The sequence below is a fragment of the Marivivens sp. JLT3646 genome, from assembly GCF_001908835.1.
GTDB classification, from domain to species: Bacteria; Pseudomonadota; Alphaproteobacteria; order Rhodobacterales; family Rhodobacteraceae; genus Marivivens; species Marivivens geojensis.
The window spans coordinates 790,999-905,046 of record NZ_CP018572.1; the positions used below are offsets into that span (position 1 = coordinate 790,999).

The 114,048-nt window shown below is 57.5% G+C and carries 102 protein-coding genes and 3 tRNA genes (2 of these 105 cut by a window edge); 59 read left to right on the forward strand and 46 right to left on the reverse strand.

Going from position 1 to position 114,048, the window contains the following annotated elements; all coding sequences use genetic code 11:
• A protein-coding gene (locus BSK21_RS03990) for an NAD kinase (protein WP_067549568.1) crosses the window boundary here: on the forward strand, positions 1-60 show its end. 699 nt of this gene lie to the left of the window's left edge; the window shows 60 of its 759 coding nt (coding positions 700-759); the start codon falls outside the window, past its left edge; its stop codon occupies positions 58-60.
• A gap of 57 nt (positions 61-117) precedes the next feature.
• Here the strand turns inward: BSK21_RS03990 and prpE are convergent, their stop codons facing one another.
• Positions 118-2,010 carry a propionate-CoA ligase PrpE gene (gene prpE / locus BSK21_RS03995; protein ID WP_067549566.1) on the reverse strand — a complete coding sequence of 631 codons (1,893 nt, stop codon included), beginning with the start codon at positions 2,008-2,010 and terminating at the stop codon, positions 118-120.
• A 267-nt stretch (positions 2,011-2,277) separates the two neighbouring features.
• Entirely contained in the window at positions 2,278-4,557 is a 2,280-nt protein-coding gene (locus BSK21_RS04000) for an NADP-dependent malic enzyme (protein WP_067549564.1), read from the reverse strand.
• Between the two features lie 179 nt (positions 4,558-4,736).
• On the opposite strand from BSK21_RS04000, the gene BSK21_RS04005 reads away from it, so the two are divergent.
• The 6 genes from BSK21_RS04005 to BSK21_RS04030 all read left to right on the forward strand — a co-directional run bounded on the left by BSK21_RS04005 (position 4,737) and on the right by BSK21_RS04030 (position 10,461).
• Complete coding sequence (locus BSK21_RS04005) at positions 4,737-5,129, forward strand: cytidine deaminase (RefSeq protein WP_067549562.1); 393 nt, start codon at positions 4,737-4,739, stop codon at positions 5,127-5,129.
• A gap of 1 nt (position 5,130) precedes the next feature.
• A complete protein-coding gene (locus BSK21_RS04010; RefSeq protein WP_067549560.1) occupies positions 5,131-6,435 on the forward strand; it encodes a thymidine phosphorylase in 1,305 nt (434 codons plus the stop codon).
• Entirely contained in the window at positions 6,432-7,622 is a 1,191-nt protein-coding gene (locus BSK21_RS04015; RefSeq protein ID WP_067549558.1) for a phosphopentomutase, read from the forward strand. Before BSK21_RS04010 ends, BSK21_RS04015 begins: the two co-directional genes overlap by 4 nt.
• The gene (locus tag BSK21_RS04020) at positions 7,619-8,608 is read left to right on the forward strand and encodes an adenosine deaminase (RefSeq protein WP_067549555.1); all 990 of its coding nucleotides are present in this window, start codon (positions 7,619-7,621) and stop codon (positions 8,606-8,608) included. The genes BSK21_RS04015 and BSK21_RS04020 overlap by 4 nt, the downstream gene beginning before the upstream one ends.
• Positions 8,605-9,237: a uracil phosphoribosyltransferase gene (upp, locus tag BSK21_RS04025; protein ID WP_067549546.1), complete on the forward strand. Its 633-nt coding sequence runs from the start codon at positions 8,605-8,607 to the stop codon at positions 9,235-9,237. The genes BSK21_RS04020 and upp overlap by 4 nt, the downstream gene beginning before the upstream one ends.
• 87 nt (positions 9,238-9,324) lie before the next feature.
• The gene (locus tag BSK21_RS04030; RefSeq protein WP_067549543.1) at positions 9,325-10,461 is read left to right on the forward strand and encodes a hypothetical protein; all 1,137 of its coding nucleotides are present in this window, start codon (positions 9,325-9,327) and stop codon (positions 10,459-10,461) included.
• A 10-nt stretch (positions 10,462-10,471) separates the two neighbouring features.
• On the opposite strand, the gene BSK21_RS04035 is transcribed toward BSK21_RS04030, so the two are convergent.
• Entirely contained in the window at positions 10,472-11,491 is a 1,020-nt protein-coding gene (locus BSK21_RS04035; protein WP_067549540.1) for a hypothetical protein, read from the reverse strand.
• 152 nt (positions 11,492-11,643) lie between these two features.
• On the opposite strand from BSK21_RS04035, the gene BSK21_RS04040 reads away from it, so the two are divergent.
• The 4 genes from BSK21_RS04040 (at position 11,644) to BSK21_RS04055 (ending at position 15,031) form a co-directional block, all read left to right on the forward strand.
• Positions 11,644-12,597 carry a DMT family transporter gene (locus BSK21_RS04040; RefSeq protein ID WP_067549537.1) on the forward strand — a complete coding sequence of 318 codons (954 nt, stop codon included), beginning with the start codon at positions 11,644-11,646 and terminating at the stop codon, positions 12,595-12,597.
• The gene (locus BSK21_RS04045) at positions 12,594-13,244 is read left to right on the forward strand and encodes a sulfotransferase family 2 domain-containing protein (RefSeq protein WP_067549534.1); all 651 of its coding nucleotides are present in this window, start codon (positions 12,594-12,596) and stop codon (positions 13,242-13,244) included. The genes BSK21_RS04040 and BSK21_RS04045 overlap by 4 nt, the downstream gene beginning before the upstream one ends.
• 161 nt (positions 13,245-13,405) lie before the next feature.
• Positions 13,406-14,065 (forward strand): Hint domain-containing protein, encoded by a 660-nt coding sequence (locus BSK21_RS04050; protein WP_067549530.1) that lies wholly within the window; start codon positions 13,406-13,408, stop codon positions 14,063-14,065.
• Between the two features lie 210 nt (positions 14,066-14,275).
• Positions 14,276-15,031, forward strand: a complete 756-nt coding sequence (locus tag BSK21_RS04055; RefSeq protein ID WP_067549527.1) for a hypothetical protein — start codon at positions 14,276-14,278, stop codon at positions 15,029-15,031.
• Between the two features lie 54 nt (positions 15,032-15,085).
• Here the strand turns inward: BSK21_RS04055 and BSK21_RS04060 are convergent, their stop codons facing one another.
• From BSK21_RS04060 to BSK21_RS04085, 6 genes are all read right to left on the reverse strand, one after another.
• The gene (locus BSK21_RS04060; protein WP_067549524.1) at positions 15,086-17,284 is read right to left on the reverse strand and encodes a 3-hydroxyacyl-CoA dehydrogenase NAD-binding domain-containing protein; all 2,199 of its coding nucleotides are present in this window, start codon (positions 17,282-17,284) and stop codon (positions 15,086-15,088) included.
• A 13-nt stretch (positions 17,285-17,297) separates the two neighbouring features.
• Complete coding sequence (locus BSK21_RS04065; RefSeq protein ID WP_067549522.1) at positions 17,298-18,509, reverse strand: acetyl-CoA C-acetyltransferase; 1,212 nt, start codon at positions 18,507-18,509, stop codon at positions 17,298-17,300.
• A 10-nt stretch (positions 18,510-18,519) separates the two neighbouring features.
• Positions 18,520-19,152: a glutathione S-transferase family protein gene (locus BSK21_RS04070; protein WP_067549519.1), complete on the reverse strand. Its 633-nt coding sequence runs from the start codon at positions 19,150-19,152 to the stop codon at positions 18,520-18,522.
• 286 nt (positions 19,153-19,438) lie between these two features.
• Entirely contained in the window at positions 19,439-21,211 is a 1,773-nt protein-coding gene (locus tag BSK21_RS04075; RefSeq protein ID WP_067549515.1) for an acyl-CoA dehydrogenase C-terminal domain-containing protein, read from the reverse strand.
• Between the two features lie 38 nt (positions 21,212-21,249).
• Entirely contained in the window at positions 21,250-21,669 is a 420-nt protein-coding gene (locus BSK21_RS04080; protein WP_301547025.1) for a MerR family DNA-binding transcriptional regulator, read from the reverse strand.
• Between the two features lie 199 nt (positions 21,670-21,868).
• On the reverse strand, positions 21,869-22,237 hold the full coding sequence (locus BSK21_RS04085) for a MerR family DNA-binding transcriptional regulator (protein WP_067549512.1): 369 nt from the start codon (positions 22,235-22,237) through the stop codon (positions 21,869-21,871).
• Positions 22,238-22,373: 136 nt separating this feature from the next.
• Between BSK21_RS04085 and BSK21_RS04090 the strand changes: the two genes are divergently transcribed.
• Genes BSK21_RS04090 through BSK21_RS04100 form a run of 3 tightly spaced genes read left to right on the forward strand, consistent with a single transcriptional unit; the run spans position 22,374 to position 24,620 of the window.
• Positions 22,374-22,829: a PaaI family thioesterase gene (locus tag BSK21_RS04090; RefSeq protein WP_067549510.1), complete on the forward strand. Its 456-nt coding sequence runs from the start codon at positions 22,374-22,376 to the stop codon at positions 22,827-22,829.
• Positions 22,829-23,329 carry a PaaI family thioesterase gene (locus tag BSK21_RS04095; protein ID WP_067549508.1) on the forward strand — a complete coding sequence of 167 codons (501 nt, stop codon included), beginning with the start codon at positions 22,829-22,831 and terminating at the stop codon, positions 23,327-23,329. Before BSK21_RS04090 ends, BSK21_RS04095 begins: the two co-directional genes overlap by 1 nt.
• A complete protein-coding gene (locus BSK21_RS04100; protein ID WP_067549505.1) occupies positions 23,322-24,620 on the forward strand; it encodes an MATE family efflux transporter in 1,299 nt (432 codons plus the stop codon). Before BSK21_RS04095 ends, BSK21_RS04100 begins: the two co-directional genes overlap by 8 nt.
• Here the strand turns inward: BSK21_RS04100 and arsC are convergent.
• The 3 genes from arsC to BSK21_RS04115 are packed head-to-tail and all read right to left on the reverse strand — an operon-like array spanning position 24,617 to position 26,333.
• Positions 24,617-24,955: an arsenate reductase (glutaredoxin) gene (arsC, locus tag BSK21_RS04105; protein WP_318254754.1), complete on the reverse strand. Its 339-nt coding sequence runs from the start codon at positions 24,953-24,955 to the stop codon at positions 24,617-24,619. The genes BSK21_RS04100 and arsC overlap by 4 nt on opposite strands.
• Entirely contained in the window at positions 24,952-26,004 is a 1,053-nt protein-coding gene (locus tag BSK21_RS04110; RefSeq protein ID WP_067549500.1) for a quinone-dependent dihydroorotate dehydrogenase, read from the reverse strand. Before BSK21_RS04110 ends, arsC begins: the two co-directional genes overlap by 4 nt.
• Positions 26,001-26,333 carry a DUF952 domain-containing protein gene (locus tag BSK21_RS04115; RefSeq protein ID WP_067549498.1) on the reverse strand — a complete coding sequence of 111 codons (333 nt, stop codon included), beginning with the start codon at positions 26,331-26,333 and terminating at the stop codon, positions 26,001-26,003. The genes BSK21_RS04110 and BSK21_RS04115 overlap by 4 nt, the downstream gene beginning before the upstream one ends.
• Positions 26,334-26,502: 169 nt before the next feature.
• On the opposite strand from BSK21_RS04115, the gene BSK21_RS04120 reads away from it, so the two are divergent.
• From BSK21_RS04120 to BSK21_RS04130, 3 genes are all read left to right on the forward strand, one after another.
• Positions 26,503-28,065 (forward strand): bifunctional UDP-sugar hydrolase/5'-nucleotidase, encoded by a 1,563-nt coding sequence (locus BSK21_RS04120; protein WP_067549496.1) that lies wholly within the window; start codon positions 26,503-26,505, stop codon positions 28,063-28,065.
• Positions 28,066-28,150: 85 nt separating this feature from the next.
• Entirely contained in the window at positions 28,151-28,459 is a 309-nt protein-coding gene (locus BSK21_RS04125) for a DUF1992 domain-containing protein (protein ID WP_067549494.1), read from the forward strand.
• A gap of 11 nt (positions 28,460-28,470) precedes the next feature.
• The gene (locus BSK21_RS04130) at positions 28,471-29,118 is read left to right on the forward strand and encodes an SOS response-associated peptidase (protein ID WP_231924768.1); all 648 of its coding nucleotides are present in this window, start codon (positions 28,471-28,473) and stop codon (positions 29,116-29,118) included.
• On the opposite strand, the gene BSK21_RS15840 is transcribed toward BSK21_RS04130, so the two are convergent.
• The gene (locus BSK21_RS15840; RefSeq protein WP_156529566.1) at positions 29,119-29,334 is read right to left on the reverse strand and encodes a hypothetical protein; all 216 of its coding nucleotides are present in this window, start codon (positions 29,332-29,334) and stop codon (positions 29,119-29,121) included.
• Between the two features lie 325 nt (positions 29,335-29,659).
• Here BSK21_RS15840 and BSK21_RS04135 point away from each other — a divergent pair.
• The 4 genes from BSK21_RS04135 to BSK21_RS04150 all read left to right on the forward strand — a co-directional run bounded on the left by BSK21_RS04135 (position 29,660) and on the right by BSK21_RS04150 (position 34,274).
• Positions 29,660-29,733, forward strand: a tRNA-Gly gene (locus tag BSK21_RS04135).
• 106 nt (positions 29,734-29,839) lie between these two features.
• Positions 29,840-31,636 carry an ABC transporter transmembrane domain-containing protein gene (locus BSK21_RS04140; protein WP_074038961.1) on the forward strand — a complete coding sequence of 599 codons (1,797 nt, stop codon included), beginning with the start codon at positions 29,840-29,842 and terminating at the stop codon, positions 31,634-31,636.
• 96 nt (positions 31,637-31,732) lie between these two features.
• A complete protein-coding gene (locus tag BSK21_RS04145; protein WP_067549489.1) occupies positions 31,733-33,625 on the forward strand; it encodes an acyl-CoA synthetase in 1,893 nt (630 codons plus the stop codon).
• Positions 33,626-33,764: 139 nt separating this feature from the next.
• On the forward strand, positions 33,765-34,274 hold the full coding sequence (locus BSK21_RS04150; RefSeq protein ID WP_067549486.1) for an alkylphosphonate utilization protein: 510 nt from the start codon (positions 33,765-33,767) through the stop codon (positions 34,272-34,274).
• A 51-nt stretch (positions 34,275-34,325) separates the two neighbouring features.
• On the opposite strand, the gene BSK21_RS04155 is transcribed toward BSK21_RS04150, so the two are convergent.
• Positions 34,326-34,619 (reverse strand): hypothetical protein, encoded by a 294-nt coding sequence (locus tag BSK21_RS04155; RefSeq protein WP_067549483.1) that lies wholly within the window; start codon positions 34,617-34,619, stop codon positions 34,326-34,328.
• Positions 34,620-34,648: 29 nt separating this feature from the next.
• Complete coding sequence (gene hisA / locus BSK21_RS04160) at positions 34,649-35,371, reverse strand: 1-(5-phosphoribosyl)-5-[(5-phosphoribosylamino)methylideneamino]imidazole-4-carboxamide isomerase (protein WP_067549480.1); 723 nt, start codon at positions 35,369-35,371, stop codon at positions 34,649-34,651.
• Between the two features lie 133 nt (positions 35,372-35,504).
• On the opposite strand from hisA, the gene BSK21_RS04165 reads away from it, so the two are divergent.
• Positions 35,505-35,891, forward strand: coding sequence for a DUF2147 domain-containing protein (locus tag BSK21_RS04165; protein ID WP_067549477.1), 387 nt, complete (start codon positions 35,505-35,507; stop codon positions 35,889-35,891).
• 30 nt (positions 35,892-35,921) lie between these two features.
• On the opposite strand, the gene hisH is transcribed toward BSK21_RS04165, so the two are convergent.
• The 6 genes from hisH to BSK21_RS04195 form a co-directional block, all read right to left on the reverse strand.
• Positions 35,922-36,563 (reverse strand): imidazole glycerol phosphate synthase subunit HisH, encoded by a 642-nt coding sequence (gene hisH / locus BSK21_RS04170; protein WP_067549474.1) that lies wholly within the window; start codon positions 36,561-36,563, stop codon positions 35,922-35,924.
• A complete protein-coding gene (hisB, locus tag BSK21_RS04175) occupies positions 36,560-37,147 on the reverse strand; it encodes an imidazoleglycerol-phosphate dehydratase HisB (RefSeq protein WP_067549471.1) in 588 nt (195 codons plus the stop codon). Before hisB ends, hisH begins: the two co-directional genes overlap by 4 nt.
• 104 nt (positions 37,148-37,251) lie before the next feature.
• Positions 37,252-37,326: transfer RNA gene (locus BSK21_RS04180), tRNA-Gly, on the reverse strand.
• 18 nt (positions 37,327-37,344) lie between these two features.
• Positions 37,345-37,419, reverse strand: a tRNA-Gly gene (locus tag BSK21_RS04185).
• 127 nt (positions 37,420-37,546) lie between these two features.
• A complete protein-coding gene (locus tag BSK21_RS04190) occupies positions 37,547-40,993 on the reverse strand; it encodes a pyruvate carboxylase (RefSeq protein ID WP_067549468.1) in 3,447 nt (1,148 codons plus the stop codon).
• Positions 40,994-41,106: 113 nt separating this feature from the next.
• On the reverse strand, positions 41,107-42,600 hold the full coding sequence (locus BSK21_RS04195) for an MDR family MFS transporter (protein WP_067549465.1): 1,494 nt from the start codon (positions 42,598-42,600) through the stop codon (positions 41,107-41,109).
• Positions 42,601-42,738: 138 nt separating this feature from the next.
• Here BSK21_RS04195 and BSK21_RS04200 point away from each other — a divergent pair, with 138 nt between their 5' ends.
• The 3 genes from BSK21_RS04200 (at position 42,739) to BSK21_RS04210 (ending at position 46,406) form a co-directional block, all read left to right on the forward strand.
• The gene (locus tag BSK21_RS04200; RefSeq protein ID WP_067549462.1) at positions 42,739-43,293 is read left to right on the forward strand and encodes a MarR family winged helix-turn-helix transcriptional regulator; all 555 of its coding nucleotides are present in this window, start codon (positions 42,739-42,741) and stop codon (positions 43,291-43,293) included.
• A gap of 60 nt (positions 43,294-43,353) precedes the next feature.
• Positions 43,354-45,795, forward strand: coding sequence for an ATP-dependent helicase (locus BSK21_RS04205; RefSeq protein WP_067549459.1), 2,442 nt, complete (start codon positions 43,354-43,356; stop codon positions 45,793-45,795).
• Between the two features lie 65 nt (positions 45,796-45,860).
• Positions 45,861-46,406, forward strand: coding sequence for a TetR/AcrR family transcriptional regulator (locus BSK21_RS04210; RefSeq protein WP_067549456.1), 546 nt, complete (start codon positions 45,861-45,863; stop codon positions 46,404-46,406).
• Here the strand turns inward: BSK21_RS04210 and BSK21_RS04215 are convergent.
• Positions 46,403-47,005, reverse strand: a complete 603-nt coding sequence (locus tag BSK21_RS04215) for a LysE family translocator (protein ID WP_067549453.1) — start codon at positions 47,003-47,005, stop codon at positions 46,403-46,405. The two genes, BSK21_RS04210 and BSK21_RS04215, sit on opposite strands and share 4 nt — an antisense overlap.
• A gap of 450 nt (positions 47,006-47,455) precedes the next feature.
• On the reverse strand, positions 47,456-47,662 hold the full coding sequence (locus BSK21_RS04220) for a DUF1127 domain-containing protein (RefSeq protein ID WP_067549451.1): 207 nt from the start codon (positions 47,660-47,662) through the stop codon (positions 47,456-47,458).
• A gap of 278 nt (positions 47,663-47,940) precedes the next feature.
• Between BSK21_RS04220 and BSK21_RS04225 the strand changes: the two genes are divergently transcribed.
• From BSK21_RS04225 to murD, 9 genes are all read left to right on the forward strand, one after another.
• Positions 47,941-49,014, forward strand: coding sequence for an Mrp/NBP35 family ATP-binding protein (locus BSK21_RS04225; RefSeq protein ID WP_067549735.1), 1,074 nt, complete (start codon positions 47,941-47,943; stop codon positions 49,012-49,014).
• A gap of 690 nt (positions 49,015-49,704) precedes the next feature.
• Positions 49,705-50,205 carry a division/cell wall cluster transcriptional repressor MraZ gene (locus tag BSK21_RS04230; RefSeq protein ID WP_074038962.1) on the forward strand — a complete coding sequence of 167 codons (501 nt, stop codon included), beginning with the start codon at positions 49,705-49,707 and terminating at the stop codon, positions 50,203-50,205.
• On the forward strand, positions 50,205-51,173 hold the full coding sequence (gene rsmH, locus BSK21_RS04235) for a 16S rRNA (cytosine(1402)-N(4))-methyltransferase RsmH (protein ID WP_067549448.1): 969 nt from the start codon (positions 50,205-50,207) through the stop codon (positions 51,171-51,173). The genes BSK21_RS04230 and rsmH overlap by 1 nt, the downstream gene beginning before the upstream one ends.
• Complete coding sequence (locus BSK21_RS04240) at positions 51,173-51,529, forward strand: cell division protein FtsL (protein WP_067549445.1); 357 nt, start codon at positions 51,173-51,175, stop codon at positions 51,527-51,529. The genes rsmH and BSK21_RS04240 overlap by 1 nt, the downstream gene beginning before the upstream one ends.
• Positions 51,526-53,307 carry a penicillin-binding protein 2 gene (locus BSK21_RS04245; protein ID WP_067549442.1) on the forward strand — a complete coding sequence of 594 codons (1,782 nt, stop codon included), beginning with the start codon at positions 51,526-51,528 and terminating at the stop codon, positions 53,305-53,307. Before BSK21_RS04240 ends, BSK21_RS04245 begins: the two co-directional genes overlap by 4 nt.
• Positions 53,308-53,321: 14 nt before the next feature.
• Entirely contained in the window at positions 53,322-54,827 is a 1,506-nt protein-coding gene (locus BSK21_RS04250) for a UDP-N-acetylmuramoyl-L-alanyl-D-glutamate--2,6-diaminopimelate ligase (protein WP_067549440.1), read from the forward strand.
• Entirely contained in the window at positions 54,827-56,275 is a 1,449-nt protein-coding gene (murF, locus tag BSK21_RS04255) for a UDP-N-acetylmuramoyl-tripeptide--D-alanyl-D-alanine ligase (protein ID WP_067549437.1), read from the forward strand. Before BSK21_RS04250 ends, murF begins: the two co-directional genes overlap by 1 nt.
• Positions 56,276-56,280: 5 nt before the next feature.
• A complete protein-coding gene (gene mraY, locus BSK21_RS04260) occupies positions 56,281-57,363 on the forward strand; it encodes a phospho-N-acetylmuramoyl-pentapeptide-transferase (RefSeq protein ID WP_067549435.1) in 1,083 nt (360 codons plus the stop codon).
• Positions 57,364-57,387: 24 nt separating this feature from the next.
• Positions 57,388-58,788, forward strand: a complete 1,401-nt coding sequence (gene murD, locus BSK21_RS04265) for a UDP-N-acetylmuramoyl-L-alanine--D-glutamate ligase (RefSeq protein WP_067549432.1) — start codon at positions 57,388-57,390, stop codon at positions 58,786-58,788.
• A 7-nt stretch (positions 58,789-58,795) separates the two neighbouring features.
• On the opposite strand, the gene BSK21_RS04270 is transcribed toward murD, so the two are convergent.
• On the reverse strand, positions 58,796-59,977 hold the full coding sequence (locus tag BSK21_RS04270; protein ID WP_067549429.1) for an NAD(P)/FAD-dependent oxidoreductase: 1,182 nt from the start codon (positions 59,975-59,977) through the stop codon (positions 58,796-58,798).
• Between the two features lie 155 nt (positions 59,978-60,132).
• Between BSK21_RS04270 and ftsW the strand changes: the two genes are divergently transcribed.
• The 13 genes from ftsW to BSK21_RS04335 all read left to right on the forward strand — a co-directional run bounded on the left by ftsW (position 60,133) and on the right by BSK21_RS04335 (position 75,713).
• Positions 60,133-61,299: a putative lipid II flippase FtsW gene (gene ftsW / locus BSK21_RS04275; protein WP_067549731.1), complete on the forward strand. Its 1,167-nt coding sequence runs from the start codon at positions 60,133-60,135 to the stop codon at positions 61,297-61,299.
• On the forward strand, positions 61,299-62,387 hold the full coding sequence (locus BSK21_RS04280) for a glycosyltransferase (RefSeq protein WP_067549426.1): 1,089 nt from the start codon (positions 61,299-61,301) through the stop codon (positions 62,385-62,387). The genes ftsW and BSK21_RS04280 overlap by 1 nt, the downstream gene beginning before the upstream one ends.
• Positions 62,388-62,404: 17 nt before the next feature.
• Positions 62,405-63,805, forward strand: coding sequence for a UDP-N-acetylmuramate--L-alanine ligase (murC, locus tag BSK21_RS04285; protein WP_074038963.1), 1,401 nt, complete (start codon positions 62,405-62,407; stop codon positions 63,803-63,805).
• The gene (locus tag BSK21_RS04290; RefSeq protein ID WP_067549423.1) at positions 63,802-64,068 is read left to right on the forward strand and encodes a DUF2484 family protein; all 267 of its coding nucleotides are present in this window, start codon (positions 63,802-63,804) and stop codon (positions 64,066-64,068) included. The genes murC and BSK21_RS04290 overlap by 4 nt, the downstream gene beginning before the upstream one ends.
• 9 nt (positions 64,069-64,077) lie before the next feature.
• Positions 64,078-65,022 carry a UDP-N-acetylmuramate dehydrogenase gene (gene murB, locus BSK21_RS04295; RefSeq protein WP_067549420.1) on the forward strand — a complete coding sequence of 315 codons (945 nt, stop codon included), beginning with the start codon at positions 64,078-64,080 and terminating at the stop codon, positions 65,020-65,022.
• Positions 65,023-65,106: 84 nt separating this feature from the next.
• On the forward strand, positions 65,107-66,021 hold the full coding sequence (locus tag BSK21_RS04300; protein WP_197498151.1) for a D-alanine--D-alanine ligase: 915 nt from the start codon (positions 65,107-65,109) through the stop codon (positions 66,019-66,021).
• The gene (locus tag BSK21_RS04305; RefSeq protein ID WP_067549417.1) at positions 66,009-66,902 is read left to right on the forward strand and encodes a cell division protein FtsQ/DivIB; all 894 of its coding nucleotides are present in this window, start codon (positions 66,009-66,011) and stop codon (positions 66,900-66,902) included. Before BSK21_RS04300 ends, BSK21_RS04305 begins: the two co-directional genes overlap by 13 nt.
• Complete coding sequence (gene ftsA, locus BSK21_RS04310; RefSeq protein WP_067549414.1) at positions 66,902-68,236, forward strand: cell division protein FtsA; 1,335 nt, start codon at positions 66,902-66,904, stop codon at positions 68,234-68,236. Before BSK21_RS04305 ends, ftsA begins: the two co-directional genes overlap by 1 nt.
• Before the next feature lie 179 nt (positions 68,237-68,415).
• The gene (gene ftsZ / locus BSK21_RS04315; RefSeq protein WP_067549411.1) at positions 68,416-69,975 is read left to right on the forward strand and encodes a cell division protein FtsZ; all 1,560 of its coding nucleotides are present in this window, start codon (positions 68,416-68,418) and stop codon (positions 69,973-69,975) included.
• Between the two features lie 167 nt (positions 69,976-70,142).
• Positions 70,143-71,060, forward strand: coding sequence for a UDP-3-O-acyl-N-acetylglucosamine deacetylase (gene lpxC, locus BSK21_RS04320; RefSeq protein ID WP_067549408.1), 918 nt, complete (start codon positions 70,143-70,145; stop codon positions 71,058-71,060).
• A 122-nt stretch (positions 71,061-71,182) separates the two neighbouring features.
• Entirely contained in the window at positions 71,183-72,037 is an 855-nt protein-coding gene (locus BSK21_RS04325) for an outer membrane protein assembly factor BamD (protein WP_067549405.1), read from the forward strand.
• 36 nt (positions 72,038-72,073) lie between these two features.
• On the forward strand, positions 72,074-73,723 hold the full coding sequence (recN, locus tag BSK21_RS04330) for a DNA repair protein RecN (protein ID WP_067549400.1): 1,650 nt from the start codon (positions 72,074-72,076) through the stop codon (positions 73,721-73,723).
• Between the two features lie 361 nt (positions 73,724-74,084).
• Positions 74,085-75,713: a chloride channel protein gene (locus tag BSK21_RS04335; protein WP_067549727.1), complete on the forward strand. Its 1,629-nt coding sequence runs from the start codon at positions 74,085-74,087 to the stop codon at positions 75,711-75,713.
• A gap of 1 nt (position 75,714) precedes the next feature.
• Here the strand turns inward: BSK21_RS04335 and BSK21_RS04340 are convergent, their stop codons facing one another.
• From BSK21_RS04340 to cobS, 5 genes are all read right to left on the reverse strand, one after another.
• Positions 75,715-76,056: a DUF427 domain-containing protein gene (locus BSK21_RS04340; protein ID WP_067549397.1), complete on the reverse strand. Its 342-nt coding sequence runs from the start codon at positions 76,054-76,056 to the stop codon at positions 75,715-75,717.
• Between the two features lie 65 nt (positions 76,057-76,121).
• On the reverse strand, positions 76,122-77,885 hold the full coding sequence (locus tag BSK21_RS04345) for an aminopeptidase P family protein (protein ID WP_067549394.1): 1,764 nt from the start codon (positions 77,883-77,885) through the stop codon (positions 76,122-76,124).
• Positions 77,886-77,915: 30 nt separating this feature from the next.
• A complete protein-coding gene (gene cobT, locus BSK21_RS04350) occupies positions 77,916-79,787 on the reverse strand; it encodes a cobaltochelatase subunit CobT (RefSeq protein WP_067549391.1) in 1,872 nt (623 codons plus the stop codon).
• A gap of 69 nt (positions 79,788-79,856) precedes the next feature.
• On the reverse strand, positions 79,857-80,249 hold the full coding sequence (locus BSK21_RS04355) for a hypothetical protein (RefSeq protein WP_067549388.1): 393 nt from the start codon (positions 80,247-80,249) through the stop codon (positions 79,857-79,859).
• A 140-nt stretch (positions 80,250-80,389) separates the two neighbouring features.
• The gene (gene cobS / locus BSK21_RS04360; RefSeq protein WP_067549385.1) at positions 80,390-81,361 is read right to left on the reverse strand and encodes a cobaltochelatase subunit CobS; all 972 of its coding nucleotides are present in this window, start codon (positions 81,359-81,361) and stop codon (positions 80,390-80,392) included.
• 172 nt (positions 81,362-81,533) lie between these two features.
• On the opposite strand from cobS, the gene BSK21_RS04365 reads away from it, so the two are divergent.
• A complete protein-coding gene (locus tag BSK21_RS04365) occupies positions 81,534-82,046 on the forward strand; it encodes a hypothetical protein (protein WP_156529565.1) in 513 nt (170 codons plus the stop codon).
• On the opposite strand, the gene BSK21_RS04370 is transcribed toward BSK21_RS04365, so the two are convergent.
• A complete protein-coding gene (locus BSK21_RS04370; RefSeq protein ID WP_067549379.1) occupies positions 82,047-82,679 on the reverse strand; it encodes a J domain-containing protein in 633 nt (210 codons plus the stop codon).
• A gap of 77 nt (positions 82,680-82,756) precedes the next feature.
• On the opposite strand from BSK21_RS04370, the gene BSK21_RS04375 reads away from it, so the two are divergent.
• Positions 82,757-83,011 (forward strand): BolA family transcriptional regulator, encoded by a 255-nt coding sequence (locus BSK21_RS04375; RefSeq protein WP_067549376.1) that lies wholly within the window; start codon positions 82,757-82,759, stop codon positions 83,009-83,011.
• Here the strand turns inward: BSK21_RS04375 and BSK21_RS04380 are convergent, their stop codons facing one another.
• Positions 83,012-83,353 (reverse strand): DUF4177 domain-containing protein, encoded by a 342-nt coding sequence (locus BSK21_RS04380; protein WP_067549372.1) that lies wholly within the window; start codon positions 83,351-83,353, stop codon positions 83,012-83,014.
• Between the two features lie 131 nt (positions 83,354-83,484).
• The gene (locus BSK21_RS04385) at positions 83,485-83,907 is read right to left on the reverse strand and encodes a cytochrome c family protein (RefSeq protein ID WP_067549369.1); all 423 of its coding nucleotides are present in this window, start codon (positions 83,905-83,907) and stop codon (positions 83,485-83,487) included.
• 167 nt (positions 83,908-84,074) lie between these two features.
• Between BSK21_RS04385 and idi the strand changes: the two genes are divergently transcribed.
• On the forward strand, positions 84,075-84,584 hold the full coding sequence (gene idi / locus BSK21_RS04390; RefSeq protein WP_067549366.1) for an isopentenyl-diphosphate Delta-isomerase: 510 nt from the start codon (positions 84,075-84,077) through the stop codon (positions 84,582-84,584).
• On the opposite strand, the gene BSK21_RS04395 is transcribed toward idi, so the two are convergent.
• Together BSK21_RS04395 and gatB are read right to left on the reverse strand one after the other, a co-directional pair.
• The gene (locus tag BSK21_RS04395) at positions 84,585-85,004 is read right to left on the reverse strand and encodes a PACE efflux transporter (protein WP_067549363.1); all 420 of its coding nucleotides are present in this window, start codon (positions 85,002-85,004) and stop codon (positions 84,585-84,587) included.
• Positions 85,005-85,064: 60 nt separating this feature from the next.
• Positions 85,065-86,576, reverse strand: a complete 1,512-nt coding sequence (gene gatB, locus BSK21_RS04400) for an Asp-tRNA(Asn)/Glu-tRNA(Gln) amidotransferase subunit GatB (protein ID WP_067549361.1) — start codon at positions 86,574-86,576, stop codon at positions 85,065-85,067.
• Positions 86,577-86,745: 169 nt separating this feature from the next.
• Between gatB and BSK21_RS04405 the strand changes: the two genes are divergently transcribed.
• Positions 86,746-87,336 carry a transglycosylase SLT domain-containing protein gene (locus tag BSK21_RS04405; RefSeq protein WP_067549359.1) on the forward strand — a complete coding sequence of 197 codons (591 nt, stop codon included), beginning with the start codon at positions 86,746-86,748 and terminating at the stop codon, positions 87,334-87,336.
• Positions 87,333-88,088, forward strand: coding sequence for a lytic transglycosylase domain-containing protein (locus BSK21_RS04410; protein ID WP_082959409.1), 756 nt, complete (start codon positions 87,333-87,335; stop codon positions 88,086-88,088). The genes BSK21_RS04405 and BSK21_RS04410 overlap by 4 nt, the downstream gene beginning before the upstream one ends.
• Here the strand turns inward: BSK21_RS04410 and pepN are convergent.
• A complete protein-coding gene (gene pepN / locus BSK21_RS04415) occupies positions 88,085-90,637 on the reverse strand; it encodes an aminopeptidase N (protein ID WP_067549358.1) in 2,553 nt (850 codons plus the stop codon). The genes BSK21_RS04410 and pepN overlap by 4 nt on opposite strands.
• A gap of 132 nt (positions 90,638-90,769) precedes the next feature.
• Here pepN and BSK21_RS04420 point away from each other — a divergent pair, with 132 nt between their 5' ends.
• Positions 90,770-90,928, forward strand: a complete 159-nt coding sequence (locus BSK21_RS04420; RefSeq protein ID WP_074038964.1) for a DUF2256 domain-containing protein — start codon at positions 90,770-90,772, stop codon at positions 90,926-90,928.
• Here BSK21_RS04420 and BSK21_RS04425 read toward each other — a convergent pair.
• Positions 90,925-91,395: an SRPBCC family protein gene (locus tag BSK21_RS04425; protein ID WP_067549356.1), complete on the reverse strand. Its 471-nt coding sequence runs from the start codon at positions 91,393-91,395 to the stop codon at positions 90,925-90,927. The genes BSK21_RS04420 and BSK21_RS04425 overlap by 4 nt on opposite strands.
• 190 nt (positions 91,396-91,585) lie before the next feature.
• On the opposite strand from BSK21_RS04425, the gene BSK21_RS04430 reads away from it, so the two are divergent.
• Positions 91,586-92,362 carry a gamma-glutamyl-gamma-aminobutyrate hydrolase family protein gene (locus BSK21_RS04430; RefSeq protein ID WP_067549353.1) on the forward strand — a complete coding sequence of 259 codons (777 nt, stop codon included), beginning with the start codon at positions 91,586-91,588 and terminating at the stop codon, positions 92,360-92,362.
• Here the strand turns inward: BSK21_RS04430 and BSK21_RS04435 are convergent, their stop codons facing one another.
• The 4 genes from BSK21_RS04435 to kynU form a co-directional block, all read right to left on the reverse strand.
• Positions 92,363-97,147, reverse strand: coding sequence for a Hint domain-containing protein (locus BSK21_RS04435; protein WP_074038965.1), 4,785 nt, complete (start codon positions 97,145-97,147; stop codon positions 92,363-92,365). It lies immediately after the preceding gene.
• A 175-nt stretch (positions 97,148-97,322) separates the two neighbouring features.
• Entirely contained in the window at positions 97,323-99,545 is a 2,223-nt protein-coding gene (locus tag BSK21_RS04440) for a molybdopterin cofactor-binding domain-containing protein (RefSeq protein WP_067549344.1), read from the reverse strand.
• 2 nt (positions 99,546-99,547) lie between these two features.
• The gene (locus BSK21_RS04445) at positions 99,548-100,012 is read right to left on the reverse strand and encodes a (2Fe-2S)-binding protein (RefSeq protein WP_067549341.1); all 465 of its coding nucleotides are present in this window, start codon (positions 100,010-100,012) and stop codon (positions 99,548-99,550) included.
• Between the two features lie 59 nt (positions 100,013-100,071).
• Complete coding sequence (gene kynU / locus BSK21_RS04450; protein ID WP_067549338.1) at positions 100,072-101,265, reverse strand: kynureninase; 1,194 nt, start codon at positions 101,263-101,265, stop codon at positions 100,072-100,074.
• 116 nt (positions 101,266-101,381) lie between these two features.
• On the opposite strand from kynU, the gene BSK21_RS04455 reads away from it, so the two are divergent.
• From BSK21_RS04455 to BSK21_RS04465, 3 genes are all read left to right on the forward strand, one after another.
• The gene (locus BSK21_RS04455; protein WP_067549335.1) at positions 101,382-101,831 is read left to right on the forward strand and encodes an isoprenylcysteine carboxylmethyltransferase family protein; all 450 of its coding nucleotides are present in this window, start codon (positions 101,382-101,384) and stop codon (positions 101,829-101,831) included.
• 119 nt (positions 101,832-101,950) lie between these two features.
• The gene (locus BSK21_RS04460) at positions 101,951-103,522 is read left to right on the forward strand and encodes a Re/Si-specific NAD(P)(+) transhydrogenase subunit alpha (protein ID WP_067549332.1); all 1,572 of its coding nucleotides are present in this window, start codon (positions 101,951-101,953) and stop codon (positions 103,520-103,522) included.
• Between the two features lie 13 nt (positions 103,523-103,535).
• Positions 103,536-105,011, forward strand: a complete 1,476-nt coding sequence (locus BSK21_RS04465; protein WP_067549330.1) for an NAD(P)(+) transhydrogenase (Re/Si-specific) subunit beta — start codon at positions 103,536-103,538, stop codon at positions 105,009-105,011.
• Positions 105,012-105,068: 57 nt separating this feature from the next.
• On the opposite strand, the gene BSK21_RS04470 is transcribed toward BSK21_RS04465, so the two are convergent.
• Positions 105,069-105,665: a pseudouridine synthase gene (locus BSK21_RS04470; protein ID WP_067549327.1), complete on the reverse strand. Its 597-nt coding sequence runs from the start codon at positions 105,663-105,665 to the stop codon at positions 105,069-105,071.
• A 302-nt stretch (positions 105,666-105,967) separates the two neighbouring features.
• Between BSK21_RS04470 and BSK21_RS04475 the strand changes: the two genes are divergently transcribed.
• Both BSK21_RS04475 and BSK21_RS04480 read left to right on the forward strand, forming a co-directional pair.
• Positions 105,968-107,140 carry a type III PLP-dependent enzyme gene (locus BSK21_RS04475; protein WP_067549324.1) on the forward strand — a complete coding sequence of 391 codons (1,173 nt, stop codon included), beginning with the start codon at positions 105,968-105,970 and terminating at the stop codon, positions 107,138-107,140.
• Positions 107,141-107,272: 132 nt separating this feature from the next.
• Complete coding sequence (locus tag BSK21_RS04480) at positions 107,273-108,559, forward strand: DUF3422 family protein (protein WP_067549321.1); 1,287 nt, start codon at positions 107,273-107,275, stop codon at positions 108,557-108,559.
• An 11-nt stretch (positions 108,560-108,570) separates the two neighbouring features.
• Here the strand turns inward: BSK21_RS04480 and BSK21_RS04485 are convergent, their stop codons facing one another.
• The 5 genes from BSK21_RS04485 to BSK21_RS04505 all read right to left on the reverse strand — a co-directional run.
• Positions 108,571-109,503: an ABC transporter permease gene (locus BSK21_RS04485; protein WP_067549318.1), complete on the reverse strand. Its 933-nt coding sequence runs from the start codon at positions 109,501-109,503 to the stop codon at positions 108,571-108,573.
• On the reverse strand, positions 109,496-110,503 hold the full coding sequence (locus tag BSK21_RS04490; protein WP_067549315.1) for an ABC transporter permease: 1,008 nt from the start codon (positions 110,501-110,503) through the stop codon (positions 109,496-109,498). The genes BSK21_RS04485 and BSK21_RS04490 overlap by 8 nt, the downstream gene beginning before the upstream one ends.
• Positions 110,504-110,570: 67 nt before the next feature.
• Complete coding sequence (locus BSK21_RS04495; protein ID WP_067549312.1) at positions 110,571-112,274, reverse strand: peptide ABC transporter substrate-binding protein; 1,704 nt, start codon at positions 112,272-112,274, stop codon at positions 110,571-110,573.
• A 57-nt stretch (positions 112,275-112,331) separates the two neighbouring features.
• Positions 112,332-113,318, reverse strand: coding sequence for an ABC transporter ATP-binding protein (locus tag BSK21_RS04500; protein ID WP_067549310.1), 987 nt, complete (start codon positions 113,316-113,318; stop codon positions 112,332-112,334).
• Positions 113,311-114,048 carry the 3' portion of an ABC transporter ATP-binding protein gene (locus BSK21_RS04505; RefSeq protein WP_067549307.1) on the reverse strand. It continues 261 nt past the right edge of the window, so only the last 738 of its 999 coding nucleotides appear in the window; its start codon lies beyond the right edge, outside the window — the gene reads right to left on this strand; it ends in the stop codon at positions 113,311-113,313. Before BSK21_RS04505 ends, BSK21_RS04500 begins: the two co-directional genes overlap by 8 nt.

Genomic DNA, 114,048 nt, shown 5'->3' on the forward strand with positions numbered 1-114,048 from the left:
ATCATGTTCGACCCAGGCCACGGGTTAGAAGAACGTCTGATCCAAGAGCAGTTCGTATAGAAAAAGAAAAGGCGGCAGGATGATCCTACCGCCTTTGTCTATTGGTGTTCCTGTCTGTTACGACTTCGCATAGCCCATCGGGATCAAAGCCGCGCGGATTTCGTCCAAGATCGCGGGATCGTCGATGGTCGCGGGCATCTTGAACTCTTCGCCGTCCGCGATTTTCACCATGGTTGCGCGCAGGATTTTGCCCGAACGGGTTTTCGGCAGGCGATCCACTACGGTTGCGAGTTTGAACGCAGCCACTGGGCCGATCTGATCGCGGACCAGTTTGACGACCTCTTTGATGATGTCCTCGTGCGGGCGGTCGCAGCCCGAGTTGAGGCAGAGGAAGCCCATTGGCAGCTGGCCTTTGAGATCGTCGCCAACACCGATCACAGCACATTCGGCTACGTCAGGGTGCGAAGCGAGCACTTCTTCCATCGCGCCAGTCGACAGGCGGTGGCCTGCCACGTTGATCACGTCATCGGTGCGGGCCATGATGTAGAGGTAACCATCCTCGTCCTTCATACCTGCGTCACCGGTTTCATAGTAACCGGGGAAGGTGTTCAGGTAGGACTTGCGGAAACGTTCTTCGGCGTTCCACAGGGTCGGCAGCGTGCCCGGAGGCAGCGGGAGTTTCACTGCAATCGCGCCCAGTTCCCCGTCTGGCACAGGGTGGCCAGCATCGTCGAGGATCTGCACATCGTAACCCGGCATTGGAACAGTCGGAGAGCCGATCTTAACAGGGAGCGCTTCGATCCCTGCAGGGTTGCCCGCAATGGTCCAGCCTGTCTCGGTCTGCCACCAGTGGTCATATACTGGCACGCCTAGAATGTTCTGCGCCCAAACGATGGTGTCAGGGTCAGCGCGTTCACCCGCGAGGTAGAGCGCACGCAGGCACGAGGTGTCGTATTTCTTAATGAACTCGCCCTTCGGGTCTTCGCGTTTGATCGCGCGGAAGGCGGTCGGAGCGGTAAAGAACGAACGGACGTTGTGTTCTTGGATCACGCGCCAGAAGGTGCCAGCGTCGGGGGTGCCAACAGGTTTGCCTTCGAAGACGATGGTAGTGTTGCCGTGCACCAGCGGACCGTAGGTGATGTAGGAGTGACCTACGACCCAGCCCACATCCGAGGCAGCCCAGAACACGTCACCGGGATCGACGTTATAGATGTTCTTCATCGTCCAGTTCAGCGCGACCAGATGGCCTGCAGTTGGGCGAACAACGCCTTTGGGCTGACCCGTGGTGCCCGAGGTGTAGAGGATATAGGCGGGGTGGTTGCCCTCAACTGGGACGCATTCCGCAGGCTCAACACCGAACTGGAAGCCGTGCCAGTTAAAGTCACGACCTGGGATCAGTTCTGCGACTTCTTGCTCGCGCTGGAAGATCACGCAGAAGTCGGGCTTGTGAGTGGCCTGTTCGATTGCACCGTCGAGGAGCGGTTTGTAGTGCACAACGCGGTTCGGTTCCAAACCGCAGGACGCCGCGATGATCGCTTTGGGTTTCGCGTCGTCGATCCGAACAGCCAGTTCGTGCGCCGCAAAGCCACCAAATACGACCGAGTGGATCGCGCCGATACGGGCACAGGCTAGCATCGCCTCAAGCGCTTCGGGGATCATCGGCATGTAGATGATGACGCGGTCACCTTTTTCGATGCCTTTGGCACGGAGCGCACCAGCGAGCGATGCAACACGGTTGCGCAGTTCGACGTAAGAGATCGAGCGTTTGGTGTGGGTGATCGGGCTATCGTAGATGATCGCCGCCTGTTCGCCGCGACCTGCCTCTACGTGGCGGTCAACGGCGTTGTAGCATGTGTTCACCTTTGCATCCGAAAACCATTCGTAAATCGGAGCATTGTCATCAAACAGCGCCTTGGTCGGAGCTTCGACCCAGTCGATTGCCTTGGCCTGTTCCATCCAGAACCCTTCGGGATCAGATTTCCAGCTGTCGTATACGTCTTTGTAGGTCATAAGAGCTCCTCCTCTTGCTTGGGTAATGGTCTAAGCGAGAGGGGATCAGGCAAGCAACAATGTTAGCGTCCAGAGCGACGCTTTGGCGCAAAAAATTTGCAGAAAAGGGGTGCTTGGGGTTGCAAACTTTTGCAAATTTTACAGAAATATACGGATTTCGGTAAAAATAGACGAAGTTTGCAAAGTTTGGTGTCGGATTTTGTAAATCTGTCTTGGTGGGGATTCTAGCTGTGGCGCTCCTGTTGCCAAGAGCGCCACAACCCGAATTTAGCCGTAGTGCGACACCGGCGTGCCCGCGATTGCCGACATGTTCAGCAGGCCGCGTGCAGTGATTGATGGGGTGACGATGTGGGCGCGGTTGCCCATGCCCATGAGGATCGGACCGACCTCAAGGCCGCCGCCTTTCATCTTGAGAATGTTGCGTACACCAGAGGCCGCATCAGAGTTTGCAAAGATCAGCACGTTGGCCGAGCCCTTCATGCGGCTTTGCGGGAAGATGCGTTCGCGCAGTTCGGGATCAAGCGCTGCGTCGATGTGCATTTCGCCTTCGTAGCAGAAATCACGTGTCTCTGCGTCCAAGAGCGCCATTGCGGCCCGCATCCGACGGCCCGAGTCAATATCGAGGCTACCGAACTGCGAATGTGAACACAGCGCGATATTCGGCGTGATGCCAAAGCGTTTCGCGTGGCGTGCGGCACCGATCACGGTTTTCGCAATTTGCGCAGGGGTGGGCTCGGGGTGGAGGTGGGTGTCTGCGATGAACAGGGGGCCATCCTCAAGGATCATCATCGACAGAGCGGCGGTCGGTTCATGCCCGTCGCGGCCCAGCACTTGGGTCACGTAGTTGAGGTGCCAGAGGTATTGGCCAAAGGTGCCGCAGATCATGCTGTCGGCCTCGACACGCTGCACCATGATTGCCGCAATCGCGGTGGTGTTGGTGCGCATGATGGCTTTTGCCAGATCGGGGGTCACGCCCTGACGTTCCATCAGGCTGTGATAGGTGGTCCAATAGTCATAATACCGCGGATCGTTTTCGGGGTTCACGATCTCAAAATCGACCTGCGGACGGATTTTCAGGCCAGCGCGTTCACAGCGGCGTTCGATGACTTCGGGACGACCGATGAGGATTGGGGTCTCTGTGGTTTCTTCGAGAACGGCCTGAGCGGCACGCAGTACGCGTTCGTCTTCGCCTTCAGAAAAGACGATGCGGCGCGACGCTGTGCGGGCAGCTTCGAATACGGGGCGCATGAGGAGCGCGGATTTAAAGACCGACCCGTCGAGGCGTTTTTTATACTCCGCCATATCGTCGAGCGGGGTTTTCGCGACGCCCGTTTCCATTGCGGCCTTTGCCACGGCAGAGGCCACAACGCCCATGAGGCGCGGGTCGAACGGTTTGGGGATCAGGTAATCCGCACCAAAGGTCAGCTTTTCACCTTGATAAGCAGCGGCAGCTTCGGCGCTGGTGGTTGCGCGGGCGAGAGCGGCGATACCTTCAACGCAGGCGATCTGCATTTCGTCGTTGATCTCTGTCGCGCCGACATCGAGGGCGCCGCGGAAGATGAACGGGAAGCAGAGTACGTTGTTCACTTGGTTGGGATAGTCCGAACGGCCTGTCGCGATGATCGCATCGGGCGAGGCTTCGCGGGCGAGGTCGGGCAGAATTTCGGGTGTTGGGTTCGCCAGTGCAAACACGATCGGGCGGGCCGACATTTTCTTGACCATCTCTGGTTTCAGAACACCCGGACCAGACAGGCCGAGGAAGAGGTCCGCGCCTTCGATCACTTCATCAAGAGTGCGCAGGTCAGACGCCTGAGCGTAGGCTTCTTTCTGCGGGGTCATTTCTTCGGTGCGGCCTTGATAGACCAGACCCGCGATGTCGCAGAGCCAAACGTTTTCACGCTTAACGCCGAGTTTCAGGAGCATGTTGAGGCAGGCGATACCCGCCGCACCGCCGCCTGTGGAGACGACCTTAATGTCTTCGAATTTCTTGCCTGCGACGTGCAGCGCGTTGGTGGCAGCAGCGCCCACAACAATTGCGGTGCCGTGCTGGTCGTCGTGGAACACAGGAATGTTCATGCGTTCGCGGCAGATTTTTTCAACGATAAAGCAATCGGGCGCTTTGATGTCTTCGAGGTTAATCGCACCAAAGGTCGGTTCGAGCGAACAAACGATCTCTGCCAGTTTGTAGGGGTCGGGTTCGTTGAGTTCGATGTCGAAACAGTCGATGTTCGCGAACTTCTTAAACAGAACCGCTTTGCCTTCCATAACGGGCTTGGATGCCAATGCACCGATATTGCCGAGGCCCAAAACCGCCGTGCCGTTTGTTACAACACCAACAAGGTTCCCGCGCGAGGTATACGCGCGTGCGGTGTCCGCGTCGGCTTTGATCTCGAGGCAGGCTTCGGCCACCCCGGGGCTATAAGCGCGGGCAAGGTCACGTCCGTTTGCCAGAGGTTTGGTTGCGCGGATTTCCAGTTTCCCCGGTTTCGGGAACTGGTGGTAGTCCAGCGCTGCCTGACGCAGGTTGTCCTTGCTCTTGTCGGTCATGTGGTCATTCCCTTTTAGTTTAGCGTTAAACTAAATTTTCTGTTGGTCCAAGGCCTCCATACAGGGGATTGACCTCTCGTTGCAAACCTTATCGGCTGATATAGTCCGTATTTAAGTCATAGCGCTTGCAACCGTTCGCTTCGCGCTGCACATTTTACCAAACGATCAAAGAGGGTCCTATGTCGTTGCTCGATCATGCCAAAGCCGTTCGCGAAAATGCCTATGCGCCCTATTCAAATTTCAAGGTAGGCGCGGCGGTCCAGACCGCAAGCGGGACGATCTATACAGGCGTCAACGTTGAAAACGTCGCCTATCCCGAAGGCACCTGTGCCGAAGCGGGCGCGATTGCGGCTATGTGTGCGGCAGGCGACCGCAAGATTGTTGAGGTTGCCGTGATTGCAGATAGCCCAACACCTGTGACGCCCTGCGGCGGGTGCCGTCAGAAAATCGCAGAATTTGCGCAGCCTGAAACGATTGTGCGGATGTATACGACGGGTGGGGCGCAATTAGAGATGACCGTGGCGCAATTGCTACCCGGTGTGTTCACCGCAGATCATATGGCCAATACCTAAAATGGACGCCCGCGCAATCATCGCCAAAGTCCGCGACCGCCAGTCGCCCACGACCGAAGAGCTTCGGTGGTTCGCCAATGGGCTTGCCTCTGGCGCGGTGTCGGACGCTCAGGCAGGGGCCTTTGCGATGGCGGCGCTGTTGAATGGGCTGGGCGAAGAGGGGCGGATTGCTCTGACGCTCGGTATGCGCGATTCTGGCGATGTGCTGAAATGGCGGATGGATGGTCCAGTGATGGACAAACATTCGACAGGTGGTGTGGGGGATTGCGTGTCGTTGATCCTTGCGCCCGCATTGGCGGCTTGTGGTGTGTTTGTTCCGATGATTTCCGGTCGGGGGCTGGGGCATACGGGCGGCACATTGGATAAAATGGAAGCCATCCCCGGTGTCACGGCTCAGATTTCTGAGGCAGAGTTGCGCCGTATCGTGGCTAAGGTCGGCTGTGCGGTCGTTGGCGCTACGGGGTCAATCGCGCCTGCGGACAAACGGCTTTATGCGGTGCGGGACGTGTGCGCGGCGGTGGAAAGCGTGGACCTGATCACGGCGTCGATCCTGTCCAAGAAATTGGCGGCGGGACTAGAGGGTCTGATCCTCGACGTGAAGGTCGGCACGGGCGCGTTCATGAAAACGCCCGATGAGGCGCGAGCCTTGGCGCGGTCGTTGGTGGATACGGCGAACGGGGCAGGGTGCCCGACGGCTGCGATGATCACCGATATGAACGAACCGCTCGCGCCAACATTGGGCAATGCGCTCGAGGTTGCGACGTGTTTGGAGGTAATGGGCGGGGATAGGCTTGCAGCGCCTCGGCTTTTTGACCTGACGGTTGCGCTGGGCGGGCGGCTTTTGGCGCTGGCTGGTGGGGCCGAAGGTGAGGGCGAAGAGAAAATCCGCGCCGCGATTGAAAGCGGTGCTGCGATGGATCGTTTTGCCCAGATGGTGTTCGAAATGGGTGGGCCGCCCGATATGGATAAGGACTGGCGCACCCATTTGCCTGATGCGCCGATTGTGGTGCCTGTTCCCGCGCCCGAGGCTGGGATGGTCTCTGGCTGGAACGGTCAAGCATTGGGCCTCACCGTTGTGGGATTGGGTGGTGGACGTCAGGTTGAGACGGACAAGGTCGATCCTGCGGTCGGTCTATCAGCTGCGATCCCGCTGGGTCGTGAGGTGCAAAAAGGTGATCCGATCGCCTTTGTTCACGCGCGGCGGGATGACGATGCAGCCCGCGCGGTGGCAGAGGTTCAAGCGGCGGTATCGATTGGCGGAGCAGACCCCGATCACCCCTTGGTGCATGAAAGGATCGACCCATGAGCCGTGCGTTTCTGGTCGTGATCGACTCTGTCGGGATTGGTGGCGCGCCTGACGCGGATAGCTATTTCAACGACGACCGCCCTGATACGGGCGCGAATACCGTGGGCCATATCGCGCAGGCGATGGCGGAGGCGGGGAAACCGTTGCAGGTCGGCACCTTGGATGCGCTGGGATTGGGCGCGGCAATGCGGCTTGCCTCTGGGCTAGAGGTAGAGGGCTTGGGCGCTGACCCCGTGGGCGCGTGGGCCGCGGCGACCGAAGGGTCAAAGGGCAAGGATACGCCGTCAGGTCACTGGGAATTGGCGGGCGTGCCAGTGCCGTGGGACTGGGGCTATTTCACAGATCACGAGAATTCGTTCCCTGAGGCCGTGATTGCCGAGGTCTGCAAGGTCGCGGGTGTCGATGGAATTTTGGGTAACTGCCACGCCTCTGGCACCGAGATCATCGCGCGCCTTGGTGCTGAACATCTGCGGACGGGCTATCCGATCTGCTACACTTCAGCCGATAGTGTGTTTCAGATCGCCGCGCATGAAGAGGCCTTTGGCCTTGATCGCCTGATGGACCTTTGCAAAGGCATCGCGCCGATGCTGCACGAGATGAAAATTGGGCGCGTGATTGCGCGGCCTTTTGTGGGAGAGGTCGGTGCCTTTACCCGGACTGCAAACCGCAAGGATTTCGCGATTGAACCGCCTGCGCCAACGCTCTGTGATTGGGTGCAGGGCGCTGGGCGGCATGTCTATGCCGTTGGTAAGATTGGTGATATTTTCTCTATGCGGGGCATTAACGAGGTTCGAAAGGGTCGCGATGATGTGCTGATGGGCCATCTGTCCGATCTCGTGGACGAGGCCGTAGATGGGTCGCTGACCTTTGCTAATTTCGTAGAGTTTGACAGCGAATACGGGCATCGTCGAGATGTTGCGGGGTACGCTAAGCATCTAGAGTGGTTTAGTGTTAAACTAAATGAAATTTTGCCGCGATTGCGAGAGGGCGACCTGCTGGTCGTTACTGCCGATCACGGCAATGATCCGACATGGACAGGCACGGATCACACCCGTGAACGTGTGCCTGTTTTGATCCACGGACTTGGGCCGCGTGCGCTGGGGCACATCGGGTTCTCCGATGTGGCCGCGACGATTGCCGCCCATCTGGGCGTTCCCGCCCAAGGCACAGGAAAATCAGTGATATGAGCTATCAATCTACCCCGAAGGTCGAGCTTCACCTCCATTTCGAGGGGGCTGCACCACCTGATTTCATTCGCCAATTGGCGTTTGAACAGAAGGTCGATTTGTCCAAGATTTTCAACGAGGACGGCAGCTATAAGTATCGCGACTTTGACCATTTTCTTGAGGTCTATGAGGCTGCGACTTCGGTCCTGAAAACGCCTGAGCATTTTGCGCGGCTTTGCACCGCCGTGTTGGAGCGCAGCGCGGAAAACGGCGTTGTCTACTGTGAAACCTTTTTGTCGCCTGATTTCTGCGGTGGTGCGGATGTCACTGCGTGGCGCGAATATCTGTGTGCGATCGAAGAGGCCGCGGCGAAGGCTGACAGCGATATGGGCATTACGCTGCGCGGGATCGTGACGCCGATCCGCCATTTCGGACCTGAACAGGCGAAAAAGGCGGCCTTGTGTGCGGCTGAGACGAAGGGTGACTTTATCGTTGGCCTCGGTATGGGTGGGGCAGAGATGATGCATCGCCCCGGTGATTTCGCCTATTCGTTCGACATGGGGCGTGAGGCTGGGCTGCGACTGACCTGTCATGCGGGCGAATGGGGTGGGCCAGATATGGTGGCCGACACCATCCGCGATCTAAAGGTCGAACGCATCGGTCACGGCATCAACGCGATCAAGGACCGCAAACTGGTCGACGATATCGCTGAAGCAGGGATCGTGCTGGAGGTTTGTCCGGGGTCGAATGTGTTTCTTGGCGCGTCGGGCGATTGGGCGGATCACCCGATCAAGCCGCTCCGTAATGCGGGCGTGAAGGTTACTGTGTCTACCGACGACCCGCCGTTTTTCCACACCACTATGACAAAAGAATACGACATGTTGGCCAAGACCTTTGGCTGGGGTGACGAAGACTTTGCCGAATTGAACAAGACCGCGATTGAGGCTGCATTCTGCGATGCGGCCACCCGCGACATCATCATCAAACGATTGGAGACTGCCCAATGACTGACCATCTGACCGTCGTGGATCACCCGCTGGTTCAACACAAACTGACCTTGATGCGCGAGTCTCGGACATCGACGGCGCAGTTTCGCCAGTTGCTGCGCGAGATTTCCTTGCTGCTGGCCTATGAGGTGACGCGTGGGTTGCCGATGACCACACGGACGATTGAAACCCCGATGTGTAGCATGGAGGCCCCACAGATCGAGGGTAAGAAGCTCGCGCTGGTGTCGATCCTGCGGGCGGGCAACGGGCTGCTGGACGGTATTCTTGAGCTGATCCCTGCCGCGCGAGTGGGTTTTGTTGGGCTCTATCGTGACGAAGAAACGCTGCAACCTGTGCAGTATTACTTCAAAGTGCCAACCCAGCTGGAGGATCGCACGGTGATTGTCGTTGATCCGATGTTGGCAACGGGGAACTCTTCGGCGGCGGCGATTGACCTGATCAAACAGGCTGGCGCCAAGGATATTCGGTTCCTCTGCCTGCTCGCGGCACCCGAAGGGGTTGAACGGATGAAAGAAGCGCATCCAGACGTTCCGATTGTGACAGCATCGGTAGACGAGCGCCTGAATGACCATGGATATATTGTTCCTGGTCTAGGGGATGCGGGTGACCGCATGTTTGGCACAAAATAATGGGCGCAAACTAGCGTTTAGCGGGTGCGGACTCTTTACAGATTCACCGATCTGCGGCATTGTCCCTCTTAATTAATGGGGACATTCATGTCGGATTTTCGTTTTATTGCAGCTGTCGTTGTTGGTCTTGCCGTTCAATCGCAAGGCGTACTGGCCGATACACTTCCTGCGGAAATCCCGCCCGCGTCTTTTACGGGTAACCAATACGTTGACAGCAAGGGCTGCGTGTTCATTCGTGCGGGCCTTGCGGGTTCGGTGAATTGGGTGCCGCGTGTAAACCGTGATCGCCAGCAATTGTGCGGGTTTGAACCGTCGATTGGCGGTCGCGTTGCGTCACCTCTGCCTGCGAATGTGCCGATCATTGGGGTGAGCGAACCAACGACGACTGTTGCGGCTGCGGCGCCTGCTGTTGCGGCGCCAGCTGCGACACGTGATCCGATCCAGACCGTTGCGTCGATTGGCGTGTCCCCACGTGTTGTCGCGCCTGCACCTGCGCCCGTTGTTGCAACGCCACAAGTGACACGGCCAGAGCCGCGTCGTGTGACCTTGGCTGAGATTTGTCAGGGGCAGAGCGGGATATTGGCGGGCTATGTGAACGCTGCAAATGGTCAGCCGATCAACTGCGGTCCTGCGCGTCCTGTGACGGTTGCCTCTGTTGCGCCGACTATGGTGCCTTCGGTAGGGGCTTCGGCGTGTCCGTCGATTGGTCAGGCGTATCTGACGGGTGGCGCAGGCATGACTGTCCGCTGTGGCCCGCAGGCCCAAACCATTTCGCGCTATAGCAACCGCGTTCCAGCAAGCAATCCTGTCGCCGTCAACACCACCGCTGCAAGTGGCGTATCGACGACGACCTATGTGCCGCGTCAGCCTGCGATGGCCGCGCCTGTTGTCTCGGTCCCGACCGTGGCCGTTCCAGCCCCCGCTGTGCGGTCGAGCGGCTGCAATTTTGATAGCGTAAGTGCGCAATATGCAGGGGGCGCTGGTGTCCGCTGCACCCCGCAACAACAATCGCCGTCTGCCAGCCGTTATGTGACGGGATCAGTTGGTGTCGACGCAACACGCGCTACCTCGATTGTGACGGGAAGTGGGTTGTTCGGGCCTGTTGTGCCCGCATCGAACCCAGTGGGCGTGAGCAGCGTCGGACCTTACTCGCCACCCGAAGGCTATATCGGTGCGTGGTCGGACGGCCGTTTGAACCCGCAGCGCGGTCTGACTGGCTACTAAGCCGCTGGGGTCAGTTTCCGCAGATCCCTTGCAACGCGACCCAATCGCCATCTGACAAAATGAGTGGTGCCTGTGCTGGGTCCACTGGATCTGCTTCGATCAGGTCGAGTGTTCGTTCCCCTGTGATGTCCAAGGCAAAGGCAAAGGGTTTCGTGGAAACCTCTGCTTCGCCGAAGGCTTTGATCAGGCTATCGGTCGAGATGGGTGGCGCTTTGTCTGTGACGGCGATTTCGGCGTAGTCGCGCAGGGTCGCGCTGCTCATGTCGCCTGTGGTCAGGAGTTGGAACGTGGCCTGAATGCCCGAGGTTTTCATCAGGTGGCCGAGTGGGTCGTCGGACTGACGGGCCAATTCGGCTGCAATTAGGAACCCTGTGGGGACGCCAGGGTCTTCGTAATCTTCGACGAGGGCGCGGTTCATCAGAATGATCCCGCCAGGCAGGGCGAGGGTGGTTGCTATGCCTTCGGGGACGATGAGCACACGGACATCACTGTCCGCGCCCAATGCGCGATCTTTGAGCCGTTCGAGGGCTTGGATGCCACGAGGACTGCGGCAGACGGACCCCGTCAGACGTTGGACATGACCCAAGAGCGTCGCGCCAATTGACGCACGGCTGGCTTGGGACACGGCAGAGAGCGTATGGGTGCGCAGCGCAGAGGGCAGCCAAAGAACGCCCAAGGCCAGCACGGCAGCGATAGAAAATGACAGCCCCGCACCCCTCAGACGCCCCGGTTTTGGACGGCGTTTGGAGAGCGCTTTGCGCACCTTTTCAATCGCTTCGATCATCAGTTCGTCATCGATTTCCAGCGTTTCATCACCGCTGTCGTCGGGCGCAAATAGGGCAGGCACTTCGTTGGGGTTCAGGCGTTCAATCGCGGGGAGGGACCAGTGGGTCAGAGGTCGATTGGCCGTGTCGCGGATGATCAATGTGGCATCGCCAAAGCACACAGCCACCTCGCGGCGCTGTGCCTGTCCGTCGGCCCGCCATAGGCCCAAACTTTCTAACCGAGTGTACTGTTTAAGTGCTGTCATCTGCTCTTATTCTATTTTGCGTCACTTTACCCTGTCCCAGCGATATTGGATAGGGCGGACAATCAGACAAAATTTGATCAAATATGTCGCTAAGGGACAAGTCAGGTCGTTTTAGGTTTTGCATAACCCTAGCAACTGTTTGAGGGAAATTTATGACTGCACTCTCCTCCTCGTCGCACAACCGCGCCGGATTGGCCGCGTTTCTGATTATGTCAGCTATGGCGTGGTTCGGTCTGATCGATAACTTCGTGCGCTTGGTCGCCGAAGAGGCAGGGCTGTGGCAGTTCCAATTGTTGCGTGGGGCTGTCGCTTTGGCGGGATTGGGTGCGATTTCGTTGGTGACGGGCTATAGCCTCAAACCCAAACGGCGCCGGAATGTCTATGCACGCTCTGTGGTATCATCGGGGGCGCTGGTTCTCTATTTCGCCTGCCTCGGCATCATGCCGATCGCCCAAGCGGTTGCGGGCCTCTTTACCTCTCCGATCTGGGTGATCCTGATTTCAGTGGTGTTCTTTGGTGAAAAGGTCGGGCCACGGCGTATTTTTGCAGTGGTGATCGGCTTTACGGGGGCCGTGTTGGCCTTGGGCGGCGGAGCAGGGGAGCTGTCCTTGGTCAGTTTGCTGCCGATCCTTGCGGGGGCGGCCTATGCCATGGGGAACATGGCGACACGCCGTTGGTGCGAGGGTGAAACCACACTGTCGCTTTTGACGGGCTATACGGTGATGATCACGATCTGGGGCGCGGTTGGGCTTGTCATTGTGACATGGATGGCGGTGCCTGATGTGGGTGGTTCTGCGGGTTATGTGACCCGTGGGTGGGTCGCGCCCGTTGGCGTTTTCCTTGGCTTGATCGTTTTGCACGGCTTTGGGTCGCTCTTGGGCGTGGGGCTGACCATTCGCGCGTATCAAGCCGCAGACGCTACATTCGTATCGGTGTTTGAAAACACGCTACTGGTGTTTGCGACGATTTGGGCATCGATCCTCTGGGGTGAGTTTCCGACACCGCTGATGATTGTAGGACTGATCATGATTGCGACTTCTGGGGTGATCATCGCGATCCGTACAGACTCGCCCCCGATGGCAAGAACCGATAATATCGTGGAATGATAATTTCCCACGGTCGTCGCTATATCTTTGTCCATATCCCGAAAACGGGGGGCACCTCGCTGGCGCTCGCGCTTGAGGCGCGGGCGATGGCAGACGACGTGTTGATTGGCGATACGCCCAAGGCGATCAAGCGGCGGCGTCGGCTGCGCGGGGTAGAGACGTCAGGGCGTCTGTGGAAGCACTCTCGCCTTGCCGATATCGAAGGCTTGGTCACGCGAGAGCAGATGGCGGAGTATTTCACTTTTACGCTGGTGCGGAACCCGTGGGATCGGATGGTGAGTTATTACCATTGGTTGCAGGATCAAATGTTCGACCATCCCGCCGTGACGCTGGCGAAGACCACGGATTTCACGGGTTTCATGGCCCATCCGCATACCCATGCAAGCCTCAAATCATCGCCCTATGATAGCTATATGAGGGATACCGCTCGGGTTGAGCATTGCAACGCCTACATCCGGATCGAACATTTGGTGGAGGATCTGGCGTTATTGTCAGAGCGCCTTGAATTTGTGCCAGAAATTCCTGTCGTGAACACGTCAAAGCGCGAAAAAGACTGGCGTGGCTATTATGACGAATCAACCAAAGCGGTCGTGGATTCGCTTTGCGCTGCGGACATCGAACGCTTTGGATATCGGTTCGATTGTTGAGGGATTGTGGTGAAATCTGGGGGCTTTGTCTGGGTTTTGCCGCATATCCTCGAACAATGCCCCAATTTAACCACGATCCGTCCCAAACTCTGACCCGGGAATAGATGAATTCTTCTTTAACGGGAGTTCAGAAGGTGCTCTGACCGCGAAGGAAGACGCAAATGTATGCTTGGAACGACAAAAGCTGGACAAACGCCCATGCCGCCCTCGGTCATGATGCGACCCTTTCCGATGTAGATCACGGGATGCTGGCTGGTAGCCGCGTTGCGACCGCAATGGGATGGCGTAAGGTCGAAGCGATCTGCGAAGGCGATCAAGTGCTGACTTTTGATGGTGGTTTGCAGACCGTTGTGGCTGTCCGCCGTCAGGTGATCTTTGCTGGTGAAACCGCAGCGGCGATTGAGGACTGGCCGATGTTGGTTCCCGCTGGCGCTCTCGGCAATCGCGAAGAGATGCGTATCCCCGCCCGTCAGGCCGTTCTGATCGAAAGCGATACCGCAGAGGACGTGTTTGGTGATCCCTTTGCGCTGATCCCTGTTGCATCTCTTGAAGGCTTCCGTGGCATCACACCGTCCCGCCCTGCGGACCGCATCGAAATCGTCACCCTGCACTTCGCGGGCGATGAGATCGTATTCGCGAACACTGGCGCATTGTTCTACTGCCCGAAAGCAACCGACATCCTGTCTGACATCTTTGACAAAGGTGAGCCGTCTTATTCGGTGCTATCGCAAGAGCAAGCGGATCTGTTGGTCAGTTTCCTCGAACTCGAGAGCGAAACCCATGGTTCGGTCGCTCCAACTTGTGCTCAACTGGCAGCCTGAGTCGAAATCGAGAGGCGGCGAAATAGGCAGCACTCACCTAAAACGTGCGTTAATACGAAAATTCGCGCACCCATAGAGTGTATTTCGTCAAAATATCGACAAATTTACTGATATTTGCTTTCAAAAGAATAGGGTGTATTAAACCTTCGAGATTTATGATGTATCCCCACGATCAGCAGATAGTGCTATGTTGTTTCGCTGGAGTTTCAAATGGGTTTCCTGTTTCTTCTGTTGGGTGCTGCGGCCGCAAGTGGTCTCGTCATACCTGAGCTAATGGGGCAGACAGACGGTGAAGATGTACCGGCTGACGAACAAACTGACGATTTCGCAGCGACGACCGATCTTTCCAGCTTTTTCGACGATGACATCACGCTCACTAACGAGGGCAGCGCTGATGGCGGCGAAGGTGACGATACCATCGTTGCTGAAACCAACGACGACGAAGATGATTACACCAACGAAGACGTGGTCTACAGCTTTGACATCAGTGGCGGTAACGGCAACGACGATATCACGCTGGACGGCGCTGCAGAACAAGACGGTCTGGACAGCACCAACACAGTTGATGCGGGTGCCGACGACGACACTGTAGAGCTGAAGGGTGATTTCGGGTCGCACGTGGACGAACTTGACCTCGGTGCGGGCGATGACAGCGTAACACTTGGCTACGGTTCGGTCGTTGAAAGCCTGACCTTGGGCGCGGGTGCGGACGAGGTGGTGATGGGCGACATCGCGACTGAGGCAACGATTGAGGACTTTGATCCCGAAGAAGACGTTCTGGTCTTTGATCTGGGTCTGACCCACATCACCGAAGACAACATCGACGACTTCCTTGGCTTCAAAGAAGATGACGACGGTCTGTTGGTCACTGTGACCGACGACTGGAGCGGCGAGATTTATTCGATGGTCTACCTCAAAGGTCTGACCATGGCGGACATTCCCGCGCTGACGTTCGCTTACGCGTAATCGATCAGTTTTCAGATAGAGAAAGGGCGGGGAATTTCCCCGCCCTTTGTTGTTTTAAGCTGCTTGCTCTGCGGCGAAGCGGTTGTAGAACTCTTGGCCCTTATCCGCCATTTCGCGCAGCAACGCGGGGCAGGCAAAGCGGTCGCCGTAGGCTTCGGTCAGTTGATCGCAGACCTCTGCCGCATAGGGCGTGCCGATGATGTCGAGCCAGCTGAACGGGCCGCCAGACCACGGAGCAAAGCCCCAGCCGAGGATCGCGCCCACGTCACCTTCGCGGATGTCTTCGAGAACGCCTTCTTCCAAAGCGCGGACCGCTTCGAGAACCTGAGCGAACAGCAGGCGGTGCTGAACGGTGTGCAGATCAGGCTGTTCGTCTGCCACTGGGTATTTCGCAGCGAGGCCATCCCAGAGACCCTGACGTTTGCCTTTTTCGTCGTAGGCATAGAAGCCAGCGGCAGATTTGCGACCCAGACGGCCTTCGTCGGCCATCCAGAACAGAACCTCGTCCACTGCGCCATCGGGGTAGGCATCGCCCATTGCCGCTTTGGTCGCTTTGGCGATTTTGACGCCGAGGTCGATAGAGGTTTCATCCACCAACTGAAGTGGGCCGAGCGGCATACCGACCAGTTTCGCGGCGTTTTCAATCAATGCAGGTTCAACCCCTTCGGCGACCATACGGATGCCTTCGTTGATGTATGGGATAATGCAGCGGTTCGCGTAGAAGAACCGCGCGTCATTGACCACGATCGGGGTTTTGCGGATCTGACGCACGTAATCGAGAGCCTTAGCTACGGCGCGTTCGCCTGTCGCTTTGCCCTTGATGATCTCAACGAGCATCATTTTCTCAACAGGCGAGAAGAAGTGGATACCTATGAACTGCTCAGGACGCGTGGACGCTTTTGCCAGCATCGAGATTGGCAGGGTCGAGGTGTTGGAGGCAAAGATGCAATCCTCGCCCACGGCAGCCTCAACCTTGGCCGTCACGTCAGCCTTAACGGTCGGGTCTTCGAACACGGCCTCAATAATCAGGTCACAGCCAGAAAGCGCGGCATAATCGGTGGTCGCGGTGATCAGCGACAGAACCTGTTCTTTTTTCTCTGGTGTCGCTTTGCGTTTGGCGATGCCCGCGTCCATGTATTTTTCGGTATAGGCCTTACCACGATCTGCGGCCTCTTGGGTCGCGTCGATGAGGACAACCTCCATGCCTGCCTGAGCCGAGACAAGCGTGATGCCCGCGCCCATCATGCCCGCGCCGATCACGCCGAGTTTTTTGACCTTCTGGTCCTCGACCTTCGGACGGTTCGCGCCCTTTTCCAGTGCTTCTTTATTGATAAAGAGGCTACGGATCATTGCGCCAGAGGAGGGGTTCATCAGAACGTTGGTGAACCAACGCGCCTCGATTTTCAGAGCCGTGTCGAACGGCACCATTGCGCCTTCATAGACGGCAGAGAGCATGGCTTTGGCGGCAGGGTAGACGCCTTGGGTCTTGCCATTCACCATCGCAGAGGCACCAACGTAGGTCATGAAACCAGCAGGGTGATAGGGCGTGCCGCCCGGAATTTTAAAGCCTTTCTGATCCCACGGTTTCACGAGATCAGCATCTTTGGCGTCTAGTACCCATGCCTTGGCTGCGGCCAAGAGGTCCTCGGCTGGCACCACTTCGTCGATGACACCAGCGGCCTTGGCTTTCTTGGGGTCGTTCAGTTTGCCCTCAAGCAACAAGGGCGATGCGGCCATCGCGCCAAGCTTGCGGGACAGACGTGTGGTGCCGCCAGCGCCCGGGAAAATACCAACGAGGATTTCGGGCAGGCCGATTTTGGCTTTTGGGTTATCTGCCGCGAAAATGCGGTGGGTGGACAGTGGCAATTCGAGACCGATGCCAAGAGCGGTGCCGGGGAGGGCAGCGGCCGTCGGTTTGCCACCCTTCTGGGTTTTCGGGTCCATCCCTGCGAGTTCGATTTTGCGCAGGATCGCGTGCATCTGCATGGTGCCTTCAAAGAGGCCCTTAGCGGGATCATCGCCTGCGCTCTCTTTCATCTTGGCGATGACGTTGAGGTCCATGCCGCCCGCAAAGGTATCTTTGCCAGAGGTGATCACGATGCCTTTGACGGCCTCGTCTGCATGGGCCTGATCGATAAGATCAGAGAGATGCGCCAATCCTTCGAGGCTCAGCACGTTCATGGATTTGTTGGGGACATCCCAAGTGATAACGGCGACGCCATCGGCGTCTGTGGTCATGGTGAAATCGGTCATTGTCTTACCTCCCTCAGACGCGTTCGATGATGGTTGCGGCACCCATGCCGGATGCGATGCACAGGGTGGCAAGGCCTGTGCCTTTGCCTGTGCGCTCTAGTTCGTCGAGCAGGGTGCCGATGATGATCGCGCCTGTCGCACCCAAGGGGTGGCCCATCGCAATCGAACCGCCGTTGACGTTGACGACGGACGGATCGACGTTGAACGCCTGCATGAAGCGAAGAACGACCGAAGCGAAGGCTTCGTTCACTTCAAACAGATCAATGTCAGAAATCGACATACCGCTGTCGGCGAGGATCTTTTCGGTTACTGGGACTGGACCTGTGAGCATGATCGTCGGATCGGTCCCGATTTTCGCGGTGGCGCGGATGCGAGCACGCGGTTTCAAGCCATATTTTTCGCCGAACTCTTTGTTGCCGATCAGAACGCCAGCAGAGCCGTCTACGATGCCCGAAGAGTTCCCTGCGTGGTGGATATGATTGATCCGTTCCAGATGCGGGTATTTCATCAGGGCGATTTTGTCGAAACCTGGCATCACTTCGCCCATGTCCTTGAATGACGCCTTGAGCCCGCCGAGCATCTCTGTGGTCGTGCCGGGGCGCATGTATTCGTCATGGTCAAGAATGGTGAGACCGTTTTGGTCGATCACAGGCACCACGGATTTTGCAAAGCGGTTATCGTCCCATGCGGCCTTGGCGCGCCGTTGAGATTCAACCGCGAGCGCGTCTGCGTCCTCACGGCTAAAGCCGTATTCGGTCGCAATGATGTCTGCCGAAATGCCTTGGGGGACAAAATAGGTGTCCATCGCAATCGACGGATCAACGGCAATCGCGGCACCATCACTGCCCATCGCAACGCGGCCCATCATTTCAACGCCGCCTGCGATGTAAGCCATGCCCGCGCCGCCCTTAATCTGGTTCGCGGCAATATTCACGGCTTCCATGCCTGAGGCGCAGAACCGGTTGATGGCAAGGCCCGGGATCGATTGGTCGAGGTCAGAGGCCAAAACCGCAGTCCGCGCCAAACAGCCGCCCTGTTCACCAACTTGGGTCACGTTGCCCCAGATCACATCTTCAACCGCGTGACCGTCTAGGCCATTGCGGGATTTTAGAGCGTTCAGAACATTTGCCGACAGGCGCACGGATGTCACTTCGTGCAGGCTACCGTCTTTGCGGCCTTTGCCCCGCGGCGTTCGGATCGCGTCGTAGATATAGGCTTCGGTCATTCAGTCCTCCTCAGGCCGCAGGAAATGCGCGGCGCATCAAATCGTATGGGTGTTTCCAACCGGGCAGAGCCGCGATGCGGTCGAGCCAACGGTCGATATTGGGATAATCCTTGCGGTCGAACCCAAAGGGTTCGGGGTAATAAAGGTAGGCACAGCAGGACAGATCAGCATTGGTGACAGAGTTGCCAACGATCCAGTCGCGCCCCTCGAGGTGCGTCTCCAGCGTTGCAAAAGCCGCCTTCAGTCGACCGCTGACAAAGCCGATGACCTCTTGCGGGCGTTTCTCCTCGGGTAGGAAATTCATCAGGAACCGCAACATCCCCGCTTGGGACGAGAATTTGTGGTTGTCCCAAAGGACCCAGCGCAGCACCTCAGAGGCCTCGCGGTCGTTTGCGCCGCCGAATTTGCCGGTCTCTTTTGAGAGGTGATCCAAGATCGCGCCCGATTGGGTCAGCACCAATTCGCCATCCACATAAACGGGGCATTCGCCCATCTCGTTCACGGCGCGAAACTCTGGGCTGCGCGATCCGCCTGCGAAGAAATCGACATAAATCGGGTCCCAATCGACCTTGGCCAAGGTCAGAGCGAGTGCCACTTTGTACGAATGGCCGCTCTCCCCAAAACAATAGAGTTGTTTGGTCACTGTCTCGTCCTCCTCAGTTAACCGTAAGCGCCGGGGGTTTTCCACCCCCGGACCCCCGGAGAGTTGTTGCAGCAAGGTGAACTGGCCACCTTTATCTTTTTTTAACGCCACCCTCTTATTCAGACCCCAAGGTACAGGTTGGAGAACCCAGGGCCCTGCAAGGTGAAGCCCTGTGCCGCGTCCTCCGAGAGAATGTCGCGGGCAGGGTGGAACTTTCGTTTCACCTTGCCGTAACAACTCCTGCCGGAGGCTCCGACCGCGGGGAAGGGCGGTGCCAGGTCAAAGTTTAGAACTGCTCTGCTGACAAATCCATGACAGTCTCTGCACCCGTTTCGATGCGGGCCAAATGCATCGCGCAGGCGGGCAGTTGGCGTGCCATGTAGTATTTGCCGGTTGCGATTTTGCTTTCGTAGAACGCGGTGTCGGAAGCGCCATTGTCGAGTGCGGCGTAGGAGGCTGCTGCCATCCGTGTCCACATCAGGCCGAGGCAAACATGACCCATGAGGTGCATGAAGTCGTAGGAGCCCGAGAGAGCGTTATTCGGGTTTTTCATGCCGTTCTGCATGAAATACATGCCCGCCGCTTGCATCTGTTTTGACGCGTTTTTCAGACCTTCGACAAAGGGTTGCATACGCTCATCGGTGTGGGCTTTGCACTCTGCCTTGACCATCTCAAAGAAGGCCATGACGTGTTTGCCACCGTCTTGGGCCAGTTTGCGGCCAACGAGGTCGAGCGCTTGGATGCCGTTTGCGCCTTCGTATATCATAGCAATCCGCGCATCGCGGGCGAATTGGGACATGCCCCATTCTTCGATGTAGCCGTGACCGCCGTAGACCTGCTGGGCTTGTACGGCCATTTCAAAACCTTTGTCGGTTTGGAAGCCCTTGATCACAGGGGTCAGCAGGGACACGAGGCCATCGGCCGCAGCATCGCCAGAACGGTGTGCGCGGTCGATCAGGTTTGCGCCCCAGTAGGTCAATGCCCGCGCGCCTTCGGTAAAGGACTTTTGGTCCATCAGATTGCGGCGGATATCGGGGTGCACGATCAGCGGGTCAGCGGGACCGTTGGGGTTTTCAGCGCCCGTTACAGCGCGCCCCTGCAGACGGTCTTTGGCATAGGCAACCGCATTTTGGTAGGCGGCTTCGGATTGGGCATAGCCCTGAAGGCCTACGCCCAAACGAGCCTCGTTCATCATGGTGAACATGGCGCGCATGCCTTTGTGCGCCTCGCCCACCAGATAGCCCGTTGCACCGTCGTAGTTCATCACGCAAGTCGCGTTGCCGTGGATGCCCATTTTCTCTTCGATCTTACCGACCGAAACCGCGTTGCGGTCGCCAAGCGAACCGTCATCATTCACCATGATTTTGGGCACGATGAAGAGCGAGACGCCTTTGATGCCTTCGGGGCCACCGACGATTTTCGCGAGAACAAGGTGGATGACGTTCTCGGACAGGTCATGGTCACCTGCCGAGATAAAAATCTTTTGGCCTGTGATTTTGTAGCTGCCGTCGTCCTGCGGCTCTGCCTTGGTCCGCATGAGGCCCAGATCGGTGCCGCAATGCGGTTCGGTCAGGTTCATCGTGCCGGTCCAGTCACAGGTAACCATCTTGGGTAGGAATTTCGCCTTTAGCTCGTCCGAGGCGTGGGCGTGGATCGCGGAGTATGCGCCGTGGGTCAGGCCCTGATACATGTTGAAGGCCATATTGGCCGACACGAAGGGTTCCATCACGGCGGTGTTGAACACGTAAGGCAGACCCTGACCGCCGTATTCGGGGTCACAGTCAAGCGCGGTCCAGCCGCCTTCTTTCATTTGGTCAAAGGCCGCCTTGAACCCTGTCGGTGTGCGGATCACACCGTTTTCATAGGTGCAGCCTTCGGTGTCGCCAACCGCGTTCAGCGGGGCCAAAACTTCCGACGCGATTTTGCCAGCTTCTTCGAGCACGGCAGAAGTGAAATCGCGGTCCAGCTCGTCGTATCCTGCGATATCTTGTTCCGAGACCTTCAACAGGTCGTGCAGGACGAATTGGATATCTTTGATGGGGGCGGTGTAGCTGGGCATTGTGCGGTCTTCTCCTCCGGTGGTGTGGGAAGGGCGCCTTAAGCCGCCCGTTCCGCGCGTAATTTCGCCAAATGTTGGCGACCCCATTCGATCTGCTGTCGGAGATCGTCGATGGCGGTTTCCAACTCGGCCTTTTGTTGCTCCATCTCGGCCAGATGTTGTTTGGCCACTTCGTAGGTCTTTACCAGCTGGGTTTCTTGCTGGTCGTCCAGTTCGTAGAGGTCGAGGAGCTGCCGGATTTCTTCCAGCGAGAAACCGAAGCGCTTACCGCGCAGGATCAGTTTCAAGCGGGCCCGATCACGTTTGGTAAACAGGCGTTTTTGCCCGTCACGGATCGGAAACAACAGCTCTTTGGCCTCGTAGAACCGCAAAGTGCGAGGTGTTACGTCGTAGGCGTCACACATCTCGCGGATGGTCATGGTCTGGTTAGTTGTTTCGTTCATGTTCGTCTCACGCATGCGTTGACGTTATGGTAGCGCAATCTGCAAAGACAGTTTCACCATACAAGCCAAGTTTACCAGAACGTAAACGAAACGCTGCGTCATTTTTCAGTATGACGAAAGGTCATTAAAGCTGTCGTCACGTAATGCGAAATAATGTGAGCGTGCGGAATAACAATTTCCACACGTAAGACGCGAATTTTCAATTTGGGGTGGCTTAGCCGAGCGAGGCCAGCGTGTCGTCGCGGAGTGATTCCAGCTCTGCGATGGTTTGTTCGAGCTGCACCTTTTGCTCTGCCAGTTCAGCGAGCTGACCATTTGCCATCTCGACCCAACGGCGCATCTGCGCGTCGGTGCCTTCTTTTTCGTAGATCAAGAGCCACTGACGGATGTCTTCGAGCGAAAAGCCAAAGCGGCGACCACGGAGGATCAGCGTCATTCGGGCGATTTCGCGGGCCCCGTAGAATCGTGACCGACCTTCGCGCAAAGGGGAGATGAGTTCGATATATTCGTAATACCGTAGGGTCCGCGGCGTCACATCGAACTTCGTGCACATTTCTTTGAATGTCAGACGTGTATCCGGCATTTATCTCTCCCTCTTGACTACACTAAGGCGAAAAAAAACGATGGGCAACCGCTCCTGACGCGACGGTAAATCTTCGACCAAGTCTTGCGTGTTTCCTCTGGATCGTGAACCAATGGAGCAACTAAAAGGATTGCCCATGACTGACGAACCTCAACACCATCAAAATCGCAAGGCTCTGCTTGCTGATCAGTTTATCGCGACCCTTCCACACGCCAAAGCCTTGGGGATGCGGATGGTCGCGATAGGCGATGGGATGGCAACGATTGAGATGGATTATGACGAACGGTTCATTGGTGATCCCGAGACGGGCGTGATCCATGGCGGCGCGGTGTCTGCGCTGATGGACACGTGTGGTGGGGCGGCTGTGATGAGCCATCCGTCTTGTGCAGGTGGAACCGCCACGTTGGATTTGCGGATTGATTACATGCGCCCAGCGACCCCAGGTCAAAAAATCACAGCGACGGCAGAATGCTATCACGTGACCCGCAGCGTGGCTTTTGTGCGGGCAACTGCCACGGACGAAGACACAGCGCGGCCTGTGGCGACGGCGACGGGGGCTTTCACGGTCGACGGCAGTAAGGGGGGCAAGTGATGCGCAAACCAGAACCCGTTCAAGTGATCAAACAACGCCGTGATGCGGCCTTGGAAAAGCTGATCAGTGGCGTGCCCTATATCCAGTTCCTCGGCATCCAGTTTGACCGCCGTGGCGACGAATTGACCGCCGTGCTGCCGTTTGACGACAAACTAATCGGAAACCCGATATTGCCAGCGATCCACGGCGGCGTGACGGCTGCGTTTCTTGAAACCACGGCGCTGATCGAATTGGCGTGGGGGATGATGTGGCAAGAGATCGAGAGCGGTTCGGCTCCTGATTTCCAAATGGGTGATGCGCCGATCCGTTTGCCAAAGACCATCGATTTCACAGTGGATTATCTGCGCTCTGGTCTGCCGCGCGATGCCTACGCACGGGCAACGATCAACAGGTCAGGCCGCCGCTACGCGAGCGTTCATGTGGAAGGCTGGCAGGACAATCGGTCGCGTCTCTTTGCGCAGGCCACAGGGCATTTCCTCATGCCGTCCAGCAATGGCTGACCTGAGCCATCGGCGCATCCTCAAGATCGCCGTTCCTATCGTCCTTGCCAATGTGACCGTCCCTTTGCTGGGGTTGGTGGATACGGGTGTAGTTGGTCAATTGGGCGCGGCAGAGCCTATCGGTGCTGTGGCCATAGGCGCGATGATCCTCACCTCTATCTACTGGGTGTTCGGGTTTCTGCGTATGGGCACTACGGGCCTCACGAGCCAAGCCATCGGGGCAGGGCACGCGGGCGAGGTTTCGGCGCTGCTTTTTCGCGGGCTGCTTTTGGGTGGTGGATTTGGGGCGGTCATCATCCTTTTGCAAATGCCCATCTTTGCGCTCTCGCTCTATTTCTCACCGGGGAGTGTAGGTGTAGAGGCGCTGGCCCATGATTATATGTCGGTGCGTGTGTGGTCCGCGCCTGCGGCGATCGCGCTCTATGCGGTGAACGGCTGGCTGATCGCGGCAGAGCGGACGCGGGCGGTGCTCCTCCTACAGATCGTGATGAACGGGACGAACATCCTGCTTGATGTTTTGTTCGTGTTGGGTCTCGGCTGGGGTGTCGCTGGCGTTGCGGGGGCGACCTTTATCGCGGAATGGCTAGGTTTGGCGCTGGGCCTATGGCTCTGCCGTGATGCACTGCGGACGAGGGTCGGTTGGCCTGCGATCCTCGACCCCGCGCGGCTAAAGAATATGGCGGCGGTCAACACCGATATTCTGATCCGCTCGTTGGGGCTGCTCGCGGTTTTTGTGCTGTTCATTTTTTGGGGCGCTGGGTTTGGCGACGTGCCGTTGGCCGCGAACCAAGTGCTGTTGCAGTTCACTTCTGTCACGGCGTTTGCCTTGGACGGGTTTGCTTTTGCTGCGGAAACGCTGGTGGGCAAGGCCTTTGGGCGGCGCAATCCGTCAGAGCTGCGTCAAGCTGCGTTGCGCAGTTCGGCGTGGGGGCTGGGGGCATCGGTCCTGATGGCGGTAGGGTTCTGGCTGGGCGGCGGCACGATCATCGACATTTTGACCACCGCACCTGATGTGCGCGAGGAAGCGCGGATTTACCTGCCGTACATGGCAGTTGCGCCGATCCTTGGCCTGCCTGCGTTCATGTTTGACGGCATTTTCATCGGGGCAACCCGCAGTCGCGATATGCGCAATATGAGTATCTTGTCGCTGGGTTTCTATCTGGTTGCTGCACTGACGCTGATGCCGGTCTTTGGTAACCACGGACTCTGGATGGCGATGATGGTCAGCTATTGCGCGCGGGGGCTAACGCTTGCGATCCGCTACCCCGCACTGGAACGTGCAGCTGTCTAAAGGATCGCGAGCACGTTTTCGGGCGGACGGCCAAGTGCCGCGCGGCCATTCGAAAATACGATGGGGCGTTCGATCAGTTTGGGATGGGCAGCCATCGCGTCAATCAGTTGATCGTCGTCGGCATTCGCAAGTTCAAGGTCCTTGAACAGCGCCTCTTTGTGCCGCACCAATTCGCCCGCCGTGAGGCCCAATGTGGCGAGGGCCGAGCGCAGTTCATCAGCCGTAGGCACATCGTCGAGATAGTGACGAACCTCTGGCGTGATCCCTTTGTCGGTCAAAAGAGCGAGCGTCTCGCGGCTCTTGCTGCAGCGGGGATTGTGCCAGATGGTGATCACGTCCAGTCGCCCCGTCCCGTGCCGACAGCATCCGCAACATTGGCAAAACCGTCGCGGACCAGAAGTGCGTCCAGGCCCCGTGCGATGTCATCCGCGAGGCTTATGCCGCCGTAGACCAGCGCGGTGTAGAGCTGCACGGCAGACGCGCCCGCGCGGATTTTTTGATAGGCTTGTTCAGCGCTACCAACACCGCCGACACCAATAATAGGAAGGGTGGTCAGGCCCGACAGACGCGCCAGCAGGCGGGTCGATTTTTCAAAGACGGGCTGCCCCGAAAGGCCGCCTTTTTCGTCTTTATGCGCGCTGCGCAGACCATCCCGCGACAGTGTTGTGTTCGTCGCGATGATCCCCGCGATGCCAGAGGCATTGGCGACCTCAGCTACGTCGTCGAGTTCTTCGTGGGTCAGATCAGGTGCGATCTTGAGGAAGATCGGCAGCGGTTTTGCCAAACCGGCGTTCGTCTCAATCACGCCAGCCAAGAGCGCGGCGAGCGCATCCTTGCCCTGCAGATCGCGCAGCTTTTCGGTGTTCGGACTCGACACGTTGACCGTTGCGAAATCGAGATGGGCACCGCAGCGGGCCAGAACGCGAGCGAAATCTGCTGCGCGGTCTTCGCTGTCTTTGTTGGCGCCTAGATTGAGGCCGATGATGCCACCACGCGGTCGATTGGCGAGGCGGGTCGCGGCGGCCTCCATGCCTTCGTTGTTAAAGCCAAAACGGTTGATCGCGGCTTGATCCTCGGTGAGGCGGAAGAGGCGGGGTTTTGGATTGCCCGGCTGCGGGCGCGGCGTGATCGCGCCGACCTCTACAAAGCCGAAGCCGCATTTCGCCAAAGCGTGCAGCGCGGTCGCGTTTTTATCAAACCCAGCGGCCAGACCGACAGGGTTCGGCAGCGACATGCCAGCCACCGTGGTCGAAAGGCGTGGCGTGCTGAACGGGCCAGCCTTGGGACCGAGGCCGAGGTTCAGTGATTTCAGAGCAAGGCCATGTGCCACTTCGGGGTCGGTGGAGCGCAGGACGCGCATCCCGATTTGTTCAAGTAGGGTCATGCGAGCTCCGGAAACTGATGAACGCCGTCAACGAGCGGTAGGGGTTTGTCCCATAAAATATCGGCCATCCGCAGCGGGCGGTAGAGATGCGGGAACAACTGACCACCGCGCGAGGGTTCCCAGACCAGCGGATCTAGGCTGTCAGCCTCAAGCGCGAGAAGGACCAGACCATCCTCGCCAGCGAAGTGTTTCGCGGCGGTTTCTTGGGCCTGTTCAGCGGTGGAAAAATGCACATAGCCGTCGATCACATCGATCGGCGCACCGAGGGTTTCGCCCTTGGCCTGCAGCTCTGCCCACTCTGGGGCGCGGAAGATTTTGTAGATCAGCATGGCGCGGTGATGCCTTTGTCCCCCGATTTGGTCAAGAGTGCATCAATTTCGGGCAGGCATCTGACACCAGCTTGTTACGTGGCGGTAATAGGTCGACAGGATGCAGGCAATATTTGACTCAATAGTCAGTTCTGCCCAAGCTGATCGAATATCAACCAGGGGGATCCCAATGATTACACGTATTCTAGCATCGTCTTGTGCTCTTGCGCTGTATGCCGGCGCTGCAATGGCGGATTATTCGCTGACCATTTTGCACACGAACGACTTCCACGCTCGCTTTGAACCGATCAGCAAATATGATTCGACCTGCTCTGCAGAGGACAACACCGCGGGTGATTGTTTCGGCGGCACCGCGCGTCTGGTGACGGCAGTGGCCGAGGCTCGTGCTCGGTCGAACAACTCGATCCTCGTTGATGGTGGCGACCAATTCCAAGGCACGCTGTTCTACACCTTCTATAAGGGCGCGATGGCGGCGGAGTTCATGAACCTCTTGGGCTACGACGGTATGACCGTTGGTAACCACGAATTCGACGATGGCCCCGAAGTTCTGCGCGGCTTTATGGACAGCGTTGAGTTCCCCGTGCTGATGTCGAACGCAGATTTCTCGGGCGAAGCACTGCTGTCGGACAAACTGTTGAAGTCCACAGTGATCGAGCGCGGTGGCGAAAAGATCGGCCTGATCGGTTTGACACCACATGACACCGATGAATTGGCCAGCCCCGGTCCGAACGTGATCTTCACCGATCCTGTGGATGCTGTTCAGGGCGAAGTGGATAAACTGACCGCTGAGGGTGTGAACAAGATTATCGTTCTGTCCCACTCCGGCTATTCGGTGGACCAACGCGTTGCGGCTGAAACCACGGGTGTAGACGTGATCGTAGGTGGTCACACGAATACCCTCTTGGGCGAGATGGACAACGCCGAAGGTCCGTATCCGACGATGGTGAACAATACCGCGATTGTGTCGGCCTATGCCTACGGCAAGTTCCTTGGCGAACTGAATGTCACCTTTGACGACGACGGCAACCTGACCGAGGCTTCGGGTCAACCGATCCTGATCAACGGCGAAGTTGCAGAAGATGCGGCGGTTGTCGCGCGTATCGGTGAACTGGCTCAGCCGCTCGAAGAAGTGCGTAATCGCGTTGTGGCCGAAACCGCGGCCGAAATCGTTGGTGTGCGTGAAGACTGCCGTGCGCGTGAATGTGCGATGGGGTCGTTGATCTCGGACGCGATGCTGGCACGTGTTGCGGATCAAGGCATCCAGATCGCAATCCAGAACGGTGGCGGTATTCGCGCGTCTATCGACGCTGGTCCTGTCACCATGGGGGAAGTGCTGACCGTTCTGCCGTTCCAGAACACTCTTTCGACATTCCAAGTGTCGGGTGAGACGATGGTTGCGGCGCTCGAAAACGGTGCGAGCCAGTGGGAAGAAGGCGCAGGCCGTTTCCCTCAGGTTGCAGGCATGAGCTTTACCGTTGATCCGTCGAAACCAGCGGGCGAACGTTTGTCGGACGTGATGGTTGCAGGTGCGCCGATTGATCCGGCTGCGACTTACGGTGTTGTGTCAAACAACTACGTGCGCAATGGCGGCGACGGCTATGGTATGTTTGTAGACGCGTCGAACGTCTATGACTTTGGCCCTGACCTCGCCGATGTTCTGGCTGAATACCTTGCCGCTCAATCGCCGTTCACACCATATACCGACGGTCGTATCACGGTTGTTGGCGAATAATTCCCGTCACATCGTGTAAATCATTGGCCCCTGCCGCATGCGGCGGGGGCTTTTCGTTTGCGGGGTAGGGTGGCACACTGCGGCTATGGACCACCCCTTGCTCGACCTTATCAACGCCCGCATTGCCGAAGCGGAAAAAGACGGTGCCTTTGACAACCTCGAAGGCGCGGGAAAGCCGTTGCCGCCCTGTGATGATCCCGAAAATGCGCTGATCAATCGGGTGATCCGCGAAAACGGCGCCGTGCCAGAGTTCGTCAGTTTGGGTCGTGAATTGCGTAAACTGCGCGAAGAATTGGCTGAAGAGACAGACCGCACGCGGCGGCATCAGTTGCTCAAGGATATGTCGATGCTCGAGGCGCGAATTGACCTGTCACGTAAGGCTTTCACCCGCTGATGTGTGGGCGCATGGCCATCACGCTGCCGCATGATGCGATGGCGCAGATGTTCTCTGCGGCAAAGTCCAACACATTGCCCTCGGATGAACCGAACTGGAACGTTTGTCCGACAACCACGATTGCGGCTGTGACCAGTCACGATAACGTGCGGCATTTGCGGCCGATGCGCTGGGGGTTCATTCCGACGTGGTATGACAAACCGAACGGCGGCCCACTGTTGATCAATGCCCGCGCCGAAACCATCGCGGAAAAACCCGCGTTTCATGAGGCGTGTCGGCATAGGCGATGCTTGATCGCTGCAGATGGATTTTATGAATGGCACCGCGATGGCGATACGCCGCTGCCCTATTGGGTGACGCGAACCGATGGTGCACCGATGGTGTTTGGGGGGATTTGGCAAAACTGGGGGGATCAGGCGACATGCGCGATTGTCACCACCGATGCCAATGCGGATATGGCGCCGATCCACCATCGTCTACCATTGATCCTGCCGCCCGATGACTGGGCGCTATGGCTGGGCGAAGCGGGGCACGGGGCGGCAAAATTGATGACACCCGCCAAAGAAGGGGTCCTTTCCCTTCGGCGGGTGTCCAAAGCCGTCAATTCGAATCGTGCGACAGGACCGGAACTGATCGAGCCACTGATCGAAGACGAATGATCAGTTGTTACCGCTGGTCGTCGTGGTGTCCGGTGCCTCTTCGATCGGGGGTTCATCAAAGCTGAACGCGCCATGCTGCTCTTCATCGGCCAGAGAAGACGTGAATTCTAGCACCGTGCCTTCATTCACTTGCATGAGAAAGGTCTCACCCTTTTCCAGCGAAGGGCTGGTCCATTGAACGATCTGGCTGTCCTCAAAGGGGATGGCGCTGATCACACGGGCGTTGTCGGCCTGATTGTTGAACTGTACGACCTCGCCCGGATCAACATAGGTGGTGAGGGGAAAAAAAAACCGAAATCGGTAATCACCACGGTTTGATACTGATGTTCAGTATCGGCGTTCAGCATAGTTGCAGTCGACAGAACCGCCACCGATGCGAGCATAGCAATGCGAAGCATCATCGCCTCCATAAATGAAATACGCTCCCATTCGGAGCATCACGTATACGATTAAGTAGGTAATTCGGCAGAAATAAGGCGCGAAAAAGGCTGAAAACTGCGTCTTGAACTTCCCCCAAAGGCTGGACTATATGGTTCTGCACGCGGGTGTTGTGTAATGGTAAGACCTCAGCCTTCCAAGCTGATGACACGGGTTCGATTCCCGTCACCCGCTCCAAAATCTCCTCAGTTTCGGTCCTTATAGTCTTTTGCGGCAACCCTGCGCTTGTGATTGCGCGTTGTGGTCAGTATCAACCCGACAACGACTTTGAAGGCGAGGATTCATGGCAAAGGCACCAATTGACGTGGCGGGACAAGACCGCGCCCGATCCAAACGTGTTTCAGCACTTGGTGGGTTGTGGCCCTTTATACGGCCGTACCGTCTGATGGTCCTTGCGGCCTTTGTGGCGCTGTCGGTGACGGCGATGATTTCGTTGATCCTGCCTTTGGCCGTGCGTCGTGTGGTTGACAACTTTGAAGGCGGCACATCGCCCCTGTTGAACCAATATTTCGGCGCCGCCTTGATCATCGTTGCGCTTTTGGCGATGGGCACAGCGGTGCGCTACTACCTTGTGACCCGTTTGGGCGAACGTGTGGTTGCCGACATCCGCGAAGCCGTGTTCGACCGCATGGTCGGCATGAGCCCATCGTTCTACGAAAATATCATGACGGGCGAAGTGCTGAGCCGCATTACAACGGACACCACATTGATCCTATCGGTGATCGGGTCGTCCGTGTCAGTCGCGCTGCGCAACGTGTTTGTGTTCGTTGGTGGTATGGTTCTGTTGATGATGACATCGGCGAAATTGACGGGGTTGGTTTTGCTGATCGTCCCTGCAGTCATCGTGCCGATCGTCGTTTTGGGCCGCCGTTTGCGCCAGTTGGGCCGCGAAAACCAAGACTGGATCGCTAATTCGTCGGGCTCTGCATCGGAGGCGCTATTGTCGGTGCAGACCGTTCAGGCCTTCACCCAAGAGGACCGCACTCGCGAGAAATTCCGCAAAGTGACAGAGCAGAGCTTTGCCAGCGCAAAGCGCCGCATCCTGACCCGCGCGATGATGACGATGATCGTTATTTTCCTGATCTTCTCGGGCGTTGTTGGTGTCTTGTGGATCGGTGCGCGTGACGTTGGCGCGGATCAGATGTCGGTCGGCGAACTGGTTCAGTTTGTCATCTACGCTGTAATGGTGGCTGGTGCCGTTGGAGCACTGACCGAGATTTGGGGCGAACTTCAGCGAGCCGCCGGAGCGACCGAGCGGTTGATCGAACTTCTGAATGCGAACGATAGCGTGACCGATCCGGCGCAGGCTGTGGCGACACCGAAGATGGAAAAGGGCCAGATCTCATTCGAGGATGTGACGTTCTTCTATCCGTCCCGTCCGAATGCACCTGCGCTCAATGCGATCAGCCTTGATGTGGCTCCGGGTGAAACCGTGGCATTGGTCGGCCCGTCTGGGGCGGGGAAATCGACGATTATTCAACTGCTCTTGCGGTTCTATGATCCGAACAGTGGCGCGATCAAGTTGGACGGCGTTGACCTTCGGAACATGACCCGTGCAGACTTCCGTCAGCAGATCGCTTTGGTGCCTCAAGACGCGGTCATCTTTGCCGATACGGCGCGTGAAAACATCCGTTTTGGCCGTCCGTCGGCAACAGATGCTGAGGTTGAGGCCGCTGCGAAGGCAGCCGCCGCACATGATTTCTTGACCGCATTGCCTGAAGGCTACGATACCTATGTCGGTGAACGTGGCGTGATGCTGTCGGGTGGTCAAAAGCAGCGCATCGCGATTGCACGCGCGATCCTTCGTGACGCGCCGATCCTCTTGTTGGACGAGGCGACATCGGCACTTGATGCTGAAAGCGAACGTCTGGTGCAGGCTGCCGTCGATGAATTGGCAAGCACTCGCACCACGCTGATTATCGCGCACCGTTTGGCGACTGTGAAAAAGGCCGACCGCATTGTGGTGTTCGAAGACGGTCAGATCGTCGCCATCGGCACGCATGACGCGCTGGTCGCCGAGGGCGGGCTCTACGCGCGTCTTGCACGACTTCAGTTTACCGACGGTATCGCTGCGGAATAATCGCATTTTCGCAGCGTCATACTTGCGTTCAGGGGGGGGCATACCCCATCTTTCCTGTTAATCGCGCTTCACATGCGCACAAGGGGAGGAGACGGCATGACCTATGCCACACTAGCGGACCGTGCCGCGATCATGGCTGAAAAGCCGTGGGAAGATCGTAATCAGCCAAAGACAATGTATGAATTGTTGCACCGGACCACCACTGCTCATGGTGGCCGTCCTGCTGTGACCTTCCAAATGTTCTCTGATCCCGATGCGCCAGCGGAAACGCTGTCGTGGTCGGAATTGCATGACCAAACCTGCCGCACGGCGAACCTGTTCCGTAGTCTAGGCGTCGGTGAAAATGATGTTGTGGCCTATCTCATGCCCAACAGCACAGAAACGGTACTAACCTATCTTGGCGGGCAGATTGCGGGCATCGTGAACCCGATCAATCCGCTTCTCGACGCTGAACACATCGGTGGTATCCTGCGCGAAACGGGCGCAAAGGTTCTCGTGACGCTTCGGGCCTTCCCAAAGACTGACATCGCGCAAAAAGCAGCCGAGGCGGTCAAGCTGGCGCCGAACGTAAAGACCGTCGTTGAAGTGGATTTGCTGCGCTATATGACCGGCCTGAAAAAGCTGATCATTCCGCTGATCCGCCCAAAGGTGCCTGTATCGCACAACGCGAAAGTCATCGATTTCAATAAGTCGATTGCCAAGCAACCGACCAAACTGACCTTTGCTGACAGCACAGGCGACCGCGTTGCAGCCTATTTCCATACGGGCGGTACGACGGGTCTGCCAAAGATCGTGCAGCACAAATATTCGGGCATCATCTACAACGCGTGGCTGGGTGACAGGTTGCTGTTCAAACCCGAAGACGTGCAAATCTGTCCGCTTCCACTGTTCCACGTGTTCGCGACGATTGTGTCGCTCGGTGCGTCACTTGGTTCTGGTGCTCATTACGTGCTGCCGACCCCTGCGGGCTATCGTGGCGACGGCGTGTTCGATAACTTCTGGAAGCTGATCGAACGGCATAAGGTGACGTTTATGATCACCGTGCCCACTGCGATTGCGGCCCTGATGCAGCGTCCTGTGAATGCGGATATTTCATCCCTGCAGCTCGCCTTCTGTGGCTCTGCACCACTGCCAGTGGAGCTGTATAAACGGTTCGAACAATCGGCCAAGGTCACCATCTGCGAAGGCTACGGCCTGACCGAGGCAACCTGCCTTGTGTCGATCAACCCACCTGATGGCGAAAAGAAAATCGGGTCTATCGGCTTCCCGTTCCCCTACACTGACGTGAAGATTTTCGACCACGTCACGCATGAGGAATGCGGCACCGATCAAATCGGCGAGATTTGCCTCTCCAGCCCAGGTGTGAACATGGGCGCGACCTATACCGAGGCAGCCAAGAACGCAGACCTTTATTATCCAGGTGATCTGGGGCCGACCCAATACCTACGGACGGGCGACTTGGGCCGCATTGATGCGGACGGCTATCTCTGGATCACGGGCCGCGCAAAAGACCTCATCATCCGTTCGGGCCACAACATCGATCCCGCCGAGATCGAAGAGGCGCTAGCAGGCCACCCGAAAATCGCCTTTGCGGGCGCGATTGGTCAGCCTGACAGCTACGCGGGCGAACTACCTTGCGCTTATGTCGAATTGATCGACGGGGCAGAGGCGACGGTCGAGGAACTCATGGCCTTTGCCAAAGAGAAAATCCACGAACGTGCAGCGCATCCGAAGCATCTAGAGATTTTGGATGAACTGCCGAAAACGGCGGTCGGTAAGATCTTTAAACCCGATCTGCGGAAACGTGCGATCACCCGCGTCTATAACGAGGCTTTGGCGGCTGCGGGTCTTGCCGCAGAAGTGGTCGAAGTGGTCGAGGACAAAAAGCTGGGCTTGGTCGCTAAACTGGCTCGCACGGGCGAGGTTGATGACGAGGCTGTCGCGACCTGCCTTGGTGCGCATACCCGTCCGTGGGCGTGGGCCGCGTAAATATCGATACGTGTTGATAGAACAGAATGGCAGCGTCGATCCGTCGACGCTGCCATTTTCGTTTTTACGGGCTGAAACGGTAGACTTGGGGCATGAAGGGGCAGATAAGCGGCGCAAGTTTTAGAAAAAGGATGTCATTATGACTTGCGAGTTTTGCGGTGCCGCTGACACCACCGAAGTCACCATTTCTCCCCGTGAGGATACCATTGCGCTCTGTGCGACCTGCGCTGAAGGTCTGTCGGGCGCCCCGACCGATGCCCCGCATTGGCAGTGTTTGAACGGTGCGATTTGGTCTGAAACCCCAGCGGTTCAGGTTGCAGCTTTCCGCGTGCTCAAAGCCCTGGATGCGGCTTGGGCGAATGACGTGCTCGATGGTGTTTACCTTGATCCAGAAGTTCAAGCATGGGCTGAGGCTGGCATTTCTGAGGTGAGCGACGTTGTCCACAAAGACAGCAACGGCACCGTTCTGGCGAACGGCGACACGGTGACCTTGATCAAGGATCTTCCAGTGAAGGGTGCGGGCTTTACCGCGAAACGTGGCACGGCTGTGCGGAACATTTCGCTGGTGCCTGATAACGCGGGCCATATCGAAGGCCGCGTTGAGGGTCAGCGGATCGTGATCCTGACCCAATTCGTCAAAAAGAACTAAGGGATCGTGGGGGCAGTGCCCCCACATCTAACCTTTGGGCAAGGGTCGCGCTCAGCGCTTTGCGGCGCGACGTCTGAGCATGATGAAATGGATGATCACCGTCAGGAGCAAGCCACCGGAGAGTAAGGCGGCCAGTGGAAGTGTCACGATCAGCATCCAACCCGAGAGGCTCCACCCCGCAAGTGTCGGTCCCCAATCGTAACCGCCGACAACACACGGGAATGTCGCGTTTTCAGTGACTGTGCAGCCGTGTTTGTCGGCAAACCATCCAACCCAAGTCAGCACTACGATAGGGCTTAGGCACAGGGCGATCAACGTGATCCATATGCCGTAGAGCCATCGCATTTAGGTGCGGCCTTTGTTGGCTGGGCCAATCACCCCTTCAACACTTTCAGCGCTTCGCCCAGATCAATTGCGCCGTCATAGAGCGCGCGGCCAGAGATCGCGCCGTTCAGTGCTGCGCCGCAGTTTTTCAGGTTCCGCAGATCGTCGAGCGAGGACACGCCGCCAGAGGCGATCACTGGGATCGACATGGCGTTGGCCAGTTCTGCTGTGGCTTCGACGTTCGGGCCTTGCATCGCGCCGTCACGGTTAATGTCGGTGTAGATGATGGCCGACACGCCTGCGTCCTCGAAGGAGCGGGCGAGATCGATGACGTTGACGTTGGTTTCTTCGGCCCAACCTTTGGTCGCGACCTTGCCGTTGCGGGCATCGATACCGACGGCGACGTGACCGGGGAAGGCCTTGCAGGCTTCGCGCACCAGATCAGGGTTTTCGACCGCGACGGTGCCGAGGATCACGCGGGTCAGGCCCTTATCGAGCCAGCGTTCGATTGTTGCCATGTCGCGGATACCACCACCGAGCTGGGCAGGGACCTTGCACTGTTTGAGGATTTCTTCGACGGGGGCCGCGTTCACGGGTTCACCCGCAAAGGCGCCGTTAAGGTCTACGAGGTGCAGCCATTCGCAGCCAGCGTTCACGAACTCCAGCGCTTGAGCCGCGGGGTTTTCGTTGAAAACCGTCGCTTGATCCATCTCGCCTTTGTAAAGGCGCACGGCATTGCCGTCTTTGAGGTCGATAGCAGGATAGAGGATCATAGCGGGCACCCGTTTGTCTGTTTGCCTGTCCTTAACCACGCAGAGGCCAGAATTGCAACGAACCCAACGTCAGACTTGATTGGAATCGGTCATGATGAGCAGGCTGATCGCAACGAGAACATGGGAGGAAGACATGAAGACACTCGCACTGGCAGCAATTGCTGCACTGGGATTTGCAGGCGCGGCGCTGGCCGATCCGCTTGAGGGAACGTGGCGCACGGTTGCAGATGATAACGGCAACTCTGGCCTGATTTCGGTTGCACCCTGTGGTGATCAACTCTGTGGAACGATGATCAAGTCGTTCGATAGCACGGGCGCAGAAATGGCATCCGAGAACATCGGCCGTCAGATCATCTATGAAACCGTTTCGAACGGCGATGGCAGTTATTCTGGCAAGATTTGGGCCCCAGACCGCGATAAGGTGTATAACTCTAAACTGGTGCTGAGCGGTGATACGCTTGAGGTGAACGGATGCGTTCTCATGATCTGTCGCAACGGCGGCACGTGGATGCGTCAGTAAAAACGAAAGGGCGCCGCGAGGCGCCCTTTTTTATGGCTTCCAGTTCAGGAAGTTCGCAATGAGCCGTAGCCCCGTTGCTTGCGACTTTTCTGGGTGGAACTGGGTTCCGACCACGTTGTCTCGGCCCACAATCGCGGTGATGTCTCCAGCGTAATCCACATGAGCGATCCTCTGGGCGGGGTCGCTGACTTTCATGTGGTAGGAGTGCACGAAATAAGCGTGGTCACCCGTTTTGATACCGTCCAGCACGGGGTGCGGGTTGTCGATCACCAGATCGTTCCAGCCCATATGTGGCACCTTTAGCGTCGCATCCGCTGGGGTGATCTTAACGATCTCGCCGCCGATCCAGTCGAACCCTGCGGTTTCTTCATATTCGTGACCGAGCGTGGCGAGCATTTGCATACCGACGCAGATGCCGAGGAACGGTTTGCCGTCCTTTTCCACCGCTTCGACGATGGCTTCAGCCAAACCGCCCATATCATTGAGCGCCTTGCGGCAGGCAGGGAACGCACCGTCACCCGGAAGGACGATACGATCCGCTTTGGCCACAACATCGGGTTCGGAGGTGACAACAACCGTGCCACGCCCCGCTTCATGCGCCATCCGCTCAAAGGCCTTGTGAGCCGAATGGAGGTTGCCGCTGTCGTAATCTACAAGCGCAATCAGGCTCATAGCGCGCCTTTGGTTGACGGGAGGCTGCCAGCCATGCGCGGATCGGCCTCAACAGCCATGCGCAGCGATTTTGCGACCGCCTTGAACGCGGATTCTGCGATGTGGTGACTGTTCACGCCGTGCACGAGGTCGATGTGCAAGGTGATGCCACCGTGCAACGCCAGCGCCTGAAAGAATTCGCGGACGAGTTCGGTGTCAAAGGCACCGATTTTCTGGGACGGGAAATCGCAGTTCCAGACCAGGAACGACCGACCCGACAGGTCGAGCGCGGCACGCACCTGAGTATCATCCATTGCCAGCGCAAAGTGGCCGTAGCGGTTGATGCCTTTTTTGTCGCCCAATGCCTGCACCAGTGCCTGACCGATGGCGATACCTGTGTCTTCGACGGTGTGGTGATCGTCGATGTGGTAGTCGCCTTTGGCGCGGATGGTCATGTCGATCAGAGAGTGACGCGACAACTGGTCGAGCATGTGGTCAAAGAACCCAACGCCAGTTTGGTTGTCATAGGTGCCTGTGCCGTCGAGGTTCAGTTCAACTTCGATCGACGTTTCGGCGGTTTTTCTCGAGATCTTTGCGGTGCGCATGGGGCCTCCGTTCGCTTACGAGGGCCTTATACGGCGGGGCAGGGGGTAGGCCAAGCACTGAAAAACAAAAGGACGCCCAAGGGCGTCCTGTTTGGTGGTCCATCTGGAGCGGGCGAGGCGATTCGAACGCCCGACCCTAACCTTGGCAAGGTTATGCTCTACCCCTGAGCTACGCCCGCTTCCGTTATGGACCGACTTGGAGCGGGCGAGGCGATTCGAACGCCCGACCCTAACCTTGGCAAGGTTATGCTCTACCCCTGAGCTACGCCCGCTTCCGTGTCAGTGGGCGTGAGATATGAAAAGGCGCGGGGGGCTGCAAGAGGAAAATGAAGGTCACCGCGAAATTTTTCCAACTTTTTCCGAAAACAGAACGGGCGCCCGAAGGCGCCCGTGGTTTTATTATTCGAACTCGATCAGAAGATCCTTGGCGTCGATCTGTCCGCCTGCGGTGACATGGACTGCTTTGACCACGGCATCGCGGTCGGCGTGAATCCCTGTCTCCATCTTCATCGCTTCGATTGTGAGCAGGAGGTCGCCCGCTTTGACCTCTTTGCCAGCTTGGGCCGCAATGGTCGCGACAACACCTGGCATAGGCGCACCGATGTGGTTCGGGTTGCCAGCCTCGGCTTTCGGGCGGCTTGCCTTCGTCGCTGTGACGGCACGGTTCGGAACACGGATGGTGCGTGGCTGACCGTTGATTTCAAAGAACACTTTCACTTCGGCGTTCTCATCCATGTCACCGACCGCCTGCAGACGGATTTCCAGCGTTTTGCCCGGATCGATTTCGGCGCTGATCTCTTCGCCTGCGTCCATGCCGTAGAAGAAGGTGCGTGTCGGCAGCGTGCGAACGGGGCCGTAGGTGCGGTGGCGACCCATGTAATCAAGGAAGACCTTGGGATACATCAGGTAGCCGTTGAGATCCTCATCATCGATCTTTTTGCCATCCAAGAGGGCCGTTAGCTCTGCCCGTTTTTCGTCGAGGTCAATCGGGGCTAGGTGTTTGCCCGGTCGATCTGTGATCGGTGTCTCGCCTTTGAGCACCTTGGTCTGGATCGCGGCAGGCCAGCCACCCGGAGGTTGGCCAAGGCTGCCTTTCATCATGTCAACGACCGAGTCGGGGAAGACAACATCGGTGGTCGGGTCCTGAACTTGATCTTTGGTCAGACCTTGGGACACCATCATGAGAGCCATATCGCCGACAACTTTGGACGATGGGGTCACTTTGACGATATCGCCGAACATCATGTTAACATCGGCATAGGCCTGTGCGACCTCGTGCCAACGGTCCTCTAGGCCGAGGCTGCGTGCCTGAGCTTTGAGGTTGGTGAACTGACCACCCGGCATTTCGTGCAGGTAGACTTCGGACGCTGGCGATTGGAGGCCAGATTCGAAGGCGGTGTACTGCGCGCGCACCTGTTCCCAGTAGTTGGACAGTTCACGGATCGACGCAATATCGAGGCCGGTGTCACGGTCAGAGCCTTTGAGCGCTTCAACGATGGAGCCCAAGGTCGGCTGCGATGTGCCGCCAGAGAAGGCGTCCATTGCCGCGTCCACAACGTCGACGCCCGCAGCCGACGCCGCCAGAACGGTCGCGATCGACGCGCCCGATGTGTCGTGGGTGTGGAAGTGGATCGGTAGACCGACCTCTTGTTTCAGGGCGGTGACGAGAGCGGTCGCGGCGGATGGTTTCAAGAGACCTGCCATGTCCTTGAGGCCAAGAACATGAGCGCCAGCGGCTTCGAGTTCTTTGGCCATACCGACGTAGTATTTCAGGTCATACTTCGAACGGTTCGGATCGAGGAGGTCGCCTGTGTAGCAAATCGTGCCTTCGCAGACCTTTTTCGCATCAATGACCGCGTCCATTGCAACGCGCATGTTTTCAACCCAGTTGAGGCTGTCAAACACACGGAACACGTCAACGCCTGAGGTCGCGGCCTGACGCACGAATTCTTGCACGACGTTGTCGGGGTAGTTCGTGTAGCCAACACCGTTCGATGCGCGCAGAAGCATCTGGGTCATGATGTTCGGCATTGCGGTGCGGATGTCGCGCAGGCGCTGCCATGGGCATTCCTGCAAGAAGCGGTAGGCCACGTCAAAGGTCGCACCACCCCAACATTCGACCGAGAAAAGACCGGACATGTTCTGTGCATAGGCAGGTGCGGCCTTGATCATGTCGATGGACCGCATACGAGTTGCCAGCAACGACTGGTGGCCGTCACGCATGGTCGTGTCGGTGATCAGAAGCTGCTTTTGCTGGTGCATCCAGTCCGCAATCGCCTCGGGGCCAAATTGGTCGAGGATTTGACGCGTGCCGCTCTGAACTTCGCCTTTGCCGGGTAGGACGGGGGGCTTGGGCGCTTTCAGTTCTGCATGGGGTTTCGGACGCCCTGCAGTTTCGGGGTGACCATTCACGGTGATGTCGGCGATATACGTCAAGATCTTGGTCGCACGGTCGCGGCGTTTATTGAACTGGAACAGCTCTGGCGTCGTGTCGATGAACTTTGTCGTGTATTCGTAGTTCAGGAACGTCGGGTGTTTCAGCAGGTTTATTACAAACTCGATGTTTGTGGACACACCGCGGATGCGGAATTCGCGGAGCGCACGGTCCATCCGCGCAATCGCCATCTCAGGGGTTGGTGCGCGTGCTGTAATTTTAGTTAAGAGCGAGTCGTAGTAACGGGTGATCACCGCACCTGAATAAGCAGTACCGCCGTCCAGACGGATACCCGGACCTGTTGCCGAACGGTAGGTTTGGATGCGGCCATAGTCGGGGATAAAGTTGTTCGACGGATCTTCGGTGGTGACGCGGCACTGGAGCGCGTGGCCGTCGAGTTGCACGTCATATTGCGAAGCGCAGCCCGTTGCATCGACGATGGATTTCCCTTCGGCGATCAGGATCTGCGCACGAACGATGTCGATGCCTGTAACCTCTTCGGTGACCGTGTGTTCCACCTGAACGCGGGGGTTTACTTCGATGAAATAAAACTCGCCCGAATCCATATCCATCAGGAATTCGACGGTGCCTGCGCATTCGTAATTCACGTGTTCGCAGATTTTCTTGCCCAAGTTACACAGGCGCTCGCGCTGCGTGGCGGACAGATATGGGGCAGGGGCGCGTTCAACGACTTTTTGGTTGCGGCGCTGAACCGAACAGTCACGTTCCCATAGGTGATAGATGTTGCCCTTTTTATCGCCAAGGATCTGCACCTCGACGTGGCGGGCCCGAAGAATCATCTTTTCCAGATAGCCTTCGCCGTTGCCGAACGCGGCCTCGGCTTCGCGACGACCTTCGCGGACTTTTTCCTCAAGCTCTGCTTCGTTCATGATCGGGCGCATGCCGCGACCGCCGCCGCCCCACGATGCCTTGAGCATCAGCGGGTAGCCAACTTCGGCGGCCTGAACACGGATGATATCCATGTTTTCGCCCAAAACTTCGGTTGCTGGAATGACGGGAACGCCAGCCTCCATCGCAACCTTACGGGCGCTGGCCTTATCGCCCAGCTCGCGCATGGTTTTCGCTTTGGGGCCGATAAAGGTGATGCCGTTGCGATCGCAGGCATCAACGAAATCGGGGTTTTCCGACAAAAGGCCGTAGCCGGGGTGGATGGCGTCCGCGCCGGACATTTTGGCGACGCGGATCATCTCATCGATAGACAGGTAGGCGGCAACAGGGCCTAGTCCCTCGCCAATGCGGTAGGCTTCGTCAGCCTTAAAACGGTGAAGGCCGAGTTTGTCTTCTTCGGCGTAGACCGCAACGGTCTTTTTCCCCATCTCGTTCGCGGCCCGCATAATGCGGATCGCGATTTCACCACGGTTGGCGATCAGAATCTTTTTGAACTCGGCCATAGTCGGGCACTCCTTTGCAGATGCAGCAAAGGTGTAGAAAGATTCTGCGGCTGCGTAAACAGCTTTTTTGACGATATGTTAGCGATAACATATCTCTTGCGTAAAATAATCGATTATTCTGACGCTGGGGCCTGTCGGTTGTGGAGAGGAATTTCCTTCATCAAGAGGGAGAGCGCGAAGGCGATCACACCCAATGAAGCCGCAATCCAAAAGATCGGATGGATGGCGTTCACAACGCTATCTGCGACCAAACCGCGTGCTTCCTCTGGCAAGCCGTGCAGCATTTGCGGGCCAATCTCGCCGTTGAATTCGACGGCAGTGCCAAGGCCGGCCGCCATACGTGGAGCAAAGAGGGCACCGAACGCAGCAACTGCGAGCGATCCGCCGACCTGACGGAACATTAGACCCGCCGCCGTTGCGGTGCCCAAGGTTTCACGCGGCACAGCGTTTTGCACGGCGGTGGTCAGAACGGGGAATGTTGTCCCCATGCCAAGGCCGAATGTGGCGAGCGACAGGCTGAAACGCAGAGTCGAGGTGTATTGATCGATGGTTGATAGGGCGATCATGCCGAGCACGATAAAGACCGCACCGATGATCGGCAGAATGCGGTATTTCCCTGTTTTGCCCATCCAGCGGCCCGATGTGGTCGAGCCGAGCAGGATACCAAAGGTCATTGGGATCAGCATGAGGCCCGATACGGTCGGGGAGACGCCCTTTGCGATTTGTAGGTAGATTGGCAGGAAGGTGACAGAGCCGAACATCGCTGCACCGATGATAAAGCTGATCGCCGAGGTCGTTGAAAACACGTTCAGTTTGAACAGTTTCAGCGGAAGGATCGGCTCTGCAGCGCGGGATTCAATGTAGACAAACGCGATGGTGCTGGTGAACGAGAGGGCGATCAGGCCGATAAAAGTCGGGCTGTTCCATGCGATTGTGTTGCCACCCAGCGATGTGGCCAGAGTCAGTGATGCCAGCGCAATCGAAAGGGTTGCAGCCCCCCACCAGTCGATAGAGTGCTTGACCCGACGACCTGTCGGTTTGAACGCCATCGCAAAGCCAGCGACCGCAGCGACGCCGAACGGGATGTTGATGTAGAAAATCCAGTGCCATGTGAAGGCTTCGACGAACCAACCACCAATGAGCGGCCCGATCACAGAGGACATAGAGAAGACGGCAGCGAAAATGCCTTGGACCTTTGCGCGGTCACGGGGCGGGATCACGTCACCGATAACAGAGAGGGCGAGTACGAAGAGACCGCCACCACCGAGTCCCTGAAGCGCACGGGCGAGGATCAGGAAGGTCATCGAATTGGCGAGGCCGCAGAGCGCGGAACCCAAGAGGAACAGGCCAACAGAGACAAATACCGTATTTCGACGTCCGTAGAGGTCACCGATCTTACCGTAGAGTGGCGCAACAACGGTCGAGGCCAGCATATAGGCCGTGACGACCCAGCTGAGGTGCTCCAACCCGCCAAGGTCGGCGACGATGGTCGGTAGGGCGGTCGACACGATGGTTTGGTCGAGTGCGGCCAGCAGCAAAAGCACCCCGATGGATGCAATAATTAGTCGTGTCGACCCCGTATGGGTCGGAGTGGGTGCAGCGGTCATTGGGGCTCCAGTTTTCTACGGGTGCGTTGCCCGTGATTTCCTCTTTATCTAGCGGAAATGAAATTTATGTGTCAATAGCACATAAATGTGCTTAGCATCTAATTGACTTGTGCGAATATGTGAGTAGACACGGACGCCATGACGAAGATGCCAAAGAAATTTCACGACAATGTGCCCGAACTTCTGGCTGACGCCGGTTTCGGGCCAGACATGATTGATGCCTTGTTGGAACTCGATGGAACGATGTTCCTTTGGCATCGGGCGTCGTCCAAAGGTGAAGTGCCTGCGAAAATTCTGGCGGAGTTGGGCTCAAGCGTCGAGGTTGGCCAGTTCTACGCCATGACAGCGATTTTCCGTATCCAAGAAGGCATCGGGCGCGATGGGGCAGAGCCTGCAACGATTGGTCTCCTCGCTGAGGAAATGAACATCGATCCCTCGCGTGCCAGCCGTGTGGCAAGCGACTTGATCGCCAAAGGTCTGGTGCGTCGTGAGGCGGCTCAAGATGATGGTCGAAAGTCGATCTTGGTCCTGACGGATGCGGCGGTTGCGCTGTTTCGGTCCTATAAGGAACTGAAATGGGCAAAGGTCATCGAGGTTTATCGGGACTGGAACGCAGATGATATCGCGACCTTTTCCCGACTCCTTGGGCGATATGTCGGCGATATGCGCCGTGTTTTGCATGGGCAAGACTAACTAGAACATAATGCGAACAGACGCTTTCCTCGCGTCCAGAGTTGCGCTATTTATCCTGCCATGAGCAGCTATTCCGATGATGACGCCTTTGAGGCGGCCGAAATGTCCTTGTCCCAGCGCGCTATGATGGCGTCGCGGCCCACGCCCTATCTGGATGATCTTAATCCAGCGCAGCGAGAGGCAGTCGAGGCATTAGATGGCCCCGTTTTGATGTTGGCTGGCGCCGGAACGGGCAAGACCAAGGCGCTGACCACGCGGATTGTTCACCTGCTCGCCACGGGCAAGGCGCGTCCCAATGAAATCCTTTCGGTGACGTTCACCAACAAAGCTGCGCGCGAGATGAAAGAGCGTGTTGGCCGTTTGTTGGGCGAAGCGGTCGAGGGCATGCCGTGGATGGGCACCTTCCACTCGGTCTGTGTCAAACTCTTGCGCCGTCACGCCGAACTGATCGGGATGGACGACCGCAACGCTCTGATCGAAGGGCGCCCTTCGCTGCACCTGAAATCGAATTTTACGATCCTCGATACTGACGATCAGATCCGCCTGCTCAAGCAGTTGATCGAGGCGAATAACATCGACGCCAAACGCTGGCCGCCACGGATGCTGGCGGGAATCATTGATAGCTGGAAAAACCGTGCATGGACGCCCGACAAGGTTCCGACCCGCGAGGCCGCTGCCTTTGATGGCAAGGCGATTGACCTCTACGATCAGTACCAGCGTCGTTTGCTAGAGCTGAACGCCGTCGATTTCGGTGACCTCCTGTTGCACATGGTCACGATTTTCCAGACCCATCAGGACGTGCTGGATCAATACCAACGCTGGTTCCGCTATGTGATGGTGGACGAATATCAGGACACCAACGTCGCCCAGTATCTTTGGTTGCGCCTCCTTGCCGGTGGTCACAAAAACATCTGCTGCGTGGGTGATGACGACCAGTCGATCTATGGCTGGCGCGGGGCCGAGGTTGGCAACATCCTCAAGTTCGAAAAGGATTTCCCCGGGGCCAAGGTCGTTCGGCTGGAGCAAAACTACCGCTCTACTCCGCATATCCTTGCCGCCGCATCTGGGGTGATTGCAGGCAACAAGGGGCGTTTGGGTAAAACGCTCTGGACCGACCGAGAAGAAGGCGAGCGTGTCCGTCTGATCGGACATTGGGATGGCGAAGAAGAGGCCCGTTGGATCGGCGAAGAGATTGAGGCGATGCAGCGCGGGACTCGCGGAATGGCCCCGCGTTCGCTCGACGATATGTCGATCCTCGTGCGGGCATCGCATCAGATGCGCGCGTTTGAGGACCGTTTCCTGACCATCGGCCTGCCGTATCGCGTCATCGGTGGCCCCCGTTTCTACGAGCGTTTGGAAATCCGCGATGCGATGGCCTATTTCCGTCTCGCCGTTTCGCAGGATGACGACCTCGCGTTCGAGCGGATTGTGAACACACCGAAACGTGGTCTGGGTGACAAGGCGATCCAAACAATTCAGCGCATGGCGCGGGATAACGGCGTGAACCTTGTTGAGGGCGCGCGGCTTTGTGTCGACACTGGCGCGATCAAAGGCAAGGGCGGCGCGGCGTTGGGCCAGTTGGTTCAGGGGCTCGATCGTTGGTATCAGCAGTTACGGGACGAGGCGGATACCCACATCGAAGTGGCTGAGATGATCCTCGACGAATCTGGCTACACCACAATGTGGATGAACGACAAAACGCCAGAGGCGCCGGGGCGGCTAGAGAACCTTAAGGAATTGGTCAAAGCGCTCGAGAATTTTGATAACCTTCAAGGGTTTCTCGAACATATCGCGCTGATCATGGACAACGATTCCGAGGATGCTGAGGAAAAGGTCAGCATCATGACGCTGCACGCAGCAAAAGGGTTGGAATTCCCTGCCGTGTTCCTTCCAGGGTGGGAGGATGGCCTGTTTCCGTCTCAGCGCAGCATGGATGAAAGCGGGCTGAAGGGGTTGGAAGAGGAGCGCCGTCTTGCTTATGTCGGCATCACCCGTGCCGAAGAGGTCTGCACGATTTCCTTTGCCGCGAACCGTCGGGTCTATGGTCAGTGGCAGAGCCAGCTTCCTAGCCGTTTCATCGACGAATTGCCTGTTGATCACGTGGAAATTCTGACGCCTCCGGGGCTTTATGGTGGGGGCTATGGCGCCGCTGGCATGTCGTCGAGCGCGTCGCCTGCCTATGCGATGAAAGCCGCATCAACCATAGAGGAACGCGTCGGTAAGGCCGACGTTTACAACTCTCCCGGTTGGAAGCGGATGCAATCCCGCAGTCAAAACCGTGGCATGGCTCAGCCGTCCGAGGTGCGTGGGTTGACCATCGATGCGACCGCTGTGTCGTCCTTCACCATTGGCGATCGCGTGTTCCATCAGAAATTCGGATATGGCGAAGTGATGGAGATTGAGGGCGATAAGCTGGATATCGAATTCGATAAGGCGGGTTCAAAGAAGGTCGTGGCGAAATTTATCGTCTCTGCGGCGCAGGCAAACGACGTTCCATTTTAGGGTTTCGCCTTTAACGTGCATCGCGTAGCTTGCTCGGAAACCCGAGTGAGTTAAGGGGTACGAGTATGGCTTTGGCAGCCGAACGGGCAGACTACGCATTACAAAAGGCGATGGAACAGTTTTGGGCCGTCGGTATTGAGGCGACCCCTTATCCAGAGTTGGTCAAGGTCACAGGGCTGAGCCGAAAGGCGCTCTATCAGCAGTGGCCCGACAAAACGCGGTTGGTGCATGACACCTTGGATCGCTACTGTAAATCCGTACTCATTGATCAATGTGAGATATTCAAAACACCTGGTCCAGCGGCAGTGACACGGTTTTGGGATGCTCTGGAGGATTCGGTTGTTCCTGATTGGCAGGGGTGTTTTCTGCTTCGCTCGGCAGCGGGCGAGTTGCGCCATGATGAAAAGGCGCGGCAGATGTATACGGAACACCTATCCACCATTCAGCGCGGGATCATGATGTCATTGAAGGGGCACCACAAGGACCCAGCGGGTGCTGCGTGGCAGGCGGTCGGGGTGATGACTTTGGTCACGGCGCTGGCGGGGCAGGGCATGCCTTTGGCCATGCTCAAGCCCGTTTTTGCGGCAGGTCGTGCGGCAACTGCGTTTTAGTGACCGCGAATAATCGGGATAAGGGTCAACACCAATAGAACGGCCATGGTGATGTTAAACGCCCGCAGTCGACCATGATTGTTCAGGAAACGCCGCGCCTGTTGGCCCAATGCGTTCCAGAAAAAGATCGAAGGCAGGTTGGTGCACATGAACGTGAGAGCCACCAGCAGAACTTGAGCGAACGAATGGTCTGAAGTGTAGGCGCTGATCGCGGTCAGGGCCATGAACCAGCCTTTGGGATTGACCCATTGAAACGCTGCGGCCTGTAGGAATGTCAGTGGTTTGCCTTCTGCCTCTGGTTCGTCTGGCGATTTGGGCGCAGCATTCGCGATCTTCCACGACAGATAGATCAGATAGGCGACCGAGCCCCATTTCATCATGACCAGCATGATCGGAAAGGTGTCAAACACCTGCACCAGCCCTGCGCCCAGTACAACGATCATAAAGGAATGGCCCAAGCCCACGCCCAGAATATGCGGGATCGAACGGCGAATGCCAAAGTTGGCCCCTGAGGCCATCAACATCATGTTGTTCGGCCCTGGCGTGATGGAGCTGACAAAGGCAAAGCCGATCAGGGCGAGGATCAATTCGTAAGTCATGTCTCGTGCTGTGACAAATGTCTCAGGGCGCTGCAATCGAAATCGTGAGGGCTAGAAAAGCGAACGGCGGCACCCGGGAGGAGGAGGGGTGCCGCCGTGCTATTCGGCGAACGCTCAGGGAGGAGGAGAGAGCATTCGCTTGGCGAAGCGTCCGGTCAGGGAGGAGGAGAGACCATCTGCTTCTATGCGAAACCTTCAGGGAGGAGGAGAGAAGGTCCCGTATCTGAATTTGGTGCGGCGGGATCAGGGAGGAGGAGAGATCCCGCCGCTATTTCACGGACCTTCAGGGAGGAGGAGGAGGGCCCGTAAACTCTATTCTTTTGCGGCAGCCCCCTAGGGAGGAGGAGAAGGGGGCCGCCGCTTTAGTCACGATCCGCTCAGGGAGGAGGAGAGAGCAGATCGTTGTCGATGGTCCCAGGGAGGAGGAGAGGGACCGTCGTATTCTATATCTTAGGCGCCGTAGGCAGCTTCGATTGCGATGCTTTTGATCATCGAGCGGGAGATGCCCAGATCAGCAAGTTCGCGGCCAGACAGCTGCGACAGTTCGTTGATTGTCGCGCGGTATACTTTGTATTTGGCGAAGCGGTCAGCGAGGGTTGCGAAGAAGCCGCCGAAAGCGGGAGTGAAACCAGTGCGGACGTCGTTTGCGTAAGCCATCTTATTCTCTTTTCATCGTGTCCCGCATCGGGCGGGGCTGTTTCATCTTTCGGCGTGTTGTAGTTCGCCGTGGCATCTTGCTGCCGTTGGACCTAATTTGGCGCTAATGCTGCGAATGCACAATTGGGACTTTCGTCAATGCCGCCATGCAGCAAATGCATATGAAGTGCTGACCTATTTCACATAGTCGTTACATTGCAGGGGAATTGGGTTGTGATTTGCCTATTCCGTGACATGTTTTGCCGCTGAATTGGGCAGAGTTTGAACAGGAGGGTCTGGTGACCTTAGGGAAAGATACGGTTCTTGAGATATTGAACGGCATTGCGCTGCCCGCAGGTGGGACGCTGGTGTCCAAAGACCTTGTTCGGGCCTTGACGGTCGAGGGTGGGCAGATTCGCTTTGTGCTTGAGGCGCCCACGCCAGACGAAGCACGTGCGTTGGAGCCCGTTCGTCTGGCGGCGGTCGAGGCCTTGCGCGCTGTCGAAGGTGTTACGGATGTGCAAGCGGTGATTACAGCGCATGGACCATCGAAACCCGCGCAGCCTGCGCCGAGCCTCAAGGTCGGTCGTCACCCGACGCCCCAAGCTGGCCCACAGGGTGTGCCTGGTGTTAAGCGGATCATCGCCATCGGATCGGGTAAGGGCGGCGTTGGGAAATCCACCGTGTCGAGCAACCTCGCCGTTGCTTTGGCGAAAGCTGGTAAAAAGGTCGGTCTACTAGATGCAGATATATATGGTCCCAGCCAGCCGCGGATGATGGGCATCACGGGGCGGCCATCGTCGCCTGATGGCGAACATATAGAGCCGCTTCACGCGCACGGCGTTACAGTCATGTCCATTGGCCTGCTCGTTGATCCGGACAAGGCGGTGATCTGGCGCGGCCCGATGCTGATGGGTGCGTTGCAGCAGATGCTCGGTCAGGTGAACTGGGGCGAGCTGGATGTGTTGCTGATCGACCTGCCACCGGGGACGGGCGATATTCAACTCTCGCTTTGCCAAAAGACCCACATGACAGGCGCTATTGTTGTGTCGACCCCGCAGGACGTGGCGCTGATTGATGCGCGTAAGGCGATTGATATGTTCAATACCCTCAAGACGCCGATCTTGGGTCTGATTGAAAACATGTCCACCTTTCATTGCCCGAATTGCGGACATGAAGCGCATATCTTTGGGCATGGTGGGGTGGCTGCTGCGTCCCTAGAGCTATCGGTTCCTTTCTTGGGATCGCTGCCGATCGACCTTGATACCCGACTGGCGGGTGATGCGGGGACACCTGTTGCCGCTGGTGGGGGCGCGATGGCCGATGCCTATGCAAGTCTCGCCTCGAAGTTGATCGAGGGCGGTCTGGTATAATTTCATTTTTCGAACCTTTTGGTTCTCAGGGCCGTTCGGTTGTTCACCGGACGGCCCTTTGTGTTGCAGATATGGAATCCTATGGAACTGATCTGGGACCCAATTTGAATCTGGCTTGCGGTTGCACTCAATCCGAATCACTGCGGCGTGATTTTCAGTGAATTTCAGGAACGTATGTGGAACATTTTCGCCCCAGATGATCATGAATGGGAGACGATGGAATTTTTTGTGAATCCCATGGAACTTGTGGAGCAAGGTTTTTGAAATCTATATGTTGTGCTTTTGTTTATCACTTGTGCCACAAACTGCGTCACCTCACGGTCGTGTGACTCCTTGGTTATCATTGGTATTGCCCAGCTATCCCCATTAAGTTCCATGAGGTTCCAGAAAGTTGTTGCCAGACTCCGTCCCAATCGGCATATTCAACTCATCGGAAGCAGAGTGATAACAAATACCAAGGGCCGAACTTAAAAAGAGCCCAGAGGCGAAAATAGCAGGTTTCATACAGGCACACGCTTCTTCCGAATAATAGATCCGGCGCGCGAGCGAGCAGACATCCCCCCAGGTGGCGCGCGTTGCTGGACTTCCCGAAAGGGACGGTGGCGGCGGATCGAACAGTGGCAGCAGTTCGATCCGCCGTTCCCTTTTCGGGGTTGGTGAAATCGGGGGCAGGTAAGAGGGACCGCACAAGTGGTTCAGGCGTTTGAAGGCGAATACACCCAGCGGGTGGATAAAAAGGGACGCATGTCGATCCCCGCCGATTTTCGTCGTGTCCTGCTCTCTGGTGACCCCGAAGCCGAAGCCCGCGGCAATCCCCGTTTGAAAATCGTCTACGGTCAGCACCTGAAGAACTGCGTGCAAGCCTATACGATCAATGAATATCAGCGCGTCATTGATGATATCTATGCAATGCCGCGCGAACGCTCTGCCGATCAAAAACGTCTGGCCCACCTCTATGTGACGCAGTCGATCACGCTCGATGTCGATAAAGATGGTCGCGTGATCCTGCCAAAGTCGATCCGCGATAAGCTGTCGATCGAAGAGGGTGATGTGTATTTCCGTGGTCTCGTTGGAACCTTCGAGATGTGGAACAACGATATCTTCCAGTCCACAGTCAACGCAGACATTGATGACTGGCTTGACGGCATGGATGATGACTTTGACCCGTTGTCATTGTTGGGGGGCAGCTGATGTCGTCCCCGACCGATCCTCATATTCCCGTTCTTATCAGGCCGCTCATTCGGGCGGTCTCGCCTGTTTCTGGCATCTGGCTTGATGGCACGTTTGGCGCGGGCGGCTATACCCGTGCGCTGTTGGAGGCGGGTGCCGATAAGGTTATCGGAGTGGACAGAGATCCGTTGGCGTTTGAGATGGCAAAGCCGTGGATTGGGGATTTCGGCGACCGGATTGAATTCGTGCAAGGCACCTTCTCGGACATGGATCAATATGCGCAGAACCTTGATGGGGTTGTGCTCGATCTAGGCGTGTCGTCGATGCAGTTGGACCTCGCGGAGCGCGGCTTTTCGTTCATGAAAGAAGGCCCTCTCGATATGCGGATGAGCCAGTCGGGCACCTCTGCAGCGGACTTTTGTAACGAACTGGACGAAGAAGAGCTTGCCGATATTATCTACCTTTACGGTGAAGAACGCGCGAGCCGCCGCATCGCAAAGGCTATCGTTAAGGCGCGCCCGCTGACGACCACGCTGCAACTCGCTAAAATCGTTGAAGGCTGCTTGCCGCGTCCAAAGCCCGGGCAGAGCCATCCCGCGACCCGCACGTTCCAGGCGCTGCGCATCGCCGTAAATGATGAATACGGTCAGTTGGCCGAGGGCCTTATGGCTGCTGAACGAGCATTGAAACCGGGTGGTCTATTGGCTGTTGTGACGTTCCATTCGGTCGAAGATCGGATGACGAAACGGTTCTTCCAGTCGCGGTCGGGCAGGACAGCAAATGCGAACCGTTACGCGCCTGAATTGGCGCAAGACAAACCTGCGTTCGAAATGGTCGAGAAAAAGGCCATTGGTCCGGATCAGCAAGAATTGACGGAAAACCCGAGGTCACGTTCCGCAAAGCTGCGCGTTGCGCGCCGAACTGATGCGCCATCGGGAGAAATGGATCGCAAGGCGCTTGGTATGCCTCTGCGTAAAGGGGAGCGGTAATGCGTAGCCTGTTGTATGTTTTGTCCGCGCTTGGGGTCATTGCATTGGCGTTTTGGGCCTATCAGGAAAACTACCGCACTCAAGATTCCATTAAACATGTCAGGCAGTTGAGCCGCGAAATTGCGGCGGCAAATTCCAGCCTGCGGATGTTGCGGGCAGAGTGGGCCTATCTGAACCGTCCTGACCGTCTGCGCGACCTCGTTGATCTGAACTTTGACCGTCTGGGGCTTTTGCCGCTGATGCCCGATGGCTTTGGCCGTGTGGATCAAGTGATCTATCCTTCGCTTCCGCTTTTGCCCGTGTCGGGCCGTATCGTAGAAGTGTCGAGCGATGGTGATGCGGAGGGCTCCCTATGATCCGAACCCCGCTGCGTCCGTTGGCCCGTATCCTGAACGCCCGTCAAGCAGGGGAAAACCCTGACGCGATTGAGGCCGAAAATAAGCGCATTCGTCACGAAGCCATGCGTGACACGGACCGCGTGCGGGCCGAAAGCCGTCTTTACATTTTGGGCGGTTGTTTCTTTTTCGCCTTCACGGCGATCATCCTGAAAATGGGTGTTATTGCAACGACCTTACCCGAAGAACCTCAAGTATCGCGGGGCGGTGATCCGATCCTGTCGATGCGCTCGGATATCGTCGACCGCGAAGGCCGCGTTCTGGCAACGAACTTTGACACCTACGCTGTTTACGCGCATCCGCGCGACATGATCGATCCAGAGGTGGCTGCCTCTGAACTCGCGCGGATCTTCCCAGAGCTGGACGAAGAGCGCCTACTCAAGGATTTCACGGGCAATCGTAGTTTTGTCTGGATCCGCCGTCAGATCAGCCCCGAGCAGATGCAAGAAGTCTTTGACATCGGTGAACCGGGGCTGCTGTTCGGGCCACGCGAAATGCGCCTTTATCCTAACGGTCCAGTTGCAAGCCACATCCTTGGTGGATCGAACTTTGGCCGTGAAGGCGTTGATTCTGCTGAAATCGTAGGTATTGCGGGGGTTGAGCGTCAGTTTGACGATTACCTTCGTGATCCCGCTAATGGTGGTGCGCCGCTTCAGTTATCGATCGACCTGACCATTCAGGCTGCAACCGAACGCGTTCTTGCGGGCGGTATGATGCTCATGAACGCCAAAGGTGCTGCTGCTGTTCTCATGGACGTGCACACGGGCGAAATTATCTCGATGGCGTCACTGCCCGACTTTGACCCGAACAATCGTCCGACCGTTTTGACCCAAGGCGATCAGTCCGATAGCCCGCTGTTCAACCGCGCGGTGCAGGGCGTTTACGAATTGGGCTCTACGTTCAAGATTTTGGCTGTGGCTCAGGCGCTTGAACTTGGCTTGGTTAATCCTGACACCATGATCCAAACCCAGCCTGCGATCCGCATCGGTGGCTTTGCGATCAACGACTTCCACAGCTATGGCCGCGAAAACAGCGTTACGGATGTGATCGCGAAATCGTCGAACATCGGCACTGCGCATATCGCGGAAATGATCGGTGGCGAACGCCAGCAAGAATTCCTGCGGACGTTGGGCATCCTCGATGTATCGCCCGTTGAGCTAAGCGAAGCCCGCGCTGGTCGTCCACAGTATCCCCGCGATTGGACGCCAATCAACACGATGACCATTTCCTATGGCCATGGCGTGGCAGCATCGCCGCTTCACCTTGCGTCGGCTTATGCGACGCTTGCGAACGGTGGTCGTTTGGTGACGCCGACGTTGATCCATGATGCGTCCAACACGGTCGGCGAACGGGTGATCAGCGAAACAACGGCACGTCAGTCGGTGGATATGTTGCGTCAGGTTGTAACCCGCGGCACCGCATCCTTTGGTGAGGTCGCAGGCTATGAGGTCGCTGGTAAAACAGGGACTGCCGACAAAGTGCGTCCGACAGGTGGCTACTACGACGACAAGGTTATCGCGACCTTCGCGTCAGTCTTCCCTGCGTCCGACCCGAAATACGTCCTCGTTGTCACCTTGGATGAACCAAATGACACCACAGGATCAGAGCCGCGCCGCACCGCAGGTTGGACGGCTGTGCCTGTCGCCGCAGAGATGATCCGCCGCGTAGCACCCTTGCTCGGATTACGACCGAATATTGAAACTCCCCTTATGACGGGTGTATCGCTCGCTACAGAATAAAAGGGGCATTTCATATGGCAGGCGCTGCGCAAAAGACGGTCACATTGTCAGACCTAGGACTGACGGCACAGGGGGCCTGCGATGCGCGGGTCAACGCGATCACCATTGATAGTCGCGACGTCATGCCAGGTGCCCTCTTTGGTGCAATGCCAGGAAGCAACGTGCACGGCGCTGCATATATCGGCACGGCGCTGGAGAATGGTGCGGCTGCGATCTTGACCGACCGCGCGGGGGCTGAACTGGCCGCTGACGTTCTAGCCGATAGCAGTGCGTGTTTGATTATTTCCGAAGACCCGCGTCAGACCTTGGCACAAACGGCTGCACTCTTCTTTGGTGCACAGCCAGAGGTCGCCGTTGCAGTGACGGGGACCAATGGGAAAACCTCTGTCTCTACATTTTGCCGTCAGATTTGGACGGAACTGGGCCTTGAGGCTGTGAACCTCGGCACCACAGGCGTTGAAGGGGCATGGACTTATCCGCTCCGCCACACGACCCCCGATCCGATCACATTGCAGCGGGTTCTGGCCTCTGCCGCGACCGAAGGCGTGACCCATGTCGCGATGGAGGCATCCTCGCACGGGCTCGATCAGCGGCGTTTGGATGGTGTGATGTTGGCGGCGGCTGGGTTTACGAACTTTACCCAAGATCACCTCGACTATCACAAAACGTTTGAGGCTTATTTCGATGCGAAGATGGGCCTTTTTGATCGTGTGCTACCGCCCGAAGGCACGGCAGTGATCAACCTCGATGATCCCAAGGGGATCGACGTGCTACGCATTGCCGAACAACGTGGCCATGAGGTTCTCGGCGTTGGCCGCTCTGATCTGGCACGGTTGCGGCTTTTGTCGCAGCGGTTTGATGCGACGGGGCAGGATTTGCGGTTTGACTGGCAGGGTGAAATTCACCTGACCCGTCTGAACCTCATTGGCGGATTTCAGGCGGAAAACGTGCTCCTTGCGGCGGGTCTCGTGATCGGCGCAGGGGCAGATCCCAAAGACGTTTTTGATACCCTACCGCATCTGACGACAGTGCGGGGTCGAATGCAATTGGCCGCCACACGCGACAACGGCGCGGCGGTCTATGTGGATTACGCGCATACGCCCGATGCCGTCGAAACCGCGCTGCAAGCCATTCGCCCGCATGTGATGGGCCGCATTATTGCGATTGTTGGCGCTGGTGGTGATCGTGACACCACGAAACGCCCGCTGATGGGTGCCGCTGCGGCTGAGAATGCCGATGTCGTGATTGTGACCGACGATAACCCTCGGTCCGAGGACCCCGCCCTGATCCGCGCCGCCGTGATTGAAGGCGCGCACCGTGTTCGGACCAAAGATGTCTACGAGGTCGGTGATCGTGCCGAGGCGATCCTGCGGGCCGCAGACATGCTTCAACCGGGTGATGCGCTTCTTGTCGCAGGTAAGGGCCACGAGACGGGCCAGATCGTTGGCACCGATGTGCTGCATTTCGATGATGTAGAGGTCGCGTCCCAAGCGGTCCTCGCGCTGGATGGGAAAATCTGATGACAACGCCGCTTTGGACTTCGCGTGATGCTGTGGCAGCAACGGCTGGCACGGCGACCTGTGACTGGTCGGTCAGTGGCGTGTCGATTGATACCCGAACCCTGCAAGAGGGAGACCTCTTTGTCGCGCTCAAAGCGGCGCGGGATGGGCATGATTTCGTAGCGCAGGCATTGGCGTCCGGGGCAGGGGCGGCATTGGTTACGCACCGTCCCGAAGGTGTCGCAGAAGATGCGCCGCTGCTGATCGTCGACGATGTTCTGACGGCGTTAGAAGATTTGGGGCGCGCAGCACGTGCGCGGACCAAAGCCCGCGTCGTTGCTGTGACGGGGTCGGTCGGCAAAACCTCGACCAAGGAAATGCTACGCGATGTCTTGGGCACCCAAGGCAAAACTCACGCGGCAGAGGCGTCTTACAACAATCACTGGGGCGTTCCGCTGACCTTGGCGCGGATGCCTGCGGACACGAAATACGCGGTGATCGAAATCGGGATGAACCACCCCGGAGAGATCGCACCGCTCGCTAAAATGGCGCGTCCACATGTGGTCATGATCACGACCGTCGCCGCCGCGCACCTTGAGGCGTTTGAAAATATCGACGGGATCGCCCGCGAAAAGGCCGCGATTTGCGAGGGGCTAGAGCCCAAAGGTACTGCCGTTCTGAACGGTGACCTGTCGAATTCGCAAATCTTGATCGATGCCGCCCGTGCCAAAGGCGCGAAGGTCATCACCTTTGGTCAGTCCAAAGGATGCCATCATCGTATGCTCGACCTTCGGATTTGCGAAGGTGCGACGGTGGCGCAGGCCCGTGCATGGCGTACGCCAGTGTTGCTTAAGGTTGCGACCGAAGGCCGTCACTTTGCCATGAACGCTTTGGGCGTGGTGGCAGTGGTGCAGGCGCTTGGCGCGGATCGGACCAAAGCGATGCTCGACCTCGGGCAATGGTCGCCTCCTGCTGGGCGTGGCCTCTCTGAACAGATCGTCACCGATCCCGCGCGCGATGGTCACTACTTTGATCTGATCGACGATGCGTTCAACGCGAACCCCACGTCGCTCTCTGCGAGCCTTGAAGTTCTGGCCGCGCGCAAACCGCGCAACGGCTTTGGCCGCTATGCCAAAGGTCGCCGTGTTGCGATCCTCGGGGATATGCTGGAGCTTGGTCCCGATGAGATCGCGTTGCACGCTGGCATGGTGAACGATCGGTCTATTGCTGATATTCATGTGGTCCATTGTGTCGGCAATCGTATGCGTCACATGTGGGAAGCGCTCCCCGAAGGGAAACGCGGCCACTGGGAAGAAACCGCACAAGATCTCATCCCTGATATTAACCGTTTGGTAGACAGCGGTGACGTTGTTTTGGTTAAAGGGTCCAAAGGCAGCAAAGTCAGCCTAGTCGTTGACGCGCTCCGTAAATTGGGGCAACGCAGAGCCAAGTCCGAACAAGAGGCCTGATTTTTATGCTGTATTTGTTAACATACCTGTCTGATGGCGGCGATTTTTTTAACCTTTTCCGCTACATCTCTTTCCGCGCGGGCGGTGCATTCCTCACCGCGCTCATTTTCGGCTTCATGTTCGGGAAACCCCTGATCAACGTTTTGCGTCGCAAACAGGGTAAGGGGCAGCCGATCCGCTCTGACGGTCCGGAGGGTCACTTTGTCAAAGCTGGCACGCCGACGATGGGCGGGCTGTTGATCGTTGGGGCTTTGGCGTTTTCGACAATCCTTTGGGCGCGGATGGATAACCCGTTTGTGCTGATGGTGCTGTTCGTCACCCTGTCCTATGCGATGATTGGTTTCGCCGACGACTACGCAAAGGTCAGTAAGCAAAGCACCGATGGCGTGTCAGGCAAGGTGCGTCTTGTTCTTGGGTTTGTCGTCGCGGCACTGGCGGGGTTTTGGGCGTCCTACTTCCACCCCGAGGCGTTGTCCAACGAACTGGCTTTCCCGATTTTTAAGAACCTTCTGGTCGATCTGGGCTTCTTCTTTGTGCCCTTCGCGATGCTCGTCATCGTGGGTGCGGCGAATGCTGTGAACTTTACCGATGGCTTGGATGGTCTGGCTGTTATGCCTGTGATGATCGCGGCGGCGACCTTTGGGATTATCGCTTATGCTGTCGGTCGCGTCGACTTTACCGAATACCTTGAAGTGCATTATGTCCCCGAAGCGGGCGAGATCACCATTTTCTGCGCGGCCCTCATCGGCGGAGGTCTTGGGTTCCTGTGGTATAACGCACCGCCCGCGGCTGTGTTCATGGGCGACACGGGTTCGCTCGCGCTGGGTGGTGCCTTGGGCGCGATTGCAGTTGCGACAAAGCACGAGATCGTTCTGTCGATCGTCGGCGGCCTCTTTGTGATGGAGACCCTGTCGGTGATCATTCAGGTCGCGTATTTCAAACGCACGGGCAAACGTGTGTTCCTGATGGCGCCGATCCACCACCACTACGAAAAGAAGGGCTGGTCAGAGCCGCAGATCGTGATCCGCTTCTGGATTATCTCGCTCATCCTTGCGATGATCGGTCTGGCGACGCTCAAAGTCCGCTAATTCCTATATCATACTGAGGTTCTCATGATCCCCGTTCTCGGTTTCGAAGATCAGACCGTTGCTGTCCTTGGCCTTGGTCGGTCGGGGCGGGCCACGGCGGCTGCGCTCAATGCGGGCGGAGCACGTGCGGTGGCATGGGACGACAACCCTGCCGCACGTGAAGCAGCAGAGGCCGAAGGGATCGAATTGCGCGACATGACGCGGCAGGGGGCCTTTGATGGCGTATCCTGTTTGGTCGTTTCCCCTGGTATTCCGCACCTCTATCCTGCGCCGAACCCTGTGATTGCTGCGGCTTGGGACGCAGGTGTTGCGGTCGATAACGACATCGGCCTATTTTTTCGATCCTTTGCGACCTACACATGGGACGATTTCGATCAACAGCCCAAAGTGATCGCAGTCACGGGGTCGAACGGGAAATCGACGACCTCTGCCTTGATCCACCACATCCTGACCGAAGCTGGCCGCCCGACCCAATTGGCGGGCAACATCGGTCGTGGCGTTTTGGACATCGATCCCGCTCGCGATGGTGAGGTTGTGGTGCTGGAACTGTCGTCTTACCAAACCGATCTTGCCCGTGCGATGACGCCCGATGTGGGGGTTTTCACCAACCTGTCGCCGGATCATTTGGATCGTCACGCGGGATTGGGTGGCTATTTCGCGGCCAAGCGCCGTCTGTTCGCCGAAGGTGGTCCCGATCGCTGCGTGATTGGCGTGGACGAGGTTGAAGGGCGTTACCTCGCTAACCAGCTGTCCGAAGGGCAGGCGGATGATCGTGTGATCCGTATTTCCTCGGCTCGGAAATTGGACGGCGAAGGCTGGACGGTCTTTGCGCGAAAAGGGTTCCTCGCTGAATGGCGCAAGGGGCGTCAGGTGGCGTCGATTGATATGCGCGGCATCCTTGGACTTCCGGGGGCCCATAATCACCAGAATGCGTGTGCCGCCTATGCGGCCTGTCGCACCTTGGGTATCGGCCCCAAGACGATTGAAGAAGCGATGAAGACCTACCCCGGTCTGCCGCACCGCAGCCAGTTGATCGGCGAAAAAGACGGCGTGCGCTATGTGAATGACAGTAAGGCTACGAACGTCGATAGCGCGGCAAAGGCGCTGCAGGCGTTTCCGCGTATCCGCTGGATTTGTGGCGGTCTGCAGAAAGAGGGCGGTTTGGACGGTCTGTTGCCGCATCTAAGCGCTGTGGCGAAGGCCTATGTGATTGGCCGTGAAGCCGCACAATTCGCGATGCAGCTTGGTGGGGTGGAGGCTGAGGTCTGCACCACGATGGAGGCAGCGGTTGCTCGTGCGAGCGCCGAGGCAGAGGCGGGCGATACGGTCCTGCTAGCGCCTGCCTGCGCGAGTTTCGATCAATACGACAACTTCGAGAAGCGCGGCGATGATTTCGCGGCGCAAGTGCGGGCGATTATCGGTTAAAGGCAGGTCAGGCGCGGTTCGCGATTGCTGTGCCTGCGGCATGGGCAGAGGCCCACGCCCATTGGAAGTTATATCCGCCGAGCCAACCTGTGACATCCACGGATTCCCCGATGAAATAGAGGCCGTCGACCTGTTTTGCTTCCATCGTTGTTGAGGATAGGCCGTCTGTGTCGACGCCGCCTAGTGTGACTTCGGCGGTGCGGTAACCTTCGGTGCCAGTGGGTTTGACCTGCCAATGAGAAAGAGCGAGGCGGAGGTTTTCAATCCGTCCGTCCGACCATTCCGCGCAATTGCCTGAGAGGTCGAATTCTGCGGTTAGGTGATCAACTAGGCGCGACGGGAGAACCCGCGCGAGGATGGTTGTGATTGATTTACGAGGATCGGTGCTACGCGCCTTGCGAAGTGTTTCGGTCAGATCAATTGTTGGGATTAGATCGATGTCGACCGCTTCGCCGCTGGTCCAATAGCTTGAAACTTGAAGCATCGCAGGGCCAGAGAGGCCACGGTGGGTGCACAAGAGCGCTTCGGCAAAGGCTGGGCCAGTGGTGGCGCGGGCCAAAACAGGGAGGGCGATGCCTGACACTTCAGCAAAGCGGCTGTCGGAAAAGGTAAACGGCACGAGGGCGGGACGCGTTTCTGTGACCGCGAGACCGAACTGCTCTGCGATTTGATAGGCGAAGCCCGTGGCGCCCATTTTCGGGATTGATTTGCCGCCCGTGGCAACGACCAGATGGTCGGCTTCGACCGTGATGTCTTTGCCATTGCGGCGCAGGGACACGGTAAAACGGTCCGTATGGCGTACTTCGATGATTTCGGTCTCAAGCCAGAGCTTCGCGCCCTCCTTTTCCGCCTCAGTTACCAACATATTTACGATGTCTTTGGCGGAGTTATCGCAGAACAATTGGCCGAGCGTCTTTTCGTGCCAGCCTATGCCATGGGCACTCACCAGCCCGATGAAATCCCATGGCGTGTAGCGGGCGAGCGCGGATTTGCAGAAGTGAGGGTTCTGGCTGAGGAAGTTCTTAGCCGACACGTCCATATTCGTGAAATTGCAGCGCCCACCGCCTGAAATGCGGATCTTTTCGCCCGCACGTTTCGCGTGGTCGACAACCAACACATCGCGACCCGCATGGGCAGCGCAGAACAGGCCGGCGGCACCGGCACCTAGGATGAGCGTACGAACCTTCATGTGCCTTCCCTGATGGCTTTTGACTGATCGCGCAAGTGGTCAGAAGGAATCCGCCGATTCAGCTTATTTTGCTGGCCTTTTTAGAGGGCTCTGATTACTATCAAGATCAGATCCGGCAAACGGACGATATTGAGGCAGTTAGCGGTAAGAGTTCCATGACAGAGATGGTCTATGGATCGATTCCGGTGCAAACCGGCGATCCCATCCTCCCACGGTGGTGGCGAACTATTGATAAATGGACGCTGTCCTGCGTTCTGGCATTGTTTGCCATCGGGCTATTGCTGGGGCTTGCAGCCTCTCCACCGCTTGCTGAACGCAACGATAAAGAACCATTTTACTACGTGATCAAGCAGGCCCAATTCGGTGGCCTTGCAATGATCGTGATGTTTGTCACTTCGATGATGACGCCGAAACTGGTGCGCCGTTTGGCGACCTTGGGCTTTATCGCTGCCTTTGTTGCGGTGCTGGCACTGCCGTTTATCGGAACCGATTTTGGCAAGGGCGCGGTGCGCTGGTTGTCGCTGGGCGGTCTGTCAGTGCAGCCGTCCGAGTTCCTCAAGCCTGGGTTCATTGTGGTTGCAGCTTGGCTGATGTCCGCGAGCCAAGAAATCGGTGGCCCTCCGGGTAAGCTCTATTCCTTTATCCTTACCGCAGCGATCGTTTTGATCCTTGCGCTGCAGCCCGACTTTGGTCAGGCGTCGCTGGTGCTCTTTGGCTGGTGCGTGATCTATTTCGTGGCTGGCGCACCGATGCTGTTGCTGGTGGGCGTGGCGGGGATGACGACCCTTGCGGGGTCCTTTGCTTATATGAACTCCGAACACTTTGCGCGTCGTATCGACGGGTTCCTGAACCCCGAGGTCGATCCGCGCACGCAGCTGGGTTATGCGACCAACGCGATCCGCGAAGGTGGTCTGTTCGGCGTGGGTGTCGGCGAAGGTCAGGTGAAAGTGAGCCTGCCTGACGCGCATACCGACTTTATCATTGCGGTTGCCGCCGAAGAATACGGTCTGGTTCTGGTTCTGCTGGTGGTCGCGCTTTATGCGGCTGTGGTGATCCGTTCGCTGCACCGTCTGTCCAAAGAACGCGATCCGTTCATTCGTCTGGCGGGCACAGGTCTGGCCTGCATGTTCTCGGTTCAGGCGATGATTAACATGGGTGTTGCGGTGCGTCTGCTTCCAGCCAAGGGGATGACGCTTCCGTTCGTGTCCTATGGCGGGTCGTCGGTGATTGCGTCGGGCATTGTGATGGGGATGCTTCTGGCCTTTACGCGGTCGCGACCGCAGGGCCAAATTGGTGATATCTTTAGCCGTCGGGGGCGATAATGGCTAAACCTTTACTCGTAATCGCAGCGGGGGGGACTGGGGGGCATATGTTCCCAGCCCAAGCTCTCGCCGAAGCAATGTTGGCCAAGGGTTGGCGTGTTCAACTGACGACCGACGCACGGGGCGCGCGTTATGCGGGTGGTTTCCCTGATGCGGTCGAGGTGATCGAACTGGGCAGTGCTACCTTTGCGCGTGGCGGTGCCGCAGCCAAAGCGCTGGTGCCGTTCAAAATCGCGGGCGGTGTTCTGTCGGCCCTATTGCGTATGTTGCGGGACAAACCTGCGATGGTCGTTGGTTTTGGCGGCTATCCGTCGATCCCTGCGATGGCTGCTGCGATGATCTTGCGCCGTCCACGCATGATCCATGAACAAAACGGTGTGCTGGGTCGTGTGAACACGATATTTGCAAAACGCGTAACAAAGATCGCTTGCGGGACATGGCCGACCACTTTGCCTGAGGGCGTGGATGGCGAACACACAGGAAACCCAGTACGCGGTGCGGTCCTTGCGCGGGCAGGGGCGGGATATATCGAACCGGGTGAATACCCGATGTCCATTCTCGTAATTGGGGGCAGTCAGGGTGCACGCATCCTGTCCGACGCGGTTCCTGCGGCCATTGCAGCGCTACCCGATGCCATCCGACGTTTCGTGCGCGTGTCCCATCAGGCGCGTCCCGAAGATATGGAACGCGTTCAGTCGGCCTATGCCCAATCTGGGATCAAGGCCGATGTGCAGCCGTTCTTTACCGATATCCCCGAACGCATGGCCGAAGCGCAGCTGGTCATCAGCCGTTCTGGTGCGTCCTCTGTTGCAGACATTTCCGTCATCGGGCGCCCTGCGATCCTGATCCCCTTTGCGGCGGCGACCGCTGATCACCAGACCGCAAATGCGCGGGGACTATCTGATGCTGGTGCGGCGATCCTGATGCCTGAATCTCAGGTCTCGGCAGAGAGCCTTTCGGCTCAGATCGAACTCATTTTGTCGAATGCGCAAGGTGCCGCGCAAATGGCTGCGGCGGCCTTGTCATGCGGCTTGCCGGATGCGACAGAGCGCTTGGTGACGCTGGTCGAAGAACTGGCGGTTCAATAATAAGAAAGACGAACGATATGAACTCTGCAACCAAACTGCCCATCGATGTCGGTGCGATCCATTTTGTCGGGATTGGCGGCATCGGGATGTCTGGCATCGCCGAAGTTTTGGTGAACTTTGGCTATACGGTGCAGGGGTCTGATGCGAAAACGTCAAAGATCACAGATCGTCTGGCGGGGATGGGCGTGACCATTTTTGAAGGTCAGGCCGCAGAAAACCTAAACGACGCGCAGGTCGTTGTTATTTCGTCGGCGATCAAACCGGGTAACCCCGAACTGGACGAAGCCCGCCGTCGTGGCCTGCCGATTGTGCGCCGCGCGGAAATGCTGGCTGAACTGATGCGCCTAAAATCGAACGTCGCCGTTGCGGGCACGCACGGTAAAACGACGACGACTACGATGGTATCGGCACTCCTCGACCACGGGAACTTTGACCCGACCGTTGTGAACGGTGGGATCATTCACGCCTACGGGTCGAATGCACGTGTGGGCGAAGGTGAATGGATGGTGGTTGAGGCGGATGAATCCGACGGCACCTTTAATCGCCTGCCTGCGACCATCGCGATTGTGACCAACATCGACCCAGAGCATATGGAGCACTGGGGCAGCATCGAAAACCTACGCAAAGGGTTTTACGATTTCGTCTCGAACATCCCGTTTTATGGCGTGGCTGTGTGCTGCACCGATCACCCTGAGGTTCAGTCGCTCGTTGGTAAAATCACCGACCGCCGCGTGATCACGTATGGGTTCAACACTCAGGCCGATGTGCGTGCAATCAACCTGCACTACAAAGCGGGCGTTGCACATTTTGACGTGGCGCTTCAGGTCGAAGACGATCTGATCGAAGGCTGCACATTGCCTATGCCGGGGGATCACAACGTATCGAACGCGCTGTCTGCGGTCGCCGTGGCGCGTCACCTCGGCATGAAAAAAGACGAAATCCGCGAGGCTCTGGCAAAGTTCGGTGGCGTGAACCGCCGCTTTACCAAGGTGGGTGAAGTCCTCGGTGGTGTGACCATCATTGACGACTACGGCCACCATCCTGTCGAAATCGCCGCCGTGCTCAAGGCCGCACGTCAGGCGTGTGACGGCCGCGTGATTGCCGTGCACCAGCCGCACCGCTACAGCCGTCTGTCGTCGCTGTTCGAAGATTTCTGCTCCTGCTTTAACGAAGCCGATGTCGTTGCCATCGCTGAGGTCTACGCAGCAGGTGAACAGCCGATCGAAGGCGCGAGCCGTGATGACCTTGTCGCCGGTTTGATCCGCCACGGCCACCGTCATGCGCGTGCCCTGATTTCCGAAGAAGATCTGGAGCGTTTGGTGCGCGAACAGGCACGTCCCGGTGATATGGTTGTCTGCCTCGGGGCGGGGACGATCAGCACTTGGGCGAATAACCTGCCCGAGCGGATGAAGGCGTGACCCTCACGGTATCGGTTATAGCGATCTGCATTTGGCTTTTTGCGGCCAATATCGCTGCGCTGATACCGAGCACAGATAACCACTGGTCGCGGGCCTATTTCCTGATCGCGACTGGTGCCCCCATTTTGGTTTGGGTCTTTTTTGAGAATGGGGTGCTGATTGGTTTGGTCGCGCTGGCCGCGTCTGGATCGGTGCTTCGGTGGCCATTGTACTATGCGGGACGCTGGGTCCTGCGGCTTGGCAGTCGTGTGTTGAATAGGTAAACCGCGCGTATGACGCTTGATTTTGATCTCCCCCCTGTGCGCGGCACATTGACCGAAAACCGTTCGTTGGCAGAGCTGACATGGATGCGCGTGGGCGGTCCCGCAGATGTGCTGTTTCAACCTGCCGATGCCGATGATCTGGCCCAGTTTCTGGCAGCTCTCGACCTGTCGGTGCCTGTTTTTGCGATGGGTGTTGGGTCGAACCTTATCGTGCGCGATGGCGGTATTCGTGGCGTCGTGATCCGTCTGGGGCGTGGATTCAACGGCATTGACGTTGATGGGACAGAGGTTCGTGCGGGCGCTGCGGCTCTTGACGCGCATGTGGCACGTCGGGCGGCGGAAAACGGCGTGAACTTGACCTTCTTGCGCACTATCCCAGGGTCCATCGGTGGGGCGGTTCGAATGAATGCGGGCTGCTATGGTGAATACGTAAGCGATTATTTGCGCAGTGTGGATGTGATACATCGGGATGGTCGTCGTGAAACGCTCCCTGCTGAGGCGCTCAATCTGCGCTACCGTCAGTCCGATCTGGCCGAGGGAGCGGTGATCATCGGTGCGGTGTTTGACGGAGTAGCGGGTGAGCCAGATGCGCTGGCCGCAAAGATGGACGCACAGTTACAGAAACGCGACGAAACCCAACCTACAAAGGACAGAACTGCTGGGTCGACCTTCCGGAATCCTGTCGGGTATTCCTCAACAGGGCAGGCGGATGACAGCCACGATCTGAAAGCGTGGAAGGTGATTGATGATGCGGGAATGCGTGGCGCGACCCGTGGCGGCGCGATCATGAACGTCAAACATTCCAATTTCTTGACCAACGCGGGCGGGGCGACGGCTGCCGATCTCGAAGGATTGGGCGAGGACGTGCGGAAAAAGGTTTACGATTCCAGTGGAATAACGCTAGAATGGGAAATCATGAGGGTCGGAGAGCCGGCCTCTGATTTCCAAGACTAAATTACAGGCAGTTCGACACCCGAAAACGGGGCGGACATTTTGAAAACAGACGTGTCGCAAAGGCACGCAGGTGAGGCAGAGGGAATGTCGGGCAGGACAAACCCAAAAGTGGCTGTGTTGATGGGTGGACCGTCGGCTGAACGTGAGGTGTCCCTCTCGTCCGGCAAAGAGTGCGTCGCTGCGCTACAGGCTGCTGGGTTCCAGACTATCGCGATTGATGCGGGCGCCGATTTGGCGGCACGCCTCGATGCGGAACGTCCTGACGTTGTGTTCAATGCTCTGCATGGCCGTTGGGGTGAGGACGGTTGCGTCCAAGGTCTGCTCGAATGGTTGCGTCTCCCTTATACCCACTCTGGCGTTCTGGCCTCGGCCCTCGCGATGGACAAAGAGAAAACCAAAGCTGCCTATCGTGCGGCTGGTTTGCCTGTTGTGGAAAGCATTCTTGCAACCAAGGCTGAGGTGGCGTCGCGCCATGTGATGCCCGCGCCGTACGTCGTTAAGCCTTATAACGAAGGTTCCTCGGTCGGTGTGTATATCGTCCAAGAGGGCGCGAACACGCCACCCGACCTGTCCGTCGATATGCCTGACGTTCTGATGGTCGAAGCCTTTGTTCCCGGTCGTGAATTGACCACGGCGGTGATGGGGGATCGTGCGCTCGGCGTGACCGACATCATCACCGATGGCTGGTACGACTACACTGCGAAATACACGACTGGCGGATCACGCCATGTGATCCCTGCCGATATCCCTGCAGAGATTTACGAGGCCTGCCTCGACTATGCTGTTCGGGCGCATCAGGCGCTTGGCTGTCGTGGTTTGTCGCGCACGGATTTCCGTTGGGATGAGGCGCGCGGGCTGGACGGTCTGATCCTTCTTGAGACCAATACCCAACCGGGGATGACGCCAACATCGCTCGCGCCTGAACAGGCTGCGCATGCGGGCGTGGATTTCCCGTCGCTGTGTAAATGGCTGGTGGAGGACGCAACATGCGACCGCTGATCGGCCAACGCGAACCCCACGGCATGCGCCATGATCCGTCACCGTCCAAGTGGCAGTATCGCTATGAACGTTGGATGCTCACGCCGATCTATCGCCGTCTGATCCGAACGGGTCTGCCTGTCCTAATGGTTTCGGCGCTGGTCGGGATTTACGTGATGGACGGGGATCGTCGTCAGGCGATCTCGGACGGCTATAACGACATGGTGCGCAGTTTCCAGCAGCGGCCCGAGTTCATGCTCTCGGCGATGGCGGTTGATGGCGTAGATACTGAGACCGCGACTGCGATCCGTAGCGTGTTGAACTACAACTTCCCTGTGTCCTCGTTTGACCTCGACCTCGAGGAGGGGCGTCGTCGCGTCGAAGAGGTAGCCGTGGTGGAACGCGCGACTTTGCGGATCAAACCAGGTGGAATTCTGCAGGTGCTTGTCACGCCGCGCGTCCCTGTCGCCATGTGGCGTCAGGGTGATGCGCTGCACCTCGTGGATGCGAGCGGGCGTGTGATTGCCGATGTGCAATCGCGCGGTGATCGGGCTGAGTTGCCGTTGATCGCTGGTGACGGGGCAAAGGATGCCCTGACCGAGGCAATGTCGATATTTGCAGCCGCTGGCCCTGTAGCCCCGCGGGTGCGCGGTTTGGTGCGCATGGGCGAACGCCGTTGGGATGTGGTGTTGGATCGGGATCAGCGCATTTTGCTGCCTGAAACCGACGCTGTTACATCCTTTGAGCGGGTCGTCGTGATGAGCCAGACCCAAGATCTACTCGAACGCGATGTCGCTGTGGTCGACATGCGGAACAAAGACCGACCGACCTTGCGGTTGGGGGAAAGCGGCGCTGCTGAAATGCGCCGAATAAATGCAGACGTCTCAGGGGCCGGTAACTAATGAAGCAGCTTTATGAAACCCAACGTGCGATGCGCAACATGCGTAAGGCCGCTCTCCAACGGGGATTGATCGCTATTCTCGACGTTGGCACGTCCAAGGTGGCTTGCCTCGTTCTGCGGTTCGATGGGCCAGAACGTAGCCGTGGCGAAGACGGTGTTGGCTCGCTTGCGGGTCAGTCGTCGTTCCGCGTGATCGGCGCTGCGACCACCCGTTCGCGCGGTGTGCGTTTCGGCGAAGTTGACGCGATGCAGGAAACCGAACGCGCTATTCGCACGGCTGTTCAGGCTGCGCAAAAGATGGCTGGCGTCCGTGTAGACCACGTGATCGCCTGTCTGTCGGGGGCACGTCCGCGGTCCTATGGTTTGGCGGGCGATGTGAATGTGAATGGTGAGGTCGTTTCGGGCGAAGATATCGGTCGCGTTCTGGCGGCCTGCGATATGCCTGATCTGGGCGAGGGTCGCGAAGTTCTTCACGCGCAGCCAATCAACTTTAACCTCGATCACCGCACGGGCATGTCCGATCCGCGCGGTCATGCGGGCAATGTGCTGTCTACCGATATGCACCTCCTGTCGGTCGATGCGGTCGCGATGCAGAACCTGTTCCAGTGTATCCGTCGCTGTGACCTCGAACTCGCTGGTATTGCGTCGTCGGCCTATGTGTCGGGGATTTCATCACTGGTTGAGGACGAACAAGAATTGGGTGCGGCCTGTATTGATATGGGTGGCGGATCGACAGGCGTGTCGATCTTTATGAAGAAACACATGATCTATGCTGACAGCGTCCGCATGGGTGGTGATCACGTGACCCAAGATATCTCTATGGGCCTGCAGGTGCCTCATGCCATCGCTGAGCGGATCAAGACCTTCTACGGCGGCGTTGTGGCTACAGGCATGGATGACCGCGAGCAAATTGAAATCGGTGGCGATACCGGCGATTGGGAACGTGATCGTCGTACGGTTAGCCGTGCCGAGTTGATCGGCATCATGCGCCCGCGTGTTGAGGAAATCCTTGAAGAAGCCCGCGCGCGTCTCGATGCGGCTGGGTTCGAATATCTGCCAAGCCAGCAGATCGTTCTGACAGGTGGCGCGAGCCAAATTCCAGGGCTGGATGGGCTGGCGAGCCGTATCCTTGGTCAACAAGTGCGCCTCGGTCGTCCGCTGCGTGTTCAAGGCCTCCCGCAGGCAGCAACAGGTCCCGCATTTGCGGCGGCTGTCGGCCTGACGTTGTTCGCGGCGCACCCGCAAGATGAATGGTGGGATTTCGAGGTTCCGACCGAGAGCTACCCGTCCCGTTCGCTCAAACGCGCGGTGAAATGGTTCAAGGACAACTGGTAATACGCAAGATTTCGCCGATTCATCCAAATCAAGCGATTTTGCCCACTAAACCCGCAATATTTTGCGGGTTTTCTGCGTTTTTCCCGTGACGTTGCGATTCTGACACGCTAGACTGTGGATTAATCAGTTGAAGAGTGCCCGGTTTGGGACGGGCCCCAAAACATACAGGCGGACAGAGTATGGCATTGAACCTTTCCATGCCCGGGCAAGAAGAGCTCAAGCCCCGGATTACCGTATTTGGCGTTGGCGGTGCAGGCGGCAATGCGGTCAATAACATGATCGAAAAAGAACTTGAGGGTGTGGAGTTCGTTGTTGCGAACACCGACGCGCAAGCTCTGCAACAGTCGAAATCGGCATCGAAGATCCAGATGGGTCTGAAAGTCACCGAAGGTCTGGGCGCTGGCGCTCGTCCGTCGGTTGGTTCCGCTGCCGCTGAAGAAAGCATCGAGCAGATCGTTGACCATCTGGCTGGCGCACACATGTGCTTTATCACCGCTGGTATGGGCGGCGGCACCGGCACTGGCGCTGCTCCGATCATCGCGCAGGCAGCTCGTGAGCTGGGCGTTCTGACTGTTGGCGTCGTGACCAAGCCGTTCCAGTTCGAAGGCGGCAAGCGCATGAAGCAAGCGGAAGCAGGCGTTGAAGCACTGCAGAAGGTTGTTGATACGCTGATCATCATTCCGAACCAGAACCTATTCCGTCTGGCGACCGAAAAAACCACCTTTACCGAAGCCTTCGCTATGGCTGACGACGTTCTGTATCAGGGCGTTAAAGGCGTGACCGACCTGATGGTTCGTCCGGGCCTGATCAACCTCGACTTTGCTGACGTTCGCTCCGTTATGGACGAAATGGGCAAGGCAATGATGGGCACTGGCGAAGCAACTGGTGAAAACCGCGCAATTGACGCGGCAGAGCAGGCGATTGCGAACCCGCTTCTCGACGAAATCAGCCTCGAAGGTGCGCGTGGTGTTTTGATCAACATCACTGGTGGCTACGACCTGACCCTCTTCGAACTCGACGAAGCTGCGAACAAAATCCGCGAGAAAGTTGATCCCGACGCAAACATCATCGTTGGTTCGACCCTCGACCCGAACATGGACGGCGCAATGCGCGTGTCCGTGGTTGCGACAGGCATCGACGCATCGGTCGGCCAAGTTGAAGCACCGCTTCCGCGTCGTAGCATGTCGGCTCCGCTGACACAGACCGTTTCGGCTGAGCAGCCCGCGGCAGAACCAGCTCCGGCACCTGCACCTGTTGCAGAGACCGCAGCTGACGACCGCACTCTGTTTGATGATGCGTTCGAAGCAGATACCGCACAAGACGATGGTTTCGACGGTTTCGAACCGCAAGTCGAAGACGATCTGCCGCCGCCGGCTTACCAGCCGCGTCCGGAAACTCAGTTCGCTCCGGCTGAGGCATTCGTTGCTCCGCGCGCACCTGCACCGGGCACACCGTCGCCCGAGGCACTTGCCCGTCTTGAAGCAGCCGTTCGCAAGCCATCCGCACCTGCAGCGCCTGCCGCTCCGGCACCTGCTGCAGAAGCAGAGGCTCCGCGTCGTGGGTTCGGGATCAACAACCTGATCAACCGCATGACAGGCCACTCTGATGCAGAGCCTGCACAGACCGCTCCTTCCCGGGCTCAGCCTCAGGTTCACGCGGTCCGCGAAGAGGCAAAAGCAACCGATCCAGAACAGGAACGGATCGAGATTCCTGCTTTCCTGCGCCGTCAAGCGAACTAACAAACTGACATAATTCAGTGAAAAGGCCGTCCATTGGGCGGCCTTTTTGTTTGTTAAACAATGGTTTAACAAAACTGTTTCATATGTTTCAGTCCGTTGCAAAGAGTGAGTTGAGGGTTCCTGGCACCCGTCTTAAATGAGTGTCAGTAACAAAAGGGCGCATTTACGTGCAGACCACACTGAACACTGACCTGACATTTGATGGCGTTGGATTGCATTCGGGCAAACCAGCGCGGCTTGTCTTGCGTCCTGCTCCTGCGGGCCATGGTATCGTGTTTCGTCGTGTGGACCTCGCGTCTGATCGCGATATGCCCGCCCTGTGGGATCACGTGATCCAAGAGCCGCTGAACACCCGTCTGACCAATGACGCGGGCACCAGCGTTTCGACCATTGAACATCTTATGGCGGCCTTGTCGGGCACGGGCGTTCACAACGTTCTGTGCGAAATCGACGGCCCCGAGGTTCCGATCCTCGACGGGAGCGCGGCACAGTTTGTGCGTGCGATTGTCACAGCGGGCCTGCATCGTTTGGGTGCGCCGCTCCGCGCGATTGAAGTGCTGGACGTGATCGAAGTGCAAAACGGTGACGCAATTGCGCGCCTGTCGCCAGCGACTTCGCTGCAGATGGATTTCGAAATCGAATTCCCCGATGCGGCAATTGGCCAACAGCAAAAGACACTGAACATGGCCAATGGGGCCTTTGTGCGCGAACTCTGCGATAGTCGCACCTTCTGCCGTATGCGCGATGTTGATGCAATGCACGCGGCAGGGCTTGCGCTGGGTGGCACGCTGGAAAACGCTGTTGTGGTTGAAGGTAACGATATCCTCAGCCCTGGTGGCCTGCGTCACAAAGACGAAGCTGTTCGTCATAAGATGCTGGACGCTCTGGGTGATTTGTATACGGCGGGTGCGCCGATCCTTGGTCGGTATTCGGGCCACCGTGCGGGCCACGCCCTGACCAACAAACTGTTGCGTGCAATGTTTGAACGTCCCGATGCATGGCGTTGGGTCACCTGCGATGCATCTATTGCCGCTCGTCTCCCCGGTGTGGGCGTAAATATCGCCGATCTGAGCCGAGTCGCCTGAGTGTGACTGCGACAAGTGGCAAAAGGCATTTTGCCCTGCATTTTTCTATGCTAGACCAAGACGAAACACGATCGACGCAGTCCGTCGGTCGACTGATCGAGCAATGAAAATTGGGGGCGTTCATGTTAAGCCGTAGTCGGGCCACGAAAGCACGAACCATCCTGTCTGTCGCGTTCTTATCTGTCGCCACGTTGACGGCCTGTAATTCCTTTGACCCCAAGGTCGAAGGGGCGCTTGAGCAATTTTCTGCCGAAGAGATTTATCAGCGTGGTGAATACGAACTCGAACGCGGTCGCGAGTCTGACGCAGCGTTCTATTTCGGTGAAATCGAACGCCTTTATCCCTATTCTGAATGGGCGAAACGTGCGCTGATTATGCAGGCCTTCGCCTATCACCGTGACAAAGATTACGAAAATAGCCGTGCTGCGGCACAGCGGTTCTTGAACTTCTACCCAGCGGACGGTGATGCGGCCTATGCGCAGTATCTGTTGGCCTTGTCCTACTATGATCAGATCGACGAAGTTGGTCGCGATCAGGGTCTGACGTTCCAAGCGCTTCAAGCACTGCGAGCAGTGATCGAAAACTATCCTGACAGCGAATATGCGCGGTCGGCGATTTTGAAGTTCGATTTGGCCTTTGATCACCTCGCGGCCAAAGAAATGGAAATCGGGCGCTTCTATTTGAAGCGGGGCCACTATCAGGCCGCTGCGAACCGTTTCCGCGTTGTGGTCGAGTCGTTCCAGACCACCAGCCACACACCAGAAGCCTTGCACCGTTTGGTGGAGTGTTACCTGTCGCTCGGCCTTGTTGAAGAGGCGCAGACCGCAGGGGCCATCCTCGGCCATAACTTCCAATCGACCGAATGGTATGCGGATAGCTATAAGCTGCTGACCGAAGGCGGGCTGGAACCGTCCTTGATCGGGGACAGCTGGCTGGCGGCTGTCTATCGCCAGATGATCCGTGGCGAATGGCTCTAAGGGGAGGCGGGGGAAACCCTGCTGGACGCTGACACAATGCTGCGCGGTTTAGATATCCGAGATATGCTGATCATTGATCGGTTGGAGCTAGAGTTCCAACCGGGTCTCAACGTGCTCACGGGTGAAACAGGCGCGGGTAAGTCGATCCTACTGGACTCCCTTGGTTTTGTACTGGGCTGGCGCGGACGTGCCGATCTCGTGCGGCAGGGGGCAGAGCAGGGCGAAGTTGTTGCCGTGTTCGACCTTCCGTTGGGCCATGCGGCTGAAGCGGTTCTGCAAGAAGCTGGGATTGAGGCGGACGGTGAACTGATCTTGCGTCGTATCAACACTGCTGACGGGCGCAAGACCGCGTGGGTCAATGATCGTCGGGTGAGCGGTGAGGTCCTGCGCCAACTCTCTGACACGCTAATCGAACTGCACGGCCAGCACGATGACCGTGGTCTTTTGAACCCACGTGGGCATCGGTTGCTCTTGGACGATTTTGCGCAGGTGTCCGATCTGATCGACGCGACCCGTGCGGCGTGGCGGGGATTGGCGCAATCGCGCAAGGCGCTGATCGCGGCAGAGGCAAAGATTGCAGAGACCCGCGCCGAAGAAGAGTTTTTGCGCCATGCGGTGGGGGAGTTAGACAAACTCGACCCGCAACCCGGTGAAGAGGCGACCTTGGACGGTAAACGCCGTTTGATGCAGGCCGCCGAAAAGATCCGCAATGATATCTCTCAGGCCTTTAACGCCTTGTCGTATGAGGGCGCTGAGGGGCTGATGTCGAACGCGGCACGATGGCTCGGCGATGCGGCGGACAAGGCTGAGGGGCGTTTGGATGCGCCGTTATCGGCCTTGTCGAGGGCGATGGATGAATTGGGTGAAGCGCAGCGCGGGATCGAAGAATGCCTCGACTCGCTCGACTTTAACCCTGCCGATCTCGAATTGACCGAGGAGCGTTTGTTCGCAATTCGTGGTCTGGCGCGCAAATATGCTGTTCTGCCAGATGATCTGTCTGCACATGCGGATGGCCTACGGGCCAAGTTGGACTTGCTGGATGGCGGTGAACGTGACCTCGCGGCGCTACAGGTCGCGGTGAAGGCGGCAGAGCAAACCTATGATGCCGCAGCCAGCGCATTGACCGCAGCACGGGTTGAGGCGGCTTCTCGCCTCGATGCTGCCATGGCGGCGGAACTGGCGCCGTTGAAAATGGAACGTGCGGTTTTCAAAACCGATGTTGTGGTTGGCGAAGAAGGCCCCGAAGGACGCGATGATGTGGCGTTTACTGTCGCGACGAACCCTGGTGCGCCCTCCGGCCCGCTCAACAAAATCGCGTCGGGCGGTGAATTGAGCCGTTTCCTCTTAGCGCTTAAGGTCTGTTTGTCGGCGGGCACGACGGGCATCACGATGATCTTTGACGAAATTGACCGTGGTGTGGGCGGCGCGACCGCCGATGCGGTTGGTCGCCGATTGGCAGGGCTTGCCTCGGCAGGTCAGGTGCTGGTCGTCACCCATTCGCCGCAAGTGGCAGCACTGGGCGGGCACCATTGGCGGGTTGAGAAACGCCAGACCGAAACGCAAACCTTGTCGACCGTGGTGCCATTGGGTGCGGATGAACGCGTGGATGAAATCGCGCGGATGATCTCTGGTGATCGCATCACCGAAGAAGCCCGCGCCGCGGCACGCGCATTGCTCACCGCTTAATAAAAACGGGCCACCCGAAGGTGACCCGCTACCGTTCTATAGAAAACCCGTCAGCCACTCACAGACATTCGGTTCAAAATCTTAGCGCCCGAATGGGCATATACTTAGGTATAAAAAATGTGCCTAACGTATAGTTGAATTGTGACGCTTTGTTAACCCTTTTCTGGAACGAACGCGCTAATTTAACGATGACGTTGCGGAAACTTTGGGATTTGCGGGCCTAAATCGCTGAAATGACGCGACAATGCTTGGTCCATTAACTGAACTGGCCTACACAGACATTAAACGAACCAGTGGGCCAGCTATGTCGACGAAGACGACTCAGCACGTGAAATCCGCCAGTAGCGCCGTCGTCAAAGCTATGGCCGACACCTTGCGCACCATTCGAACCAAAGGGCCGAGCGAGATTCAGTTCTGGTTCATCGCTCTGATGATCGGGATTGGTGGTGGCCTTATCGCGATGGGGTTTCGACTGGGTATCGAGAGCCTTCAGTCCTTTGTGTACCAAACAAATCAGGTGGCGCGCCTGCATCGGTCTGCTGCGATGCTCGACTGGTATTGGATCGTGCTGATCCCCGTATGTGGCGGTCTGATTGTCGGCCTGATCCTTGATCGGTTCACCCCTGATGGGCGCGTGCGGGCGGTGGCCGATGTTATTGAAGGGGCCGCACTGCGCGATGGGCGGGTTGAAAAACGCGAAGGTCTGGCCTCTGCTGCCGCAAGCTTTGTGACCTTGGCGACGGGTGGTTCGTCTGGGCGTGAAGGGCCTGTTGTCCACCTTGTGGGTGTTTTGGCGACCTACGTGAGCGGGTTGATCAAGGCGGACGGCGTGACGGGGCGTGACCTATTGGGCTGCGCTGTGGCTGCGGGCGTATCTGCGAGCTTTAACGCGCCGATTGCGGGAGCGCTCTTTGCGCTCGAAGTCGTCCTGCGTCATTTCGCGATGCGGGCCTTTGCGCCGATAGTGATTGCCTCTGTCGCGGGCACGGTGGTCAGTCGGATGATCCACGGCGATGTGACAGAGTATTTTCTGCCGACCACGACAGCCCTTCGGTTCTATGTCGAATTGCCGGCCTTTATCCTCTTGGGCCTTCTTAGCGGCGTTCTTGCCATCGTGCTGATGCGGTCGATCTTTTGGGCGGATACCATCGGAACCGCGGTTCAAACAAAGTTGCGCATCCCACGTGCGCTGCGCCCTGCGATCGCAGGTGGGGTGCTGGGCGTGATCGCGCTTTGGTTCCCACATATTATCGGAGTTGGATACGGGATCACGTCAGACGCGCTCTCTGGTCGGTTGCTGTTCTGGCAAGCCGTCGTCTTTGCTGCGGTCAAAGTCATCGCGGTCGCCATCACAATGGGCGGACGCATGGGGGGTGGTGTCTTTTCGCCTGCTTTGGTTGTCGGATCGCTCGCAGGGTTGGCGTTTGGTATGGTGGCAACGGGGCTTTTGCCTGACTATTCAGGCACGGCAGCGCTCTATGCGCTTGCAGGGATGGGGGCCGTTGCGGCGGCGGTTTTGGGCGCGCCTATCTCAACCACGTTGATCGTGTTTGAACTGACAGGTGATTGGCAAACGGGGCTTGCCGTCATGGTCGCTGTCTCCATGTCGACAGCCGTATCGTCACGGTTTATCGCGGGGTCGTTCTTCCTCACTCAGTTGGAGCGTCGGGGCGTGCGGATCGCGGCAGGACCACAGGCTTATCTGTTGTCCACCTTTGATGTCGCTACGGTTATGCGGTCGATGGATCACCCGCGCGGTGCGTCGCTTGAAGACTGCGAGGCGCTCATTCAGCGCGGTATCTACGTGGCGCATGATGCCACGCTTGACCGTGCGATGCCCTTGTTTGAAAACAGCGGGGAATCCTTTGTTCCTGTAGTTCGACAAAAGAAAGACGCCCCAGCAGAGGTGCGGGGCGCCTTGTTCCATGTCGATGCCTTGCGTGCGTTTAACCGTGCTCTTGCCGCTGTCTCAGCCGAAGAACATGCCTAGGTTAAACCTGCTCTACCGCGACTTTGCTGGTATAGAAGGCAAGGTAATCTTTGATCTGTGACACCGCTTCAGATGGGTTTTCATAGGACCAAACAGCGTCTTTGATCGGGCCGCTTTTTGCGACGATCGTGAAATAGCGGGCGTCACCTTTGCGCGGGCAATGCGAGGTCGCGTCGGATTCATCCAAGAACGCCATCGCGATGTCCGAACGCGGGAAATAGATCACAGGCGCCATATCGCCTTCGACCAATTCCAGCGCGTCAGAGCTTTCGCCCAGAACTGCGCCGCCAGCGCGAACAACCCAGGTGCCTCCAGCGGGACGAATAGTGATGTGGTCGGCCATTGTGGCCCCTCCCTTGTGTGTCTTTGAGTTGCCTGTTGATACAGGCCGCATGTTACGATTTGGCGTCAGAGCGGCGCACACGCCTGCTCAAGCCAGTGTTTGGCCGCAGCATCCAGATTTGCCCCCACCTTGTCCAGCACGGTCGCATGGTAACTGTCTATCCACGACACTTCGTCGCGGGACAGCAGGGTGAGGTCTATAAGCCGACGATCAAGGGGCACCCATGTCAGCGTCTCAAACGAGAGATGATTACGGTGCGCGTCTCCTCCGGCAATTGGCGGCGCGGGTTGAACAACGATCAGGTTCTCAATCCGAATGCCAAAGGCCTTGGCACGGTAGTAGCCGGGTTCATTCGACAATACCATCCCGGGTCGCAAAGGAATGTCCGAAACACGGCTAAGACGTTGCGGCCCTTCGTGAACGCAAAGGTATGATCCGACGCCGTGACCCGTCCCGTGATCGAAATCGAGGCCTGCTGTCCAAAGTGGGAACCGCGCGAGGGAATCGAGATGTGCGCCCGTGACCCCGTTCGGGAACCGCGCACGGCTGATCGCGATCATGCCTTGGAGGACGCGGGTATAGCAGGTGCGTTCCTCTGCGCCGACAGCTCCGATTGCAATGGTGCGCGTGATGTCGGTCGTGCCGTCCTGATACTGCCCGCCCGAATCGAGGACGAGCAGATCACCGTCCTGAAGCTGGCGGTTGGTGTCATGGGTCACACGATAGTGGATGATGGCCCCGTTCGGACCGCTGCCCGCAATTGTATCAAAAGAGATATCCCGCAGCGCGCCAGTCTCTGCTCTGAAGTGTTCGAGTTTGGTCACTACGTCGATTTCAGTGACATATCCCGCTCCATCGAGCCAATGCAGGAAACGGCACATGGCAACCGCATCACGTAGGTGCGCTGTTCGGGCTCCTGCAATCTCTGTCGGGTTTTTGCAGGCCTTGGGCTGAACGCAGGGATCGCGCCCCTCAACAGGATTGGCGAGAGTTTCGCCGATGATCTGCGGGCAGGTCGTTGGATCAACCAGAACTGCGCCATCGAGCGACCTTAGGGTAGGCACAAAGGCGTCTTCGCCGTGAACCGTCACCTCGGCCCCAAGGTGATCCATGATTGCATCGGTTTTGCCAGCGCGGGCAAAGAGGTCAACGCGCCCGTCCGTATAGAGAATGGCAAAGCACTGCGGCACTGGGTTTCGCGGAATGTCCGCGCCACGAATATTCAAGAGCCACGCGATAGAGTCGGGCAGGGTAAGAACGGCCGCAGCCTGTCCATTGTCCCGCAGGCCTTTGGCAAGGCGGGCCCGTTTGTCGTCGTGGCTTTCCCCTGCGAGGGTATCAGGCTGCACAAAGAATGGTGCGGCAGGCGGGGCAGGGCGGTCGATCCAAATCTGATCGACCAGATTAGGGCAGGCGACCATATTTGCTTGGTCGCGCAGACTTTTGATTTCGCTGATTGTATGCAGCCACGGATCAAAGCCGATGGTTCGGCCTTCTGCGTGGTCTTCCAGCCAGTCACCTAGCTTTACCTCGGGCCAATCGACGGGGGTGAACACATCTGCCGCCTGTTCGCGCACTTGTAGGCGATAGCGGCCATCGACAAAGAGACCCGCCTGATCCGCTAAGACAGCACAGAAACCCGCCGATCCCGTAAAGCCTGTCAGCCACGCCAGACGTTCGTCACAGGCCGCAACGTATTCGCCTTGATGCGCATCTGCGCGTGGGACAAGGAATCCATCCAGCCCTACGGCCGCCATTTGGATGCGTAGTTTCGATAGCCGCTCTGGCCCCGCTTTCCCTGAAAACGAAGTCTCAAAGGTCTGGAACATAGCCGCCTCTTTTCATTTTAATACAGGTGGTTAGCCCGCCTTGCGGATCCCTGCGAACCGTGCGCGTGCCCGAGGATCAGAGTCAAAAAGGCTCGCCAATTGTTCGGTCATCGCACCTGCTAACTGATCCGCATCGGTGATGGTCACTGCGCGGTCGTAATACCGTGTCACATCGTGGCCGATCCCGATTGCCATCAGCTCGACTGCCTTGCGCTTTTCGATCATGGCGATCACGTCACGCAGGTGTTTTTCGAGGTAATTGGCGGGGTTCACCGACAATGTGCTGTCATCAACGGGCGCGCCATCGGAAATCACCATGAGGATTTTGCGCTGCTCACGGCGAGCCATCATACGGCGGTGCGCCCATTCCAGAGCCTCCCCGTCGATGTTCTCTTTCAAGAGGCCCTCTTTCATCATCAGACCAAGGTTCGCACGGGTCCGACGCATCGGGGCATCCGCGGATTTATAGACGATATGGCGTAGGTCGTTCAGGCGCCCCGGCTGCAAGGGGCGACCCTCGGCTAGCCATTTTTCGCGACTCTGGCCGCCTTTCCACGCTTTGGTGGTAAAGCCCAGAACCTCGACCTTGACCGCGCAGCGTTCCAGTGTGCGTGCCAGAACGTCCGCACAGATCGCAGCGATCGAGATAGGGCGACCGCGCATAGAGCCGGAGTTATCCAGCAAGAGCGTCACGACGGTATCGCGGAAATCGGTGTCTTTTTCCCATTTGAACGACAGCGGTGTGGTCGGGTTTGCAACCACACGGGCAAGGCGGCCTGCGTCGAGGATGCCTTCTTCTTTGTCGAATTCCCATGACCGGTTCTGCTGGGCCTGAAGGCGGCGTTGCAGCTTGTTCGCAAGGCGCGACACAGCGCCCTTCAGCGGCTCTAGCTGCTGGTCAAGGTAAGCGCGGAGGCGTTCCAGTTCGGCGGGTTCGGCGAGTTCCTCAGCACCGATTTCTTCGTCGAATTCGGTTTTGTAGACGGTGTAGTTCGGATCAGCGTCCGAGATCGGCGCAGGCGGCGGAGGATCGAGAGGGGCCTCGCCCTCTGGCATCTCGGTCTCTTCGTCGAATTCGGAATCAGCCATGTCGTCGGCGCTGACTTGCGCCTGTTGCTGATCCTGCTGCTGGTCTTGGGACTGTTCGGGGCTTGCTTCGGCCTCGTCCTCTTGACCATCGTCTTCGCCATCGGATTCAGGATTGTCCTCAACCTCGTCCTGTTCGGCCGTTTCGTCGTTCTGGTCGTCCTCAACATCGGGATCGTCGCCGAGTTGATCGCCGTAACCCAGATCCTCAATGATCTTACGTGCGAATTTCGCGAAGGCGCGTTGATCGCTGAGTGTATCCTCTAGTGCTTCAAGCGTTCCACCAGCCTGATCCTCGATGAACCCACGCCATAGTTCCATCACGTTGTCCGCACCCTTGGGCAGGGGACGACCTGTGGCGAGGTGGCGGATCAGATAACCAGCGGCCACAGACAATGGCGCGTCAGTGGACGAGCTGATCTGGTCATAGCCCTTGCGAGTTGCCTCAGTCGCGATCTTTGCGTCGATGTTCGAAGCGGTGCCGGGCATGTAGCGGGCGCCGACGGCTTCGACCCGAGCGGATTCCATCGCATCGTAAATTTCTTTCGCCAACTGGCCTTGGGGGGCGTAGCGGGACGCGATCGCGGCATCGTGGAATTTATGGCGCAGCGCCAACGCATCCGCCGTTCCGCGTGCCAGCAAGACCTCGTCGCGAGTCATGCGGCGGCTGACCTGCGGAAGGCGCACAGAATCCTTGGTCAGACCCGGGGGGTCCACCGAATAGGTCACCGACAGATCGGCGTCATCGGCCATAACCTTGGTCGCTTCGGCCAATGCCTTTTTAAACGGATCGGCGGGGTTATCGGAGGGTTTCATGCGGGCAGCCTTCGGGTCATCATTGCGACTAACCTAGACCGACGATTGGGCAATGACCAGTGGTCGGGATCAGTTGAATAACAGCAAATCGCGGCATTCTGCGATCGCTGCCTCGGCGCGGGTTTCGGCCCAGACCGCATCGGCCCCGTCGATGGTATACGCGGCGCGTGTCAAAAGCATCGCATGAGCCTGTTTCGCATTAATTCGCCAGTCCATCACGCGGATACGATCCGTGTCGGGCATGATCGCATCAATGAGCATAAGCATCATTTCGCGGTCCTGTTCAAAGTCGCCCGCATCGTTTTTTCCAAAGAGCCACGAATGTTCCATTTGCGCTGAAAAACGCCCTGCGCAGATCGCAAAAATCCGAAGGTCTTCGTTGGCCGCATTGTTGAGCGCTGGCGCGGGCAGGGCCCCGACCAGCATGAAAAACACCGCAAGGAAAGTTTTCAAACCGCTCATACTTTGATCTTTTATGACATTTTTATGTCAATCAACTGTGCAGTTTGGAAACTATCCCGATGCACCTAGAGCGCGAGAAGGCACAGGGGCCCGCACTTTCGTGCAAGCCCCTGCCAAATTATTCAATTTTTTCAGATAGATCAGAGAGCGATTGACGCAGCCGATTCCGGCAGTTCTTCGTCAAAACAACGCTGGTAGAACTCTGCCACGGTCTGGCGTTCCAACTCGTCACATTTGTTGAGGAAGGTCAGGCGGAACGCATAACCAACATCGCGGAAGATCTCTGCGTTCGCAGCCCAAGCAATTACGGTCCGTGGCGACATAACGGTCGACAGGTCGCCGTTCATGAACGCGGTGCGGGTCAGGTCAGCAACGGTCACCATCTGGCTGATGATCTTGCGACCCTTTTCGTTGTTGTAGTGCGGTGCCTTCGACAGGATGATCGCGGCTTCGGCGTCGTGGCTGAGGTAATTCAGCGTCGCTACGAGCGACCAACGGTCCATCTGGGCTTGGTTGATCTGTTGGGTGCCGTGGTAGAGGCCAGTGGTATCACCAAGGCCCACAGTGTTTGCAGTTGCGAACAGGCGGAAATACGGGTTCGGCGTGATGATTTCGTTCTGATCCAAGAGGGTCAGTTTACCATCATGTTCGAGAACTCGCTGAATCACGAACATAACGTCCGCACGGCCCGCATCGTATTCGTCGAACACGATCGCAGTCGGGTTGCGCAGCGCCCACGGAAGGATGCCTTCGTGGAATTCAGTGACTTGTTTGCCGTCTTTCAGTTTGATCGCGTCTTTACCGATCAGGTCGATACGGGAAATGTGGCTGTCGAGGTTCACACGAACGGTCGGCCAGTTCAGGCGCGCCGCGATCTGTTCGATGTGAGTCGATTTACCCGTGCCGTGGTAGCCTTGAACCATCACGCGGCGGTTATAGCCGAAACCTGCCAGAACAGCCAAAGTGGTGTCTGGGTCAAATTTGTAGGTCGAGTCGATCTCGGGCACACGAGACGTGCGCTCGGCAAAGCCTTTGATCTTCATATTGCTGTCGATACCGAAAACTTCGCGGACGTCGATTTCTTCGGTGGGCTTTGCGTTCTGGTCGAGCATGTCGAACCTTCCTTGCGTCTATCGTTTACCGACCGCAACATAACCGTCCAGACGGCGAGGAAAAGGGGGTCGTGACGTATTTCCTCCGAAGGTGGCAGTGGGCCGCGTTTCGAAACAGTCCGTTTCGACCATAACAGTCGTCCCAAAGGGCATTTTCTGCCATAAGATGCACATGATGCGCGCTGTTTATTATCACCTGCAGGACTTGCGGCACACTGTGCGAGGCTTTTGGTCATTGACCGAAGGCGAGCAGCAGCTTGTTACGGCCTATGCGATGACCTGTGCCTTTGGTGCTGGTTTGGGGCTGATGACCGTGACGCACATGTCCCACGGCTCTATCCTGGAAGGCGGATTGACGCTCTATCACCGCTGGATCGTGCTCTGCGGTGCGTTGGGCTGTGGCCTCGCGCTGAAGCTCGCAGGTGACCGCATGGGGCAATCTGGGCCGAACGGGTTTGCCCGTGGGATGCTCGGTGTGGTGTGGGTGAGCGTGGTCGGCGCTGTGATCGCAGGAACGCTCGCGCTGCCGTTTTACGGCACGATGTTCGGGCCGTTCACTTTGGCGATTATGTTGGTGAGTTCGCCGATGCTGGCACTGATGTGGTTTGCCAATTTGCTGGCCTCCCACCTCTTGATTCGCAATTGGCGGACGGAACAGGATCGCCTGTTCGCCCGCCTTGCGTGATTATTTGTCTTTAAAGCTACGGCTCGCTTTAATCTGATCCCAAGCCCAAACGACTTCGGTCAGCTGTTCCTCTTGGGAACGGTCGCCGCCGTTCATGTCAGGGTGGAGAACCTTGATCAGCGATTTGTAGACCTTGCGGATTTCCGCTTTGGTCATCGTATCCTTCACATCGAGGATTTCGGTCGCGCGACGTTCGGTCGGCGGCAGGCGACGGGTTGCACCGCTCGACTTACCTGGGTTGCGAGTCGCGTTTTCACCCAGAACCTGATGCGCATCCTCAATACCGAGACGAGCCCAAGCGCGTTCTTCGACCGTTCGCTTGAACGGCTTCGTTTCGCGCTCCCAGACCTTGTCTTTGGTCATTTGTGCGTTCAGTTCCGCCTCTGTCGCGGTCTCGAAGAAGTTCCACTTCAGGTTATATTCCCGAACGTGATCCTTACAGAACCACAGGAATTCATCGAGGATATCCGGCGATTTGGGCGCACGGTATTTGCCGGATTCTTCGCAACCTTCATGGTCGCAGACCCGTGTTGATGTTTCGATTGCACCCGACATGCCACGACGGCCACGGGGGTTTTTCTTTTTGGAGGCAGACACCGAAATGTCGAACCCAAACGGATCAGTCTTGGACATGTGCAGCCTTATCTTTCCGACTCGGACGGGTGAGTTTAAGCCGTAGGACGTGAGATTGAAGGGGGAAGGAGAAAAATATGTCCCTTGCAAAAGAGATCGAATCCCGTCTGGTAACGGCTTTTTCCCCAGAAGTGGTTGAAGTTATTGATGAAAGTGAAAGCCATCGTGGCCATAGCGGATATCAAGAGGGCGGCGAAAGCCACTGGCGCGTGCGGATCAAAGCCCCCGCATTCGGCGCGATGACACGTTTGGCCCGCCATCGTGCGGTCCATGACGCCATTGGCGCTGATATTATGGGTCGTATTCACGCGCTCGCCCTAGAGATCGACTGATTACTGCGCAGCGACAGTAGGTTCAGTCGGGGCAGGCGTTTTGGGCGCGGTGGTCAATACGGGTTGCGTTGGAACGGCGGTCTGGCTCGCCGTTACGGTCGCGTCTACGGCTTTCTTTTCGCGGCGGAATACCAGCATGTGCTGTTCGACCATGCCTTTGGACCGAAACCCACTGCGTTCTTCAACGGGGAGGGTTTCAGCGCGCTGGTACTCCCAACCGTCGCGGCCCTGTTGGTTCATCAACTCTTGGAGCGCGTGGGCATAGCGGTCTTCGGTTGTCTTTAGCCCTTTGACCTTTTCTGCGCGTTTGGGTGCTGGCACCACCTTGTATTCGTAGATCATTTCTTAGCCCCCTAATTCGACCGCAGGACTATAGCGGCTTTGCGTAACAGGTCCAAGGCGGGAAAGACGGGTCTGCATCACAAAAAAGGGCGCCCCGAAGGCGCCCTTTGATCCGTCCCAAATGGGAAAGATTATTCAGCGAAGGTCGCGAGGAAAGCCGCGATGTTTTCAGCGTCAGCCTCTTGGCGTACTTTGAAGGACATTTTCGAACGAGCAGAGTTCGAACCAGTGGTGCTGCGCAGCCACGCGGTCGGGTCTTGCATGTAAGCCGCCAACTGCTCTTCGTCCCAAGCAGCTACGAATTCTTGGGCAGCAACGATATCGTCACCGTAGCTGAAGCCGTCTAAGGAACCAGGTGCGCGGCCGATGATGCCAAAGAGGTTCGGACCAGTTTTTGCGTTACGACCAGCGAGAACTTCGCCTGCTGCGTTCTGAACAACGTGACAAGATACGCACTGACGGTTGAATGCCTGTTCACCAGCGGCTGCGTCGCCTTCGGCGAGAACGGGTGCTGCGAGAACGGCAAAGGCAGTAGCGAGCTTAAGGGTCTTCATGGAGTCACTCCCATAGGTTTCAAAGCACATATGATGCTTCTTTGATCTGACTGGAACCTAGTCTCTTTTCAACCTGAGGCAAAGCCCCTTGCGCCAATCGGTCGCGCCTACTTTGGTGGGAGAGACAGGGCTGGCATTTTGTGCAGGATTTTGGCACATGGCGCGTCATGGACACGCGTATTGCAGCTTGGATTGATGGCGAATTGCAGCCCCTCGATAAACTCGAGGTCCATCAACGTGGGCTGCGTCATCCTGCGATTAGTGTCTTTATCACGGGGCCTGAGGGTATTCTGCTGCAGCGTCGCGCTGCGGCGAAATATCATACGCCGGGTCTTTGGGCGAATACGTGCTGCACCCATCCTCATTGGAATGAAGCGCCAGCCGATTGCGCCCTGCGCCGCATTGATGAAGAGCTGGGGATCAGAGGTATCGATCTTTCGTGGCGGGAACAGGTGGAATACCGCGCTGATGTCGGCAACGGTTTGATCGAACATGAGGTGGTTGAGGTTTTCGTGGGCCACGGCAGCCCTGAAATCACGATCAATCCCGACGAGGTTTGGGAAACCAAATGGATGACGCTTGAGGCACTCGACGCGGCCCTTGCTGCCACGCCCGAGGTCTTTACCCCTTGGCTTCGGATTTACCTCGCCGATCACCGTGACGCGATTTTCGGGTGACTACTGGCTCTCGGGGATCGGAAAGATCGTGTCGTAGAGCCAGTTAAAGACAAACGCGTAGCTCAGGTAAAAAAGGCCGAGCGAGATATCCATCATCAGTGCGGTCCAAAAGCTGACACCTAAATAGAACGCGATAAAGGGTGTGAGTAGTGCGAGCAGACCCAGTTCGAGCAGGATAGCGTGCAGGATACGGATCACCACGGACTTATGCACCGTTCCGCGAAACCGCAGCATCGCGTGGTCAAAGCCCCAGTTATAAAGGTAGTTGAACACCATCGCGATTGTGGCGCTGACAACGGTGACAACGCCCATACTGTGCATCGGTTGGTGAAAGACCCATGCGCCGACTGGTGTCGCAACACAAAGCGCAATCACTTCGAAACTAAGGGCGTGGCGGATACGGTCGGCTGTCGTGCGCATGGGGCGTCCAAATGAAAACGGCGGCCCATGGGGCCGCCGCTCATCATAGATCGGGTCGGATCAAAGACCCAGTTTTTTCATGACCAAAGCGTTGACCGCAGCAGGGTTTGCCTTGCCGCCTGTCGCCTTCATGACTTGACCCACGAACCAGCCTGCCAGTTTCGGGTTGGCTTGCGCCTTTTCGACCTGAGCGGGGTTCGCAGCGATGATTTCGTCAACGGCGGCTTCGATCGCGCCTGTATCGGTGACTTGTTCCATACCTTCGGTCGCAACGATCTCTTCGGGGTCACGATCTTGGGTATAGGCGATCTCGAACACGTCCTTCGCGATTTTGCCGCTTATCTTTTCAGATTTGATCAGACCAACGATCTGACCCAGACGAGCCGCCGAAATCGGGCTTTCGGTGATGTCTTTTTCGTCTTTCTTCAGACGGCCGAAAAGTTCGTTGATCACCCAGTTCGCAGCAAGTTTGCCGTCGCGGCCTTCTGCAACCTCTTCAAAGTAAATCGCGTTCGGCACTTCGGCGGTCAGCACCGATGCATCGTAATCCGACAGGCCGAAGTCGTTGATAAAGCGCGCTTTCTTTTCGTCAGGCAGTTCGGGAAGGGTCGCTGCGATGTCGTCGACCCACGCCTGTTCGATCTCCAGCGGGAGGAGGTCGGGATCAGGGAAGTAGCGGTAATCATGTGCTTCTTCTTTGGAACGCATCGAACGGGTTTCGTTCTTGTCCGCGTCATAGAGTCGGGTTTCCTGAACGATTTCACCACCGTCCTCGAGGATCGCGATTTGGCGACGGGCCTCAAAGTCGATTGCCATCTGGATGAAGCGCATGGAGTTCATGTTCTTCAATTCGCAGCGCGTTCCGAGGTGACCGAAGTCACCCGTTTCCATGAATTTCTCATACGCACCCGGACGGCAGACGGAGACGTTCACGTCAGCGCGCAGGTTGCCGTTCTGCATGTTGCCGTCACATGTGCCGAGGTAGCGCATGATCTGACGCAATTTGCCAACATAGGCTGCAGCTTCTTCGGGACCGCGAATGTCAGGGCGGGACACGATTTCCATCAGTGCAACGCCTGTGCGGTTGAGGTCGACGAAGGACATGTTCGGGTCCATGTCGTGGATCGATTTACCCGCATCCTGTTCGAGGTGGATACGTTCGATACGGACCTTACGCGCGGTGCCGTTGCCCATTTCGACCAACACTTCACCTTCGCCAACGATGGGGTGGTACAGCTGGGAAATTTGGTAGCCCTGCGGAAGGTCCGGGTAAAAATAGTTTTTGCGGTCGAACGCTGACCAAAGGTTGATCTCTGCTTTCAGGCCTAGACCTGTGCGAACGGCTTGGGCGACGCAACCTTCGTTGATGACGGGGAGCATACCGGGCATGCCAGCGTCCACGAATGCCACGTTAGAGTTCGGCTCGGCGCCAAATTCAGTCGAAGCCCCAGAGAACAATTTTGCCTTGGTCGCGACCTGAGCGTGCACCTCAAGGCCGATCACGAGTTCCCAATCGCCGGTCGCCCCTGCGATCACTTTGGGTTTCGGAGCTTCATAAGTGAGGTCGAGCATCGTTTTGTCCCTTTTCCGCAACGGTTCTCTCTTAGGGTTTTGGGGCGGGCGCGGCAAGGGGCGGGGCGGCGGACTTCGGCCTAAAAAGCACCCCATTTTACAAAATGACTCGACCTAAGGGCGATTGATCGCGCAACTATGCGGCGATTGAAACAATTGCTGCCCGAACATGCGTCCCTTTTTAATGATTGCCGCCGTTGCCCTCTCGGGCTGTTTGCAGGTTCCTTTTCGCCCGTCCACGCCAGAGCCTGAACCGCAGGCTTTGCCGTTGATGGGCTGGGATATCCAACCCGAAGGCCCTGAGTGGACCGAAGCAACGCTCGACGCGATCAACGCGCATGGTGAGGTTTTGTTGTCGCTGGTGCCCAAAGACATCTACGAATGGTGCCCCGGTTACGTCGAAGCAGACACCGAAGATCGCGCCGCGTTTTGGACGGGCATGTTCTCGGTCCTCGCCAAACACGAAAGTACATGGAACCCCCGTGCCGCTGGCGGGGGAGGGGCTTGGATCGGTTTGGTCCAGATCGATCCCCGCACGGCCAAGGGCTATGGATGCAATGCACAATCCGCCGAAGAGTTGAAAGACGGGGCCGCGAACCTCTCCTGCGCGGTGCGAATTGCGGCCCATACAGTGCCCCGCGATGGCTATGTAGGCACTGGATCCGAAGGATTGGCTGCCGACTGGGGGCCATTCCATAGCGAACGCAAGCGATCGGATATGGTCAACTGGACCCGTTCGCAGCCATACTGCGCCGGATGATCCGAACCGCTGCCATAGTTCTGACGTTTCTAGGGGCACTGCCCGTTGCTGCGCAAACGCTCGCCGATGCGCCGCCGCCTGTCGTGCGGCCCGCAACGCTCTACGTGCCGCCGCCTGCGCCGATCTACATCAGCGGACCAATAACCGAGGCTCCGCGGCCAATCCGACGGTCGTTCTATATCCCTCGGGCGCGGTGGGATCATCGAGCGGGCACGCAGCGATGGTCCTTGGCCTTGATGGGGGCGCTTGCAGGGTCGGCGTCGGGCCTTGCTAATACAACGCCGCGCGACATTGACGATTGGTGCCCTGCCTACTTGGAAAACCCTCCGCACCTGCGTCGCGCTTTTTGGGTGGGGATGATGTCGGCGCTTGCCAAACATGAAAGCACATACCGTCCCGATGCCGTTGGTGGGGGTGGGCGGTGGTTTGGCCTTTTGCAGATTTCGCCACCCACAGCGCGGCATTACGGGTGCCTTGCGCGCGATGGTGATGCGTTAAAAGACCCTGTTGCCAATCTGGGCTGCGCGGCGCGGATCATGGCGACAACCGTTCGTAGAGACAATGCGATTGCTATCCGCGATGGCCGTTGGCGCGGGGTGGCTGCCGATTGGGGGCCGATGACGGACGCAGCAAAGATCGCGGAAATGTCAGCTTGGACCCGCAGGCAAAGCTATTGCGTCCCGCTTAGCTCTCATCGCCCCGTGGCGCGACCCGCAGACCTAGAGGCGCGGATCGCATCGATGGAGGGTTAAGCCCCCAACATCCGCGTGACCATTTCCGTCATATCGCGGCTTAGGCCATCGGTGGCGAGAATTCGTTCTAGTTCCGCGCGGATCATCGCCTGACGGTCCTCGTCATAGCGTTTCCATGTATCGAACGCCGCTGAGACACGTGCCGCCGTTTGCGGGTTCGCCGCATCCAGTTTGATCAGCCAATCGGCGAGCAACTGATAGGCGCTGCCGTCAGGGTTATGGAACCCAGCCGTATTCCCAGCGAGCGACGAGAACAGCGCGCGGAAGCGGTTCGGATTGCGCCAGTCGAACGCATCATGTGCCGCCAACCGTTTCGCGGTCGCGGCGGCGTCTTCGGGTTCTGCAAGGCCAGCCTGCAGGCTGAACCATTTGTCCATAACCAACCTGTCCCCATGCCAACGACGCTGGAAGTCGTTCAGTTCATCATCACCTGCGCCAATCGACACAAGCGCCGACAGTGCGGCGAGTTCTTGGGTCATGTTGTTGGCGGCCGCGAACTGGCGCTGTGCGGTCGCGCCTGCGTCGGTCAGGGTGATGTAAGACAGGGCTGCATTGGTGAGCGCACGTTTGCCCGCATCCTCGGCTCTGGGGCTGAAATCGCCAGTGACCTGATGCAAGAGATAGAGGTTCGCAAGCGTCGCTCCCGCATGGTCAGCGATCGCGCGTTTCAGGCGTTCGCGTTCGGCGTAGATCTCCCACGGATCTGGCGTATAGCCCCCCGCAGAGAGCGCCTGCGCGATGTCGTCCACAGTCGGCAGCGCGAGCAGGAGGGCGCGGAAGGCAGGGTCCAGCGCCTCATGCGAAATCGCAGCGTTTAGCGCGGTCAGGAAGGCGCCATCCACCTCCGCATTCTCGATCACCATCAGGACTAAGAGATCGCGCGCAAGGCTACGCGCGGCTTCCCATTTGTTGAACGGGTCCGTGTCGTGGGTGAGAAGGAACTGACGATCCTCAATGCTCTGATTATGATGCAGAATAACGGGCGCAGAGAACCCGCGCAGGATCGACGGAACAGGGCTTGCGGCGAGCCCTTCAAAGGTGAACACTTGTTCGCTTTCAGTCAATTCGAGAACAGTGGTAGGGACGATTTCGTCGCCGTTTTGGCTCAGAAGTCCCACCGCGATCGGCAGAACCATCGGCTTTTTGTCGGACTGACCTGGGGTGGCGGCGATGTCCTGACGGAGGCGAAGGCTATACGTGCCGTCGGTAAAATCATCGGACACATAGACGTGAGGTGTGCCGGCTTGCGAATACCACAATTTGAACTGGCTCAGGTCACGGCCTGTCGTGTCCTCGAACACCTTAATCCAGTCCTCAATCGTGGCGGCCTGACCGTCGTGACGATCAAAATAGAGGTCGAGCGCGGATTTATACGCTTCATCGCCGACCAACCGTTTCAGCATCCCGATTACTTCGGCGCCTTTTTCATAGACGGTGACGGTGTAGAAGTTGTTGATCTCAACAAAGCTCTCTGGACGGACGGGATGGGCCAGGGGGCCTGCGTCCTCACGGAATTGACGCGCCCGCAGAGTGATCACATCGTCGATCCGTTTGACTGCATGGGACCGCATGTCGCCCGTGAACTGCTGGTCGCGGAAAACGGTCAGGCCTTCCTTGAGGCAGAGCTGGAACCAATCGCGGCAGGTGATGCGGTTGCCGGTCCAATTGTGGAAATATTCGTGGGCGATGATCGCCTCAATCCGTTCAAAGTTCGCATCGGTCGAGGTTTCAGGCGAAGCGAGAACGCAGGACGAGTTGAAGATGTTCAACCCTTTGTTTTCCATCGCGCCCATGTTGAAATCATCCACGGCGACGATGTTGAACACGTCGAGGTCGTATTCACGGCCATAGACATCTTCGTCCCATTTCATCGACCGTTGCAGGGCACCCATGCCGAAGGCGCATTTGCCGATATCAGATGGGCGCACCCAAATGTTCAGGTCAACATGGCGGCCCGATTTGGTGGTGAAGTCGCCGCGGTGGTTTACCAAATCGCCAGCGACTAAGGCAAAGAGATAGGCAGGCTTTGGCCATGGGTCCGACCATTCCGCCCATCCATCACCTGCGCCCATCGGGTTGCCGTTCGACAGCAACACGGGCAGATCGCTTTCGATCCGAACGGTGAATGGCGCCATGACGTCGGGGCGGTCGGGGTAGTAGGTGATTTTGCGGAAGCCCTCGGCCTCGCATTGGGTGCAATACATGCCGTTCGACATATAGAGACCTTCGAGAGCGGTATTGGTGATCGGGCTGATTTCAACCTCGGCTTCCCAAACAAAGGCCGCATCAGGCGTGTCGACCTCAATCCCTCCGTCAACATAGCGGACCTCGACAGGGGCGCCGTCGATGGCGGCAGAAATAAGTTTCAGGTTTTCGCCATGCAGGAAGAAACGACGATTGGGGCTGTCAGGGTTCGGTGAAAATTCGATCCGCGACAGAACTCGCGTTGCGGTATCAGCCAGACGAAACGTCAGATGTACGGTGTCGACCAGATACCCGAACGGTGTGTAATCCTTTAGGTAAATGGTCTGAGGGGCGGCGTTCGTCATCTGCATCTCCTGCGTATGGGCGCAAAACACTGGCGTTTTGCGGGCAACGTTCTACTTACCTATTGCGGAACCCGAGAGGCTTCAACGGTCGGCTTTTGATGGTGAAGATTAGGCCTTGGGCAAAACGATACAATGTCAAAAATACGTAAAAAATCTGATTTCCCGTCAAAGGTTTGCGCCACCTGCGGGCGGCCCTTTGTCTGGCGAAAGAAATGGGAAAAGGTTTGGGATGAGGTGCGCTATTGTTCCGACCGTTGGAGGTCGGACAAGCGCAAGGCCTCGGCCTCTTAAACCGCGAGTTTCGCGGCATAGGCCCCCAGCTGGTCGGCAACGATGCCCCAGCCGTCAAAGAACCCCATATCCTTGTGCTGTTGCGCCGCTTCAACGCTGCGATGGCGCGCCGTAGCCGTATAGAGCGTCTGCCCGTCCTCTGTGTCCTCAAGCGTGATGATCGCGGTCATGAATGGTTCCGGATTGGGCTTCCAGCCTGCTGTGTAAGTGTCTGTAAAGACGATCTTTTCACCTTCGATTAGTTCCAAGTAGACGCCGTTGTTGTCCATCATGTTACCCTCGACATCAAAGGTCATATTACAGTGACCGCCAACCCGTAGATCAATATCACATTTGGCAACGCGATGGGGCGCGGGCACGAACCAGTGCACCAGATGTTCAGGCGTCGTCCAACAGGCCCAAACAGCTGATCGGGGAGCGGGCAGAACGCGGCTAAAGGACAAATCAGTATCGGTGAGGTCGGTCATGGAAGAGTGTCCTTTGGCGAGGTGGTGCGCCGACTATCGGTCCGCCGAGATTTCCGATCAACTATAAAATGAGCAAACTGCGCGTTGTTTCAGCCCTGCAAATTTGCAGACGACAGTCTCCTACTCTGAGCCTTTTCATGCCGTTAATCAGCGGCTAACGTGGAGGGCAACGCAGTAAGGGCAGGCAAACATGACGCGTCCCGTCATCGGAATTATTGGCAACTCCGCACTTTTGAACGACAGCTATCCGACGCACGCTGGTGGCACGATGAACTCTTGTGCGGTGTCGAACGTGGCGGGCTGTATTCCCCTCATCATCCCCGCTGATCCCGATTATGTGACCGTCAATGAACTCTTGGAGGTTTGCGACGGGTTTCTACTCACGGGTGGGCGGCCCAACGTGCACCCAAGCGAATATGGCGAAGAAGAAACCGCAGCCCATGGTGATTTCGACCGTCGTCGCGATGCCATCACATTGCCGCTGGTTCGGGCTTGTGTGGAACGGGGTCAACCTGTTCTAGGGATTTGTCGCGGGTTCCAAGAGGTGAACGTCGCGATGGGCGGCACGCTCTATCCAGAGATCCGCGATCTGCCGGGACGCACCAATCACCGCATGCCGCCTGATGGATCGCTCGAAGAAAAATTTGCGCTCCGCCATGTGGTCACGCTCAAAGAGGGCGGTGTATTCCATCAGTTATTTGGCACGACCCAAGTCATGACCAACACGCTGCACGGGCAGGGGATAAAGGACGCGGGCGCCCGCGTCGTGATCGAAGGCCACGCGCCCGATGGCACGCCCGAAGCGATCTACATTAAAGATGCACCTGGGTTTACCTTGTCCGTTCAGTGGCACCCTGAATGGAATGCTGCGAATGACCCCGTTTCGCGCCCTCTGTTCACGGCCTTTGGTGACGCCGCGCGGGCATGGGCCGCGGGCGGTCAGTCCGCCTTACGGGTCAGCGCTTAATCACAGACGGATCAGTTGAGCTTCATGCTTTTTCAAGCAACGGCGCGCAGTGTTGCCATAGCTATTCGGCATCGCGCGAAGTTCAGGGAAAATCGCAAAGAGTTCTTCGCGGGCTTCGTCCTTGATCGCAGATAGGCCAACGTCACCGGGGTGGAAGCTCTCGGTCGCGGCGCCTTCGGCAAAGACGATCTCGTGCTGGTCGAACATCATGTGGATGTAGGTGACCATGCCGCCCTCTTCGCGGGTGACAGCCTTATTGTCGATGAGGTGACGCGCCGACACGAGGACCTCGGTTTCGCCAAAGAGCAATTCAGCGCTGTAGCCTTGGAACAGCATGCGATGTTGCGGTGACACCAGTAGATCAGATTCGAGACCTGTGAGAACGTTCTGACGAATGCGAATGGGCGCAAAGCGATCAATCGCAGGAACCGTGCGGGACTGAATCCAGCGGATCGGCTGCAGACCGTGGTCGCGGGTCACAACGAGGTCGCCGGGACGCAGGGTTTCAATCGGGCGTGCACCACGCGGGGTCGCAATGCGCGTACCCGGTGTAAAGCAAATGATATTCTCGATATCGGTGAAGTTCAGCAGCGTGCCGTCATCGAGTGTGACCGAGCCAGAGAAGCTGCCCGTGCCATCATCGGTCGCGACGAGCGTCGAACGGTCGGCCAACATGCCCAGTTGCAGCGTGTCGCCAGCGCCTTCGCCTGTGTTGCCACCGTCGATGGTGATCGTGCCATTGCCCGTTTCGAGATAGTCGGCGAGGATGAAAAGATCGTCGCCGTCACCGCCCGAGACATTGTCGCCTTCGGCGAAGGTGATCGTATCGTTGCCAGCGCCGCCATAAAGAACGTCCCCACCAGCGCCACCGACAATGGTGTCGTTCCCGTCGCCGGCCACAACAGTATCGTCGCCGTCGCCCATCGAAATGGTATCGTCACCAGCACCAGTATCGACCCATTGTGACCCCGTGGTGCCTGTGATGGTGTCGTTGCCGCTGCCGGTGAGGACCTGTTCGATTTCGTAAAAATTGACCTGGTCTGAGCCAGAGGTGAGCACGCCGTTTTCAGCGGCACTGAAGGTTACCGTGGTGTCTGTCGTTAGGAGAGAGGCATCGATTTGGTCGCGGATGGTTTCACCGGTTTCACCACCCAGAACAGAGTCGACCCCGCTGCCCGCCTCAAATGCAAACGTGTCGTCGCCTGCGTCACCAATCAACGCATCGTTGCCAGATTGCCCAAAGATTAAATCGTTTCCATCGCCGCCGTAGACGATATCATTGCCTGCACCGGACAGGATAGTGTCATCGCCAGCGCCCGCTTGGACAAAATCACCGTCACCGGAATTGGTTGGCAGGATATTGTCATTTGCGTCGATGTGATCGCCATCGGGATCGCCGTTATAGGACGTATTGATGATGTCATTGCCAGCGGTACCCGAAACCGTGCCATCGGAGAGCGGCACACCAATCGCACCCAGCGCGAGCGGGTTCGAGAGAAGGGTTGGTGAGACACCATAAAGCGTGATGGTTTCGCCGTTCGGGAACAGCAGTTGCGCGCTGCCGCCGTTGTCTTGAACAACGACATCCCAGATGTTGACGGGATCGCCATTTGCGTCGTGCAGGTCGGACACGTCGATCTGATCGTTGCCCGTGAACGTGCCGTCGCCATTGTCGGTCGGACCTTGGAAACCATAGACCGTATCGTTGCCGTCGCCGTCTGAGAAAATGACCGTATCAACATCACTATCGGGCGTTGTCGTCGCAGGCTGCCCGAGCGCGTAAACGTCATCGCCCGCACCTGCGTCGATAACGTCGGCACCTGTGCCGGTCGAGAAGCTGTCATTGCCGTTCGAGCCGTAAACCGTATCATCGCCTTGGCCCAGAGATAGGCCTTCGACTTCGGTAAAGGAAACTGTGTTTGTGCCCTCGTTCAGAGTGCCGGTTTCTGGCGCAGATAGGTTGACGGTCACGTCGCCTGTTAGACCCGTCGCATCAATGATATCGCCGTAGCCTGTTTCGCCCGTGCTGCCACCGTCGAACGTGTCGTTTCCAAAGCCGTCGGTCAGAACCAGCGTATCGCTTGCGTCGCCGCCGTAGACAACGTCATTGCCTGCGCCCGCGTCGATCCGGTCGAGGCCAGCTTCGCCATAGATAGTGTCGTCGCCGATACCTGCGAGGATCGAGTCATTGCCCGCGCCAGCTTCGATGATGTCGTCGTTCGCGCCTTTGTTGGCCAGAACGTTATCAGCATCGTCAACGCGGTCGCCATCAGGGTCGCCGCTGTAGTTCGTGTCGATAACGTCATCGCCTGCGGTACCAGAGATGGTGCCGTCAGAGAGCGGAACGCCAATCGCTGCGAGTGCCAGCGGGTTGGTCATGACAGTCGGATCAACGCCGTTCAGCGTGATCGACGTCCCGTCAGGGAAGTTCAGTTGCGCAGAGCCGCCGTTGTTGGTGACGGTGACGTCATGGACGTTGACCGGGTTGCCTTGGGCATCAGTGAGGCCACTGACGTCGAGCTGGTCAAGGCCTGTGAATGTGCCGTCGCCATTCGGGGTCGGCTGCGCGAAATCATAGACGTAGTCGTTCCCATCGCCATCATTGAGGATGATGAGGTCAGCATCCGTGTCCGCACCGAGGTGAATGGTGTCGTTGCCAGTGCCGCCGTCGACGGTATCTGTGCCTGTCCCCGCAAACACAGCGTCATCGCCTGCACCAGTCGAGATGCTATCCGCGCCCGCGCCCGCATCCACCGTCTCAGCCGAAAGGATGCCTTCGCCGCTGGTGAACTGGTCGTCTTGGCCCGTCAGAACGAAGTTTTCGATCTCGACAAAGTTGGCGATGGTGCCGCTTGCGCCTGCCGAAACTTGGCCAGATTCATAGCCCGTTACGTTTACGGAAACGCCAGATGTCGCGATGTTCGAGGCGTCGATGGTGTCATAGTCGGTGCCGGTTTCACCACCGTAGATCGCGTCCAGTCCGTTGTTGTCGTCCAATAGGAACGTATCTTGGTCTTCCGCGCCCGAGAGGCTATCATCGCCCGCACCACCGCGCAGCGTGTCATTCCCAACCTCGCCAAACAGAACGTCGTTGCCCGCGTCGCCGACCAAAAGGTCATCGCCAGCGGTGCCGTATGCAAGGTCGTTGCCGTCACCACCGTAAATGGTCGAGCCCGTCAGGTAAGCCGTGCCGCCGATGTCGTCGATAACGTCGTCACCTGCGCCACCGTAAACGGTGTCCGCACCCTCGCCGTATAAGATGGTGTCATTGCCGTCACCACCGAACATGGTGTCGTCGCCGTCACCACCGTAGAGGTAGTCATTCCCTTCGTCGCCATACACAGCATCGTTGCCAGCGCCGCCGACGATGGTGTCCACGCCAATGCCACCATAAACGATGTCATTGCCATCGCCCGCGTCGATGTTGTCGTTGCCGCCTGTCGTGTCAGGGATGGTGTCAAAGTAAACGTCGGTGACGTTGATACGGTTCGAGACGTACGTGCCGATGTTGTCGAATTCGATTTCGATACGGGACACAGGGCCCGCAATGTTCACGAGGATCGAGCCGAGGTCTTGGCCAGGGGTTTCGTTGACCGCAACAGGGTTCGCCGTCACGGTTTGACCGCTTACGCTATCGTTGCCGCTGGCCGTAATGGAAACAGTGACAGGATTGTTGTTGATGTCATAGGCGCGCAGGATAACGCGGTCTTGCCATCCGCTGGTGTCGATGTCGTTGATGCGGAAGGTAACGTTTTCAACGGCGTTCGAGTAGCCAGAGCCCGCTTGGGCGTTAAACGTCAGTGTGCTGGTGCTGACGTTGGCGCCACCGGTGCCGTTGATTTCGAGGCTGGAGACGCTGTCGAACGGTTCGCCGCTGCCGACATACATGGCTTCGTCGGTGCTGGTCGTTGTCGACTGAAGGGCGCCATCGTTGTTTTGGCTGAACGTGACGTTCATCGACCCAGTGGATTGGGTGAAGCCGCCAGACAGGTTGTAGTTGTTGCCCCAAGCGCCGTTGTTGGTCCAGCTCAGGTGCTCTGTGTTCGATGTTACGGTTGCGCTGGCGCCTTCGCCGTAGATGGTATCATTGCCCAACCCACCAAGGATCGAGTCATCGCCGACACCGCCTTCGATCGTGTCGTCATTTGCGCCGCCATCAATCGTGTCGTTGCCAGTGCCACCAAAAATCTGGTCGTTGCCGTCGCCGCCGAGGATGCTGTCAGTGCCTGCGCCACCGTATACCGTATCAGCGCCAGTGCCCGCATTGATGGTGTCATTCCCATCTTCGCCATAGACGATGTCCGTACCAGAACCAGCTTGGATAGAGTCATTGCCCGTGCCGCCATAGATGACGTCATTGCCGTCATTCGCAATTACCGTATCGTTTCCTGCACCTGCATAGATCGTGTCGTTGCCCGTGCCCGTCGTCGCCGTGGTGGTGTTCGTATCGTAGATCAGGTCAGACGCGCTCGTACCGGCGATGTTTGCATCACTATTGGTCGTGCCCATGATGATGCTGAAAGTGGGGTGGGAGGCGACGTTGAAATTGTAAGCGCCAGACTGGAACGACCCGCTCGGTACGAAATAGACCGATCCGTTGGTTGCGAGGTAGTAGGTGCCGTTCACCGTGGTGGTGTTCACGATGATCAAAAAAGTGTTGTAGTTATACTCGAGCGAACCCGTGCCGATGACTTGGGCTGTCGTGAAAGAGGTCGCGCCACTAGAGACCGTATCATTGGTATCCAGCGACGTTCCGTTCAAATTAACGAGATAACCAGTAGGCATCGTACTTCCACACTATTCACCGCAATCGAATCGGACTGCGGACATTTCCTTGAGAATAGGTGTGGGTAGCTACTGGGGCGTTAATTGGAGCCTATCGTGGTGAGTCCGTGGCGAATTGAGGCATTGTTATGTCCAAAAGGTTATAAAGTTCGCTCCGTTTGGAAGCAATGCGTCGCTAAACAAAGATATAATCGCGCCACAGAGGAAGGCTCCGAGGCCGTTGTTTCGTCAGGCTGAACAATGCATTGGCCAATGCTGGCGCCGCTGGGGGCGTTCCTGGCTCGCCAACACCACTGATGTGGAGTGCATTTTCCAGAACATTTACTTCAATTTGTGGGCAACTCGCCATGCGCAGGCCGTCGTAGTCGGGGAAGTTGAACTGATCGACTTCGCCGTCCGTGTGGGTGATCTCTCCGTGAATGGCGGCGGATAGCCCGTAGATGCATCCGCCCATCATCTGGGCCTTAATGTTATGAGGATCGAGAGCGACGCCCGGATCACAAGCAATCCAGACGTTTTCGATTTTTATGCCTCGGCCCGTGTCTCGCACTTCGATGACTTGAGCAACGGGCGTGCCAAACGAATACGTGAAGGCAACGCCGCGCCCGACGCCCGAAGGGAGCGGACTATTCCAGTTCGACATGTCGCGAACCGTTTCGAGGACTTTGGCGCTGGGCGCGTGTTCTGGAGTGATCAGTTCCAGACGAAACTCGAGCGGGTCGCGTCCGGCAGCATGGGCCATTTCGTCGATAAAGCTATCAAAGAAGAAGCCGCCATAGCTTGCGCCCACAGACCGCCAGAACCCAACGGGGACATCGAGGTCGGCTTTGTATCCACGGACCCGATAGTTCGGAATGGCATAAGGCTGGTCGTAGACGCCCGCGACCAGTTCAGTATCAGGACCACCCATCGAACGACCGAGCCAGCGTTGCATCGCTTGATGTGAACACGATGGCGCTGCGATATCGGCGGAAAGCAACACCGCTTTGCCATCCTGCACCGTGCCTGACAGTCGGGCAATGGCCGCAGGGCGGTAGAAGTCGTGGCGCATGTCCTCTTCGCGGGACCATGTGACCTGAACCGGCGTGTCGGGCATTTCGCGGGCTACACGCGCGGCAAGCACGGCAAAGTCGTATTCCCCACGTCGTCCAAAACCGCCCCCCATGAGGGTCGTGTGAACGGTGACCTGCTCGGGCTCAAGCCCGACGGCCTTTGCGCACCAATCGCGCACAAGGATCGGCCCTTGGTTCGGGGACCAAAGCTCGAGAGCGCTGCCCGTGAAGAGCGCGGTCGTCGTCATCGGTTCCATCGTCGCATGGGCGAGGAAAGGGACGCGGTATTCGGCGGTGATCGCGGCTGGAACGCTCTCAACATCGCCCTCATTGCGGGCGGTGCTGTTGGGCTCGCTGTTAAACGCCTGTTCGATGATCGCGAATTGGGCCTCAGTATCGGCGGGATAAGTCGCGTCTTCCCAGTCAAATGTGATTGCATCAGCCGCCTGCATGGCGAGCCACGTGTTAGTTGCCACCACCGCGACACCGTCGCCAAGGTCGATGATTTTTTCGACGCCCTCCATCAAGAGCGCCTCTGAGGCATCAAATCCGCGCATGCCACTGCGTTTGGGGTTCATCTTTACCGTGGCGAACCTCATGTCGGGCAATCGCACATCGACGCCATAGGTGGCCGTGCCCGTCGATTTCGCGACCATATCGGTGCGAGGCTGTGAGGTGCCGAGGATTTTCCAGTCGCTCCGATCGCGAAGGGTAACGTTTCGCGCGGGCAGGGCGGCGGCGTCGGTCGCGAGGTCGGTGTAAGCAATCGTCGTGCCATCGGTGGCAATGACAGTGCCCGCTTCGGTTCGAAGGCTGTTCGCCGCGACGTTCAGCCGTTTGGCCGCTGCCTCGATCAACATCTGACGCGCCTGCGCACCTGCTTCGCGCATTTTTACGTAGGCGTCGCGGGTCGAGGTTGATCCACCTGTCACCTGAAGGTTCAGGAATTTCGCAGCGTTGCCAACGAATTCGGCGGCATCGTGCACCCAAGGTTTGCGCTGGTATTCGATGACGGGGATCGCGTTGCCCAAGAGTGCTTGGTTGAAATAGGCCTTCGCAGGGGGACCATGGATCACTGTGATCTGGTCGAGCGTGACATCTAATTCTTCGGCGACAAGGGCCGCCAGCGTGGTTTGGACGCCTTGGCCCATTTCGGCACGTGGGGCGACAATCGTGATGCCCGTGGCGTCGATGATCACATAGGCATTCAGCGCGGCACCTGTGTCAGGCGCAAGCGGGTTCGGCGGCGTTTCAACCATTTTATAATAGCCGAAAGCCGCGCCGCCTGTGACAGCAACAGCCCCAAAGAGAAACGTGCGGCGGGCAATTTTACCGATGCGGGACATGATTACGCCTCCTGCAGTTTTTTGGCGGCGTCATGGATCGCGGCGCGGATACGGGGGTAGGTGCCACAGCGGCAGAGGTTGCCGTTCATCGCTTCGTCGATATCGTCGTCTGTTGGGGCGACGTTCTGCGCGAGGAGGGCGGCGGCTTGCATGATCTGGCCCGACTGACAGTAGCCACACTGTGCGACCTGATGGTCGATCCAAGCCTGTTGGACCACCGCAACGGCATCTGGCGTGCCGATCCCTTCGATGGTGGTGACGGCGCCCCATACGTCGCCGAGCGCGACCTGACAGGACCGAACGGCCTCCCCATCGATGTGCACAGTGCAGGCACCACAGGCCGCAACGCCACAGCCATATTTCGTGCCGGTTAAGTGTAGCGCGTCGCGCAGCACCCAGAGCAAGGGCACATTATCGGGCAAGTCCACCGCATGAGCGGTCCCATTGATCGTCAGTGTCCGTGCCAAGATCGCCTCCAGATTGATACGATGGATATAGGACTTCCTTTTCCCGCTGAAAGGTCAGGTTACGTGACGGCGGCGTGTTTTTTGTATTGAGGGTCGTCCCAAAGGCGGTTGGTCATGACGTCCGCGATGATCTCAACGGCGTGGTCTATGTCGTTCTCTGAGAGATAAAGCGGTGTGATGCCAAAGCGCATGATATTTGGCGCGCGAAAATCGCCGATGACACCGCGGGTGATCAAGGCTTGCATCGCGGCATAGCCATCGTCAAAGGCGAAAGAAACCTGCGATCCCCGCTCGGCAGGGTCACGCGGACTGACGAGGGCGAGCATCGGGCAGGCGGCCTCGACCCCTTGGATGAACCGTTGTGACAGCTCGATGGAGCGTGCCCGAAGGTCGTCCATGTCCACATCGTCCCACACATCCAGTGCCGCGTCCAAAGCGGCCAGCGCTAAAACGGGTGGGGTGCCGCAGCGCATCCGATCAATGCCACCGCCAGCGCGGTAGTCGGGATCGAAGGCAAAAGGTGCCTCGTGGCCGAGCCAGCCAGAGAGGGCAGGGCGGCAGTCAGGCGCGAGGTCGGGTCGGATATAGATGAACGCAGGCGCACCCGGTCCGCCGTTGAGGAATTTGTAAGTGCAGCCCACCGCGAAATCGACGCCGCTTTCTGTCAGGGCGACGGGCAGCGCGCCCGCGGAATGCGCGAGATCCCAGATGACCAATGCGCCGACCGCGTGGGCCTTGGCGATGATCGCGGCCATGTCGTGTTTGCGGCCTGTGCGGTAGTCGACCTCTGTCACCATCACGACGGCGACCTCATCCGTGATGGCATTTATGACCGCCTCTGGCGCAACGGTTTTCAGGCTGTGACCTTTGCCGATGGTCCCAATGAGCCCCTGCGCCATATAGAGGTCAGAGGGGAAGTTCCCCGTGTCCGACAGGATCACCCGACGATCAGGGCGCAGGTCTAGCGCAGACGCCAATGCCTGATGAACCTTGATCGAAAGGGTGTCGCCCATCACGATGGTTCCCGCAGCCGCACCGACAAGGCGACCAACGCGATCCCCGATCCGACGCGGGTCATTCATCCATCCTGCCTTGTTCCAAGCCGTAATCAGCATGGTGCCCCATTCATCGGCCATTCGTGCGGCAACACGAGCCGAAGCCGTGCGCTGCAGCGGGCCCAAAGAGTTTCCATCCAAATAGATCACGCCTTCAGGCAGATCGAACATGTCGCGGGTTTTTGAGAAATCAGTCATGGTGCGATGGAAATATAGCGGAGTGTGATTTGGCAAGCCCTGCCGCGCTCACCTGTCGCATGACGTCACGAGAATTGAGGCGTGACAGTTCATAAGACTGGGGGCATCGTTCACTCATGAAAATGATTGATATTCCCCCCGTCTGGTTGGCTCTTTGCATCGCGCTTGCGTGGTGGCTGGGCCTGAATGATCCGTTTGGTTTGTCGTTGGGACATCCCGTGACGCAAATGCTGTCAGGTGTTCTGATCGGTGGCGGCGTGATTTTGATGCTTCTTGCGGTCGTTGAGATGCGAAAATGGCGCACGACCTTCGTACCACATCGCGTTCCGACCCATTTGGTGCAGTCAGGCATCTTTAAACGGACCCGAAATCCGATTTATCTCGGCGATGCTTTGGTGTTGGCGGGGGTGATCCTCTGGCTTGATGCGCCTATCGCATTGCCACTATTGCCAATTTTCGTCTGGTGGATCGAAAAACACTTCATCATCCCCGAAGAAAATAGGATGCGAAAAACGTTTCGCGCGGACTTTGCGCGGTACTGCCTAAAAACCCGACGCTGGTTGTGAGCGTTAACACTCTAACACCTTGTTCAGTATGCATTTGTATACTTTATAACCATCGCTTGTGAAATAATATTGCTTTGGGTATGCGGTTCTGGATGAGGAAATTTTAAGGGGGATTGTCCGTGAAAATCGGCGCACCTAAAGAGATACTCGAGGGCGAAAACAGGGTCGCGATTACGCCTGCTTCGGCTAAGGATCTACAGAAGCTAGGTTACGAGTGCGTAATCGAATCCGGTGCTGGCGCAAATGCTGGCTTTTCTGACGAGATGTACAAAGAGGCTGGGGTCGAAGTGGTGAAAACCGCGGCGGCGCTGTTCAAAGCTGTCGACATCGTTGCAAAGGTCCGCATTCCGACCGACGCAGAGATCAAGCGTCTGTCCAAAGGCCAGACCATGATCACCTTCTTTAACCCTGGTGCAAACGAAGAGGGCCTGAAACTGGCTGCTTCAAAAGGCGCTAGCGTTATTGCGATGGAAATGGTTCCGCGTATCTCGCGCGCTCAGAAGATGGACGCGCTGTCGTCGATGGCGAACATCGCGGGCTATCGTGCGGTAATCGAAGCGGGTAACAACTTTGGTCGTTTCTTTACGGGTCAGATCACCGCTGCTGGTAAAGTTCCCCCTGCGAAAGTTCTGGTTGTTGGCGCTGGTGTGGCTGGTCTGGCTGCGATCGGTACCTCGACCTCTCTGGGTGCAATCACTTACGCATTCGACGTTCGTCCCGAAGTGGCCGAGCAGGTTGAATCGATGGGTGCAGAGTTTGTGTACCTTGATTTCGAAGAAGAACAGCAAGACGGCGCCGCAACGGGCGGTTACGCATCGGTTTCTTCGCCTGAATTCCGCGAAGCTCAGCTGAAGAAATTCCGCGAGCTGGCACCGGAAGTCGATATCGTGATCACCACTGCGCTGATCCCGAACCGCGAAGCGCCGGAGCTTTGGACCGAAGACATGGTTCAGGCCATGAAACCGGGTTCGGTCATTGTTGACCTTGCTGCTGAAAAAGGCGGTAACTGTAAACTGACCGTCAAAGACGAAAAGATCGTGACCCCGAACGGTGTGACCATCATCGGCTATACCGACTTCCCGTCGCGGATGGCGGCTCAGGCATCGACCCTTTATGCGACGAACATTCGTCACATGATGACCGACCTGACCCCGAACAAGGACGGCGTCGTGGTTCACAACATGGAAGACGACGTTATCCGTTCGTCGACCGTCACCCACGAAGGCGAGATCACATTCCCGCCGCCGCCGCTCAAGATTCAGGCGATTGCTGCGAAATCGCAGGAAAAACCAAAAGAACTGACCCCCGAAGAAAAACGCGCTGCCGAAGTCGCCGCGTTCAAAGCACAAACGAAACAGCAGGTTACCTTGTTGGCGATCGGTGGTGCGATCCTTCTAGGGATCGGTCTGGTGGCTCCAGCCTCGTTCATGCAGCACTTCATCGTGTTCGTTCTGTCCGTATTCATCGGTTTCCAAGTTATCTGGAACGTGAGCCACTCGCTCCACACACCGCTGATGGCAGTGACCAACGCAATCTCGTCGATCATCATTCTGGGCGCTCTGATGCAAATCGGGTCCGGATCGTGGTTGGTGATTATCCTCGCCGCGCTCTCGGTCTTTATGGCCGGTATCAACATCTTCGGCGGCTTCCTCGTGACACGGCGCATGCTCGCCATGTTCCAGAAATCGTAAGGAGTAGGGGATCATGGAATTCGGATTTACTACAGCGGCCTATGTGGTCGCGGCTGTCCTCTTCATCCTGTCGCTCGGCGGTCTGTCGGGTCAGGAAAGTGCAAAACGCGCCGTATGGTACGGCATCGTCGGCATGGCGCTGGCGGTTGCAGCAACCCTCGTTGGCCCTGGCGCTGGTCTTTGGTTGCTGTCGGTCCTGCTCATCATCGGCGGTGGTCTGATCGGCTACTACGTTGCGATGAAAGTTCAAATGACAGAGATGCCGCAACTGGTTGCTGCGATGCACTCTCTCGTTGGTCTGGCGGCTGTGTTCGTTGGTTTTATCGCGCACTTTGAACTATCGAACGTCATGCACGTTATGGGCGGCATGTCGTCGACCCTGTCCGAAGCTGGCAAGCAGATGATGCTTCATGACATGCACCTCGGTGCATTCGCCGAACTACTGGCGCACAAAACGCCTGTTGAGCAGAGCATCCTGCGGGTTGAACTGTTCCTCGGCATTTTCATCGGTGCTGTGACATTCACCGGCTCGGTTATCGCTTATGGTAAACTTGCAGGCAAAGTGTCTTCGGCTGCGACCAAACTTCCGGGCGGTCACATGCTGAATGCTGGCGCGGCGATTATCTCTGCGCTTTGCCTTGTATGGTACTTCAACACCGGTGGCATGCTGCCGCTGGCAATCATGACCCTCGCGGCGCTGTTCATCGGCTACCACCTGATCATGGGTATCGGCGGCGCGGACATGCCTGTCGTTGTGTCGATGCTGAACTCCTACTCAGGTTGGGCTGCGGCTGCGATCGGCTTCTCGCTTGGCAACGACCTTCTGATCGTTGTGGGTGCGCTGGTTGGTTCCTCGGGTGCGATCCTGTCCTACATCATGTGTAAAGCGATGAACCGTTCGTTCATCAGCGTTATCCTAGGTGGTTTCGGCGGCACTGCTGGCCCAGCCATGGAAATCGAAGGCGAACAGGTTGCGATCGACGTTGATGGCGTGGCGACGGCTCTGGAAGAAGCTGACAACATCATCATCATCCCGGGCTACGGTATGGCCGTTGCACAGGCACAGCAGTCGGTTTCCGAACTGACCAAGCGTCTGCGTGCACGTGGTAAGAACGTTCGCTTTGCGATCCACCCTGTTGCAGGTCGTCTGCCGGGTCACATGAACGTTCTCTTGGCCGAAGCGAAGGTTCCTTATGACATCGTTCTTGAAATGGACGAGATCAACGAGGACTTCCCAGAGACCGACGTTGCGATCGTTATCGGTTCGAACGACATCGTGAACCCAGCCGCCCAAGAAGACCCGAACAGCCCAATCGCGGGTATGCCGGTTCTGGAATGCTGGAAAGCGAAACAGGTATTCGTCTCGAAGCGTGGTCAGGGCACTGGCTACTCGGGCATCGAAAACCCGCTGTTCTACAAAGAGAACACCCGCATGTTCTACGGCGACGCGAAAAAGTCGCTCGACGAACTGCTCACCAAAATCCAGTAATCTAGTCGATTACGAACAAAGGGCCTCGCGATCAGCGGGGCCCTTTTGCGTTTGGGATTAGTATTTCCGTTTAAAGGGGCGGCGGATGATCTTGGGTGCGGGCGCGGGAACGTCGATTTCGCGCCATTCGCCCAAACCCAGCCCCTCGACCGTCCACTCTGCAATCTGCCATCGAACGAGCCGCAGGGTCGGGAACCCCACCGCCGCCGTCATGCGGCGCACCTGACGGTTACGCCCTTCAGTGATGGTGATCTCGATCCATGTGTCTGGTACGGTCTTGCGGAACCGCACGGGCGGGTCACGTTCCCACAGGGCAGGGGAGTCGATCACGCGGGCCTTGGCTGGGCGACAGGGGCCATCGTTGAGCGTCACACCATCACGAAGCGGCTGAAGGTCCGCATCGGTTGCGGCGCCTTCGACGAGCGCGAGGTATGTTTTCGGCTCTTTGTACTTCGGGTTGCTGATCGCAGCTTGCAGCGGGCCATTGTCGGTCAACAAAAGCAACCCCTCACTATCCCGATCCAGACGCCCTGCAGGGTAGACGCCAGACGGTAATCCGAACTCTGACAAGGTGCGGCGCGGGGTCGGGTTCTTTGCGTCGGTGAACTGGGTCAGAACGTCAAAGGGTTTGTTGAAGAGGATCAGTCTAGCCATGCTGTTGTCTTATCCTTGAATCCCTATCAGCGCCATTCATTGATTTGATCAAATCCACCTCGATGAAGCCCTTGAAAATAAGGGATTTGATCAAAAGGCCGCTGATGTGAAAATTATTTTGCCCTCGTGCAAATTTTCTCTTGAAACGACTCTGCGTTTGCATCACATGCCCGCTCACACAGACGCCAACGCACGCGCCTCTGGCCTCGGGGACATACCCGAGTGTTATGCAGCGACGGTAACGTCTCACTGGAAAACTGGTCGGGACCATTCTGGGACCGGGTCTTTTGGAGAGATGACCGATGACTGCACAATTTGCCGGGGCGGCTGACGCCACCCGTGTTTTTGATCCTTACCGACTTGATGCTTATGTCGCTGCGAACGATTTCGATCGCCCGACGCTCGTGATCGACGTTGATCGCGTTGAAGAGCAGTATAACGCTCTCAAAGCTGGCCTTGGCCGCGCTGACATTCATTATGCCGTCAAAGCAAACCCTGCGCTGGATGTGATCCACCGCCTGGTTCAAAAGGGATCGCACTTTGACGCGGCATCGCGTGCAGAGATCGAAATATGCTTGTCCCAAGGGGCGCGTCCCGAAACGATTTCGTTTGGGAACACCATCAAACGTCCGTCGGACATCGCTTGGGCATTTGAATCGGGCATCACCCTTTTTGCGGCTGACGCAGAAGAAGAGCTGGAAAAGATCGCAGAGTTTGCTCCGAACTCGAACGTCTATATCCGCCTGATCGTTGAAGTATCGCAAGCTGACTGGCCGCTGACCCGCAAATTCGGTTGCGACGGCGATACCGCCGTGCGCCTTTTGGACTACGCGAAATCACTGGGCCTGAACCCTGCTGGGTTCTCGTTCCACGTGGGCTCGCAAACCCGCGAAGCCGCGATGTGGGGTCCGTCCCTCGATGCACTGGCGCAGATCTGGCACGCTGCAAAAGACGCAGGCCATAACCTGACCCTTCTCAACATCGGTGGTGGCTTCCCTGCATTCTACAACGAACCAATCCAAGCGCCGACCGACTACGCTGCGGCTGTTATGGCTATGGTCGAAGAGAAGTTCGGTCACGTTGAGATCATCATGGCAGAGCCGGGTCGCGGTATGGTGGCTGAAGCTGGTGTGATTGTCGCCGAAGTCCTGCTGGTGAGCCGTAAATCCGACCGTGACGTGCACCGTTGGGTCTACTTGTCGATTGGCCGTTTCTCTGGTCTTGCTGAAACCGAAGGCGAGGCGATCCGCTACCGCTTTGAAACTGCGCGCGATGACGATCCGATGGGGCCGTGCATCATGGCTGGCCCGTCCTGCGACTCCGCTGACGTGCTATATGAAAAGCGTCCGATGCCGCTGCCGATGACCCTGCGGGCTGGTGATCGCGTTCTGATCCGCAACACGGGCGCCTATACGTCGACCTATTCGTCGGTCTGCTTTAACGGCTTCCCTCCGCTCGAAGTGGTTTGCATCTAACCATAAAATTGACCTAGCGGCACACAGTATACCAATGTGTGCCGCTAAGTATTTGTATTTAAGCAATTTTTAACTTGAACTGTGATGATTGCTGGATAGTCTGCCCGCTTATACTCTAAGGCGATGCAAATAATGACTGCGACATTCGAAGATCACCCCCTACGCTACGCATTGGCAAATGAACTCCATGCGCGCCCTTTCCCTGTGATCAAGGCGCCAGGGCGGGCTGCGTATCTCGCGCTCAAACCTGCGCAGAATGCGGTTGGCCGTGACCGCGAGGCAGATCGTGCGCACCTTATCGCGTTGCTCGACCGATTTGGCGCCTCCCATCCGCAACCCGATGCGACACACTATTTTGGTCAGATCGGACGGCATTGGCTGAAATGGGAAAGCCATACAGAGTTTGTGACCTATACCCTCCTTGGCGATGGTGTGGCGGACCGCCCCTATGACGCGGCGACCTTTGGATTGTTCCCGACGGATTGGCTCGAGTCTGCACCAGGGACGCGTATGACGTCTGCCTTGATCCGGATTGAACCGATGCCTTCGGATGACGAGATCACGAGACGGATCGACGACTGGTTCGTGCCCGAGAGCCTCGCCGTGAGCCGTATGCTGGACGGTGAACTGATTGTTGCAGGTGATTTCAGGATCGATCCCGCGGGCCATATGCGCTTTGCCATTTTCGCGGCGGAGGCCTGCGGAGAACGTCGGATCGGTCGTGTCGTTCAGCGCCTCTGCGAGGTTGAGACCTATAAAACCGTGTCCATGTTGGGTCTTGCGCGCGCGCGGTCGATCGGGCCTGATCTGGGGAAACTAGAGCAAAAGCTCACCGCGCTTGTGACAGGGATGAGCAACCCCGAGATTGACGCGGCGGACACGCTGCAATCGCTTTTGGATGTATCTGCAGGGCTAGAGCAGTTGATCGCGCAAACCTCGTTCCGATTTGGCGCGACAGGGGCCTATGAGACCATTGTGAACCAACGGATCAGCATCATGCGCGAGGAGCGCTTTGGTGGGCGTCAGACGTTTGGTGAGTTCATGATGCGCCGCTTTGATCCCGCGATGCGCACCGTGAAATCGACTGAGAAGCGCCTGAATGATCTGTCCGAACGGGCGATCCGCGCAGGTGATCTGTTGCGAACAAGGGTGGATGTGGAACGGTCCGCCCAGAACCAAGCTCTGCTGACCAGTATGGATCAGCGTTCTGACCTGCAACTGAGACTCCAACGTACGGTCGAAGGGCTGTCTGTCGTGGCGATCAGCTACTACGCGCTGAACCTTGTTCTATATATTTTGGCGCCAGTCGAAAAGCTGTTCCACATTGAGAAATACTGGCTCTACGCAACTGTCACGCCGACCGTTGTGATTGCGGTTTGGCTGATCTTACGCCGTATCCAGAAATCCATGCACCACTAAGGGTAGGGGGCTTAGCGCCCCCTGATCCGTGGGTCGAGAGCGTCGCGCAGACCGTCACCGATGTAGTTCACTGCCAAAACGGTCAGCGAAATCGCGAGGCCGGGCCAGATGACGCGTTCAGGGAAGCTCTCCATCCGGTCGACGCTGTCAAAAAGCAGTTTGCCCCACGTTGGGAAATCAGACGGGAAGCCAAGGCCGAGGAACGACAGCGCGCTTTCGGTGATGATCGCGGTGGCGAGGCCGAGCGTAGCCGACACCATGATCGGCGACAGCACGTTGGGTAGTAGGTGGCGCGTGATGATCCTACGCGACGGTGCGCCGATTGACCGCGCCGCCAGCACATATTCGCGCTCTTTGATTGTCAGCACGTCACCACGGACGATACGTGCTGTGTTCATCCATGATGTAATCCCGATCCCCGTTACGATCAGCAGAAAGATACCGAACTCAGGCCCAAAGGCTGCCCGTAAGGCATCGCGGAACAAGAGCATCATGACGAGGAGGAGCGGCAAGAGCGGTAGCGATAGAACCAAATCGGTAAAGCGCATCAGTGGACCGTCGAGCCGTTTGAAATAGCCTGCAAGAACGCCAACCAGCGTGCCGATGATCAGCGACAGCAACATCGCCGTCCAACCCACGGCAAGTGAGATACGCCCGCCGTACATAAGGTTTGCCAGTACATCGCGGCCAAGGTTGTCTGACCCCAAAGGATGGTTCCAACCCCATTTTTCACCGAACAACATGCCGATGTAGAATGGTCGCATGTTCTTGTTCCGAATGTCGGATTTGGTCGGGTCTAGGTCCCATAGGTATGGACCGATAATGACAAACAGGGTGATGAAGATCAGAAAAGCAAGCCCGATCATCGCTCCGCGGTGTTGCCGGAATTGGTCCCAGATTTCACGTGCTTGCGACGGCGTTTTAACGAGGGTGGCGTCAGTCATAGCGGATCCTCGGGTCGAGCAGGCCGTAGAGGACATCTGCAATCAAGTTAAAGAGAACGATCAACACGGCAAAGATAAAGGTCAGGGTCATGACCATCGGAATGTCGTTGCCTTGAACGGCGAGGATCAACAGTTGCCCCAGCCCGTTCACCTTGAACACCTGTTCGGTGATAATCGCACCGCCAAAGACTTGGGGGACGCCCAGTGCGATTACGGTCACCACGGGGATCATCGAATTGCGAAGCACATGGCGGAGAACGACGACCTTTTCACGCATGCCTTTGGCACGAGCGGTGCGGACATAATCTTGGCCCAAGTTGTCGAGCATAGAAGCCCGCATGAAACGGCTGATCTGTGCAGCGTTATAGAGCGCGAGCACAAACACAGGCATCGCCATCTGCTTGATCTGCTGGCCAAGAGAGGCCCAGCTATCAACGACCAAGGTCGTGTCATAGATGGACGGGAACCAGCCGAGGTTCACGGAAAATACGACGATGAGTAGCACGCCTGTAAAGAAGGTCGGGACCGAAAACCCAACCATCGAGATGAACGTACCGATCTGGTCGAACCATGAATATTGATAGTAGGCGGAGGCGATCCCGATTGGGAGCGCGATCAAGACGCCGACGACATAGGACATCCCAACCACCCAAAGGGTCTGGGGAATACGTTCGGCGATGATGTCAAAGACAGGGCTTTTCGATTGGAACGAAATGATCCGCTGTGCGCCTTCGGCGAGGTCGGTCCCAAAGAGACCATCAATCCAATATTGAGGCTCAACAACAAAGAACTGATAGAGCCAAAGGTAAAATCGCACCCACCATGGCTGATCGAGGCCGAGAGCTTCGCGCATACGTTCTTTGACTTCGGGCGGGATCGACATTGGCATTTGGGCCATCGGATCGCCGGGGGAAAGCTCGAGAAGCAAGAAAATCACCAACGCAATAAATAGTAGTGTTGGGATGGCAAGCAGAAGCCGTCGGATCGTGTAAGTCAGCATGAGTGGGGTAATCCGCTGCGGTCAGGATAGTTTAGGCGCGGCAGGTAAGCCGCCGCGCCCGTTAGGATTATTCGCTACGGAACCAGTCAGCAGCATTCCACAGTTCAGAGTCCCAAGTGTTCAGGACAACACCGCCCAGCGTGTTGGATTTCGCAGACACACGGCCACGGTCCACCAGCGGGATGATGATGTTGCTGTCTTTGGTCAGGTAGTCGTTCATCGCACGTGCCAGCGCACCGCGAGCTTCCAACTCACCTGTTTGACCCAGTTCAGTGATCATCGCGTCATAGGCAGGATCACAAACGCGGTTGATGTTCTCACCTTGCCACTGAGTTTCGGGGCTTGGGATCTGGTCGCATTTGTAAGCGGACAGATAAGCCTGCGGGTCAGTGCCTGGGAAGTTGTTCGCATACATCTCTACGTCAGCGTAGAAGCGCTGGAAGGTATCTGGCGAACCTGGGTCACCACCAAAGTAGACCGACGCGTCGATGTTGCGAAGTTCAACCGACAGACCGATTTCTTCCCACCATTCTTTGATCAGGGCTTGGAAGTCCTGACGCACGGCGTTGGTCGAGGTCTGGTAGAGGATCGTCATCGGCTGACCATCGGGTGTTTCACGCACGCCGTCGCCGTTGGTGTCCACATAGCCGCCCGCATCCAGAAGCGCTTTCGCACGGTCCAGATCTTGGGTCAGACACGCGGTGTTGTCTGATGCGTAGAGCGCAGGCGCAGGGACGAGGTTACAGGTTGCACGACCTGCCTGACCGTAGCCAACCTCAACCAGAAGATCGCGGTCGATCGCGATGGACATCGCTTCGCGGACGGCTGGATCAGAGAGGTAGGGGTGCGGATGCGCAACGGTCGAACGTTCGCCTTCTGGCAGGTCCGGCGATGGGTTGGTGAGGTTGATCTCGATGCGTTCGACAAGCGTGCCGAAGCCAGAGATTGGTTCGCCTTTGCCACCAGCGGCCAGTTCTTCGATCACATCAGGTGCGAGCTGGAGGTTCCATGCGTAGTCAAACTCGCCGGTTTCCATAACCGCACGACCCGCTGCCATAGCATCACCGCCGCCCTTGAGCGTTGCGGTCGCGAAGGCAGGTTTTGCGGGATCACGATAGTTCGCGTTTGCAATGAACTGGATCACGTCGTTCACGCGGAAGTCGGTAACAACGAACGGACCAGTGCCGATGGGCATAAAGTTTGCGTCGGTGCAGGTCGGAGCATTCGCACCGAGACAGTCAGCAAACTGTGCGGCCTGAATGATCGGGCTCTCATGACCAACGAAGGGCTGGTAAGGGTTCGGCATCGGGTATTCGAATTTTACGACCACGGTGCGGTCATCCGCAGCCGTGACGCTTTCGATACCAACGAATTTAGCGCCCTGCGCACAGCCACCACCTTCGGCGGTGCAGTATTCATAGGTAAAGACCACATCGTTAGCAGTCACTGGGCTACCATCGGACCACAGAAGACCCTCTTTGATGACCCAAGTGATCTGGGTGAGGTCTTCGGTCACGCCGCCGTTTTCAACGGTCGGTACGCTCTCGGCGAGGTAGGGGACCATCGCGCCGTCTTGGTCATAACGTGCAAGCGGTTCGAGGGTCAGGGATGCTGCCTCGATGTCCTTGGTGCCGCCCGAAAGATACGGGTTCATGGTGGACGGCGCTTGCCAATAGATGATGTTCACATGGCCGTCGCTTCCGCGCTCGGCAAAGGCGGGTGCGGCGGCAAGGCCGACAACAGCGCCCATTAGAATCGTCTTAATCTTCATTTTCCTCTCCTATTGTGATGGCCCAAAGGCCGCTCGGAACGGGTGGTTTCCCGCTCTTCAGTTTTGATAAAGGTGGCAGGCCGTAACATGTCCGGGGGCAAGCTCCACCGAAGCTGGTTCGACCTCTTTGCAGATGTCCATGACCTTTGGGCAGCGCGTACAGAAGTTGCAGCCCTTGGGCGGGTTGGACGGGGACGGAACATCGCCCTGCAACACAATCCGTTCCCCACGTGCATCAGCAGAAGGGTCGGGTTCTGGAACCGCAGACAACAGCGCCTGCGTGTAGGGGTGTTTGGGCGCGGTGTAGAGAATGTCCGACGGTGCGATCTCTACGATTTTGCCCAGATACATGACGGCCACACGGTCCGCGATGTGGCGGACCATCGAAAGGTCGTGGCTGATAAACAGATAGGTCAGGCCAAACTGCTCTTGCAGATCCTCAAGCAGGTTCACGACCTGCGCCTGAATGGACACGTCAAGCGCGGCAATCGGTTCGTCACAAACGATGAACTTTGGGTTCAGGGCCAGCGCACGCGCAATCCCGATCCGTTGCCGTTGTCCGCCCGAAAACGCATGGGGATACCGGCCCGCAAAGGCGCGGTTCAAACCCACGGCGTCCATCAATTCTAGAACCTTCTCACGTTTCTCCGCAGCAGACAGCGTCGTGTGTTCGTCGAGGGGTTCGCGAATGATCGCCTCAACCGTCATACGCGGGTTGAGCGAGGCTTGCGGGTCCTGAAACACCATCTGCATGACAGGGCGCATTGACCGCAGGTCGGATTGATCTTTAGTGCCAATCTCTGTGCCATCAATCGTGATCTCGCCTTCGGTAATGTCGTAGAGCCGCAGAACAGCGCGCCCGCAGGTCGATTTACCGCAGCCCGATTCACCGACGAGGCCGAGCGTTTCGCCTTCGAACACGTCAAAGGACACGCAATCAACGGCTTTCACCTCGCCTGTGCGTTTGCGGAACAGGCCCGAATAGATCGGGAAATGCATTTTCAGGTCGCGAACGCGAACCAGTGGGGTGTGGGCATCAAACATGGGCCACCTCAGGTTCTACGAGGAAACAGGCCGCATCATGGCCGTTGCCGATCCCGTATCTGGCGGGGTTTTCTGTGCCACAGCGCGGCATCGCATGCGGGCAACGATCGCGGAAGGAGCAGGCGTTCGGGGCTGAGGATAAGATCGGGGGTTGACCTTCGATCACCGTCAACCGTTTCGCGCGTTCGCCCGACAGGGACGGCACCGTTTTCAGCAGGGCCTTTGTGTAGGGATGCTGCGGATTGCGGAACAGTTCTTTCACAGGCGCATGTTCGACCACTTGCCCGCCATACATGACCATCACCCGATCTGCGATGCCCGCAATCACGCCAAGGTCATGGGTGATCCAGATCACTGCCATTCCCAAACGGTCCCGCAAATCCTTCATCAGCTCAAGGATCTGCGCCTGAATGGTCACGTCGAGCGCGGTTGTCGGTTCGTCCGCAATTAGCACCTTTGGATCACAGGCCAACGCAATGGCGATCATTACGCGCTGACGCATCCCGCCCGAAAACTGGTGAGGGTAATCATCCAGCCGTCGCGCGGCATCAGGAATACCAACCAGCTCTAAAAGCTCTTGTGCGCGTTTCTTCGCGTCCCGCTTGGACAGGCCCATGTGGGTCCGTAGCGGCTCCATAATTTGGAAGCCGACGGTAAACACAGGGTTGAGCGAAGTCATCGGGTCCTGAAACACAAACCCGATTTCGCCGCCACGGACAGTGCGTAGTTT

What these genes read in the sequence shown, in the direction of transcription:
- BSK21_RS04480 (WP_067549321.1), top strand. Translation starts at nt 107,273, where the DNA reads ATGACTGCGACATTCGAAGATCACCCCCTACGCTACGCATTGGCAAAT.
- upp (WP_067549546.1), top strand. Translation starts at nt 8,605, where the DNA reads ATGACTGACCATCTGACCGTCGTGGATCACCCGCTGGTTCAACACAAA.
- BSK21_RS04270 (WP_067549429.1), bottom strand. Translation starts at nt 59,977, where the DNA reads ATGAAGGTTCGTACGCTCATCCTAGGTGCCGGTGCCGCCGGCCTGTTC.
- BSK21_RS04475 (WP_067549324.1), top strand. Translation starts at nt 105,968, where the DNA reads ATGACTGCACAATTTGCCGGGGCGGCTGACGCCACCCGTGTTTTTGAT.
- BSK21_RS04345 (WP_067549394.1), bottom strand. Translation starts at nt 77,885, where the DNA reads ATGTTCCAGACCTTTGAGACTTCGTTTTCAGGGAAAGCGGGGCCAGAG.
- BSK21_RS04305 (WP_067549417.1), top strand. Translation starts at nt 66,009, where the DNA reads ATGCGACCGCTGATCGGCCAACGCGAACCCCACGGCATGCGCCATGAT.
- BSK21_RS04385 (WP_067549369.1), bottom strand. Translation starts at nt 83,907, where the DNA reads ATGAAGACCCTTAAGCTCGCTACTGCCTTTGCCGTTCTCGCAGCACCC.
- BSK21_RS04045 (WP_067549534.1), top strand. Translation starts at nt 12,594, where the DNA reads ATGATAATTTCCCACGGTCGTCGCTATATCTTTGTCCATATCCCGAAA.
- BSK21_RS04190 (WP_067549468.1), bottom strand. Translation starts at nt 40,993, where the DNA reads ATGGCCGAGTTCAAAAAGATTCTGATCGCCAACCGTGGTGAAATCGCG.
- BSK21_RS04280 (WP_067549426.1), top strand. Translation starts at nt 61,299, where the DNA reads ATGGCTAAACCTTTACTCGTAATCGCAGCGGGGGGGACTGGGGGGCAT.
- BSK21_RS04375 (WP_067549376.1), top strand. Translation starts at nt 82,757, where the DNA reads ATGTCCCTTGCAAAAGAGATCGAATCCCGTCTGGTAACGGCTTTTTCC.
- BSK21_RS04365 (WP_156529565.1), top strand. Translation starts at nt 81,534, where the DNA reads ATGATGCGCGCTGTTTATTATCACCTGCAGGACTTGCGGCACACTGTG.
- ftsZ (WP_067549411.1), top strand. Translation starts at nt 68,416, where the DNA reads ATGGCATTGAACCTTTCCATGCCCGGGCAAGAAGAGCTCAAGCCCCGG.
- ftsA (WP_067549414.1), top strand. Translation starts at nt 66,902, where the DNA reads ATGAAGCAGCTTTATGAAACCCAACGTGCGATGCGCAACATGCGTAAG.
- BSK21_RS04110 (WP_067549500.1), bottom strand. Translation starts at nt 26,004, where the DNA reads ATGACCCTACTTGAACAAATCGGGATGCGCGTCCTGCGCTCCACCGAC.
- BSK21_RS04500 (WP_067549310.1), bottom strand. Translation starts at nt 113,318, where the DNA reads ATGTTTGATGCCCACACCCCACTGGTTCGCGTTCGCGACCTGAAAATG.
- BSK21_RS04435 (WP_074038965.1), bottom strand. Translation starts at nt 97,147, where the DNA reads ATGCCTACTGGTTATCTCGTTAATTTGAACGGAACGTCGCTGGATACC.
- BSK21_RS04420 (WP_074038964.1), top strand. Translation starts at nt 90,770, where the DNA reads ATGTCAAAAATACGTAAAAAATCTGATTTCCCGTCAAAGGTTTGCGCC.
- BSK21_RS04380 (WP_067549372.1), bottom strand. Translation starts at nt 83,353, where the DNA reads ATGATCTACGAATACAAGGTGGTGCCAGCACCCAAACGCGCAGAAAAG.
- BSK21_RS04485 (WP_067549318.1), bottom strand. Translation starts at nt 109,503, where the DNA reads ATGACTGACGCCACCCTCGTTAAAACGCCGTCGCAAGCACGTGAAATC.
- BSK21_RS04340 (WP_067549397.1), bottom strand. Translation starts at nt 76,056, where the DNA reads ATGGCCGACCACATCACTATTCGTCCCGCTGGAGGCACCTGGGTTGTT.
- hisH (WP_067549474.1), bottom strand. Translation starts at nt 36,563, where the DNA reads ATGAGCCTGATTGCGCTTGTAGATTACGACAGCGGCAACCTCCATTCG.
- BSK21_RS04140 (WP_074038961.1), top strand. Translation starts at nt 29,840, where the DNA reads ATGGCAAAGGCACCAATTGACGTGGCGGGACAAGACCGCGCCCGATCC.
- BSK21_RS04210 (WP_067549456.1), top strand. Translation starts at nt 45,861, where the DNA reads ATGGCTTTGGCAGCCGAACGGGCAGACTACGCATTACAAAAGGCGATG.
- murD (WP_067549432.1), top strand. Translation starts at nt 57,388, where the DNA reads ATGATCCCCGTTCTCGGTTTCGAAGATCAGACCGTTGCTGTCCTTGGC.
- BSK21_RS04200 (WP_067549462.1), top strand. Translation starts at nt 42,739, where the DNA reads ATGACGAAGATGCCAAAGAAATTTCACGACAATGTGCCCGAACTTCTG.
- BSK21_RS04370 (WP_067549379.1), bottom strand. Translation starts at nt 82,679, where the DNA reads ATGTCCAAGACTGATCCGTTTGGGTTCGACATTTCGGTGTCTGCCTCC.
- BSK21_RS04250 (WP_067549440.1), top strand. Translation starts at nt 53,322, where the DNA reads ATGGCAGGCGCTGCGCAAAAGACGGTCACATTGTCAGACCTAGGACTG.
- BSK21_RS04455 (WP_067549335.1), top strand. Translation starts at nt 101,382, where the DNA reads ATGAAAATGATTGATATTCCCCCCGTCTGGTTGGCTCTTTGCATCGCG.
- BSK21_RS04145 (WP_067549489.1), top strand. Translation starts at nt 31,733, where the DNA reads ATGACCTATGCCACACTAGCGGACCGTGCCGCGATCATGGCTGAAAAG.
- BSK21_RS04125 (WP_067549494.1), top strand. Translation starts at nt 28,151, where the DNA reads ATGGACCACCCCTTGCTCGACCTTATCAACGCCCGCATTGCCGAAGCG.
- rsmH (WP_067549448.1), top strand. Translation starts at nt 50,205, where the DNA reads ATGTCGTCCCCGACCGATCCTCATATTCCCGTTCTTATCAGGCCGCTC.
- ftsW (WP_067549731.1), top strand. Translation starts at nt 60,133, where the DNA reads ATGACAGAGATGGTCTATGGATCGATTCCGGTGCAAACCGGCGATCCC.
- BSK21_RS04355 (WP_067549388.1), bottom strand. Translation starts at nt 80,249, where the DNA reads ATGAGCGGTTTGAAAACTTTCCTTGCGGTGTTTTTCATGCTGGTCGGG.
- BSK21_RS04220 (WP_067549451.1), bottom strand. Translation starts at nt 47,662, where the DNA reads ATGGCTTACGCAAACGACGTCCGCACTGGTTTCACTCCCGCTTTCGGC.
- BSK21_RS04410 (WP_082959409.1), top strand. Translation starts at nt 87,333, where the DNA reads ATGATCCGAACCGCTGCCATAGTTCTGACGTTTCTAGGGGCACTGCCC.
- hisB (WP_067549471.1), bottom strand. Translation starts at nt 37,147, where the DNA reads ATGCGCACCGCAAAGATCTCGAGAAAAACCGCCGAAACGTCGATCGAA.
- BSK21_RS04055 (WP_067549527.1), top strand. Translation starts at nt 14,276, where the DNA reads ATGGGTTTCCTGTTTCTTCTGTTGGGTGCTGCGGCCGCAAGTGGTCTC.
- BSK21_RS04005 (WP_067549562.1), top strand. Translation starts at nt 4,737, where the DNA reads ATGTCGTTGCTCGATCATGCCAAAGCCGTTCGCGAAAATGCCTATGCG.
- BSK21_RS04010 (WP_067549560.1), top strand. Translation starts at nt 5,131, where the DNA reads ATGGACGCCCGCGCAATCATCGCCAAAGTCCGCGACCGCCAGTCGCCC.
- BSK21_RS04050 (WP_067549530.1), top strand. Translation starts at nt 13,406, where the DNA reads ATGTATGCTTGGAACGACAAAAGCTGGACAAACGCCCATGCCGCCCTC.
- mraY (WP_067549435.1), top strand. Translation starts at nt 56,281, where the DNA reads ATGCTGTATTTGTTAACATACCTGTCTGATGGCGGCGATTTTTTTAAC.
- BSK21_RS04120 (WP_067549496.1), top strand. Translation starts at nt 26,503, where the DNA reads ATGATTACACGTATTCTAGCATCGTCTTGTGCTCTTGCGCTGTATGCC.
- BSK21_RS04130 (WP_231924768.1), top strand. Translation starts at nt 28,471, where the DNA reads ATGGCCATCACGCTGCCGCATGATGCGATGGCGCAGATGTTCTCTGCG.
- BSK21_RS04150 (WP_067549486.1), top strand. Translation starts at nt 33,765, where the DNA reads ATGACTTGCGAGTTTTGCGGTGCCGCTGACACCACCGAAGTCACCATT.
- BSK21_RS04195 (WP_067549465.1), bottom strand. Translation starts at nt 42,600, where the DNA reads ATGACCGCTGCACCCACTCCGACCCATACGGGGTCGACACGACTAATT.
- BSK21_RS04215 (WP_067549453.1), bottom strand. Translation starts at nt 47,005, where the DNA reads ATGACTTACGAATTGATCCTCGCCCTGATCGGCTTTGCCTTTGTCAGC.
- BSK21_RS04080 (WP_301547025.1), bottom strand. Translation starts at nt 21,669, where the DNA reads ATGCGTGAGACGAACATGAACGAAACAACTAACCAGACCATGACCATC.
- BSK21_RS04020 (WP_067549555.1), top strand. Translation starts at nt 7,619, where the DNA reads ATGAGCTATCAATCTACCCCGAAGGTCGAGCTTCACCTCCATTTCGAG.
- BSK21_RS04015 (WP_067549558.1), top strand. Translation starts at nt 6,432, where the DNA reads ATGAGCCGTGCGTTTCTGGTCGTGATCGACTCTGTCGGGATTGGTGGC.
- BSK21_RS04030 (WP_067549543.1), top strand. Translation starts at nt 9,325, where the DNA reads ATGTCGGATTTTCGTTTTATTGCAGCTGTCGTTGTTGGTCTTGCCGTT.
- BSK21_RS04085 (WP_067549512.1), bottom strand. Translation starts at nt 22,237, where the DNA reads ATGCCGGATACACGTCTGACATTCAAAGAAATGTGCACGAAGTTCGAT.
- BSK21_RS04495 (WP_067549312.1), bottom strand. Translation starts at nt 112,274, where the DNA reads ATGAAGATTAAGACGATTCTAATGGGCGCTGTTGTCGGCCTTGCCGCC.
- BSK21_RS04095 (WP_067549508.1), top strand. Translation starts at nt 22,829, where the DNA reads ATGCGCAAACCAGAACCCGTTCAAGTGATCAAACAACGCCGTGATGCG.
- BSK21_RS04245 (WP_067549442.1), top strand. Translation starts at nt 51,526, where the DNA reads ATGATCCGAACCCCGCTGCGTCCGTTGGCCCGTATCCTGAACGCCCGT.
- BSK21_RS04155 (WP_067549483.1), bottom strand. Translation starts at nt 34,619, where the DNA reads ATGCGATGGCTCTACGGCATATGGATCACGTTGATCGCCCTGTGCCTA.
- BSK21_RS04115 (WP_067549498.1), bottom strand. Translation starts at nt 26,333, where the DNA reads ATGCTGATCTACAAAATCTTCCGCGCCCCAGAGTGGGCAGAGCTGCAG.
- murB (WP_067549420.1), top strand. Translation starts at nt 64,078, where the DNA reads ATGACGCTTGATTTTGATCTCCCCCCTGTGCGCGGCACATTGACCGAA.
- hisA (WP_067549480.1), bottom strand. Translation starts at nt 35,371, where the DNA reads ATGATCCTCTATCCTGCTATCGACCTCAAAGACGGCAATGCCGTGCGC.
- BSK21_RS04470 (WP_067549327.1), bottom strand. Translation starts at nt 105,665, where the DNA reads ATGGCTAGACTGATCCTCTTCAACAAACCCTTTGACGTTCTGACCCAG.
- BSK21_RS04430 (WP_067549353.1), top strand. Translation starts at nt 91,586, where the DNA reads ATGACGCGTCCCGTCATCGGAATTATTGGCAACTCCGCACTTTTGAAC.
- BSK21_RS04425 (WP_067549356.1), bottom strand. Translation starts at nt 91,395, where the DNA reads ATGACCGACCTCACCGATACTGATTTGTCCTTTAGCCGCGTTCTGCCC.
- BSK21_RS04440 (WP_067549344.1), bottom strand. Translation starts at nt 99,545, where the DNA reads ATGTCCCGCATCGGTAAAATTGCCCGCCGCACGTTTCTCTTTGGGGCT.
- prpE (WP_067549566.1), bottom strand. Translation starts at nt 2,010, where the DNA reads ATGACCTACAAAGACGTATACGACAGCTGGAAATCTGATCCCGAAGGG.
- cobT (WP_067549391.1), bottom strand. Translation starts at nt 79,787, where the DNA reads ATGAAACCCTCCGATAACCCCGCCGATCCGTTTAAAAAGGCATTGGCC.
- BSK21_RS04090 (WP_067549510.1), top strand. Translation starts at nt 22,374, where the DNA reads ATGACTGACGAACCTCAACACCATCAAAATCGCAAGGCTCTGCTTGCT.
- BSK21_RS04040 (WP_067549537.1), top strand. Translation starts at nt 11,644, where the DNA reads ATGACTGCACTCTCCTCCTCGTCGCACAACCGCGCCGGATTGGCCGCG.
- BSK21_RS04060 (WP_067549524.1), bottom strand. Translation starts at nt 17,284, where the DNA reads ATGACCGATTTCACCATGACCACAGACGCCGATGGCGTCGCCGTTATC.
- BSK21_RS04325 (WP_067549405.1), top strand. Translation starts at nt 71,183, where the DNA reads ATGTTAAGCCGTAGTCGGGCCACGAAAGCACGAACCATCCTGTCTGTC.
- BSK21_RS04335 (WP_067549727.1), top strand. Translation starts at nt 74,085, where the DNA reads ATGGCCGACACCTTGCGCACCATTCGAACCAAAGGGCCGAGCGAGATT.
- BSK21_RS04405 (WP_067549359.1), top strand. Translation starts at nt 86,746, where the DNA reads ATGCGTCCCTTTTTAATGATTGCCGCCGTTGCCCTCTCGGGCTGTTTG.
- BSK21_RS04075 (WP_067549515.1), bottom strand. Translation starts at nt 21,211, where the DNA reads ATGCCCAGCTACACCGCCCCCATCAAAGATATCCAATTCGTCCTGCAC.
- pepN (WP_067549358.1), bottom strand. Translation starts at nt 90,637, where the DNA reads ATGACGAACGCCGCCCCTCAGACCATTTACCTAAAGGATTACACACCG.
- BSK21_RS04000 (WP_067549564.1), bottom strand. Translation starts at nt 4,557, where the DNA reads ATGACCGACAAGAGCAAGGACAACCTGCGTCAGGCAGCGCTGGACTAC.
- BSK21_RS04465 (WP_067549330.1), top strand. Translation starts at nt 103,536, where the DNA reads ATGGAATTCGGATTTACTACAGCGGCCTATGTGGTCGCGGCTGTCCTC.
- BSK21_RS04165 (WP_067549477.1), top strand. Translation starts at nt 35,505, where the DNA reads ATGAAGACACTCGCACTGGCAGCAATTGCTGCACTGGGATTTGCAGGC.
- BSK21_RS04395 (WP_067549363.1), bottom strand. Translation starts at nt 85,004, where the DNA reads ATGCGCACGACAGCCGACCGTATCCGCCACGCCCTTAGTTTCGAAGTG.
- BSK21_RS04205 (WP_067549459.1), top strand. Translation starts at nt 43,354, where the DNA reads ATGAGCAGCTATTCCGATGATGACGCCTTTGAGGCGGCCGAAATGTCC.
- BSK21_RS04100 (WP_067549505.1), top strand. Translation starts at nt 23,322, where the DNA reads ATGGCTGACCTGAGCCATCGGCGCATCCTCAAGATCGCCGTTCCTATC.
- murF (WP_067549437.1), top strand. Translation starts at nt 54,827, where the DNA reads ATGACAACGCCGCTTTGGACTTCGCGTGATGCTGTGGCAGCAACGGCT.
- gatB (WP_067549361.1), bottom strand. Translation starts at nt 86,576, where the DNA reads ATGCTCGACCTCACTTATGAAGCTCCGAAACCCAAAGTGATCGCAGGG.
- BSK21_RS04240 (WP_067549445.1), top strand. Translation starts at nt 51,173, where the DNA reads ATGCGTAGCCTGTTGTATGTTTTGTCCGCGCTTGGGGTCATTGCATTG.
- BSK21_RS04065 (WP_067549522.1), bottom strand. Translation starts at nt 18,509, where the DNA reads ATGACCGAAGCCTATATCTACGACGCGATCCGAACGCCGCGGGGCAAA.
- BSK21_RS04300 (WP_197498151.1), top strand. Translation starts at nt 65,107, where the DNA reads ATGTCGGGCAGGACAAACCCAAAAGTGGCTGTGTTGATGGGTGGACCG.
- murC (WP_074038963.1), top strand. Translation starts at nt 62,405, where the DNA reads ATGAACTCTGCAACCAAACTGCCCATCGATGTCGGTGCGATCCATTTT.
- BSK21_RS04490 (WP_067549315.1), bottom strand. Translation starts at nt 110,503, where the DNA reads ATGCTGACTTACACGATCCGACGGCTTCTGCTTGCCATCCCAACACTA.
- recN (WP_067549400.1), top strand. Translation starts at nt 72,074, where the DNA reads ATGCTGCGCGGTTTAGATATCCGAGATATGCTGATCATTGATCGGTTG.
- idi (WP_067549366.1), top strand. Translation starts at nt 84,075, where the DNA reads ATGGACACGCGTATTGCAGCTTGGATTGATGGCGAATTGCAGCCCCTC.
- BSK21_RS04035 (WP_067549540.1), bottom strand. Translation starts at nt 11,491, where the DNA reads ATGACAGCACTTAAACAGTACACTCGGTTAGAAAGTTTGGGCCTATGG.
- kynU (WP_067549338.1), bottom strand. Translation starts at nt 101,265, where the DNA reads ATGACTGATTTCTCAAAAACCCGCGACATGTTCGATCTGCCTGAAGGC.
- cobS (WP_067549385.1), bottom strand. Translation starts at nt 81,361, where the DNA reads ATGCTCGACCAGAACGCAAAGCCCACCGAAGAAATCGACGTCCGCGAA.